Origin of the sequence: Actinacidiphila sp. DG2A-62, assembly GCF_035825295.1 — a bacterium.
GTDB lineage: Bacteria > Actinomycetota > Actinomycetes > Streptomycetales > Streptomycetaceae > Actinacidiphila.
Genome location: NZ_JAYMGI010000002.1, coordinates 455,050 through 570,392 on the forward strand (window position 1 = coordinate 455,050; position 115,343 = coordinate 570,392).

Consider the following 115,343-nt stretch of genomic DNA (forward strand, 5'->3'; position numbering starts at 1 on the left):
GGGCGCCATGAGCGTGGACAGGTCGGGCTCGGCGCCCCGGGCGGCGGCGTGGACGAGGGCGGGCGCGGCGAAGAACGGGTCCTCGTGGCCGCCCGGTCCCCAGGTGCCGGAGATGCGGTAGTCGACGATGTCGAGACCGGTCACGTCGGCGAGGTGGCTGCCGAGCAGCTCGCCGATCTTCTTGAAGGCCGGGATGGCGGCCGGCACCGACAGCGACAGCGGTGTGTCCTCGGGCAGCGGCAGGCCGCTGCCCGCGTCCGCGTCCGTCCGGGCGCCGAAGTACACGCCGATCGTGCTGGCGACGCCAAGCCTGCGCACGCCCCACTCCTGCGCGGCCTGCATCACGTTCAGCAGTCCGCCGAGGGTGGCGCGGGCCGCCTCGACCGCGGCCTCGGGCGCGATGCGGGCGGGGCCGGGACCGGCCAGGTGCACGATGCCGGTGACCGCGTGCCGGCGGCCGACGTCGAGCAGCGCGTCGCGGTCGCCGATGTCGACCCGCTCGACCGCGACGCGCGCGCCGGCCAGCACGGGCGGCAGCTCCGTGCTGCGGCGCTGCACCAGGACGCACTCCTCGCCCTGGTCGAGCAGCGCGCGGACGGTGTGGGAACCGATGAAGCCGAGGCCTCCGGTGACGAGGATCATGTCCGGTCCTTCCGGCATACGACAAGGCATACGACACAGGGGTGGCCGTACCCGGCACACGTTGTGCCGTTGCACTGATCATCAGGAGCACTGACGATCAGGCTGCTTTTAGAATAGCTCATGGCTTACGACGACGAGTTCCCCGCACCCGCCGCCCTTCTGGGGTATCTGCTGAAGCACGCGCAGGCCCGCATGGCGGACCTGGGCGACGCGGCACTGGAGCCGGTGGGCGTCACCTCGCGGGAGCTGGGCGTCCTGCTGACCGTCGCCGAGGGCGAGCCCCCCTCCCAGCAGCAGGCCGCGCTGCGGCTCGGCGTGGACCGCACGACGATGGTCGCGATCCTCGACGCTCTAGAGGGCAAGGGCCTGGTGGCCCGCCGCCCGCACGCCCAGGACCGGCGGCGCAACGTGGTGACACTGACCGAGGCCGGCGTCCGGGCCGTGCGGGAGGCGGTGCGCGCGAACGAGGCGGCGGAGGCGGAGCTGCTGGCCGCGCTCGACGCGGACACGGCGCGCAGTCTCAGGGAGGCGCTGCGGCTGATCGTGCAGGCGCCGCCGCACTGAGCGGCCGTACGGGACGCCCGCCGAGGGGTGCTTCACTCGCGACCGCATGTCCGATTTGCAGGCATTTGTCGCGAATGTAATGCTGAAAGCACTTCCGAGACGAAGGAGATGGTCCCATGGCTACGGAGCTGACAGCCCCGGTCGAGACGGCAGCCCTTGCCGCTGAGGTCGAAGGACTGCTGGATTCCGCAGAACCGGAAGGCATCTACCGCGACACCCGCGAATGCGGCGGCGGTCTGCTTCTCGCGGCCCTGCTGCTCATTTCGCCCCCCACCCCCCGCGCGCCGAAGACGGACGCCCGCTGACGGCCGGGAGGACACGTTGGCCGCACAGGCGCGGGACAACTCCGCACTGAGCACTGTGGTGGCCGATGTCGCGAACGGAGTCGCCCTCGCCCTCGACGGCGGGGGCGACTCCTATGCGCTGTCGGCCCTCCTGGCCCAGGACGACGCGGTGGCCCTGGCCGCCGTGCGGGTGCTGGGCGCCGACGTCCTGGCGCCGTACGCGCTGGGCGCCGGCGCGGCGCGCGACACGCCCGGCGGGACGGGCATCGCGAGCGGCTCGGGCGGCTCGGGCGGTGCGGACGGTCAGGTCGTGCTGCGGGCGCTGGCCGCCTATCCGCCGGGGGCCGACGCCTCGGACGTCTCGCTGTGGACGTACCGGGGCCTGGTCGAGGCGTCCCGGGCGTTCCTGCCGCCGGCCGGCGCCCCGTGGCCGGACGAGCCCGCGGCCGGGGACGCCTGGCTGCACACCGACCCGTGGCCCAAGCTCTCCCACCGCGCGTCGCAGCTGGCCGCGCTCGCGCTGCCCGGGCTCGCCCCGGCGCTCGCCGCCGGGCTCGCGGCCCGCACCGACGACCTGGCCAGGGGCTTCGTCCGGGCGGTCCGCCGGCGCGACTGGCTGCAGGCCGCGGGGGTCGGCCGCTGGCTGTCCCGGGTGCGGGACGTGCCGGCCACTCTCGGGTTGGACACCGGCCTGCTCTACGTCCGCAGGATGAGCGGCGCCGACCCGCGGGTGGCGCTGCACACGGCTGCCGCGCGGCGCCTGCGCGGCGACGCCCGGTGAGCGGCGAGCGGCCGGGGACCCGCACCCGACTCCCCCGCCGCACCGCGCCACCACGACCGCCGGGGGCCGGCCCCGCACCCCGACGCCGAGCTGCTGGACGACATCGCCGTCGGGGCGCTGCGCTGGCTGACCGCGGAACAGTCCGCCTTCCGGCTGCCGGCCGATGTCGCCACCGACGCCGACCCCAACATGACGCTCAAACCCCTGGGTGAGCTGGCGGAGTTGGCGCAGGTCGTCCAGGCGCTGCATCCGCTGCCGGAGGTGCGCGACGCCGCGGCCGGGCTCCTCGCCTTCGCGTGGAAGGAGACCCGCGGCGGCGAGCTGTTCGCCGAACTCGTCCTCGGGGAGCCGCTGGCGACGTACCCGGTGGAGCTGTACGGGGTGTTCGCCCAGGCCGGTCTGCGCAACCCGGGGGCCGAGGAGCTGATCGGGGCGACCACCTCGCTGCGCCGCTGGCGGGTGGCCCGCGAGGACCACACCCGGACCCTCGGCGTGCTCAACGCCGAGCGCCGGATCGGGCTGCCGCCGCACGACGACTTCGACGCGGTGCTGGCGCGGACCGGCCTCGGGATGACGCCGGAACCGTGGGCCCTGGACCTGAAGTCCGCGTACGGCATCACCCACGACGTCTTCCACACCGCCGACTGGGGCCGCCGTCCTGACCGGTTGCCGGCGCCGCTCGCGGAGTACCTGCGGCTGTGGCTGCCCGCCTGGACCGGGACGTGGGCCGAGGAACGCCTGTGGGATCTGGTCGGCGAGTTCCAGGCGGTCTCGGCGTGTCTGCCGGGCGCGCCGTACGACCCGGCGGCGTGGCGGCTGCTGGCGGCGGCGCGCACCGGGAGCGGCGCGCTGCCCGAGTCCGGCGATCCGGGGCAGGGCGGGCCGAGGAACGGCGCCGACAGCGGCGACTCCGCCTCCGGTGCCGGCGCCGCCTCCGACCCCAGCTCCGACCCCAGCTCCAGCTCCAGCTCCAGCTCCAGCTCCAGCTCCAGCTCCAGCTCCAGCGGGACCTTCCACGCCTGCTATCACTCCACGCTCGTGGCCGCGTTCGCCGCCACGCTGGCGCGCGCCCGTCCGCCGGGCCGCGTCCACCCCGATCCCGAAGGCGAGGCGACACCGTGACCGCCGCATCACCCGCGCTCCTGCACCGTGTCGGCGACCGGGCGCTGGCCTGGCTGGACGCCAACCGCGAACGGTTCCGGCTCACCGACGAGGACCTCGCGTCCGGTCGCGGCATCGTCGAACGGCTCAAGCCGGTCGGTGAGTTGGCGATCAACATGCGGGTGCTGGCGCGGGAGGGGGTGGCCGGATCGCGGCAGCACGACAGCTCGGTGCGCCTGCTCGACCACGCCTGGCGCGACCTGCTGGACGGCGGCAACCTGCTGGCCGAGCTGCAGCGCCAGGAGCCGCTGTCCCCCGTGCCGCTGGAGATCTACGCCAGCCTGCACGAACTGGGTCACCGCCACCCGGAGTTGGAGCGCGCGATCGACCTGGCGCGCAGCACCGCGAGCTGGCGGGCGCTGGAGATGATGCCGACCCGGCGGCTCGGACTGCTCAACGCCGAGCGCAAGATCGGCCTGGCGCCCAGCGGCGACGTCGAACAGGCGCTCGCGGCGACCTGGCTGGGCCGGATGCCCGAGCCGTGGACCGTGCAGCTGCACATCGCGTACGACATCACGCACACCGTCTTCCACCTCACCGACTGGGGCGCGGCGCCCGAGCGCGTACCGCAGGAGATCGCCGACTACCTGGCCCTCTACCTGCCCGCGTGGACCGCGGACTGGGCCGAGTTGGAGCACTGGGACCTGCTCGGCGAGCTGCTGGTGGTGGACGCGTGCCTGCCCGGGCCGGTGCTGGACGCCGGAATGTGGGAGCGGTACGCCGCCGCTCAGGCGCCGGACGGCGCGATGCCGGTGCGCGGCGCGATGCCCGCGGGCGATCCGGACGAGGTCTTCGACCAGGTGCACCATCCCACGCTGGTGGCCGCGTTCGCCTCCGCGATGGCCACCTCGCGCGCGCTGTCCTCGGACGTCGCGGCGTGACCCGCGCGTCGTCGCCGGCGCCGCCCACGTCCCTCGCGTCCGCGCGAGACGACGTGGACGCGGCGGAGCTGCCCGCGCTGCTGGACCGCGCCGTGGCCCGGGTGCGGGCGCCCGACGTCGTGGTGGCCGTCTCCGTCGACGGCCGCCGGACGTACGCCACCGGCGGAACCGGCGCCGCCACCGCCGCCACCACCGCCGCCACGGCCACCGCCACCGCAGTCGCCGCTCCCGCGCCCGCGCCCGACCGCGCGGCAGCGGATCCGAACCCGGCCCCGACTCCGGCCCCGGCCCGTGACCGTCTCGGCTTCGCGCTGGGCTCGCTGACGAAGACCTTCACCGTGCTGCTGCTGGCCGACCAGGCGCGGGCCGGACGGCTCGCACTGGACGATCCGATGGCGGCGTACCTGCCCGGTTCGGCGCTGCCGCGCGGCGACGCCCGCCGGATCACGCTGCGCCATCTGGCCACCCACACCGCCGGTCTGCCGAGGGTGCCGCGGGACATGGTCGCGGGCGCGCTGCTGCACCCCTACGCCAACGGCTACGCCGGCTACGACCGCGAGCGGCTGCTCGCGGCCCTCGCCCGGACCCGTCTGCGGCACTCCCCCGGCGCCCGCTGGCACTACTCCAACCTCGGCCTGGCGCTGCTGGGGCCGGTGCTGGAGCGCGCGGCGGGCGCGGCGTTCCCCGATCTGCTCGCCGCACGGGTGCTGCGGCCGCTGGGCCTTGAGGCGACCGCGCTCACCGTCGGTCCGGGCGGGCGTCGCGGCGACGACCGCGAGCGGCAGGCGCCGGCGGCGTTCCCGGCCGCGACCGGCTACCGGGCGGACGGCCGCACCCCGCTGCCGGCCACGGAGATGGCCGCGTTCGCACCGGCCGGCGGGCTGGTCGGCACCCCGGGCGACCTGCTCGGCTATGCCGAGGCGCATCTGCGGGCGGCCGGCGGACCGCACGCCCGAGCCCGTACCGCGGCCCGTACCGCGGCCGGCGCGCGGGCCCTTCCGCCCACCTTGGCCCAGGCGCTCGGCGACGTCCAAGTCCCCCAGCTGCGGCGCGGTTCGGGCCACCGCGAGGAGACGCACACCCTGACCTGGTACCGCCACCCGGCGGCCGGCGGGCCGCTGCTCTTCCACGCCGGCGCCACCTTCGGCCAGCAGTGCTTCCTGGGCTTCCACCCGCCGACGCGCACCGCGGTGGCCGCGTTCGCCACCCGGCACGACCGCACCAGCGCGGTCGTCGGCTCGGGCTACGCGCTGCTGCGTCTCCTGGCCGGCCGCGGCGGGCCAGGAGACGGCACGTAGCGCCTTCCACCGGCCCTCCCGGGCGGGTGCGCACCCGCCCCAGGAGCCCCAGCCGTCCGTCGAGAAGTATGGACATGCCAAGCGCGTCTGTGCTCTCATGCCTCTCGGCGCTCTCTTGCATCGTTGCAATACGCCCCGGCCGGGTCCGCCGCGCCCCGGGCCCGGGTGCCGCCCACGCACGCGCCACGTCCGTTCTCCGCCGCGCAACCACCGCAGGAGGCACGTCGTATGCGTACTGGGACACCGTCGACCCCGCCCGCTCCGCCACGTCCGCCGCACTGGCGGAAGCCGCCCGCGCCGCCGCGCGAACGGCTCGCGCTCGTCCTGTGCGGCCTGCTCGCGGCGGTCCTGGGCGTCGCCGCCGCGGCGACCGCGGGACCCGCCTCCGCCGCATCGGCCGCCTCCACGGCCCGCGCCGCGAAGGCGGGGACCGGGTCCGCGGCGCCCGCCGCGGTCCGCCCGGACGCCACCGGGACCGCGCTGCGCAGCGGCACCGGCCTGTACCCGCGGGTGATCAGGCTCGCGCACTCCGGCTCCGCCAACGGCCAGGTCATCGCCTCCGTGGTGGACTTCGACGCGGCCGGCGGCGTCGGCCGCGTCTACCACAGCACCGACGACGGCGCCACGTTCCGCGAGATCGGCGACGTCCACGACCCGGCGACCGTGAACGGCCTGTGCTGCTCCACGCTCTTCGAACTCCCGCGCCCGATCGGGGCGATGCCCGCCGGCACGCTGTTGTGGGGCGCCTCGGTCGGGCAGACCCCGGCGGACCGCAGGATGTCCATCGACGTGTGGCAGAGCCAGGACCACGGCGTGACCTGGTCCCCACTGCCGCCCTGCCAGACGGCGCAGAACACCGGCGGCCTGTGGGAGCCGGAGTTCGCCGTCGACTCCGAAGGCGACCTGGTGTGCCACTACTCCGACGAGACGGACCCCGGCGCGCACAGTCAGTCGCTGGAGGAGCGGTTCTCCTCCGACGGCCGCACCTGGGGGCCGGTGCATCCCACCGTCGCGCCGTCGAACGCGGCGCTGCGCCCCGGCATGGCCACCGTGGTCCAACGTCCCGACGGCAGCTTCTACATGACCTACGAGGTGTGCGGCACCGGCGACGTCCACGACTGCGCCGCGCACTACCGCACCTCCGCCGACGGCGCGGACTGGGGATCGCCCACCGACGTCGGGCCGCTGATCACCACCGCCACCGGGCAGTTCTTCACCCACGCGCCGACCGTGGCCTGGCTGGCCAACGGCACCGCCGCCGGGCGCCTGGTCCTGGTCGGCCAGCAGTTCCGCGAGGCCAACGGCGCCCTCGCCACCACCAGCGGCCGTACCGTCCTGGTCAACACCGAGAACGGCACCGGCCGCTGGTTCGCGATCGACGCGCCGGTGGCGGTGCCGAACCCCGACGGCAGCTACTGCCCCAACTACAGCTCCCCGCTGCTGCCGTCGACCGACGGCACCCGGCTGCTGGAGATCGCCACCGACTACGTCGGATCGGTGTGCCAGCCGTTCTACGCCACCGGCTCCTCGCAGGGGACTCAGAACTCCACCGGCGCGGGCCTGGCGTCGGGCGGAACGTACCGGCTGATCAGCGTCATCAGCGGCGACTGCCTCGACGTGTCGGCGGACTCCCGCGTCTCCGGCGGCAACATCCAGCAGTGGACGTGCAACGGCCTGGGCCCGCAGAACTTCCTGTTCACCAAGGCCGCTTCCGGTGACTTCACCCTCAGGGGCCAGAACTCCGGCCTGTGCGTGACCGTCGCCGGCGCGAGCACCGCGGCCGGCGCCAACGTCGACCAGGAGCCCTGCACCGGCTCGGCCGCGCAGCGCTGGGTCGCCCTCAACCAGGGCGACGGCTACTGGACCTGGCGCAACACCGGCAGCGGCCTGTGCCTGGACGTGGCCGGCGGCTCCACCGCGGCCGGCGCCAACGTCGAGCAGTGGACGTGCAACAAGCTGTCCCCGCAGATCTGGAAGCTCGAACCGCGGTAGTCCGCACGGCCGGGCGCTCAGCCGCCCGGCGCGGCTGCCGGAATGCGGGCGAAGGTCAGCGTCTCGTACGGGGAGGACGCGCCGGTCTCGTAGAGCAGCCCGACCGTCGTCGGGGAGAGCGCGACCAGGTCGCTGTACGCGGCTGGGTCCGCGGACAGCACCAGCGCCGTGGCCCAGTCGCGTCCGCCGTCGTGGCTCACGCGGACCGCCATGGCCGCGCGGGCGTCGGGATCGCTGGGCCCGGCGAACAACAGCGGCCCGTCGGGGACTTGGAGGACGCTGCCTTGAACGACCGGGCCGACGAGCCCGGTCTGCGGGGCGTAGGGGCGCAGCAGCGTCCCGCCGCCGTCCGCGCTGCGCGCGTCGACCCGCACGCCGGGCGCCGTGCCGCCCTGGTTGCGGGCGTTGAAGTAGACCAGGCCGTCCGGGAGTTGGGCGGCGCAGGATTCATTGGCGTTCACCACGCCGTCGGGGGTGTCGTCGACGAAGCCGATCCGCCAGCTCTCGCCGCCGTCGTCGCTGATCAGACAGTGTCCGCCGTAGTAACGGGGCTCGGCGCCGGTGTCGGCGGAGCCGACCGGCGGCGGCGTGGAGTGGTTGGCGGGGGCGACCAGCCGGCCCGGTGGCGTCCGGTGGTCAGGGCGATCGCGTGGCCGGGACCGGTGGCGTACCAGCGCCAGTCCGGGTGCTTGGCCTCGGCGGTGATCTCGCGCGGCGGGGTGAAGCCGCGTGCGTCGTCGATGCCGCGCTGCACCCACACGCGGCGGCCGTCGGCGGGCGGCACCTGCCCCGCCATGATCGCGGTCTCGGTCGCATCGGCGGCGTTGGTGCAGGTCAGCAGGACGATGTCGCCGGTGCGCGGGTCCACCACGGGACAGGGGTTGCCGTGGGTGTCGCTGCCGTCGCCGGCCACCACGGCGAGCGGGCCCCAGCTGCGCCCGCCGTCCTGCGAACGCTTGGCGACCACCACGATGCTGCCGGTGTCCGAGCCGCTCGCCCGCGCCTCGGCGAACGCGACGAGGGTGCCGCGGCCGGTGCGCACCACGGCGGGGATCCGGAACGTGGCGTACCCGTCCGCGCCCGCTGTGAACGGCACGGACGTCTCCACCGCGGGGCGCTCGCCGCCGCCCCCGTACGCCCCCGCGCCCGCGCGCGGCGCCTGCCCGCCCCCGCCCGGCCGGCTTCCGCCGCCGTCCGCCGGGGACGTCCCGGCCGCCGTCGCCGCCGACGCGGGCCGACCCGCCCACGCCACCGCCCCCGCGGCGAACGGAAGGACGAGGAGCCTGCGTCGGTCGAACATCATGGAACGCCTCCTGAAGGTCGGTGTCCTGTTCACGAATTCGACGCCCCCGGCGACAGGGCGTCCGCCCGCCGGACCGGGCCCAGGCCCGCCGAGTCCAGCACCGCGGCGACCGCCCGGGACTCCTGCGCGGTCAGCGGCAGCAGCGGTGACTGCGTGGCCGGATGGGCGATCACCCCGCGGTGGGCCAGGGCGGCCTTGAAGGCGCCCAGCGCGGCGGAGATCCGGCTCACCCTGCGGCGGTCGGCGACCTCCACCAGCGCGAAGAACAGCGCGGTCAGCCGGCGCTGCTCGGCACGCGCCGCTGCCTGGTCGCCGCGGCGCGCCGCCTCGTAGAGCCGGACGTAGCCGTGCGGGTCGACGTTGCCGAGGCCCGGCACGATGCCGTGCGCGCCGCGCGCCATGGCGAGATCGGCGAGCGTCTCTGAGCCGGTCAGGCATGCCGCGCCGCTGTCCTCGGCGGCGTCCAGCAGCCGCTGGAAGGACTCCAGGTCGCCCGAGGAGTCCTTGACCGCGGCGATCGTCCCGGCCCGCGCGAGGTCGCCGAGCAGGTCGGGCGACAGCTTGCGGCCGACGTTGGACGGAATGTCGTAGGCCACGACGGGCACGTCCACGGCCGCGTGCAGCGCCTCGTAGTGGGCCCGCGTCTCGCCCTCGGCCACCCCGACGTAGAAGGGCGCGGTGGCCACCACCGCGTCGGCGCCCGACCGTGCGGCGCGGCGGGCGTGCTCGATCACCCGCCGGGTGCCGGTGTCGATCACTCCGGCCAGCACGGGGACCTGTCCCGCGGCCGTGGCGACGACCGTGCGCAGCGCGGTGTCCCGCTGCGCGTCGGTCAGTTGGGCGACCTCGCCGGTGGAGCCGCCGACGAACAGGCCGTGCACGCCCGCGTCGAGCTGGAAGCCGGTGAGGCGTTCGAGCGACGCGGTGTCCACCTCCAGGTCCTCGGTCAGCGGGGTGCACAGGGGAGGAACCACTCCGTGGATCATCAGACCTTCTCACTCGTGGAATCGGGGTTCGGGCGCCGCTCTGCGGCCCCGTCACCGGGGTCGCCGGGACCGCGGGCGTCGTGCCGCGCGTCGGCGAAGTCCTGCACCCGCCGCGGCACGTCGAAGACGATCAGCAGCACGACCAGCACGGTCACGCCGAGGGCGAGCACACCGATGGCGGTGCCCAGGCTGAGCGGCTCGGCGAGCCGGGCGCCGAGCACCGGGGCCGCCGCGCCGCCCAGCGCGCCGACGTTGTAGCTGAATCCGAGCGCGGCGGCGCGGATCTCGATCGGGTAGTGGTCGCTGACGTACTTGGGCAGCACGCCGGACGCGCCGGAGCTGGTGCCGACCAGCAGGAACAGCAGCACCCACAGCGCCGCGGTGTGGCCCTGGCCGAGCGCGAACACCGGGTAGACGAAGGCCAGCGACGCGACCAGCATCGTCACGTAGCCGGCGCGGGTGCCGAAGCGGTCGCCGAGGTAGCCGACCAGCACCGAGCCGGCCGCGTAGCCGAACCCCGCGTACAGCAGCGCGTCGGAGACCTGCGCGGGGTCGTAGTGCAGGTCGGTCTTGAGGTAGGTGGGCAGCAGCGACTGCATCGGCCACGAGTACAGGAACGCGCAGAACACGGTGACCATCAGCGCCACCACCACCGGCCACAGTCGCTGGGCGAACCGTACCGACATCGCGACGAAGCAGGCGGTGACGACCGCGACCAGCGCCAGCGTCACCGGGACGGACTGGCCGCGCAGCACCACGACCAGGCAGACCGCGGCCACCAGGCAGACCGGGACCGTCCACAGCTTGGCCCGGCCGCCGAACAGCCGGGCGGTGGCGCTGACCCGTGTCCGGCCGGCCTGGTTCGCCTGCTCCCAGTCGGCGGCCTCGGGCAGCCGGCGGCGCAGGTAGATCGCGAGGACGACCGGTACGACGCCGATCCAGAACAGCACCCGCCAGCTGGTGTGCGGCACCACCCAGGCGTAGGTCTTGGCGGCGAGCACGCTGCCCATCGGGTAGCCGCACAGCAGCATGCCGCTGGCGGTGTTGCGTATCCGCCGCGGCCAGCTCTCGATGATGTACGTGGTGCTGGCGCTGTACTCGCCGGCCATGCCGAGTCCGACGACCATGCGGAACGCGAACAGCGACCAGTAGTCCCAGGCGAATCCGCACAGCACCGAGCCGACCGCGTACAGCCCGATGCTCAGCAGCATGGCCGGGCGCCGGCCGAAGCGGTCGCCGAGGGCGCCGATCGCGAGGCCGCCGAACCACCGTGACACGAAGGCGGCCGAGACCAGGGTCGCGGCGCGCACGGTGGACAGGTGGAAGTCCTTGCCGATCTCGGTCAGGACCAAGGTAATCAGGACGAAGTCGAAGCCGTCCATGGCGTAGCCGAGCCATGCGGCGGTGAAGGACTTCCAGTCCTGGGCGGCCAGCGTGGCCCGCCAGCGCAGTGGCGGCGGGGCCGTGGAGTCGGTCATGGGGCTCGCATCCTCGGGAGCGGGGGCGGTACGGGCACGGTAGGCGGGCGGGTGCGGGACGGGCCGCGGGACGCGGTGGCTCCGCGGGCCGGACCAATGTAGGACGTAGGATGTCCGACGTCCTACTGGAGCGGTAACGTATGCCTCATGTCAGCGCAGCGCAAGCCCCCCGCCCCGGTGTCGCCGCCGGAACGGCTGCGGCGGCCCACCGTGCAGGACCAGATCGTCGAGCTGGTCCTGGGCATGGACCTCGACCCGGGCGACCCGCTGCCCGCCGAGCCGGAGCTGATGCGCACGCTCGGCGTCAGCCGCAACTCGGTGCGCGAGGCGCTCAAGGGGCTGCAGGCGCTGGGCATCGTGGACGTCCGGCACGGCTACGGCACCTACGTCGGCACCGCCGCGCTGCGCTCGCTGGCGCCGGGGCTGCTCTTCCACTCCCGGCTCGCGGCGCGCCGCGACGACCCGCGGGCGCTGCTGGACATCGTGGAGGTGCGGGCACTGCTGGAGAGCGGACTGATCCGGCGCTCGGCGCTGGAGCTGTCCGACACCGATCTGGCCCAGTTGCAGGCCGAGTTGGGAGCGCTGGAGGCGGACGGCGACGCGGGGCGGGCCGGTCACGACCGGCGGTTCCACGAACTGCTCTACGAACCCCTCGGCAACGCCCTGGTGCTCCAGCTCATCGGACTGTTCTGGGACGTCTACCGGCAGTTGGAGGCCGACATGGCCAAGCCGCGCACGGACCACGCGCATGTGGTGCGCCAGCACCGGCAGGTGCTGGAGGCGCTGCGGGCGCGCGATCCGCAGGCCGCGGCGGCCTCCATCGCCGAGCACTTCGCCGACATCACGGCCCGCATCGAACAGTGGTCGGCCGGACGCCGGCCGGCCTGACCCGCCGCCGCGGGGAGCCGGGGACCCGCGGCCACGCCGTCGCCGCCGCGGGACTTCCGCTGCCGCGGGACTTCCGCTGCCGCGGGACCGCCGCCGCGGGATCGCCGCCGGGACGCGACGCACCACCGCCGCCGCGGGATCGCCGCCGGGACGCGACGCACCACCGCCGCCGCGGGATCGCCGCCGGGACGCGACGCACCGCCGCCGCGGCGGGATCGCCGCCGCGGGGTCAGTACAGGCCGGTGTCCGTGCCGAGCAGGCGGCCGTCCGCGGCGTACACCCGGACCGCGGCGATGTGCCGGCCGGAGGGGACGGCCACCGCCCAGCCGCCGTACGCGGTGCCCGGGACGGTGGCCGCGGTCGCGTGCAGGCTGCCGCCGCCGGTGAGGGCGACCACGGCGGTGGCGACGCCCGGGGCGGCCGGCGCGATCACGATGCGCGGTCCCGACAGCCCCTTGTCCTGGAAGCCGTAGAGGGCGGCGCCGCCGGCCCGCCAGACCGGGTCGGCTGTCCCACGGACCGCCTGGCAGTCGGCCCACGGGCCGCCGGCGGCGTCGACCAGGCTGCCGCCGATCCACATCCGCACGCACAGCACGGCGGGTCCCGGCGCCCCGGCCGGCGCCCGCGGGTAGAACCGCAGCGCCGCCGACCACGGCACGCCGCCCGCCTCCCCCTGGCCCAGCGGGGTGCGCACCACCCCGGCCGGGCTCGGCGAGGCGGACGTGGCGGCCGGCGCCGGTCCGGTACGGGCGGGCGGGGCGGCCGGCGCGGTCCGCGCCGGGGCGGGCGCCGGTCCCGACCCGGCCGGCCGGTACAGCGGCACGGTCAGCCCCGCGGCGGCCACCGACGCGGCGACCGCGGTCACGACCGCCAGCCGCCGGCGCGACCGCCGGGCCCGGCCGGCCGCGAGGATGCGCCCCACCGGGGCGGAGGAGGGCTGGACGCCGTCCACCGCGCGGGCGAAGGCGGCGCGCAGCAGTTCGCTGTCGCCGCGGTCCCCCCGCTGTCCTGCTGGGTCATCGGGGCTCCCCGAGTCTGCCGGCCGACGGGTGGCCGGCGAGGGCGGGATGGTCCCGCAGCTTCACCAGCGCGCGGGACGCCTGACTCTTGACCGTGCCGACCGAGCAGCCCAGCGCCCGGGCGACGTCCTCCGCGCCGAGGTCCTCCCAGTACCTGAGCACCACGACGGTGCGCATGCGCACCGGGAGGTCGGCGAGCGCCCGTAACAGCACGTCGCGCTCCTCCCCCGCGGCGGACGGGTCGGCGTCCGCCGCCGGAGAGGCGGAGTCCGGCAGCAACGGCACCAGGAACTGCGCGATCCTGCGCTTGCGGTGGGTGTTGACCAGGCAGCGGCGGACATAGCTCTCCGCCGTCTCCTGACGGATCCGCCCCCAGTGCGGGTAGACCCGCACCAGTGTCGCCTGCACCAGGTCCTCGGCCTCGTGGAAGTCGCCGGTGAGCAGGTACGCGGTGTGCGTCAGGGCACGCCAGCGGGCGGCGACGAACATGCTGAACCCGCCGTCGTCGTCCCACCGCCCCGGCACCGCGGCGCCCTCCCCGCCGTCCACGTCCGCGCGCGGCCCGCCGTCCTCCCGCCGGACCCCCTGCGTCACCGCCAGTCGGTGTCGTGGCTGATCAGGACGCCGGCCGCGTCGTACGTGTCGAGGGACTCGATGACCCGACCGTCCGGGATCGCCACCGCCCAGCCGCCGAAGACGGTGTGCGCCAGCGTGGTGACGCGGTCGCGCAGCACGGTGCCGTCGTCGAGCGTCACCTCGACGCGGGCCGCGCCGGGGTTCGGGATGCCGACGGACAGCCTGCTGCCGGACAGCCCCTTGTCCTGGCAGCCCCACAGGCCGGTGCTGCCGTTCCCGTAGGTGTCGCCGGGACCGGTCACACCCCAGCAGTCCGACCAGGGACCGCCCTGGTGGTCGACGCGTACGCCGCCGATGTACATCCGCTGGCAGACCACGCCGGTGATCGTACGGTCGGGGTCCGCGTCGTAGCCGGCCGGGACGTAGGCGTAGTACTCCAGCGACACCGACCACGCCGTGCCGTCGACCACGCCGTGGGACACGGGCAGCGTGCGGACGCGCCGGGAGGCGGGTGCGGCGGCGGGGCGGGCGGCCTCGGCGGGGCGGGCCGCGCGGGTCGCGGGTGCGGGGTGCACGGCGGGTGCGGCGGGTGCGGTGAACGCCGCGCGGACGGTGTGCGCCGGGTGCGTCGTGTGCGTCGCGGCCGAGGCGGGCGTGCTCGCGACGACTCCCCCGGCCACGGCAACGGCGAGCGCCCCGCCCATGGCGAACGTGCTGATCCTGCGGTGGGCCACGATGTCTCCCCTGTGTGCGGCGTGTGCGTGAACGTCCGACCGTAGGTACTCCCGCGAGGGCCGCGGTGGTTGCACGGTCCGCCGGGTCGATCCGCACGACCCGCGCGACCCGCGCGACCCGCGCCCGGCGGCCCCGGCCTCCGGGCCGGGCGTCTGTACCGGGACATACCACTCCTGTACCGGCGCAGGCCGGGCGCGACCGGCGTCGGGCCGCCCGCGGGCCTGGTGCGGCGCGTGCCGGGGAGGTTCCGGCCCCGCCGCGAGGAGTGGGGGTTACCCCGATGCTGGGGCCCGTCGCCGCTGCGAGATTGAGGGAGCGCCGCAGCCGGCGCGAAGCCCCGACGAACAGGACGGCCCGATGGCGGAGTTCTCCCTGTCCGGCGTGGTGCGCGCCGTCCTCGACCGCGCGGCCGCCGACGCGACGACGAACGGCCCGGCGGCGGGCGGCCCGGCGCCGGGCGGCACGGTCCGTACGGGCGGCCCGGCGGCGGACACGGTCCGCACGGGCGGCGTCGCGGACGCCGTCGTGCGCACCGGGGAGCACAGGACCTGGTCGATGCGCACCGGCGAGACGTGGTGCCACGTCGAGCCCTCGGACGCGCCACGCCGCCGGCAGGGCTGGAAACTGCACGTGTCCGCCACCCGGCTGTCGTTCCCGGAGGTGCTCCACCGCACCGCGGAGGTCCTGGTGGACGCCGGATGCGCCTTCAAGTTCGCCCGCAGCCTCGACCTCGTCCAGGAGATGACCTCGCACCGCTACGACCGCGCGCAGTGCGGCAAGGTGATCACCGTCTATCCCGCCGACGACGCTCGACTGGCCGCGCTGGCCCAGGCGTTGGACGAGGCCACGGCGGGGCTGCCCGGTCCCGCGGTGCTGTCCGACCGGCCCTGGCGTCCCGGCAGCCTGGTGCACCTGCGCTACGGCGCCTTCGACGGCACGCCGGTGCTCACCAACGAGGGCTCCTTCGAAGTGATGCTGCGCGATCCGGCGGGACGCGCGGTACGGGACGCGCGCAAGCCGTGGTTCACGCCGCCGGCCTGGCCGGCCTGCCGCTGCCGGCCCCCGGGCGCCCGCAGGCGGCAGCGGCGGACCCGAGCGACGCCGCGGGGACCGCCGGCGGCGGAGCAGCGGCCCGGGACGTTCCGCGCGGCGCCGCCGGACGGCCCGCCGTGCGGATCGCCGACCGGTACACCGTCCGCGAGGCGATCCGGCACTCCGCGCGCGGCGGCGTCTTCCGCGCGGTCGACGACCGCACCGGAGCGCGCGTGATCGTCAAGCAGGCGCGCGCCCACGTCGGCGCCGGGCTGCCCGGACAGGACGCGCGCGACGCGCTGCGGCACGAGTACGAGGCGCTCGGCGCGCTGCGGGGCGTCGCGGCCGAGCCGCTGTACTGGCACGAGAGCGGCGCCCACGCGTTCCTGGTGCAGTCCGAGGTGCCCGGTGTGCCGTTGGCGCGCTGGGTGCAGGAACAGCGGGGCGCGACCGCCGGCGGGCTGCCCACGGCGCGGCTGGTCGAGCTCGGCCGACGCCTGGCCGACCTGCTCGGGCGCGTGCACGCCCGCGGCCTGGTCTTCCAGGACTTCACGCCGAACAACATCATGATCGCGGCCGACGGCACGCTGACGCTGATCGACGCCGAGCACGCCGCGGCGCCGGGCGCGCTGACCCTCCGCGCGTTCACGCCCGGCTACGGCCCGCCCGAGCAGACGCGCGGCCGAAGGATCGGGCCCGCGTTCGGCCCCGCGGTCGACCTCTTCGCGCTGGGCTGCGTGCTGTGCTACGCGGCCACGGGCCACTCTCCCGCCTTCCTGCCCGACACCTCGCCGGCCCGCCCGGTCGACGGGCGGATGGCCCTGCTCCTCGCCACCGCGGCCGTCGACGACCCGGCGGTTCGCGCCCTGGCCCCGGCCATCGTCGGACTCACCCGCGAGACCCCCGGGGCGCGCTGGCCGCTGTCCCGGCTCCGCGCCTTCCTCGACGGGCTCGCCGAAGGGAGCACGGACGCCGAGGCCCCCGCCGACGCCCCCGCCAAGGCCCCGGACGGCGGCCGGGTCGCGGTCCGGCCCGTCGCGGACGTCCCCGCCGCGCCCGCCGCGCGGGAGGCCGAGACCTCCGGTACGGGCTCCGGGCACGGAGCCGCGCGGGGGGCCGCGGCGACCGCGAACGCCGTTGCGACAGCGGACGGCGTTGGGAACGGGCACAGCACCCCGGGCCCGGACGTCGGAGCCGGTGGCACCGACACGACCGGCGGGACCGGCCGGACCGGCGATCCCGGCAGGACCGGCGTCACGCGCGGAACAGCCGGCGCGGACGACGCCGTGCCGGAGTTCGAGGCGTACGGGCCGGCGGTCCGGGACGCGCTGGTGGCGGACGGCCTGGCGCACCTCGTCGCGACGATGGCCGACCCGGCCGGCGACCCCGAACGCCTGTGGTCCAGCGGCGCGTTCGGGCGGACCACCGATCCGTGCAATGTGCAGCACGGGGCGGCCGGGGTGCTCGCCACGCTGGTCCGCGCGGACCGCGTGCTGGACCTGCCGCGGGTGCGTGCCGCGGCCGCCGCGGCCGGGCGGTGGATCGGCGGGCGCCTCGACGACGTGCCGCGGCTGCTGCCCGGCCTCTACTTCGGGCGGGCCGGAACGGCATGGGCGCTGTACGACGCGGCGCGGCATCTGGGCGACGAGGAGCTGGCCGCGGGAGCCCTGCGGACCGCGCTCACCCTGCCGGTGCGCTGGCCCAACCCGGACGTGTGCCACGGCGCCGCCGGGGCCGGCTTCGCCCAGCTGCACCTGTGGCGGGCCACCGGCGACGAGCGCTTCCTGGCCCGGGCGCAGTCCTGCGCCGACGGTCTGGCCGAGGCGGTCGAACGGGACGGGGACCGGGTGTTCTGGCCGGTGCCCGACGACTTCGACTCGGCCATGGCGGGCATGCGGCACTTCGGGTTCGCCCACGGCGTCGCGGGCGTCGGGGCCTTCCTGCTGGCCGCCGGCACGGCGACCGGCCGCGCGGACCTCCTGGACCTCGCCGTGGCCGCCGGCGACACCCTGGCCGCGGAGGCCGAGCGCGGCCCGTGGGGCGCGCGCTGGCGCGACGGGCGGGACAGCGCCTTCGGCCAGGGCATGCTCTACCACTGGTGCAGCGGCGCCTCGGGCGTCGGCACCTTCCTGATCCGCCTGTGGCGGGCCCATGGCGACCCCCGGTTCCGGCAGCTCGCGGAGGAGGCCGGCGCGGCGGTCCGGCACGCCCGCTGGGTCTCGCCCTCCGCGACCTGTCACGGCCTGGCGGGCAACGGCCACTTCCTGCTCGACCTCGCCGACGCGGTCGGCGGGCCGTATCGGGCCTGGGCCGACGACCTCGCGGCCTGCCTGTACACCCGGCACGGCCTGGCGGACGGCCGCCGTGTGCTGCCCGACGAGTCCGGCGCCGAGGTCCGCGCCGACCATCAGACCGGGTTGAGCGGCTGTGTCGACTTCCTGCTGCGCCTCGCGCACGGCGGGCCCCGGCCCTGGCTGGCCGACGAGGACGGCCACGGGACGACCCGGTCGCGGGACGCCGCGGAGCGGCCGGCGCGCGACGGCCGCGCGGGCGGCTCGACGAGCGCGGACGGCGTGCCCGGTCCCGCGGTCGCGCCGTCCGCCGCGGGCGGCGCCGTGCCGTCAGGGGCGGCGCGGAGAGGACGGGCCACGTCGGCAGGCGCCCCGGCGTCCGCCGGAGCCGACCCGGTGCCGACCGGAGCCGGCGCGTGACGACCGCCGCCACGGACACCGAAGCCGCGGCCGGCACGACCGCCGCCGGGCCGGCCGACCTGGCCGACGCACCGGCCGACCTGGCCGGCGCACCCGACGCACCGGGCGCGCGCACGCCGGTCCTCGTCCGGATGGGCTTCCGCTTCTCCGCCGACGGCACGCGCCTCGCGTGCCTGGCAGCCGACTCCCGGCACCGCTGGCACGTGGAGTCGTGGGTCCTGACGGCGGACGGCCCGCGCCGCCTGTCCCGATGGCCGCACCCGGGCGAGGCCACGTACTCGACCGTGCTTCCGTTGGAGGGCGGCCGGGTGCTGCTGTCCCGGCACCGGCAGGGCGCCCAGGTGCTGGACCTGCTCGACGCCCGCGGCGGGGTGGCGGCGTCGGCGTCCTGGACCGAGCGGCCGCTACGGCTGCTGGTGGGGGCGGGCGGCGGCTACGCGGTGGGGTCCGACCCCGACGGCCGTACCACGGTTCACCGATTCCCCGCAGGCGGCGCCGCGCCGCGGGCCCTGGTGACCGTGCCGGGCAGGCTCAGCGGCGGAGTCCCGTACGGGCGGTGGCTGCTGTTCACCCGCGTGGACGGGGGCCACGCCGAGCCGGTCGCGGTGGACCCGGACGCCGGCACGGTCACGGCCCTGCGACTCCCCGGACTCACCGGGTCGGCGCGCCTGCTGGCCGCGGGCGGAGGATCGCTGCTGCTGGCCGCCGGGGACGGTCCGCGCCCGCGGCTCGCGCTGGCCGCCGCGGCGGGCGAGGTCCCGGTGCGGGTGCTGCCCGAAACCTCCCCGCTCGCAGCGCTGCCCGGCACCGCCCACCCCGTGGCGCTCGACCCGACCGGGCGCTTCGCCGCGCACGTGGGCGTGCGCGGCGCCCGCTCGGCGCTGGTGCTGCACGACTGGACCCGTGACCGGGTGCACGAAGCGGACCTGCCGGCCGGCGTGCTCTCGCCCGTCGCCGCCTGGGGCGCACGCGGCCTCTGGCTTCCCCTGGCCACCCCGCTGCACCCCGCCCTCCCCTGCTGGCTTTCCCCCGCCGACCTGGCACCGGAGACACCGGAGTCGCCCGAGGCGCCCGAGCCGGTCGGCCGGGGAGCGGCAACTCCGCGGGTCGGCCGGCGAGCGGCACGCGCGGGACGCGGAGGCCCCGGCGTGCCCGGCGCGCCATGGGCGCCGCGCGTGCGGGTGCCGGCCGTCAGCGGCGACGCGCGGGCGGCGCACCCCGGGCGGCTGGAGTCGCTGCCCGGCGCGCGGGGGCCGGTGGAGGCCGTGGTCCACGGACCGGCCTGGGCGCACGCCGAGCGCGTCGTGATCGCGCTGCACGGCGGGCCCAACAGCCGCTGGTCGCTGGGCTACGAGCCGCTGTTCCAGGCGCTCGCCGCGGAAGGCGTCGCCGTGGTCGCCCCCAACCAGCGCGGCAGCACCGGCTACGGCGCCGCGTACACGCTCGCCACGGTGGGCGACTGGGGCGGCCCCGACCTCGACGACGTGCTGGCCGTCGCGGCGCACCTGCGGGCCGGGCGTCCGGCCGGGGCGCCGGCGCCGGCGCTGTTCGGCATCAGTTACGGCGCCTGGCTCGCGGTGCTGGCGGCGACCGCCGAGCCCGGCGGCTGGTCCGGATGCGCCGCGGTGGCCCCCTTCCTCTCCGGCGCGCGCCTGCACGCGGACGGAGGGCCGGGCGTCCGGGACATGGTCGAGCGCCTGGGCGGCGACTCGCCGCGCTCGGCCGCCCGCGACCTGGAACGGCTCGCCCCGCGTCTGGCGACCCCGCTGCTGCTGGTCCACGGACGCCACGACGAGACCGTGCCGGTGGCGCACTCCCGACTGCTCGCGGCGGCTGCCGGCGCGCCCGGGACCGTCGGCAGCCGGTGCGCCGCCGACCCGCACGCGGCCCCCGGCAGCCGGTGCGCCGCCGACCCGCACGCGGCCCCCGGGGCCGCCGGGTCCGCGGTTCGCGCTCCGGTCCGCTTGATCGAACTGCCGGACCGCGGCCACGCCGCGCTCGGCCTGTCCCCCGACGACCCCGTGCTCGCCGAGGTCGTCGCCTTCCTGCGCGCGGCCGCCGTGCCGCCGCCCCGCGACTCCGTGCCGCCCGCCGCGTCCGCTTCATCAAAACGCGCCGGAGGGCACGGGACGGGCGGGTCGAACCCGCCCGGACCGACGTACCGCTGACGGAGGAGAAACCATGACCGAGATCGACTACGACGCGCTGGAGATGCTCCCCGCCGAGGAGGAGCACGCAGGAGCCGCCGTGGAGCTGGCCTGTGCCTCCACCTGCCTGTGGACCTGCAGCTGGACCAGCGTCTCCGGCCTCTGATCCGCGCCGGGCACGGCGCCGGACGCGTCGTGCCCGACGCATCGAGACGTACGTGCGGGATTCCCGCCGCGGCACGACCGCCGGCGGGGCCGGCCCGGGCCACCGGGCGGTCCCCGGACGTATGCGGCCGGCGCGCCCCGCGCCCGTCCGCGTTCCGCTTCCACCCCACCGAGAAAGGTGATCACCATGGCTGAGATCGACTACGACGCGCTGGAGATGCTCCCCGCCGAGGAGGAGCAGACCACTGCCGTCTACGAGCTGCCCTGCACCATGACCTGCAGCTGGACCTGCAGCTGGACCGGCTCGGCGAACTGACCCGACGCCCCCGCGGCGGCTGTCCGGCGCTCCCCGCGAGGGAGCGCGGGCGGCCGCCGCGACACACCGGGGCCGCCGACCGGTCCACGGCCCGCCGCCCGCGGACCGGGACGTGACGCCACGCGCCGTCGCGCGGCCGGGCCGGCCGCGGCGGCGCGGGGGCCACGCCGCGGCCCGCACGTCGGCTTCCGCCCCGACGCCCGTACTCAGGAGGCGATCGCGCATGCAGAGCTCCCCCGGCAGCCGGCTGCTGCGCTCGGCGGCACGCCGGGTGCGCGGTCGGCTCGTCCTGCTGGTGGTCCTCATGGCGGTCCAGGCGGTGGCCGGGCTCACCGTGCCGTCGCTGCTCGCGGCCGCCGTGGACGCGGCTCTGCGCGGCTCCGGCGCAGGACGGGACGCCGTGGTGCTGGCCGCGGCGCTGCTCCTGGCGGGGGTGTGCGAGGTCGCGGCGGCACTGCTGGCGGCGACGTGCACCGCCAGGACCGCGGCCTGGCTGCGGACCCGGCTGGTGGACCGGCTGCTGGCGGCCGGCCCGCGCTCGCGGGTCCCGCACGGCGAGGCGGTCACCCAACTCGCGCAGGCCGCCACGCAGGCCGCCGAACTTCCCACCGCCGCCTCGCAGTGGGGCGTCTCCACCCTCGCCTCGGCGGCGGCCGCCGCCATGCTGTGGGTGATCGACTGGCGGGTCGGCCTGGCGTTCACCGCGGGCGTACCGGTGGCGGTGGCGCTGGCCCGGCGGTTCGTCGCCGGGTCGTCCCAGGCGCAGCAGGACTACTTGGCGGCGCAGGCGCGGGTCGCCACCCGGCTGCTGGCCGCGATGGGGGGCGCCCGCACCATCCGCGCCTCCGGAACGCTCGCCGCCGAGACCCGGCGCGTCCTGGAGCCACTGGCCGAGGTGTCGGCGGCCGGGCACAAGCTGTGGCGACTGCAGCGGCGCGTGGTGTGGCGCTTCGGGCTGCTGCTGCCCGCGGTCGAGGTGGCGGTGCTGGGCGTGGCGGGCGCGGGCGTCGCGGCGCACCGGATCCCGCCCGGCGGCCTGTTGTCGACGGCGGGCTACCTGGCGGTGGCCGCCCAGGCGGTGCAGCAGATCGACACGCTGTTCTCGTTCGCGCAGGCGCGGGCCGGCGCCGCCCGGCTGGCCCGGACGCTGGACGTGCCGGTACCGGTCGGCGGGCAGGCGCCGGCCGCCGCGCCGGGCCGGGGCGAGGTGCGGCTGCGCGGGGTCGTGGTGCGGCAGGAGGGCCGGGCGGTCCTCGACGGCGTCGACCTGGTCCTGCCGGCCGGCACGTCGGTGGCGCTGGTCGGCCGCAGCGGCAGCGGCAAGAGCCTGCTGGCCTCGCTGGTCGGCCGGTTGGCCGACCCGGACGAGGGCGAGGTGCTGCTGGACGGCGTCCCGGTCGCCGCGCTGCCCCTGGCGGAGCTGCGGGCCCGGGTGGCGTACGCGTTCGAGCGGCCGGTCCTGCTCGGGGCGACGGTCGGCCAGGCGGTCGGCTACGGGCTGCCCGACACCCCCGGCACCCACGCGGCGGTGCGCCGGGCCGCCCGCGCCGCGCACGCCGACGACTTCGTGCTGCGCCTGCCGCACGGCTACGACACCCCGCTGGAGCAGGCGCCGATGTCCGGTGGGGAACGGCAGCGGCTGGGGCTCGCGAGAGCGCTGGCGCGGCCGGCGCTCGTGCACGTCCTGGACGACGCGACGTCGGGGCTCGACACGCTCACCGAGGCCGACGTGGTGCGTTCCCTCACCCGCGTGCTCGACGGGCGGACCCGGTTGGTCGTCGCCCACCGGGCGGGCACCGCCGCCCGCTGCGACGCGGTGGCGTGGCTCGACGCGGGGCGGGTCCGGGCGTTCGGCCCGCACGCCGCACTGTGGCGCGCGGACCCGGAGTACCGGGCCGTGTTCTCCCCCGGCCCGGCCGACCCCGATGAGGATTCCGCTCCGTCCGGGGGTCCACGGCCGACCGCGGTGAGCGCCGCCGCGCCCGCGCAGGGCCCCTCGCTCCTGACGTCGGCCGCGGCGGCCCCGTCGGCCGTCCCGTCCACGGCTCCGTCCGGGCCGGACACCGGGCCGGGCGCCGCGACGGCGGGCGCGGACGCGGCGGGGCCGCCGCGGCCGAACTCCCCCGCGGCCGGGAGCGGGACCGGACGCCTGCCCGCCGCGGTCCGGGCCGCGGCGCCGGCGACCGTACGGCACGAGGACGGGAGACGGCACGAGGACGGGAGACGGCGGGAGGCCGCGGTGCGGCGGGACGAGCCGGGCGGTCCGCGACCGCGCCTCGCGGACTCCCCGCTTCCGGCCGCGGCGCCGGACCGCGACGGCGACAGCCGCGCGGCACGCGGACGTACGCAGGCGGGAGGCCACGGTGCGCGGTGAGGAGCGTGGGGGGTTGCGGCTGCTCGCCGCCGGGGTGCGGGGACACCGGCGCGCCGCGTGGCGGATCGCGGGCTGGTCCGTGCTGGAGGCGGGACCCGCGGCGGCCTGCGGGTGGGTGACGGCCGCCGCCCTCGACCGCGGCTTCCTGCGCGGCAGCACCGGTACGGGGCTGGTCTGGCTCGCGCTGCTGGGCGCGTTGTACGTGGTGCGGGCGGTGGCCTCACGCGGGGTGTTCGCCGACCTGGCCGAGGTGGTGGAGGACCTGCGGGACCTGCTGGTGCGGCGGGTGGTGGCCGGCGCGCTGGGCCGGGCCGTGGCCGGCGGTCCGGCTGTCGGGGCGGCCGAGGTGTCCCGGCTCGGCGCGCAGGCCGACGCCGCGCGCGGGACGGTGGCGGCGCTGCTGCGCACCGCCCGCCCCCTCGCGGTGACTCTCGTGGCGACCGTGCTGGGCCTCGCCGCGCTGAGCCCGGAGCTGTCCGCCCTGGTGCTGGCCCCGCTCGCGGTCTCGACGGTGGCGTTCGCCGTCTCGATGAGGGCCCTGACCGCGCGGCGTCGGACGCAGGTGCTGGCGGAGGAGGAGGTGGCCGCCCGCGGGGGACGGCTGCTGGGCGGGCTGCGGGACGTGGCGGCGCTCGGCGCCGAGCCCGTCGCCGCGGCGGAGGCGACGCGGGCGATCGAGGCGTCGGCCGCCGCGGGGCTCGCGGTGGCGCGGGCCGCGGCCTGGCGGGTGCCGCTGGTGCTGGTCGGCGGCTACGTCCCGCTGCTCCTGCTGCTGGCGGTCGGTCCTGGCCTGGTCCGCGGCGGCACGGTCACCGCGGGCGCGCTCGTCGGCGCGGCGACGTACGTGACGGCGAACCTGGTGCCCGCGCTGCGCATGATGACGGGCACGGTGGCCGGGCTGTGGACGCAACTGCGGATCGTACTCGACCGGTTGGCGCTGGCCGGGGCGCCGCCGGACGTGCGGGAGTCCGACACCGTGCGGGAACCCAGCGCCGTGCGGGAGTCCGGGGCCGTGCGGGAGTCCGGGGGTTCGCGTGAGCCCGCGGCCGTTCCGGGGCGCGCGCGGACGGACGAGGCGGTACGGGGGTCCGGGTCCGTAGGGCGGACGGCAGCCGGGCGGGACGCGGCGGCGGACCCGACGGCGGGTCCGCGGGTGCGCCGCCCGGAACGGCTTGATCTGGAGGTCCGCGGACTGACCTTCGCCTACGGGCCACGGGCGGCGCCGGTCCTGGACCGGCTCGACCTCACCGTGCCGTACGGGGACCACGTGGCCGTGGTCGGCGCCAGCGGTATCGGCAAGTCGACCCTCGCGGGCCTGCTCGCGGGCATCGAGACGCCCGGCGCGGGCACGGTGCTGCTCGGCGGCACGCCCGTGGGCGAGGTGGCAGAAGCCGAACGGTGCCGACTGCTCGTCCTCGTGCCGCAGGACCCCTACGTCTTTCCGGGCACGCTGCGCGACAACGTGCGCTACCTCGCGCCCTCGGCCTCGGACGCGGCGCTGGACCGCGCGTCGGAGGCGGTCGGGCTCGGTCCGGTGCTCGGTCGGCTCGGCGGGTGGGACGCCGTGCTGGTCCGCCCGGAGGCGGAGTTGTCCGCCGGTGAGCGTCAACTCGTCGTATTGGCGAGGGCGTTCGTCTCCACTGCGCGGGTCGTGGTGCTGGACGAGGCGACCTGTCACCTCGATCTGGCCGCGGAGGCGCGGGTGGAGCGGGCGTTCGCCGAGCGTCCGGGATCGCTAATCGTGGTGGCGCACCGGCTGTCGTCCGCGGTGCGCGCGCGCCGGGTGCTGCTGCTCGACGGCGACCGCGTCGCGCTCGCGCCGCACGCGCGGCTGCTCGCCACGAGTCCTTCCTACGCGCGGCTGTTCGGCGTCTGGGCGGCCGACGCGCCCCGAGCCGGCGCGGGGCGCTGAGCGGCCCGGCCGGACCGGGCCGCGCGGGCGGGGGCAGAAGAGGGGCGGTCAGGAGAGGACGGCGGGGGCGGCGCCGGAGGCCATCGCGCCGGCCAGCGCCGTGCGCGAACGCACGCCGGCCTTGCGGAAGATGTGGGTGAGGTGCGCCTCGACGGTCCTGGCGGAGATGAACAGCAGTCCGGCGATGTCCGCGTTGGTCAGGCCCCGGCACACCAGCCCGGCGATCTCCTGCTCGCGCGGGGACAGCGTGCGGTCGTCCGCGCCCGTACGCGGCGCCCGCGAACCCAGGACGCGTTGCAGGTCGGCAGCGGAGCGCTGGAGGTACCCGCCCGTGGCGCACCGGTCGGCGTCCGCTTTGAGGACGCCGACGGCGGTCTGCGCCTCGCGCAGCCGTCCGCAGGCGAGCAGCAGGCGCGCCAGCAGCAGCCGCAGCCAGCAGGCGGTCGCCGTCAGGCCCGCGGCGCGGAACGCCTCGGCCGCGCGCCGCAGCAGGTCGACGGCGGTCTCCGGGTCGGACGCGCCCAGGGCGGCGCCGAGCAGCACTTCGTCCCTGGCCGGGGGCGGTGACGGCATCCCGACGGCGAGGGCCGTCGCCGCCCGCACGGCCGCCAGGACCGAGCCGTGCGCCTCGGCCGGCCCGTCCGCGCACCGGGCTGCGGCTGTCCCGGCGGTCCCGTCGGCGCCCTCGGTCAGGGCGACCGCGGCGGCCAGCGAGGCCGCCACCGCGCCGAGGGGGGTACCGGGCCCGGCGTCCCGCAGCAGGCGCTCGACCGGCGCGGCCGCGGCGGCGCCGCCGTCCCTCAGCAGCAGCGCCCAGGCGTGCACAGCGCGGGCCGCCCCGGTCAGCGGGCCGCCCGCGGCCTCGCAGACCAATGCCCGCCGCACCGCGTCGTCCAGCCGGCCCGAGCGCACGGCGGCGCACGCCGCTCCCAGCGCCGCGGCCGGCAGCTCCGCGTCCTGCGCGGTGGCGGTGGCCAGCCCGGCCGCGCGCCCGAACAATCTGCCGGCCGCGGCATCGTCGCCGGCGGCCAGGCAGGCCCAGCCGGCACGGGTCACCGCGTCGACGTGGTCGGCCAGCTCGGCGTCGGTGACGGCGTCGGCCGCCGCGGCGGCTGCCCTGGCCGCCCGGTCCCGGCCGACCGCGTCACCGGCCGCGGCCCGCGCGAGCGCGAGCGTGCCGTGCGCCGCGAGGAGCACGGCGCCGCCCGGCCGGCCCGCCAGCACCCCGCCGGCCACCCGTTCCGCCACGTCCCACGCTCCCGCGGCCAGTTCGAGCGCCGCCTCCTCCACCCGGAGCAGGGCCGTCCGGGCCGCGCGGGTGCGCGGCCCGGACGCGTCCCCGGTCTCCGCCCCCGTCTCCGCCGGCGTGAAGTCCCCGGCCACCGCGGCGACCGCCGCCCCGGACGCCCACGCGCCGTACGTCGCCCCGCCGCTCGCGGAGACGGGCACGGGCACGGGCACCCTCGCGGACACGGGCACGGACACCAGGTCGTCACCGTCCCCCGCCACACCGCCCGACCGCACAGCCCCCACCCACGCCCCCGGCCCCCCGGTGTCCCCACCCACCGCACCGACAGCACCGACCCCCGCCACCGACGCGCGACCAGCCACATCCCACCCGGACATCGCACCGTCCCCCACCCACGGCCCCCCGGCCTCTCCCACCACCGCACGGGCCACACCGACCCCCGCCACGGACGCGGGACCCGTCGCACCGTTCGCAGGCGGCGCGCCGTTCGCGGGAGGGGTCTTCGACCGCGGGGAGGTGTCCCCGGGGACAGCGGTGGCCCGGTGGTCGGCGGCCGGCGCGGCGGGGGTGGGGCCCGTCGCGCGGGCCGCTGCCGTGAGGAGGGCCGCGGCGGCGTGCGGGGCGCCGCTGCGGCGGAGGTGGGCGGCGAGCAGGACGACGGTCGCGGCGGGCAGTTCGGGGCCGGCCTCCGCGACCAGATCGTGCACGGCGGAGGTGTCGGCCGCGCGGGCGCGGGCCCGCAGCAGGGCGGCCGTCGCGCGGCGGCGCAGAGCCGCGGCTGCGCCGGAGGGCGGCAGCAGACGGCGGGCGGCGTCGCACCAGGCGGCCGCGAGCACGGGGGCGGCGGCGAGCACGGCGTCGGCCGCCGCGAGCAGCGTTCCGGCCGCCGCGGTGTCGCCGGGCCGGGCCGTCCTGGCCAGGTGCGGGGCGCGCTCGACCGGATCGGCGGCGGCGAGCGCGGGCGCGACGGCGGCCCGGCGGTGCAGGAGCATCAGGGTGCCGGGCGGGGTCGCGGTCCGCGCCATCAGCCGCAGGGCTGGATGGCGGAACCGCAGGTGGCCGGCGCGGACGGGGTCGGCACGCAGCACGTCCGCGGCGGTCAGGGCGGCCAACGGCCGCAGCACCGCGTCGGGTTCGAGGCCGGCGACCTGGGCGAGCAGGTCCGGCGAGAACGGCGGCGTCAGCACGGCCGCCGCATACGCCAGCGCGGCCGGTTCGGGGTCCAGCCCGGCCAGGTCGCGGGAGAGCGCGCAGCGGACGTCGGCGGGCAGTGCGGTGAGGTCGGGCGCGATGTGGTCGAGCGCGCGCAGGTCGGCGTCGGGCAGCCCGGCGAGGGCCCGCAGGTACAGCGGGTTGCCCTCGGCCGCGCGGTGCAGCAGGGCGCGGCTGCCCGTCGCGCCCCGGCCCGGCGCCGCGCCCGCCGCGCCAACCACGCCCGCCATGCCCACATCACCCGCCGCGCCCACAACGCCCGCCATGCCCCCCGCGCCCACAACGCCCCCCGCGCCCACCGCGCCCACCGCGTCCAGCGGCAGTGGCGCGGGCGCCACCTGGGTGGTGCGCCAGCCGGCTCCGACCGTCGCGGGCCGGGCGAGCAGCCGGGCGTCGGCCTGTCGCGGGCGCACGGTGTAGGCCACCAGCAGGGGTCCGGGGGCCGCGGCGGCCAGCAGAGCGTCCAGCGCCCGGGCGCCGTCGCCGCCCGGCAGGCCCCGGGCGGTGTCCCCGCTCCCCTCCGCGGGAAGCGCCGCGCGGGCGGCGCCGACGGCGGGCAGCCGCCCGTGCGCCGGGTCGGCCGGTCCACCGGCTCGGCCCCGCGCCGGCCGCGCGCCCGCTCCGGCCGCCCCGACCGTGGGGGCCGTGAGCCCCCGGAGCGTGTCCGGCAGACCGAACGGGGAGTCCGCCGCGCGCGCATGAGGGTCCGTCGCCCGCGCGTCGTCCCGCTCCCGCACGGCCACGCGTGCGAGGACGTCGTCCTGCGCCTCCAGCCAGTGCGCGTCGTCCAGGCACAGGGCCGCCGGGCGGCCCTCGGCAGCGGCGGCCGCGGCCAGGCGGACCGCCGCCGCGAGGTCCACGCCGGGTCCGGGCGGCGAGGACGGCTCGCCGGCCGGCGGCGGGGCGGGCGGCGACCATAGGGCCAGGAGCGGCCCGGGTGGGCCGAGCGGTCCGGTCGGCCCCCGACGCGCCGGGACGGCCCGGCCGGTGAGGACGAGGGCGCCCGCCGAGGCGCACCGGGCCGCCAGCGCCTCCAGCAACGCGCTCTTGCCGATACCGGGGTCACCGGAGATCTCGACGAGCTGGGCGCGACCGGCGGACCAGCCGCGTACCGCCGCGTCCAGCAGGGCGTGTTCGGGGCCGCGGCCGGGCAGCGGGGAGGCGGGATCGACGGGACAGTCGGAGGTCACGAGCGGGGATCTCTCCTTCGAGGGGCGCCCCGCGGCGGGGCCGAGACGACGAGGGCGGGGCGGCGACGGGCGGGACGGCGTCGAGGGCCGTGCCGCGCGGTCGACGGACGGGCCGGCGCCGGGCCGGCGACCGCCGCCAGCCGCCGGCCGTGCGCGGCAGCCGGATCACCGAGGCCCGGACTGGCGCAGCAGCCGCTCCAGGCTGCCGACCAGTTCGAGCGCCGCGGTGCGCCCGTCCGTGCTGAGCGCGGCGAACGCGGCCAGCGGGTCGTGCGCCGGCGGGGTCGGGGCGGCGATGCGGCGCTCGACGACCACCCGCAGGGCGGCGGCGGCCTGGCGGGCGAAGAGGGCCAGCAGGTCGAGTTCGCCGAGGCTGGAGCGGGACTGCGGCGCGGGGTCGAGCACCTCGACGACGCCCAGGACCCGGTCGGCGCTGAGCAGCGGGGCCGCCATGATCGCGTCGGGCACGTAGTCGGTGGACTCGGCGAGGTCGCGGGCGAAGGTGCTGCTGCTGGCGAGGTCGTCGACGACCATCGGCTCGCCCGAGGTGACGACCCAGCCGGCGATGCCGCTGCCGGCCGGGAAACGGCGGCCGACGAGATGGCCCTCGCCGCGGCCGGAGACGGCCTGGAAGACGAGTTCGTGGGCGGCCTCGTCGTAGAGGAACACCGAACTGGCCTGCGCGCCGAAGATGGCCCGGGCGACGTCCACCACGGACTGGAGCAGCTCGTCGGACAGGGGGTCGGCGTCGGCGGCAGGCGTGCGGCCACCGGTTCCCGTGCTGATCTCGGTCATGACACACCCCTGGTAGCGGTGGTTACGTTGGCGGCCGACAGGTAGAGGCTGTTCTTGAGCTGGAAGGGCGTCATCCGCGGGTGGCGGGACAGGATGCGCGCGCACATGCCGGCGATGTACGGGGTGGCGAAGCTGTTCCCGGTGGTGCGGATGGTGCGGCCGCCGAGCCAGGCGACCGTGACGTTCTGTCCCGGCGCGAAGAACTCGACGGGCGGATCGGGGTTGTAGAGGTAGAGGTCGGCGTCCTCCTCCTGGTGGGTGCCGACCGAGATGACCGAGGCGAACCGCCAGGGGAAGCTCTCCACGGGGGTGTTGTGGGCCGAGGCGACGATCGTCGAGCGGCGGAAGTACGCCTCGTCGGCGAGCGCGTGCAGTTCCTCGGCGAACTTCACGCGGGTGGTCGACAGGCTGAGGTTGATCACGTCGAAGCCCTGCTCGACCGCCCAGCGCAGCCCGGCCAGCAGGATGTCGCCGGTGCCGGAGAAGCGCTCGCCGAGCACCCGCACGCTGTACACCTCGCAGCCGGGGGCGGTGCGGCGGATGATGCCGGCGCAGGCGGTGCCGTGCCCGCAGGAGTCGCCGGTGGTGGTGGGCTCCACGGTGATGGCGCCGACGTCGTCCTTCATCACGACGTACGAGCCCTGCACCTCGCCGACCAGCGGGTGGTCGCGTTCCACCCCCGAGTCGACGATGCAGACGCGTACCCCCGCGCCGTCCGCGCCGTCCCACGACCACACCGGGGCGAGCCGCTCGCCCTCGGCGGGCACCGGCACGTCCTCGGGGTGCCGGTCGCGCAGGCTCCAGGTCAGCGGCCGCCGGGCGGCGGCCGCCGGGCGCGGCGCGGGCAGCGGCCGGGCGGGCGTCGGGGCCGCGGGAGCGGCCGGCGGCGGTTTCGACGCGGGAGCAGTGGTCACCGTGCTTCCTCCTCGGTTCGGGCGGCGCGGACCGCCCAGCCCTTGACGGCGCGCGCGGCGGCCGCCTCGGCCTCGTCGGCCCGTGCGGCGTCGGCCCGGCCGAACAGCGCGTGCACCGCGGCCCGGTCGGCCCAGGCGGCCGCGCGCAGCAGCGGCGAGTCGGTGCGCATCGCGGCGTCCAGCGCCCGGCCGGCCAAGGCCAGGGCCGTGTCCTGCTCGCCGCGGTGGGCGGCCAGCCGGGCCTGGAGGCCGTACAGGTCGGCGGCGTCGGCGGCGGGCAGCGCGGCGCCCGCGGCGTCGTCGCCGAGCCGGCTCCACGCCTCCCCGGGCCGGCCGGCGTCGAGCAGCGCGCGGGCCCTGAACCGCCGGGTGGTTCGCCGCAGGGCGGTCGCGCCCACCGCTTCGGCGGCCTCGGCCGCCCGGTCCAGCAGGTCGGCGACGGTCTCCGGCCGGCCGGCCAGCGTCTCGACCTCCGCGGCGAACAGCGGCAGCGCCACCTCCGCCTCGGCGTAGCCGAGTTCGTCGGCGAGCCGCCGGGCGGTGGCCAGGCAGCGGCGGGCCTCGTCGAACGCCCCGTCGAGGGCGAGCAGCACCGCCAGCGGGCAGTTGAGCGTGACCCGGACGGTGGGGCGCGGGCCGCCGTGCTCGGCGAGCAGCGACCGGCAGCGGGCGACGGCGGCGGGCACCGGCACCGGTCCCCGCCACAGCGACACCGCCGTGGCGCCCAGCGCCTGGGCGCGTTCCGGCTCGGCGTCGGCGCGCACCGCGTCGGCGAGGGCGAGGGTGAGCAGCGCGTCGGCCTCGCCGTGGCGGCCCTGGAGCTGGCAGTCCTGGGCCATCCTGATCCTGCACCGGGCCTGGCCGAGGTCCGACCCGGCGGCGGCGAACACCGGCAGCAGGTCGCGGGCGGTGGTCGCCAGGTCCGCGAGGTCCGCGCCCTGGGCGGCGGCGAGCGCCAGCACGGCGAAGGCGTGTTCGACGTCGTCGACGCCGGCGGTGGACTCCGCCGCCTCCCCCAGCAGCGCGGCGCCGCGGTCGGCGTGCCCGCGGGCCAGCTCCACCTCGCCGAGCCGGCGCACCGCCCGGGTCCTGGTCGCCTCGCCGGGCCGGCCCAGCTCCACGGCCTTGGTGAGCAGTTCGGCGGCCCACGCGAGGTCGGAGCGGGCCAGCGCGCTGGACCCGGCCGACAGCAGCAGGTCGAGGGCGCGGCCGCGTATCTGCTCGGTGTGCGCGTCCAGCAGACCGAGTTCGGTGCGGTAGCGGTGGGCCAGTTCCAGGTGCCCGGCCGCCTTGGCGTCGCCGGCCGCGCGCACGGCGGGCAGGGCGGCGGCACGCTCGTGGCGCTCGGCGCGGACGCGTTTGGCCATCGACTGGTAGCACACCTCCTGGACGAGTCCGCTGCTGAAGCGGAAGGAAGCCGCGCCGGCGGCCGAGCGCCGCAGCGGACTGACCAGACGGCGGCGGCTGAGCTGTACGAGGGCGGCGCGGGCGCCCCGGCCGGCCCGGCCGGCTCCGGGAGGTACGTGCCACCGCCGGCCGTGGGGGCCGGCGCGTCGCCGGGCGGGGGCTCGGCGGCTGCCGCCGGGGGCTCGGCGGCTGCCGCCGGGGGCTCGGCGAGCGGGTCGTCGGCGATCAGCGCGTCGAGTTCGGCGACGGTGAACTCCCTGCCGAGCACCGCCGCCACGTCCAGCGCCGTGCGCTGCCCGCGGTCGAGCGCGCCGATGCGGGCGCCCAGCAGGGCCTGGAGGGTGGCGGGCAGTTCTCCCGCGCCGACCGGCTCGTCGAGGGCGGTGAGCAGTTGCTCCAGGTGCAGCGGGTTGCCCTCGGCGCGGCTGAGCAGGTCGTCGAGGACCGGGTCGCGGTGGGCGCTGACCTCGGTGAGGGCGGCGGCCATCACCTCCGCCTCGGCCGTGGACAGCCCGGACAGCGTCAGCGACCTGGCGCGCAGTCGGCCCGCGCCCCAGCCGGGGTGCCGGTCGAGCAGGTCCAGCCGGGCGGTGCACAGGAACAGCACGGCGGACCCGTCGAGTTCCTCCACCAGCCGGTCGAGCACGGAGAGCAGCAGTTCGCCGGCCCAGTGGCAGTCGTCGATCAGCAGCGCCACCGGGCGGGCCGCGGCGAGGACGGTGAACAGCGTGACCAGGGCCGAGCAGGTCTCGTCCACCGAGGGGTGGGGGGTGCCGTCCTGCAGCAGACCGACGGACAGAACGGCCATGGCCGCGTCCAGTTCCTCGCGTTCGGCCGGGTCGGTGACGCCGTACCGGTCGGCGACGCGGCCGGCGGCGCCGGTGCCCGCCGCGCCGGCCGCGGTCACCGCGTCGGCGACGTCGCCGAGGATCTGGCGCACCGCGTCGGCCAGCGGCGCGAGGCTGCCGTGCTCGCCGTAGGGGCGGCAGCGGCCGGTGCCGTGCGCCAGGCCCGCACCGGCCCGGTCCAGCCATTCGCGCACCAGCCGTGTCTTGCCGATGCCCGCCTCGCCGTAGACGGTGACGAGTTGGGAGCCGTCGCCGAGCGACACCGAGTGGTGGGCCAGGTCGATCTCGGCCAGCTCGCGGTCGCGGCCGATGAAGGGCACGTCGAAGCGGCGCATCAGCTCCGGGTCGTCCTCGCCCAGGTCGAGCAGCCGGTAGGCGGTCACGGCGTCGGTCTTGCCCTTGAGGCTGAGCGGGCCGACCGGCTCGGTCAGCGCGGCGGGCCCGGCCGCGGCGCGGGTGTCGGGGCCGATCAGGATCTCGCCGGCCGCGGCGTTCTGCTCCAGGCGTGCGGCGACGTTGACGGTCTCGCCGGAGACCAGGGCCTGCCGGGCGGAGGCGTCGGCGGCCGCAACCACCTCGCCGGTGTTGACGCCGATGCGGATGCTGAGCCGTACGCCCAGGGCGGCCTCCAGGCCGCGGTTGAGGTCGTCCAGCGCGCGGACCATGGCCAGCGCGGCGGCGCAGGCGCGCCGTGCGTCGTCCTCGTGGGTCACCGGGACGCCGAACACGGCCATCACCGCGTCTCCGATGAACTTCTCCACGGTGCCGCCGTGTGCCTCGATCTCGCGCCGCATCACGTCGAAGTACCGCAGGGTGACCGCGCGCAGGGTCTCAGGATCGAGCCGGCCGGACAGGGCGGTGGACCCGACCATGTCGCAGAAGACGAGGGTCACCCACTTGCGCTCCTCGGCCGCCGCGGCCGGGCCACCGGTGGCCGCGCCCGCGCCGGGCGTGCCGCAGGAGGGGCAGAACCGGGCGTCCGGCGGGACGGTGCCGCGGCAGTTCGCGCATTCCATGACGGTGTCCTTGCCTCGGGAGGTGCGGCGTCGGGGACGGGGCGGGGTGCGGGGGCCGCGCGGGGGGGTGCGGGGCGGGCGCGGGGCGGGCGCCAGGACCGCGGCGGGCCGGCCGCGCTCAGAACAGCGCGCCTCCGGCGATCTCGCTGTGCGCCTGCACCTCGGGGCCGACCGCGTCCAGTCGCTCCTTGATGTCGAGCAGCAGGGCCAGTTCCTCGGGCGCGAGGTCGACCAGCACCTGGCGCTGCTCCTCGGTCAGCAGCGCGACGGCGAATCCCCGCGCCTCAAGGTCGGCGAGGACGTCCTCGGGTTCGGTCATGGGGTGCCTCCTCGTGAGAGCGGTGCGGTGCGGCGGTCGGGGGCCGGGCCGACGGGGTCGGCGAGGTGTGCGAAAAGGCGCACCAGGGATCTGAGGGTGTGCAGGGCGCCGACGGTGACCGCGGTGGCCTGGGCGGGTGTCAGCGGCAGGGTGTCCAGCACCGCCTCCAGGTCCGCGGTGTGGCCGGCGTCCAGGGCGGCGTGCGCGTGGACCGTGCGCAGCGCCGCCGGCGGCAGCCCGGCCGTCGCGGCGAGCCGCGGGGCGAGCCAGCCGGCCGGGGCGTTGTGCTCCAGCGCCCACACGTAGCCGAGCAGGGCGACGGGGTGGTGGTGCTCGATCCAGTAGTACTGGGCCCCCGCCAGCTCGGCGACGGCCGGCAGCGGCTGGGCCGCCGCGGCTCGTGCGGGGTCCTCCCCCAGCGCCGCCAGGTCCTCCAGCAGCCAGGCGTCGTGGCCGAGTTCCTCCCGGGCGTGCGCCAGCAGGTAGCAGGCGAGCGGGGCCAGCACCGGGTCGTCCGGGGCGCCCTCGGCGCAGCGGCGGGCGCCGTGCCGCAGCAGCGGCACCGAGGCCCGTACCAGTTGGTGCATCACGGTCAGGTAGACCGGGTAGCGCTCGCGCAGCCCCCGCGGCGCCCACAGCGCCCGGCTGGCGGCGTCCAGCGCCGGCCGCACGAGCACCATGCGGGCGTGCAGGGCGCGCGAGAGCGGCGGTCCGGCGACGGTGGGGCGTCCCGCGCCGGGCGGCGTCATGCGGCGCCCGCGGGCGAGGGGGACGGCAGCGCGACCAGGTCGGCGTAGGGGGCGCAGCCGTGCCGCCGGACCAGCGCGACCGCGCCGGCCTCGTGCTGCGTGCGGCCGGCCTGCGCGTCGAGGAGCGCGCCGACCGCTCCGGAGGCGTCGCGTTCCGCCGCGGCCAGCAGGTCGGGGCGGTCGGCGAGCGCGCGGCAGGAGGCGCAGTAGCCGCCGGCGGCAGGCCCGGCCGTGGACTCGGCCGCGGGCTCGGCGCCGTGCCGGGCGGCGAGGTGCAGCGGGCCGACGGTACGCACCATGCGCAGCACCGGGGAGGCCAGGGCGCGGGCGCGGACCTCCGGCCAGCGGTCGGTGGCGATGTGGCCGAGCCGCAGGTGGGCCGGCGCGGGGCGGCGGTCCACCACGTCCTGGTTGCAGCAGGCCAGCACCGTGCCGTCGGGCGCGATCACCGGCCAGGCGGCCATCGCGCAGGGCAGCGCACGTCGGGGGTCGGGCTCCTGACCGGGGCCGGGGCCAGGGGCGAGTCCGACGCCGGGGCGGCGAGAGGCGGGACCGACGGCGGAGGCGGCGGAGGCGGCAGAGGCGGCAGAGGCGGCGATGGCGGAGACCGGCGCGGAGTCGCGTGCGGAGGCGCGTGCGGAGGCGGCGGGCGCGGCGGTGACCGTGGCGGGGCCGGCCCAGGCCGCGGCCCGGCCCACCGCGCGGGTGCGGTTGACGAGCATGGGCACCTGGTCGCCGAAGGCGCGGCGGACGGCCGCCGTCACGTCAGCGAGGTAGGGGTCGTCGGCGCCGGTGCCGGTGATGTGGAAGCTGACCGGGGTGCCGCCGTCGAGCACGGTGCGCACCGCGCGCAGCACGGCCTCGCGGGGCACCTCGCGTTCGTGGTGCGCGTCCAGGCTGGCCGAGAAGTGGTCCACCGCGGCGATCGCGGCGGCGATCCGGCGCGGGATGCGGCCGGGGTCGGCGCCGCGGACGAAGAACATGCCGCTGAGCAGTGCGGTGCGGAGCCGGCGGCGCGGGCGAGTCCGGCCAGCCGGGCGGTCAGGTTCGGCAGCAGCAGCGGTTCGCCGCCGGTGAGCATCACCACCTCCGGCGGCTGATCGCCGAGCCCGGCGAAGAAGCGCAGCAGCTCCGCGGCCTCCGGCTCCTCGGCGTCGGCGGTGGAGGAGCTGGAGCAGTGGGCGCAGCTGAGCGGGCAGCGGCGGGTGACGCTGACCAGCAGCCCGGCGCAGGGGACAGGGCGCAGGCCCACGAGTTCGTCGAGTCGCATGGTCCGCTCCTGCCTCCCCCGGTGTCCCGGTGCGACACCGCCGTCCGCTTCCCGGAGTGTCGGCGGCGCCGGTTGTCCGATGGGACAGCAACGGTTGACTTTCGGTATGTCCGCAGGTCACAGCGCGGCCCAGGCACGCCTCGCGGACCGCGGCGGTGCGGGCGGCGGGCCGCGCGGGACCGGCCGGGGCCGCGCGAGCTGCGGCTATACCGTCCTCATACCGACTGCGGGCGGCTTTCGGACCGGCGGTGCCTAACGTCACGGCAACGGCGCGAACCGGCGTCCCTCTCCCCAGGAGGCAGTCATGGCCGAGAACACCGAGAACGTTGAGCCGGACAACGAGACCGAGGCCCCCGAGGTCGAGGCGCACGGCGAGTCCGTCCTCGACCTGCAGGGCAAGGACGCCGACGGCGTCAGCCCGGTCGCGGGCGACTGCATCAGCCTGCTGAGCAAGACCTCCGCCTCGGCCTGACCTTCCGGTCGAGGCGCCCCTTCACCCTCTCGTCGCTCCACCATTTCCTTGGAGGCAGTCATGGCCGAGAACACCGACAACGTTGAGCCGGAGAACGAGACCGAGGCCCCCGAGGTCGAGGCGCACGGCGAGTCCGTCCTCGACCTGCAGGGCAAGGACGCCGACGGCGTCGCCCCGGTCTCGGGCGACTGCATCAGCCTGCTGAGCAAGGCGTCCGCCTCGGCGTGACGGCCGTTGTTCCCCGCCCGGGGCGGCACCCGCCAGGGGTGCCGCCCCGCAGCGTTTCCGGCCGCGGGCCGCGCTGTGAACCGTGCTGTGCACCACGCGAGTTGGCAAGGGATCGGTGATCACGTGAAGACGACGGCACAGGAGCCGCGGCCGGCCGGCGAGCCGAAACGGAGGTCGTCGCGGGAGTTCCGGCTGCTGTGGATCAGCGGGCTGCTGGCCTCCCTGAGCGCCCAGACCTCGTCGATCGCGCTGCCGCTGCTCATCCTGCGGCAGACCGGCTCGGCCACGCAGGCCGGGACGATCGGCACGGTCGCGGTCGGCGCCTCGCTGCTGACCATGCTGCCGGCCGGCGCGCTCGCCGACACGGTGGAGCGGCGGCGGCTGATGCTGTGGTGCGGCCTGGGCGGGGTGCTGACCGCCGGCGCGCTCGCCGCGGCCGTCGCGCGCGGGTCCGCGCCGATGCCGCTGGTGCTGCTGGTCGTGACGGCCGGCGCGGTGATCACCGGTCTGTACGGCTCGGCGGCGCTGGGCATGCTCCGCACGGTTGTCCCGGCCGACCAGCTCGGCACCGCCTCGTCCCGGCTGCAGGCGCGCGGCGCGGCCGCCCGGCTGGTCGGTCCGCTGCTGGGCGGTCTGCTGTTCAGCTGGCACACCTTCCTGCCGTTCGCCGCCGAGAGCGTCGGACTGGTGGCGTCGATGGCGTGCCTCGCGGCGATGCGGACCCGGTCCGCGCCTGCCGGGCGGCGCGGCGGCGGCTTCGACCGCAAGGAGTTGACCGCGGGGCTGACCTTCCTGTGGCGTGAGCCGTATCTGCGCACAGTGCTGCTGGTCTTCGGCATCGGCATGAACGCGGCGTTCGGCGCGATGACGTTCGCGGCGCTCGCGGTGTCCTCGGACGGGGGCAGGTCGGGCACCGGCAGCGGGTTCGTGGTGTCGCTGACCGCGGCCGGCTCGCTGGTGGGCGCGTTCCTGGCGCCGCGGGTACGGCCCGAGGAGCACGCCCGCTTCCTGGTCACCGCGACGTGCTGGGCATGCGCCGGCGCGGTGGCCGTGCTGATCGTCTTTCAGCAGCCGGTGGTGATCGGGTTGCTGACGGCGGTGTGCATCGCCTTCGCGTCGCTCGCCAACATCGGCTTCCTGACCACGCTGCTGCTGGTCACGCCCTCGGCGATGGTCGGCCGGGTGGAGAGCGCGGCCGGCTTCCTGTCCTCGCTGGTGCAGCCGCTCGGACCGGTGGCCGCGGGCGCCCTGATCACCGTGTGGGGCCCGTCGACCGCGTTCGGCGTGCTCGCGGTGGTCTTCGCGGTGTGCGCCGCCACGGTGACCTTCGCGCCGAGCATGCGGCACGCGCCGGCGGCGGTCGCGGACCCCGGCTCCTCCGACGTCCCCGACGTCTCCGGCTCCTCCGACGCCTCCGACGCCTCCGTCACGCCGGCCGCGGCGGCCTCCCCCGCAGCCGCGCCGGCCGGTCTCGTGGAAGGTGACGCGGCATGATGCGCGACCCGCAGACGACCCAGTTCTACTGCGTCGCCGACGACCTGTGGTTCGACACCCCGGCCCGGATGGCCGACGAGGACAGCCGCTTCGGGCCGGCGGCCGGCCCGGTCGCCGAGGGCTGGCGGCGCAGCGGCCAGGGCCTGTGGTCGGTGCACCTGCCCGAGGACCGCACCCTGCCGGAGCAGGGCTGGAAGATCCACGTCTCGGCGCTGCCGGGCGACGCCGAGGACACGCTGTCCGTGGTCGCGCGGGTGTGCCTGCGCGACCACGTCCCGTTCAAGTTCCTGCGCAGCCGGGCCGCGCTGGCGTTCGCCAACGACAAGTACATGCCGCGTTCGGGCAGCGGCAAGTTCATCACCGTGTACCCCGCGCACGAGGCGGAGTTCGAGGCGGTGGCCACCGAGCTGGCGGACCGGCTGGCCGGGCGGGACGCCCCGTACGTGCTCAGCGACCTGCGGATCGGCGCGGGACCGGTGTTCGCGCGGTACGGCGCCTTCGTCGACCTGTGGTGCAGGGACGACTCGGGCGCCGAGGTTCCGGCGCTGCGCGATCCGTCGGGGCGGCTGGTGCCGGACGAGCGCGACGCGGTGTTCCGCACGCCGCGGTGGCTGCCGCTGCCCGGCTGGCTGGGCCCGCACCTGGCGGCCCGCGCGGCGGCCCACGACCCCTCGTTCCCCTACACGGTGCGCCGCGCGCTGCACTTCTCCAACGCGGGCGGCATCTACCTGGCCGAGCACAAATCCACCGGCGAGACGGTGGTGCTCCGCGAGGCCAGGCCGCACAGCGGGCTGGACGCGGCGGGCGCCGACGCGGTGCGCCGGCTGCGCCGGGAGCACGCGGCGCTGGAGCGACTGGCCGGGGTGCCGGGCGTGCCCCGGGTGTACGGCATCCACCAGGTGTGGGAGCACGTGTTCCTGGTGGAGGAGCACATCGAGGGCGAACGGCTGCTGGAGGCGGTCATCGCCCGCAACCCGGTGGTGTGGACGAACGCCTCCGCCGAGGACATGGCCGGGTACGCGCGCTGGGCCGGCACGGTCGTCGACGGCCTGGAACGGCTGCTCGCGCGGATCCACGCGCGCGGCATGCGCTTCGGCGACCTGCACCCCGGCAATGTGATCGTGCGGCCCGACGGCTCGGTCGCCCTGGTCGACTTCGAGTACGCCGCCGACCTGGCCGACCGCAGCACGCCGTGGGCGGGCGCACCGGGTTTCAGCGCGCCGCCCGGCGCCGATCCGGTCGACGTGGACCGGTACGGGCTGTGGTCGACCTGGCTGATGATGCTGCTGCCGCTGACCGAGATGCTGGACCACGACCCGTCCCGGGCCGAGCTGCTGACCTCGGTCGCCGAGCACCTGTTCGGGCTCCCCCGGGGTCGGCGCCGCGGCGCCCCGGGCACGCCGCGCCCGTCCGTCCCGCCGCGACGGCGCGCTCCGCCACCGGCGGCGGGGTGCGGGTCGGCGGGGCGACGGCCGAGCCGGTGGCAGGCGGCCGGGCCGGCGGGGCGGTGGCAGGCGGCCGGACCGCCCGGCGCCGCCCGCTCCGCCCCGAGGGGGTGCCGGGCACATGGCCGCTCCTGCGGGACGGCCTGGTCGCGGGGGTGCACGCGAGCGCCGGGACGAGCCGCGACGACCGGCTGTTCCCCGGCGACCCCGAGGTGTTCCGCACCGGCGGGCACACGCTGGCGCACGGCGCGGCGGGGGTGCTGCTGGCGCTGGACGCCGTGGGCGAGCCGGTCCCGCAGAGGTACGGCGACTGGCTGGTGGACGCCGCGCGGCGGGCCAGGCCGGATCAGGCGGGCGGGCTGTTCGACGGGTTGTTCGGCCCCGCGGTGGTGCTGGCCCGGCTGGGCCGCCTGGACGACGGTCTCGCCCTGCTGCGGCGGGCGCTGGACGGACCGCCGCCGCGGGCCGGCGGGCTGCACTCGGGCGCCGCGGGGATCGGCCTGGCGCTGTGCCACTTCGCCGAGCTGACCGGCTCGGACGAGTGGCTGGAGCGGGCCGTGCGGCTGGCCGACGGGCCGGCCGCGGCCGGGGCGGGCGAGCCGGAGGCCGGGCTGGTCCGGGGCAGGACGGGCGACGCGGTACTGCGCCTGCGGCTGTACGGGACCGACGGGGAGCGGCGGCACCTGACCGCGGCCAGGGCGGCGCTGGCGGCCGACCTGGCGGCGTGCGTGGCGATGCGCGACGGCACCCGGCAGGTCAAACGCGGCCACCGCCACCTGCTGTACCTGGACGGCGGCAGCGCGGGCATCGCGCTGGCGGCGCGGCGTCTGCTGGAGGTGTCGGGCGAGGACGACCCGGAGCTGGAGGCGTTCGCGGCAGCGGTGCTGCCCGGCTGCGATCCGCGGTTCGTGCGCGAGCCGGGCCTGTTGCAGGGCCGCGCGGGACTGCTCGCGACCCTGGCCGCGCTGTGCCCCCCGCAGGAGCGTGCCCGGCGCGTGGAGCGCCAGGTCGAACGCCTCACCTGGCACCTGGTCGCCCGCGACGGCGGCCTTCTCGTCCCCGGCGACCGCCTGCGCCGCTTCTCGGCGGACCTGGCCACCGGCTCCGCGGGCGTCCTGCTCGCGCTCGCCGCCGCCCACACCCCGTCCGCCTCCCCCGCCGAGGCCCTGATCGACCTGCTCACCGCGCGCCCTGCTCCGGCGGCCCGCTCGGTGGAGCCCGCGGTTCGGTGACCGGCGTCCGCCGGCCCGTGCGCAGGTGTGCCCACGAGCCGGCGGACGCCGTCGTTCCGACGGCCGGGCGGCCGGAGGTCAGACGGCCGCGGCGCCGCGTTCCGCGAGGGCGGTCTCGCGCAGGAAGGCGTAGGCGAGCAGGGGGATCTCGTAGAGCGCGGCGTGGGAGGTGACCTCGCGGTCGGGCGACTGGAGGGCGCCGGCGTCGATGAGGGACTCCAGGAGGCGGCAGGCCGCGTCGTCGCCGCAGCCGAGGACGCCGGCGGCGTCGCGGAGGGTGAAGACCGGCGCGGGCAGGGAGCCCAGCCGCCGCAGCACCGTGCGGTGCTCGTCGGCCAGGTCGCGCCAGGCGGCCTCGACGGCGCTGCGGACGGCGACGTCGCCCGCGGTGAGTTCGCCGAGGCGGGTGGCCGGATCGGCCAGCCGGGCGGCGAACTCGCGCAGCGGCAGGTACCGCAGCGCGGACAGCTTCAGGCCGCTGACCCGCACCGCGAGCGGCACGCAGCCGGTGGCGGCCACGATCCGCTCGACCGAGGCGGGGTCCGCGTCGGCGCGTTCCTCGCCGATGATCCGGGCCAGCAGGGTACGGGCCTGGTCGGGTGCGAGCGCGGGCACGTCGAGCTGACGGGCGGCTTCGAGGCCGGCCAGCCGGGAGCGGGACGTGACCAGGACCGCGCACTTGCCGCCGCCCGGCACCAGCGGGCGGACGCTCGCCTCGTCGACGGCGTCGTCGAGGACCAGGAGGGCGCGCCGGTCGGCGAACCACGCCTGCCAGCGGGCCGCCCCGACGTGGGGGTCGGTGACGGCCCCGTCGGTACAGCCGGTGAGCCGGTCGAGTTCGGCGAGCACGTCGGGCCAGGTGCGCGGCCTGCCGTCCTCGCCGCGCATCCGCACGAAGAGCACGCCGCCCGGCCACCGGTCCGCCAGCTTGCGGGCGCTGTGGACGGCGAAGGTGGTCTTGCCGACGCCGACCGGGCCGGTGATCACCACCACGGGTGCGCCCTCGCGTTCCAGCATCCGGGTCAGCTGGGCGCTCTGCTGCTCGCGGCCGACGAAGTCGTGCGGCAGGTGCGGCAGGACGCTGCGGACGGCTGTCCCGCCCGCGGCGGTCGCGGGCGCGGCGGAGGGCGGCGGCGCGGCCTCTTCGCCTGCGAGCATGGAGCGGAAGAGGTTCTGCAGCAACGGGCTCGGCTGCAGGCCCAGGTCGGAGGCGAGGGACTGGCGCAGGCTCTCGTACGCGGCGAACCCCTCGCTCTGCCGGCCCAACCGGTACAGGGCCCGCATCTGGACGGCGCGCAGCCGTTCGCGGTGCGGGAAGCGCTCGGTGAGGACGCCGATGTTCTCGGCCACGCCGGCGGCGTTGCCCAGGGCCAGTTCGGCCTCCGCCCAGTCCTCGTAGGCGTGCAGGTACCGGGCGTCGTAGTGCTCCGCCTCCGCGGCGAGGATCTCCGAGGCGCGCAGGTCGGCGAGGGCCGGGCCCTGCCACAGCTCCAGCGCTCGGCGCAGGTGCCGGGCCGCCGCGGCGGTGGAGCCGGCGGCGACGGCGGTGCGGCCGGCCCGCACCGACTGCTGGAAGCGCAGCAGGTCCAGTTCACCGGGGGCCAGCCGCAGCGAGTAGCCGCCGAGCGCGTGCTCGAAGCGGTCGCCGGCGCTCACCGCGTTCAGGATCTTGCGCAGCGCGGCCACGTACACCTGGAGGTTCTTGCGCGCGGACCGCGGTGGGTGGTCGCCCCACACGGTCTCGGTCAACCGCTCGGTCGACACGATGCTGTTGGCCCGGCACAGCAGGAGCGCCAGGACCAGCCGCTGCTTGAGCGGTCCCAGGGGGACCGGCGTTCCGCCCGCCTCAAGGGAGAGGGGGCCGAGAACGGAGAACCGGAAGGCGACCGGTTCCGGGGTTGAGTCGAGACCCTGCACTGTTCCCCTCCGTGCGACGACGCGCGTAGACAGCGGTGCCCGCACGGCCCGGCCCCCGTGTTCCGGACCCGGCGTCTCCCCGTGCCGCCGACGCGTACCGACTGAATACCTACGGAATGAAGCGATCCGGCTACGGATCGGTACACCTTCACCGACACACGGACACCGCGTCAACCACGCCCCCACCTGCCCGATTCATGCCGTCGGCACTCGGCGCGGCACTGTCGTCACACGGACACCTCCCGCCCCTGGGATGGCGGCGCCAGAGGCCGCCCGCGACGACGAAAGCGGACATAACCGCCGCGTCGACTTTCTTGCCGCGCCGGGCGGACACGACGGGCGTACCCCCTTTCGGGGGTGTCGCCCCGGCTGTCCGCGCATACCGCTGCGGCAGCCGGAACCCGCCGCCGGGGGCGGGCGGACACCGCCGCCCGCCCCCGGGCGGTCACCTGTCGCCCTCCCGCGCGGGCACGGACCGCGCCGGGCCGACCGGCGCGAGCGGCGTCTTCTCCCCGGCCTCGACGGCGATCGGCAGCCGGTTCTCGGCCGGCGGCAGCGGGCAGGTGGCCAGGTCGGTGTAGGCGCACGGCAGGTTGACGGCCCGGTTGAAGTCGACGAGCACCCGGCCGTCCGGGTCGGGCGGGGCGACGAAGACCGTGCGGTTGGCGGCGTACGTGGTCACGCCGGAGGTGGCGTCGGTGAGCAGCAGCATCAGGCTGCCGGGCGTCTTGCCGTTGAACGCGGTGAGCCGGTGGGTCGCGCCGTCCACCTCGAACTCGACGTAGCCGGGCGCGTCGTAGACGTGCTGGAGGCCCTCGACGGCCGCGCCGACCGTGGTGGGCCTCGGCGTGTCGAACGGCACGTAGCGGCCGGGCCTGGCCCAGCGCGGGTCGGGCGCGTAGGCGGGGGTGCCGGTGTAGGCGGCGAGCAGCGGGTTCCGCGGGTGGCGCGGGCGCAGGATGAAGTGGCCGCCGCGCCGGGCGACCTCGATCACCGCGTCGCCGGCCGCGGGGAACAGGCTGCCGCGCTCCTCGATCGGGCCGAACACGTGGCGGCCGGTCAGCACCCGCCCGTCGAAGACGAGTTCCTCGCCGTCGGCCAGGGCCACCGCGACGCCGTCCCCCGGCGCGGTCGACCACGCGCCGGGCGCGTCGTCGAAGCGGGCGGGCTCGGCGTCCAGCCAGTGCAGGGAGGTGATGGCGAGGAAGCCGTGCCGGCCGGCCCGCACCGCCTCGTGCCGCGCGTGCCAGGTCTCCCACTCGGCGGCGAAGGCGGCGAGGTCGCCCGGCACGTCGGGGGTCCCGGCGGGGTCAGCGGCTGCGGGCGTGTGGGCGGGCGCGGATGCGGACGTGGAGGCCGACGTGGATGCGGGCGCGGTCATGGCGTCTCCTCGGTTCCGGTACGGCGCGCGGGGCGCGCGAGGGGCGGTGCGGGAAGGTCCTGCGGCGGTATCGCCTCGGCCTCCTCCAGCCGGCGGAAGCGGCTGCCGTGGAAGACCAGCGGGGCCACCGCGCGGTCGGCGCCGAGCGCGTGCACGCGCAGCACCACGATGTCGTGGTCGCCGGCCCGCACCTGCTGCTCGACGCTGGTGTCGAACCAGGCGGCGGCGCCGTCCAGGAGCACCGCGCCGTCGTCCGTGGCGTACCAGTCGAGACCGGCGAAGCGGTCGCCGGAGCGGGAGGCGAGCTGCGCGCAGGCGCGTTCCTGGCCGGCGCCGAGCACGGTGACGCCGAGCCGGGCGCGGTCGGCGAGCAGCGGCCAGGTGGTCGAGGTGTGGGCGATGCAGACCGACAGCAGCGGCGGCTGGAGCGAGACGGAGGTGAAGGAGTTCGCGGCGAGTCCCGCCGGCTCGCCGTCCACCAGGGCGGCGATCGCGGTCACTCCGGTCGGGAACGCGCCGAAGACGCGGCGCAGTTCGGCCGGCGACAGCGGGTGCCGGCCGCCGGTGGCGACCGGGACGGCCGCGGGGCGCAGCGCCCGGGCGCGGGACAGGGAGTACGTCGGCGGCGGCAGCGAGGGAGGTTCGGAAGCGGCGGCGGAGGTGGATCGGGACACAGGCGTGACGCCTCCTGCTCGAAGGGGCGTTCGGCGCGGCGTCGCGGCGCGGGCAGGCCGAACGGGGCCCGTCCCGGGCACAGGGTCCCGGTGGGCGGCGGACGAGGGGCGGGAGGGAGGAGAGCGGGCGCGCGGCCGGTCCGGGGTCAGCCGCCGGGGTCCGGCGGGGGTCGGGGGTACGGGCCCGGTGCGGCGGAGTGCCGCGCGTGCGGGGGCGGTGCGGCGTGGCTCTCAGCGGCCCGGACACAGGGCGCCGGCGACGCGGCGGAAGTCGATGTGCCGCCGCCGGGAGAACAACGCGGGGGCGGGAAGCGGGAGTTCGACGGTGTCGTGCACGGCGTCCCCTCCCCCTCGTGTCGTCCGGTCCGCCCGGCTCGCGCCGCCAGGACCGTGCTCGGGCACACTCATGACCTGCGCTTCACCGTAACTCCGCCGCCCGCTCGCGCACAATGCCGTCCCGAAGTGACCTTTGTCGCCGCCGCTTTCACCGCCGCCGCCGCTTTCGCCGCCGTCACGACCGCCGTGGCCGCCGTCACGACCGCCGTGGCCGCCGTCGCCGTCGCCGGTCATCGGCGCAGCGCCAGCCGGGCCAGCCAGTTGCCGAGGAACTGCCCGGCCTGCACGATGACGACGATCGTGGCGACGGTGATGTAGACGACCGGCCAGTTGTAGCGCTGCGAGCCGTAGGTGATCGCGAAGTCGCCGAGGCCCCCGCCGCCGAACAGGCCGGCCTGCGCGGACATGTCGACCACCGCGACGAAGATGAAGGTGTAGCCGAGGACCAGCGGGCCGAGCGCCTCCGCAATCAGCACCGTGACCAGGATGCCGACCGGCCGCGCCCCGGTCGCGCGGGCGGCCTCCACCACCCCGGGGTCGACGGTGAGCAGGTTCTGCTCGACGATCCGGCTGATCGCGAACGCCGCCGACAGCGACAGCGCGAAGGTGACCGCGTCGGTGCCGATCGTGGTGCCGATGGTGTGCAGCATCAGCGGCTGGATGGCGGTGATGAAGATGACGAACGGGACCGGCCGGACCACGTTGACCAGGATGTTGACGGCGACGAACACCGCGCGGTTGCCGAGCAGGTTGCCCGGCCGGGTGGCGTAGAGCACCAGCCCGAGAGCCAGTCCCAGCACGCCGCCGGCCGCGAGCGAGACGCCGACGATGAAGAAGGTCTGCCGGATCGCCTCGCGGTAGACCGGCAGGTTGGTGACGAACTCGTGCATCTCAGGACTCCTCCTCGACCAGGTCGACGCCGTCGCCGCGCAGCGCCGCGAGCGCGGCGTCCACCGCGCCCTCCGGGCCGGTGAGGGCGAAGGTCAGGCTGCCCACCGGCCGTTCCTGCAGCTCGCTGATGCCGCCGAACACGATGTCCGCGGCCACCCGGTGGTCCAGGAAGGTGCGGGCCAGCCGGGTCTGGAAGCCGCCCTCGTCGCGCACCCGGACGGTGATCAGCCGCCCGGGATGGCGGGCGCGCAGCCGGGCGAGCGTCTCCGGCGACGGCCGGTCGCGCAGCGTGGTGCGGACGAAGCGGGCCGCGGCCTCGGTGCGCGACCGGGCGAAGACGTCGTAGGCGCTGCCGGTCTCGGCCACCCGGCCGGAGTCCAGCACCGCGACCCGGTCGGCGGCCGAGCGGATCACGTCCAGCTCGTGGGTGATGATCACGACGGTCACCCCGAGGTCGCGGTTGACCTGGCGCAGCAGCGCCAGCACCTCGGCCGTGGTCTCCGGGTCGAGCGCGCTGGTCGCCTCGTCGGCGAGCAGCAGCGACGGCTCGGTGGCCAGCGCGCGGGCGATCCCGACCCGCTGCTTCTGGCCGCCGGACAGCCGCTCGGGATGGTCGTGGGCGCGGTCGAGCAGCCCGACGAAGTCCAGCAGCCGGGCCACCCGGCGGTCCCGTTCGGGCTGCCGCACCCCGGCGACCTTCAGCGGGTAGGCGACGTTGCCGGCGACCGTGCGCGACCGGAACAGGTTGAACTGCTGGAAGACCATGCCGATGTCGCGCCGCACCTCGCGTCGGCCGCGCTCGCCGAGCGCGGTCAGCTCGTGCGGTCCGACGTGCACCCGGCCGGTGGTGGGCGTCTCCAGACCGTTGATCAGCCGCACCAGGGTGCTCTTGCCGGCGCCCGAGTGGCCGATCACGCCGAACACCTCGCCGCGGCGTATCTCCAGATTGACGTCGTCGAGCGCCACGTGCGGTGCGGCCCGGCGGCCCCGGCCGGGGAAGGTCTTGCCGACGTGCTCGAAGCGCACGTGCGCCTGCGGCGGCGCTGCCGGGGGCGGGCTCGGCGCGGGCTTGCTCTGGGCGGACATCGGCTCCTCGTGGGGGTCGCTGGGGCGCGGGGCGGGACTCCGGGACTCCGGGGCACCGGGTCGCGGGGTCACCGGGTCGCGGGGTCACCGGGTCGCGGATCTGCGGCACGCGGGATCTCGGCGCACGGGATCCGCGGCTCACGGGCGGGGGCGGGGGCGGGCGGCGCGGCGGGGGCTTCCGCGGGCGCGCCGCCCGGACCGACCCGGGCCGGCGCGGCGGCTACTTCTTCGCCGCCCGCGCCTGCTGCTCGACGGTGGCCAGCTCGGCCTGAAGCTGCTGCGCGCCGGTGCTGCGGAAGACGGCCGTGCCGCCGTTGGCCTGCTGGACGCCCTTCTCCACGGCGGGGTCGTGGTAGAGGGCGGCGAGCTTGAGGTAGGTCGGGTCGTGCACGTCGGCCTTGCGGGCGGTGAAGATGTTCACGTAGGGCGCGGCGCTGGCGCCCGCCGGGTCGTCCTGGAAGATCGCCTTCGAGGTGGGGAGCTTGGCGCTGGTGGCGTAGTTGTTGTTGACGATCGCGGCGGCCACCGAGCCGTTCTGCAGCGCCGCCGCGGTCTGCGAGGCGTCGAGCGTGGTGACGTCGACCGTGTGCGTCACGATGTCGGCGGTGGTGGAGAACGCGGAGCCGCCGTCCTTCAGGGTGAGCCGGCCTGCCGCCTGGAGCACCAGCAGGCCGCGGGCCTCGTTGATGGCGTCGTTGGGGATGGCGACCTTCGCGCCGTCGGGCAGCGCGTCCGGGGAGGCGTACTTCAGCGAGTACAGCGGCAGCGGGTAGACCGCGGTGGCGCCGATCGGCTGGAGGTCGTCGTGCGCGGTGACGTTGTAGTTCGCCAGGTACTGGATGTGCTGGAACTCGTTGAGATCCAGCTGCTTCTCCTTCAGCGCCGGGTTGGGCTGGCTGTAGTCGTTGAAGTTCACGAACCTCACGGTGACGTCCAGTCGGTCCTTCGCCAGCTTCGCGTAGGTCTTCCAGTACGGCTGGGAGGCGTCGACGACGCCTATCCGCACCGTCGTCGACCCGTCGGAGCCGCCGCCGAGCGACAGGACGAGCGCGACCACGACCGCGGCGACGACCACCACCGCGCCCGACACGATCCACGGCAGCCTGCGCCGGCCGGAGCCGCGCCGCGGCAGCTGCGGCTCCCGCGGGTCCCGCGGCTCCCCTGGGGACGGCTCGCGGCTCTCGGGCGACGGGGACGACTCGGACATGACACATACCTCCGGGTGTGGGGCGGGGGGGTGCCCGTGCGGCGCGGTGGCGCGTACGGGCGCAAGGGCGAGGGGTGCGTGCGCGACCGTGCGGCATGCGAGCGGTCGTCGCGTGGGGAAAGGCGCGGCCACGAGCACGGCGGAGACCGCGACAGCCGCGCCGCAGGCAGGTGGACGCGCGCAGCCGCAACGCCGACACGCCTTAGCGGCGCGACGGGGCACGGCCACGGGAGCGCGTCCGCGCGGGCGCGGCGGAGCAGCGGTCCGCTACGGGCTCGGGGGCCGGGAAGAGGCGGGGGCACAGCCGTTCCGGAGGACTCCGGAGGTCTCAGCCCGCGCGGTGTCGCGACGAGGTCAGCAACACAGGGAGCTGGCGACCTGCACGTAGTCGACGGCACGTCGGCTCGTCAGCAGGGCAGCACGCATGGCGGACACGCTAGCAGGCCCGGCGGGCGGACCTCGACACGCGGGTGCGCCCGGCCGGGCGCCCGCCGGGCCGGGCGGCGGCGCTCCGGGGGCCCATTGCCCAATCCACGCCGAGCCGTTAGCGTCGTCTCCCGTTGCGAGCGACAGCGCGCCAGGGCCGGAGGGGGCAGGGTGATCCACATGCGGTCCCGACGCCCCGAGAGCCTGTCCCGCGCCGAGAGCGTGTCCCGCGCGGAGAGCGTGTCCCGCGCCGACGGCGCCTTCGTGCTGGGCGCCGCGCGCCGCCACGTCGACCTGCTGCGGGTGAGCAGCGCGCTGTGTCCCGGCGGCCGGTGTTCCGGCGTCCTGTCCGCCGCGCACGCCCCGGCGACCGCGGCGACCCGCTGACGCAGTCCCTGACGTACCCGCCCTCCCGGGCGCGGCGGCTCCACGCGCCCGCCCGGCCGCGGTCACCCACGCCTCTGCCGTACGCGACCCCGGCCGCAGCAGCCGGAGAAGGGACGCGCCGTGCTCCAGGACGCCGCCGCGCAGGGGGTGTTCGCCGCGTTGCGGGTACGCGGCTACCGGGTCTACTGGACCACCGGCCTGGTCTCCAACACCGGCACGGCGATGCAGGGCGTGGCCCTGGACTGGCTGGTGCTGACCGTCAGCCGCAGCGGAACGGCGGTCGGCTGGACGGCCGGGCTGCAGTTCGCGCCGGTCCTGCTGTTCGGCCTGTGGGGCGGCGTGCTCGCCGACCGCCGCGACCGCCGCACGGTGCTGCTGGTCGCGCAGTCGCTGTACGCGCTCCAGGCGCTGGTGCTCGCGGTCGCCGTGCTGAGCGGGCACGCGCCGCTGTGGCTGCTGTACGCGCTGGCGTTCTGCCTGGGCTGCGTGTTCACCGTGGAGAACCCGGCGCGGCTGTCGTTCGTGACCGAACTGGTCGGCGGCAGGCTGATCCCCAACGCGGCGGGGCTGAACATCCTGTCCCTGAACGTGGCCCGGCTGGTCGGACCGGCGCTCGCCGGTGTGCTGATCGGCGCGGTCGGCACCGGCTGGGTGTTCGCGCTGAACGCCGCGTCCTTCGCGGTGGTGCTGCTCGGCCTGCTGTCGATCCGGCCGGCGCCCCGGCCGCGGCCCGCGGCGCGCACGCCCTGGGCGGGGGCGGGCCGGGACGGTCTGCGCTACGTCGCCGAGCGCCCCCACCTGCTGGGCGTCTTCGCGGTGTTCGGGATCACCGCGACCTTCGCGGTGAACTTCCCGACCACGATGACGCTGTTCGCCGGGCGGGTCTTCGACGTCGGCGCGGGCGGGCTCGGGCTGATGTCGACGGCGCTGTCCGTGGGCACCATCGCGGGCACGCTGGTGGCCACCCGGCGGGTCGCGCCGCGGGTGCGGACCGTGGTCGTCGGGGCGGTGCTGTTCGCGGCGAGCGAGCTGCTGACCGCGCTCGCGCCCGCGTACCCGGTGTATCTGGCGCTGCTGGTGCCGGTCGGCTTCACCCTGATGATCCTCAACACGGCGGTCAGCGCCTTCGTGCAGACGCAGGTCGGGGACGCGGTCCGGGGCCGGGTGATGGCGGTGTACACGGTGATCTCGATGGGCGGCACGCCCATCGGCAGCCCGGTGATCGGCTGGATCAGCCAGCACGCGGGGGTGCGCTGGGGCATCGTGGCCGGCGCGGCGGCGGCGACGGCGGCCGCGGTGGCGGTCGGCGCGTGGCTGCTGCGGGACGGCGGGGTACGGCCTGCGGCCCGGTCGACGGTGCGGGCGCGGCGGCTCGGTGCGCGGGCGGTCGCCGGGGCGGGCCCGGAGGCGGACGCGGGACCGCGTGCCGGCCAGGCCAGGCGGGCGGACCGCGGGGTCCGTCGCCGAGGCGACGGGCAGGCGCGCGGGAGCGGGACCGGAAGCGAGACCGGAAGTACCGGAAGCACCGGAAGCACCGGAAGCACCGGAAGCACCGGAAGCACCGGAAGCACCGGAAGCACCGGCCGGAGTCTCCGCGGCCGACGCGCCGGTGCGCGGGAGCGTCGGCGGCGGCCATGAGTGAGCCGACCGGATACGCGCAGTGCGCGGGAAGGACCGCGCTCGCGGGCAGCGTGAGCCGTTCGCCGCGCGCGGACGACGCGCGGCGGTGCGCGGCCCCGGGCCGGGCGGCCCGCCCCGGCCTGGTCCGCCGGCGCCATGTCGACCTGCTGCTGGTGTGCAGCTGCCTGTGTACCGCCTGACCGCCGGTCGGCCGCGCCGTCGCCGCCGACCGGCCGAGCGATCCTCCTGCACGACGCGCCGCGGCCCGCCGGGCCGGCGCGCCCACCCTTACGCGGAAACGGGATTCCTCATGCCACGTCAGTCCGGAACGTCACGCCGGTCCAGAACGTCCCACCGCCCCGGGACGTCGCACCGCTTCGGAGCACCACGCCCCCTGCTGCTCGGCGCCGCCGCCCTGGCCGCCGCCACCGCCCTGACCGCCTGCACCAGCACGAAGAACGACGACGGCGGGTCCGGCGGCTCGGGCGCGAAAGCCCTGACCATCGGCACCACCGACCAGGTGACCAGCCTGGACCCGGCCGGCTCCTGGGACGCCGGCTCGGGGACCGTCGAGGACGAGGTCTACGCCACGCTCCTGAGCACCAGGAACGGCTCCTCCGAGGTGGTGCCGAACCTCGCCGCGGCGATCAGGCTGTCCGCCCCCAAGGAGTACACCGTCACGCTGAAACCGGGGCTGACCTTCGCCAACGGCCACGCGCTGACCTCCTCCGACGTCAAGTTCAGCTTCGACCGGCAGCTGCGCATCGCCGACAAGAACGGACCCTCGTCGCTGCTGTACGACCTGGCGTCGGTCGCCGCCCCGAACCCGACGACGGCGGTGTTCACCCTCAAGTCGGCGAACGACACGCTCTTCCCGCAGGTGCTGTCCACCGCCGCCGGCTACATCGCCGACGAGCAGGTCTTCCCCGCCGACAAGATCCTCGACGACACGGCCGTGGTCGCGGCCCGGCCGTGGGAGGGTCCGTACACGGTCGGCAGCTACCAGAAGAACTCGCTGGCCACCTTCACCGCCAACCCCGCGTACAAGGGCCTGCTCGGCACCCCGCGGACCGCGCACGTGCGGCTGAGGTACTACACCGACGCCAGCAACCTCAAGCTGGACGTGCAGCAGGGCGCCATCGACGCCGTCTACCGCACGCTGACCGTCACCGACCTGCAGGACCTGGCCACGAAGAAGGGCCTGACCGTGCACACCGGTTCGGGCAACGGCATCCGCTTCATCGTCTTCGACCTCAAGACGCAGCCGTACGGCACGAGCACCGCGCAGGCCGACCCGGTCAAGGCGCTCGCGGTGCGCAAGGCCGTCGCCGACTCGGTGGACCGGGCCCAACTCGCCGCCCAGGTCTACAAGAACACCTTCCAGCCGCTGTACGGCTCGGTGCCCGACGGCATCACCGGCGCGGCCCCGGTGCTCAAGCCGCTCTACGGCGACGGCAGGGGCGGCCCGGACCGCGCGGCCGCGGCGAAGGCGCTGTCCGACGCGGGCGTCCGGGTCCCGGTCACCCTGGACCTGCAGTACAACGCCGACCACTACGGATCGTCGTCGGCCGACGAGTACGCCCTGATCAAGGCGCAGTTGGAGGGCACCGGGCTGTTCCGGGTGAAGCTCCAGTCCACCGAGTGGGCGCAGTACGGCAAGGACCGGGTCGCGGACCTCTACCCGCTGTACCAATTGGGCTGGTACGCCGACTACCTGGACGCCGACGACTACCTCGCGTCGTTCTACTCCGCCAACAGCTGGGTGAACAACGGCTATGCGGACCCGGCGGTGAGGTCGCTGATCCACCAGGAGGAGACCGCCACCGACCCGGCCCGGCGCACCGCGCTGATCGGCCAGGTGCAGCAGAAGGTGGCCGCGGCGCTGCCGTTGCTGCCGCTGCTCCAGGGCTCCACCGCGATCGTCACCCGCGCCGACGTGGCCGGCGTGCCGGCCAAGCTGGACAGCTCGTACCAGTTCCGCTGGGCCGAGCTGAGCAGGACCGGCTCGCAGTGAGCGCGCCGGCCCTCCAGGCCCCGGGCGCCGTCGGCACGGCCGGCGGCGCCGCCGGGCACGGGCTGCTGCGCTACCTCGCGGTCCGTCTGCTGCTCATCGTCCCCACGGTGCTGGTCCTGGTCAGCGTCGTGTTCTTCCTCATGCACGCCACCGGCGACCCGATCAGCACGGCGTTCGGCGACCGGCTGACCCCGCGGCAGCTGCACGCCAAGCTCCACCAGGCCGGCTACGACCGGCCGTTGCTCACCCAGTACCTGGACTACTTGCGGGCGCTGGCGCACGGCGACCTCGGCCGGACCGCCACCGACGACCAGCCGGTCCGGGACATGCTGCGGACCAACGGCGCGGCGACCGCGGAGCTGGCGGCGTACGCGATGGCGGTGGCGCTGGTCGTGGGGGTGCCGCTGGGCATGGTCGCGGCGGCCTACCGGGACCGGGCGGCCGACGCGGGCCTGCGGCTGCTGGCGATCCTCAGCTACGCGACGCCGGTGTTCTTCCTCGGCCTGCTGCTGAAGCTGGTCTTCGCGGTGTGGCTGGGCTGGCTGCCCACCTCGGGGCGGGCCGGCATCGACGTGCAGCTCGAACTGCAGAACCAGACCAGCACCACCGGGATCTACCTGGTCGACGCCGTGCGCAGCGGCGACCGCTCCGCGGTGGCCGACGTGCTGCGGCACGCGGTGCTGCCGGGCCTGGCGCTCGGGCTGCTGGTCGCCGGGGTGCTGCTGCGGCTGGTGCGCACCAACCTGATCGGCACGCTGTCCGCGGAGTACGTGGAGGCCGCCAGGTCCCGCGGCGTGGGCTCCTTCCGGCTGATCACCCGGCACGCGACCCGCCCGGCGCTGATCCCGGTCGTCACCGTGCTCGGGCTGCAGGTCGCCGGGCTGCTCGGCGGCGCGGTGCTGACCGAGACCACCTTCGAGTGGAAGGGCCTCGGCTTCCAGCTCGCGCACTACCTGACGGTGCGGGACTACGCGGCGGTGCAGGGCATCGTGACCGTGTTCGCGGTGGTGGTCGCGCTGACCAACTTCCTCGTCGACGCCGTGGCGGCGCTGATCGACCCCCGGGTGAGGTACTGAGTGGCCGACGACGTCCTCGATCCGCTGCCGCAGCCGCGGCCGGACGCGCTGCCCGTTCCGCTCCCGGAACCGCCGTTCAGGCGGCTGGCCGCGCTCCTCACGGCCGGCGCGGGCCTGCAGCGGGCCATGCTGCTCGCCGGCGCCGCGCTGAGCGCCGCCTTCGTGCTCGCCGCCCTCCTCGCACCGCTGCTCGCGCCGTACGGCTACTCCCAGCTGAGCAGCCACGGCAAGCTCTTCGGCCCGCAGCGGCACCCCGGCCACGGGCACCTGCTGGGCACCACCGTGGCCGGTTACGACGTGCTCTCGCGCACCTTGTGGGGCAGCAGGACCGCCCTGGAGATCATCGTCGCGGCGCTGCTGCTGTCGGCGGTCGCCGGCGTGGTGCTCGGCCTGGTCTCCGGCTACGTCGGCGGGGTGCTCGACCGACTGCTGGTGGGGGCCGCCGACGCGATGTACGCGTTCCCCTCGCTGCTGCTGGCGATCGTCATGGCGATCGTGATCAGCGGCGGGCAGTCCAGCCTCGTCGGGGGTCTGGCCGCCGCGGCGTGCTCGGTCGCCGTCGCCTTCGTGCCGCAGTACTTCCGGGTGGTGCGCGCGGAGGTGACACGGGTGAAGTCCGAGGCGTTCGTCGAGGCGGCCCGGGTGATCGGCGCGGGGCCGTGGCGGATCATGTTCCGCCACGTGCTGCGCAACTGCGTGCGGACGCTGCCGCTGATCGCCACCGTCAACGCGTCCGAGGCGATCCTCACGCTGGCCGGGCTCGGCTTCCTCGGCTTCGGCATCGAGCCGACCTCGGCCGCGGAGTGGGGCTACGACCTCAACCGGTCGGTCGCCGACGTCACGTCGGGCATCTGGTGGACCGCGCTGCCGCCGGGGCTGGCGATCGTGCTCACCGTCCTCGGCACGACACTGCTCGGCGAGGGGCTCACGGACCTCGCGGACCCCCGGCTCCGCGGCCGGGGCGGCGCGCGGAGGCGGCGCGGGAGCGCTCCCGAAACCTCCGGAACGACCGGCGGGGCCGGCGCACCGGGCGGGTCCGGCGCACCGAGCGGCTCCGGCGAGTCCGGGGACTCCGGGGTCTCCGGGGCGCTCGGGACGTCGGCGGCGCCCGGCTCTCCCGGCGCATCGGCGAGCCTCCCCGGTCACGTGTCCACCGAAGGAGGGGCGGCGCATGGCTGATCTGCTGCGGATCGAGGACCTGCGGGTCCGTTTCGACGCCGGCGGCGGCGCTCCTGCCGTCGACGGGGTCGGCCTGTCGGTCGCGCCCGGCGAGGTGCTCGCCCTGGTCGGGGAGAGCGGCAGCGGCAAGACGGTGACCGCGAGGTCGGTGCTCGGGCTGCTGCCGGCGACCGCCTCGGTCAGCGGCCGGGTGCTGCTCGGCGACGGCGCCGCCGAGCCCGCGGAGGACGTGCTGACCGCGTCCCCGGCGCGACTGCGGGCGCTGCGCGGCGCGCGGGCCGCGATGGTCTTCCAGGAGCCGTCGACCGCGCTGAGCCCGGTGTTCACGATCGGCTGGCAGCTCGCCGAGGGGCTGCGCGCACACGGCGTCGGCGGCGGACGCGCCGGGCGGCGCGCGCTGGCCGTCGAGATGCTGGACCGGGTCGGCATCCCGGAGCCGGACCGCCGGGTGGACCACTACCCGCACCAGCTGTCCGGCGGCCAGAAGCAGCGCGCGGTGATCGCCATGGCGCTCGCGCTGGGCGCGGGCCTGCTCGTGGCCGACGAGCCGACCACCGCGCTGGACGTCACGGTGCAGGCCGAGATCCTGGCGCTGCTGCACCGCTGCCGGGTGGACCTCGGCACCGCGGTGCTGCTGATCACGCACAACATGGGCGTGGTGGCCGACCTCGCCGACCGCGTGGCGGTGATGCGCCGCGGCCGGATCGTGGAACAGGCCCCGGCGCACCGCCTGTTCGCCGAGCCCGCGCACCCCTACACCCGGGAACTGCTCGCGGCGGTGCCGCACTTCGGGCGCCGGGCGGCCGGACACGGCGGGCCCCCGTCAGGTGCCCGCCCCGGCGGCAGAGACCGCGGCGAGGACCCGGGCAAGAGCCCGGGCGGCCGGACGTACGCCCGGGCCGGCGCACCGGACGGCGGTACGGGTCCGGACGCCGCGGCTGCTCCGGCGACCGGTCCGGCCGCGGCGGTCAGGGCGGAGGGGCTGGTCGTGGACTACCCCGAGCGGCTCGGGGTCCGCGCCTTCCGCGCGGTGGACCGGGTCGCGTTCGCGATCGCTCCCGGCGAGGTGCTGGGCCTGGTCGGGGAGAGCGGCTCGGGCAAGACGACCATCGGCCGGGCGGTCGCGGGGCTGACCCGGGTCACCGCCGGGGTGCTGGAGGTGCTCGGCGAGCCGCTGGGCGCGGGCGGGCGCACCCGCCGCGGACCGCGGGCCACGGCGGCGGTCAGGTCCGGGCAGGTCGGCTTCGTCTTCCAGGACCCGGCCACCAGCTTCAACCCCCAGTTGACGGTGGCCGATTCGGTCGGCGAGCCGCTGGCGGTGCACCGCCGGGACCTCGACGCCCGCGCGGTGCGCGCCGCGGTCGACGCGCTGCTGGAGTCGGTGCGGCTGCCGCGCGGGCACGGCGACCGCTACCCGCACGAGCTCAGCGGCGGCGAGCGGCAGCGCGCCGGGCTGGCCCGCGCGCTGGCGCTGCGGCCGCGCCTGGTGATCGCCGACGAACCCACCTCGGCGCTGGACGTGTCGGTGCAGGCTCGGGTGCTCGACCTGTTCACCGAACTCCAGCGGGAGCAGGGCTTCGCCGCGCTGTTCATCAGCCACGACCTCGCGGTGGTCGAGCAGGTCGCGGACCGGGTGGCGGTGCTGCACCGCGGCCGGATCGTGGAGTCGGGGACCGCGGCGGACGTGCTGGGGGCGCCGCGCGACGCGTACACCCGGCGGCTGATCGCCTCGCTGCCGGTGCCCGATCCGCGCCGCCAGGCCCGGCGCGGCGCGGCGCCCCCCGGCTGACGGGGCCCCGGGGGCCGCCGCGGTCGCGGGAGGCGCTCAGCCGATGGCGCGCAGGCCCGCGCCGGACCCCCGGCTCAGGCGCTCGGCGGCCTGCTCGGTCGCCTCGTCTGCGGGCAGGAGCACCACCAGCTCCTGCCCCTCGCCGCCCGGCAGCTCCAACCGCTCGCGGTCCCAGCGCAGTTCGGGTGCGCCGGGGAGGTCGGGGACGTTCACCCGCAGCGGGAGCCGGGGCGGCGGCAGCCGGCGCTCCAGCCGCCGGGTGAACTCCTCGCCGGCCAGCGGCTCCAGCTGGGCCCTCAGCCACTGCGAGCTCTCGACGGTCGGCGCGAACCACAGGTCGAAGGCCAGCTCGTCGGCCACCTGTTCCCAGTCCGCGAAGAACGTCCGCGCCCGGGCGTCGGTGAACGCGTAGCGGGTGAGGTTGGGGGCCGGTCCGTCCAGGAGTCCGCTGCCGCGCGCCAGCCGTGCGAGCCCGTCGGTGTGCGCGAGGACGTCGCCGAGCCGGTTGGTGACGTACGCCGCGGCGGGTTCGAGCAGGCGCAGGGTCGCCAGCACGGTGGGCCGCACCTCACGGCCCGGCGGCTCCGGCAGCCGGCCCGTCACACAGGAGCCGTTGCTGATCTTGGCGAGGTAGCGCAGGTGGTCGCGCTCGCCGGCGTCCAGGCTCAGTCCGTCGGCGAGGGCGTTGACCACGGCCGGCGAGGGGTTGCGGTCCCGGCCCTGCTCGATGCGGGTCAGGTACTCGACGCTGATGCCGGCCCGCGCGGCCAGGTCGGTGCGGCGCAGCCCCGGCGAGCGCCGCCGGCCCCGCTCGGGGATGCCGAACGACTCGGGTCGGATGCTGTCGCGCTTGGCGCGGACGAAGTCGCCCAGTGGCGTGCCCATACGGCGAGTCTAGGCCGGTGAGCGGCGCGCAGCCTGGCCCCGCGGGGGCCAGCCTGGACCCGGTCTGGTCCGCGGCGGGGACGGCGGCGGACGGTGGTGGCATGACTGACAAGCACACATTGGCCGTCGTGGTCGGCAGCGTCCGCGAGGGCAGGTTCGGGGACGTCGTCGCCGCCTGGGTGGCAGAACAGGCCCGCGCGCACGGCGGGTTCGCCGTGGAGGTCGTCGACCTCACCGACGTCGAGATCCCGCTGTCGCTGCCCGCCGAGTCCCCGAAGTACGCGGGCGACGCCTATCCGCGCCCGGCCGCGATGGCGCCCCTGACCCGGCAGTTGACGCGCGCCGAGGCGTTCGTCCTGGTGGCGCCCGAGTACAACCACAGCTATCCGGCGTCCCTGAAGGCCGCGGTGGACTGGCACTTCACCCAGTGGACGGCCAAGCCGGTCGCGCTGGTCACCTACGGCGGCGCGTCGGGCGGCCTGCACGCGGCCCTGCACCTGGAGAACGTGCTCACCGAACTGCACGCGGTGACCATGCGCGACAGCCTGGCGTTCCCGAACTACTTCACCGCCTGGCAGGACGGCCGGCCGCTGGACCCGGAGGCGCCCGGGCGGGCCAAGGTCATGCTGGACCACCTCGTCTGGTGGACCGCCGCGCTGTCCGCCGCCCGCGCGGCGGTTCCGTACCCGAGCTGACCGGTGAGGTCCCGCGCCCGGCCGGGGCGCCGGTGCGCCCGGCCGGGCGACGCGGGGGGGGCGGGGACCGCGGGCCGGCCGTCAGCGACGGTCGGCGCGCAGCGAGGCCAGGGAGAGCCGGCCCTCGACCGTGAGGCTGCCGCCGCCGGTGACGCGGGGCGCCCCCTCGGCGTCGACGGCGACGCGCAGGGTGCTGGGCCTGCCCATCGCCTCGCCCTGGACGACCGTCAGCTCCTCCCCCGGCGCGAGCAGGCCGGCGGCGCTCAGATACGCGGCGAGCGGGCCGGCCGCGCTGCCGGTCGCGGGGTCCTCGTCCAGGCCGACGCCGGGGTTGAAGAAGCGGGCGCGCACGGTCCTGCCGGGCCGGGCGGCCGGCGTGTCGTCCGGCCAGGCGAGGTAGACCCCCTGCGCGCCGACGGCGTCGGCCGCGGCGGTCAGCCGGCGCTTGTCCGGCACGGCCCGCCCCAGCGCGGCCCGCTCGCGCAACAGCACCATCAGATGGGCGGCACCGGTGTCGACGGTGCGGGGCGCGGGCGCGGCGGCGATGTCGCCGGGCGCCAGGCCGACCGCGGCGGCCAGTTCGGCGAGCCGCTCCGGCGCGTCGACCGACGCGCCGGGCCGGGCCGGTGCCTGACGCATCGTCAACTCCCCGCCGTGCGGGCCGTGTCCGTCCTCCACGAAGACATCGAGGTTGCGACCGCCGATGCGCTGGACCAGGGGCGCGGCTCGGCCGTCCGGGGCCGGCGCGGGCCTGACGCGCCCGGTGTGCAGCAGCCACCACCAGGCGCCGAGCGCGTTGTGCCCCGCGCCGGTGACCTCCACGCCGCCCGCGGTGAACGAGCGCAGGTCGCGTACCGCGCCGTGGGTGCCGGGCAGGACGAACGTGGTCTCCGACTGGTTCATCTCGCGGGCGACGCGGCGCAGCCACCGCTCGTCCACGTCCGCGCCGCCGCACCGCGCGTACTCCGTCAGGTCGACCACGGCCAGCGGATTGCCGGTGAGGGGCTCGGCGCCGAAGACGTCCACGAGGGCGAAGGGGGCGTGGCCGGGGCCCGGTTCGTGCTCCGCGTCCCGCCGTGCGTCAGGCAGCGCGCCGTGCGGCACGCCGTGCTCGGCGGGATACGGGTGCTGCTCGTGGGCGGGCTGCCGGGCCGGGGCGCGGTCGTCGCTCATCGGGTCTCCACGGTCGGGGGCGGGTCCAGGTTCTCACCGGAGGTCGGGCGGGCCGCGCGCGGCGCGCGGCCCGGGCGGCGCATGCGCGCCGCGGGCGGCCGGCGCGGCTGTCGTCCGCGGCGGTTCAGGGCGGCTGCGGTGTTCGGGGCGTCCCGGGAGCGGGGCGGCCGGGGAGCAGCGCGGCCAGGGAGACGGCCAGCAGCGCGCCGGTGGCCGGGAAGAGCGCGGCCGGGCCGCCGGCGGCGAGCAGCGGGCCGCCGCCGAGGGCGCCGAGGCCGGTGCCGGCGTCGAAGGCGAGGTTCCAGGAGACGCCGGCCAGGCGCAGGCCGGCCGCGGTCTCCCCGGCGCGGCGCATCACCAGGAGCAGCGACGCGTTCTGCACCGCGCCGAATCCCGCGCCGAACAGCGCGGCGCCCGCCGTGACCGGGACCGCGCGGTGCGGCGCCGCGCCCGCGCAGGCGCCGAGCGCGGCCACCGCGGCGGCCGGGGTCAGCAGCGCCGCGGGGCCGATCCGGTCGGCGAGCCGCCCCGACCCCAGCCGCGCGCCCACCGATGCCGCTTGGGCCGCCAGCAGCGCCGCCGGCGCGGCGTCCGCGGTGAGCGGCAGAAAGGTGAACAGCACCCCGTACGCGGTCGTCGACGCCGCCTCCACCCACAACGGCCCGGCCAGCGGCCCGAGTCGCGCCCGCAACCGCGGGGCACGCGCACGCGCGGGGGTTCGCGCGGACGCGGGAGCGTGCCCGGGCCCGGACCGCCGCTGCGGCCCGGGGACGCCGGCGGTCGCCGCGGCAGGCCGCGCGGGGCGGCCCGGGAGGGCGAGGACCGCGAGGGGGACGAGGGCTGCCGCCGCCGCGGCCAGGAGGAAGTCGGCCCGGTAGGCGCCGTGGTGCGCCAGGGTGAGGCCGAGCGGGGTGCCGAGGATGCCGGCGGCGCCGCTCACCGCGCCGTACACGCCGATCGCGCGGCCCCGGCGGTCCGGCGGGAACAGGCGCGCGGTGAGCGCCACGCCGGCGACGACGAAGACGCCGAAGCCGAGCCCGCGCAGCGCGGCCAGCGCGGCGACCGCGGCCGGGGCCGAGGCGGCGGCCGGCAGCGCGGCCAGGCACGGCAGCCCGAGCAGCAGTCCGGCGGCCTGCAGCGACACCCGCTCGCCGGCCCGCGCGAGCAGCCGGGGCGTCAGCGGCTGCACGGCCACCGTCGCGGCGGTGAGGGCGCCGGTGACCGCGCCGGCCGCGACCGGTCCGCCGCCTCCGCGCGCCGCGTACATCGGCGCCGCGGACAGCAGCAGGTTGAAGCTCGCGAAGCCGCCGAACGCCGCGAGGAGCGCGCCGCCCACCGCACGCCGCGGCGCTGCCTGCCGCGGCGTGCGGTGGGGTGCGGCCGCCGGCGGGGCCGCGGGCCCGGTCAGTGGCGGCCCCAGCCGGGAACCGTGCCGTCCAGCGCCAGCTCGTACTGGTCGTAGCGCTGCATCAGGTCCAGCAGCTCGTCCTCGGTCGGCCGGTTGCCGTCCGCGTACAGCTCGGCCAGGCCCCTGAAATACTCCTCGCGGTCCTTGGCCGGGGTGAAGACGATGAGCATCGTCGCCTGGTCCTGGTACGGGTTGCGGAAGCCGTGCGACATGCTCTCCGGGACGTTGACGAAGGTGCCGCGCGGGGCGGGGAAGCTGCGGCCGTCCAGGTGGAGTTCGACCACGCCGTCGAGCACGTAGAAGGCCTCGAGTTGCTCCTTGTGTATGTGCGGCGAGGCTCCTGGCGCGCCAGGGTCCATGCGGTGCTCGAACAGCCCGAGGCGGTTGTCGGTCTCGCCGCCGACGGCCTTGAACGTGGTGTGCGTGGTGGTGCCGATCTGCACGGACTCGCCGTCACCGGGCAGGACGATGCGGGGTAGCTGGGTCATCGGACGTACTCCTCGCTGGTCGATGTGGGTGCGTGCGGTGGTGCGTGCGCCAGTTCGGTCGGGCGGATCGGGGCTGTCGGACCCGCCGGGCCGGCGGACCTGCCGGGCCGGTCGGATGTGTCGGGGGTCAGTGCGGTGCCGCGGCGTCCTCCTCGCTGTCGGCGGCGGCCTGGAGCCAGGACAGATAGCGCTCGCCGGTGTCGGGGAAGACGGTGACGAGCGTGGCGCCGCGGTGTTCGGGCCGGGCGGCGAGCACCCGGCAGGCGTGGGCGGCGGCCCCCGAGGAGACCCCGACCAGCAGTCCGGCGGTCCGGGCGAGCAGCCGCGCGGCGGCGAAGGCGTCCTCGTCGGAGACGGCGAGCACGTCGTCGATGAGCGAGGTGTCCGTGGTGTCGGCGACGAAGCCGCCGTTCAGGCCGGGTATCCGGTGCAGCCCGCCCCAGCCCTGGCTGAGCACCGGCGAGCGCTCGGGCTCGACCGCGACGACCTTCAGGTCCGGGTTGCGCTCCTTCAGGAAGCGGGCGGTGCCGCTGAGGGTGCCGCCGGTGCCGACGCCCGCCACCAGCACGTCGACCCTGCCCCCGGTGTCCGCCCAGATCTCCGGTCCGGTGGTGGCGTAGTGGGCGGCCACGTTGTCGTCGTTCTCGTGCTGCCGGGCGAACCAGGAGCCGGGCCTGGCCCGGTGGATCTCCTCGGCCTTCTCGATGGCCGCGGTGTAGCCCTCCTCGGCGGGGGTGAGCACGACCTCGGCGCCGAACGCGCGCAGCAGCTGCACCCGTTCGTTGGTGGCGCTGTCCGGGAGGACGATCACGCAGGAGTAGCCGCGGGCGGCGCTGAGCGCGGCCAGCGAGATCCCGGTGTTGCCCGAGGACGCCTCGACCACGGTGCCGTGGCCGCGGGTGAGCAGTCCGCGCCGCTCGGCGGCCTCGATCATGTACAGCCCGGTGCGGTCCTTGACGCTGGACAGCGGGTTGGCGCTCTCCAGCTTGTCGTAGACGGTGACGCCGTCCGTACCGGCGTCGATCCGTACCAGCGGGGTGCCGCCGATCAGTTCTTCGAGCGATGCGGCGGGCCGCCGGCCGCTGGGTGCGGGCGGCGCGGCGGGGTCGGACGCGGCGACGGTCTGCGGCGCGGGTCCCGGCGCCGGTGCGGGAGTCGGTGCGGGAGTCGGTGCGGGAGTCGTGGTGGTCACGGTGCGGTCCTCCGATTCGGCGGCCGGCGGCCGCGGGTCACCAGATGGGGAAGGCGCGGGCGGTCGAGGCCCGGGCGCGGCCGTCGGCGCTGTCGGCGCTGTCGGCGGAACCGTCCGCGCGGGCGGCCGGGCCGTCGGCGGGGGCGGCGCCGTCCACGGCCCGCAGGCGGCGTACCGGGCGGCGTCCCGCGGACGTCCGGCCGGCGGCGGCGCCGGCGACGGGCGCCAGCACCCGGGCGCGTTCGGGCACGTCGTGGATGACCAGTGCCTGCGCGCCGATCACGGCGTCCGCGCCGACGGTGATCGGGCCGAGCAGCGTGGCGCCCGCGCCGATCACCACCCGGTCGCCGACCGCGGGGTGGCGGCGGGCGCCGGCCGGCCTGGCCCGGTCGTTCCACCAGCCGGTGGAGCCGAGCGTGACCTGGTGGAAGAGCGTGACGTCGTCGCCGATCACCGCGGTCTCGCCGATCACGACGCCGCTGCCGTGGTCGACGAAGAAGCGGCGGCCGATCGTCGCTCCGGGGTGGATCTCGACGCCGCCGGAGAGCACCCGGGCGGCGTTGGACAGCAGCCGGGCGGTGCGGCGCAGTCCGGCGGTGTGCAGCCGGTGGGCCGCCCGGTAGCCCCAGAGCGCGGGCAGCGCCGGGTGCAGCAGCGCCTCGCCTCGGCTGTGCACGGAGGGGTCCCGGCCGCGGATGGCGTCCAGGTCCGCCGCGGCGGCGCGCAGCCACCGGGTGGGGGTCACCGGGTCACCGGCTCTTGTCGGCGGCCGGTGCGGGGGCCGGGACCGGGACGGGCGCGGGCGCCGGCTGCGGCGCGGGGGCGCGCCGCAGCTGCCCGAGCCGGTTCTCCGCGTACCCCATGCCGAGCAGCACGATGACGCCGCCGACCAGCAGGTTCCAGGAGACCGACTCGCCGAGCGCCGCGGCGCCGATGATCACCGCGGCGACCGGCACGACGTAGTTGACCGCGGAGGCGTTCGTCGCGCCGACGTCGCCGATCAGCCGGAAGTACAGCACGTAGGCCAGGCCGGTGCTGAACAGGCCGAGGAAGAGGATGCTGCCGGTGACGCGGCCGGTGAGGTGGACGGTGTGCCAGGACATGAAGGGCAGCGCGACGGCCTGGAGCACCGCGGCGGCCAGCAGCTGGGAGGCGGCGGCGGCCAGCGGGGCCAGCGCGCGCGGGGTCAGGAACTTGCGGACGTAGACGTAGCCGGTGGCGTAGCTGAGGGCGGCGCCGAAGCAGGCCACCCGGGCGCCGACCGAGCCCGCGGCGCTGGACCACGGGCCGATCACCACGACGGTGCCGGCGAAGCCGACCAGCAGGCCCAGCGTCTTGCGCAGGGTGGGGCGCTCGGCGGGCAGCACGGCGGTGGCGATGCCCAGGGTGAGCAGCGGCGTGCCGCCGACGAGCACCCCGGCCAGGCCCGCGCCGGTGCTGCGCTCGCCGTAGGAGAGCAGCAGGAACGGCACCACGTTGCCGAAGACCGCGGCCAGCGCGACATGGCCCCAGACCGCGGCGCCGCGGGGCAGCGGGACCCGGCGCAGGGCCGCGATCGCCAGCAGGACGGCGGTGCCCAGCAGCAGCCGGGCGAGCACCAGCTGGCCGGGTGTCAGGCCCTTCAGCGACTCCTTGATGAAGGTGAAGCTGCTGCCCCACAAGGTGGCCTGGAGCAGGAAACGTGCGACGGTCGCGTTCTTCACGGGGGCGCCCTCCGGTGAGCGGTCGGTGCGGGTGGTGCGGGCGGTCAGTGGGCGGGGTGCGGACGGTCAGTGGGCGGGAGTGCGGGTCAGTAGGCGGGAGTGCGGGTCAGTAGGCGGGGGTCTTGATGAGCAGGTCGGCGCGGTCGAGGATCTGGGGACGGTAGACGCGCTGCTGCCAGTCGGAGGCGTCGACGGGTTCCAGGGCGACGGACACCGCGCCCTCGTCGACCCCGAAGGCCCGTACGAGCGCCTGGGTCAGGTCGGCGGCCAGGGCGTCCCTGCCCTCCTGGTCCAGTTCCTTGGGGAAGTGGCTGATGTGGACGTGCGGCACGGGCGCGGCCCCTTTCGTGAGTGTGCGTCGGTCGCCGGCGAGGCCCCGGGGTGCGGTCAGTGGTCGCGCAACCGCCGTATCGCGGCGGCCAGTTCGCGGACGCCGGGGTCGCGCAGCAGGCCGTAGTGGTCGGCGTCGAGGGTGACGGTCACCGGCGGGCGCTCGGACCAGCCGGTGGCGCCGTCGATGAAGGAGTAGTCGTCGCCGCGGGCCTTGAAGACGGTCACCGGCGCGGCGATCCTGCGTTCCAGCAGCTCGCCGAAGGTGTAGGTGAAGCTGTAGGTCAGGCGGACGATGCCGATCACCCGCCGGACCAGGTCGTGGCCGAGGTGGGGGTAGCGGTCGGTGATGAAGTCGGCGAAGCCGTCCGGGCTCTCGGCCGCCGCTTTCAGGCACTCGTCGAGTTCGGGACCGCTGATCGCGCCGGCGAACACCGAGTAGAGGATGGTCAGGAACGCCTCGTCGTCGCGGCCGTCGCCGTCCCCCGCGCTGCCGCCCGGTTCCGCGGTCCGGCCCGCTGCGCGCGGTGCGGGGCGGGGGCGCAGCCGGGGCGAGCCGGGGGCGATCAGGTGCAGGTGGTCCACCCGCTCCCCGGCGGACTCCAGTTGGTAGGCGGTCTCGAAGGCGACGCGGGCGCCGAAGGAGTAGCCCCACAGGGTGTACGGGCCCTCGGGCTGGATGCCGCGGATCAGCTCGGCGTCGGCGGCGGCCATGGCGCGGATCGTCGGATAGGGCGTCTCGCCGTCGTTGACCCCGTGGGCCTGCACGCCGTAGAAGGGCCGGTCGTCGTCGAGTTCGCCGGCCAGCGGGCGCAGGTTCATGGTGTAGCCGCCGAGCCCGGGCCAGCAGAAGACCGGCCGCCCGGCGCCGGGCCGGGCCGGGGCGCGCAGCGGCACCAGCCGGGAGCGTCCGTGGCCGCCGGCCGCGGCGCGCTCCGCGTCCAGGGCCAGCGCCAGCTTCTCGATGGTCGGCGCATCGAAGACGATCTGCAGCGGCAGCGAGACGCCGAACTCCTTGTTGAGCCGGTTGACGATGCCCACCGCGACCAGCGAGTTGCCGCCCGACTCGAAGAAGTCGTCGAGCACCGACGGCTGTTCGCGGTGCAGCAGCCGGGTCCACACGGCCGCCACCTGCTCCTCCGCGGGGCTGCGCGGCGCGGTGAACGGCCGGTCGGCGGGCCGCGCCGCACCGGTGTCGACGCGGGCCAGCGCCTGTGTGTCGATCTTGCCGTTGGCGGTGAGCGGCAGCGCGTCGAGGATGGTGACGCGGTTGGGGACCATGTAGTCGGGCAGGAACGCCGCCAGGTCGTCCTTGATCATCTCGGCCGGTCCGCGCATGTGGACCAGGTCCTCCTTCATGCCCTCGCTGCGCCGCTGCTCCTGGCTGACCGGGCCGCCGACGAAGAAGTACGAGGGTCCTGTGGGCCGTCCGAGCGGGGACAGGATCGCGTCGATGCGCCGGGCGGAGGGCAGCGGGTTGCCGCTCTTCGAGCTGTAGCCGGAGGACATGAAGCCGATGCCGAGGTCGTTCAGCTGCAGGCGCTGCAGCTCCCGGCCGAGCGCGACGTACCGCAGCCAGCGCGGGCCGCTCGGGGCGACGACCGTGACGCCGATGCGGGCCCGGTCGTAGACCTCCTGGTTGATCGCGATGACGTCGCGTCTGAGCACGAGTTCGGCGGACAGCGGGCGCAACTCGCCGTCCTGGTAGGCGTACTGGCCGGCGGGCAGGTCGGGGACCCGCCCGGGGTGGGCCTGCACGTAGAGGTCCAGCGGCACGTCGAGCGAGGCGTCCAAGGGCGCGGCGTCGAGCGGGAGCACCCGGAACGAGCCGAGGTAGAAGTCCTTCTCGGCGACGGCGAGCCGCTCGCGGGCCGCCGGGTCGAGGCGGTCGGGGACCGCGCGCAGCCCGTGGCCGGGCAGCACCTCGTCGAACAGGCCGAGCATGTGCCCGGTCTCGATCTCCAGCACCTCCTGGATGTTGTTGCGGTAGATCGGCTCGATGGCTTCGCGGCGGCCGACGAAGTGCAGCCGCACGCCGGCCTCGTCGTCCGGTCGGGGCGGTGAGATCCGCACCAGCCGGTGGTCCACCGGGTGGTAGTACGACCAGCCGGGCTGCAGGGCGGGCACTCCCGCGGTCTCCAGGTGCAGTTGGGTGGCGTAGAGCGAGCCGGGCGAGGCGTAGCCGTACTTGGGCAGCAGCCGCTCGGGGCTCAGGTACTGGCCGAAGTAGCGCAGGATGCGGCCCCATTCGGCCGCGCCGAGGTCCTGCGGGCGGCGCGGCGGCGCGCCCGGCGCCCTGCGTGCGAGCACCCGCAGGATGTCGTCGGCGGTCAGTTCGCCGCCCTCGAAGAAGCGGTAGGTCTTGCGGCCGAAGACCAGCGCGCGCTGGCGGGCGGTCGGTTCGCGGCCGGGCAGCGGCTGCGCCGGTCTGCCGCGCAGCTCCTCGGGGCGGCGCAGTCCGCGGCCCGACAGCTGCGCCTTGACCTGGAGCTTGCCCGCCTTGCTCTGGTGGTGCGCGCCGTGGTTGCCCTGGTCCATCAACGCCGCGCGCTGCGGGTCGAGTTCGACGTAGGACAGCAGGTTCTCGAAGCCGGTGGCCGGGTCGGCGCCGAGCACGACCGCGGCCTTGCGGACCCAGTCGTGCGACTCGATGCGCAGCCGGATCTCGTCCAGCTCCACGCGGTAGCCGCGCAGTTTGACCTGGTTGTCGGCGCGTCCCACGCACTGCACGGTGCCGTCGGTGTTCCAGTACGCGAGGTCGCCGGTGCGGTAGAGCCAGCCGCCGCGGCCCTGGGCGGCGTACGGGCTGTGCAGGAAGCGCTCGGCGGTCAGGTCGGGCCGGTGCAGATAGCCGCGGGTGAGCTGGACGCCGCCGATGTACAGCTCGCCGATCTCGCCGACGGCGACCGGCGTCCGGCGGTCGTCGAGGATCAGGTACTCGGTGTCGGCGGCCGGCGTGCCGATGGACACCGCCTGCGGCCCCTCGTGCAGCGCGGCCGGATCGACGGTGTACGACGAGGAGTTGATGGTGCACTCGGTCGGCCCGTAGAGGTTGACCAGCTCGGCATGCGGCAGCGCCCGCACGCAGGCGAGCGCCAGTTCGCGGGAGAGTGCCTCGCCGCCGCTGAACACCTGGGTCAGCGAGGCGAACTGCTCGCGCTCCTCCACGTCCAGCAGCGCGCGCAGCAGGGTCGGCACGCACTGCAGGGTGGTGATCCGGTGCCGTCGCACGTGCTCGGCGATCCGGTCCGGGTCGCGGTACAGGCCGGCCTCGCCCATCACCGCGGTGGCGCCGCAGGCGGGGGCGAGCAGCTCCCACTGGGCGGCGTCGAAGCTGATCGGGGTCTTCTGCAGCACCCGGCGGCGGTGGTCGAGGCCGTGCGTCGCGCGCAGCCAGCGCATCTGGGCGGCGATGCTGCGGTGCTCGATCATCACGCCCTTGGGCCGCCCGGTGCTGCCGGAGGTGTAGATGACGTAGGCCAGGTGGCGCGGGCGCGGCCGGGCGAGGTCCGGCCGGTCCGGACGGCGGGCCGCGTGCGCCTGCGCGTCGGCGGCCGTCACGACGGTGGTGCCGGCCGGGGCCAGCCGCTCCAGCCGGTCCCGCAGGTGCGGCTGGGCCACCACGACCGCGGTCCGCGAGTCCTCCAGCATGTAGCGCAGCCGCTCGTCGGGATAGTCGGGCGACAGCGGGAGGTAGGCGGCGCCGGAGCGCAGCACGCCCCACACGCCGGTCATGAGGTCGAGCGACGGTTCGGCGTATACACCGACGCAGGTGTCGGGTCCGGCGCCGGCCGCGACCAGCCCGGCCAGCGCGGCGCTGCGCGCGTCCAGTTCACGGTAGGTCAAGACGGTGTCCCGGTGCACCGCGGCGGTGTCGTCCGGGCGGTTCGCGACCTGCTCCGCCAGCATGCCGGTAATTGACTGCACCGCCGCTGCTGATTCGGTGTCGATGTCCTCGAGTTCTTTGGCGACCACGGTCTTACCTTTCGACTCGACGAGGTGAAAGGCGGGGCGGCGAAGAGCCGCCCCGAGGAGTCAGCCCCAGCCGCTGTCGTCGTCCCCCGGGCCGGCCGGGGCGGCGACTCCAGCGTCTCCCGCGCAGGTCAGACACCCGTGGAGACACGCGAGGAGCAGCGTTCGCGGAGTGTTTCCCGCAGCGGCGGAAGAAGGCGAACGGCCCTGCCCGAGAACGCGTCGTCGCACCGACGGCATGCTTTTCATCCCCCATTAACAGATTCGAGTCGGATTTCGGCCGCATCGGCGCGGCGCGCCGAATTCAGCCTCGCCGCAAATCTTGCCCTCGGGGCCGACTTGTTTTCAACCACGACCAGGCGTCATCATGCTGCAGACAGCAAGCTGCGAGGGGGATTAAAGTGGACGAACTACGCGCCGTCGGCGATCCGGAGACCCCGTGGAAGCTCACCGCGACACACCTGAGCATCTACAAGTGGGCGGTCTCCCGTCCGTTTGTTTCAGTGGCAGAAACGGCGGATGTCCTGGGCATGTCCCAGGCCGCGGCGCAGCGCGCGCTCGACGAGCTGACGGTGGCGCAGCTCATGGAGAGCCAGCAGGTCAGCACGGGTGGCGAAGGGGCTCCTCGGCAGACGGCGTGGCGGGTGCTCAATCCGCAGATCGCGGCCTCGCGGCTGGCCGCGGCCGAATCACGGCTGCGCCAGACGGTGGCGGATCTCGATGATTCGCGGAAGCGATTAGACGAGCTTTTCGGGGTCTATTCCGTGCTGGCCGACGCCGGCTGCACCCAGAATTCGGTGGAAGTCTTCGGAACGCTCTCCGCGGTGCTCTCCCTCGTCGACGAGGCGAGCCTGGCGTGCAAGGAGGAGATGGTCACCTGCCAGCCGGGCGGCGGACGGCCGCCGGAGCAGCTGGAGCAGGCGCTGGCCCGCGATCTGGCGCTGCTCGGCCGCGGGGTGCGGATGCGCACGCTCTACCAGCACTCGGCGCGCTACCACGCGCCCACCCGGGACTACGTCGAGAAGGTCACCGCGGCCGGCGCGGAGGTGCGCACCTGCCCGGAGCTGTTCGGCCGACTCATCGCGTTCGACCGGTCGGCGGCGTTCATCCCGCACCACTCGATGCCCGGGGGCGCGGCGGTGGTCCGCGACGCCTCGACGCTGGCCTTCCTGTGCGGCGCGTTCGACCGGGCGTGGGACCTGGCCACGCCGTTCGGCAACCGGCTGGACACGCTCGCGCTGGGCGAGCTGCACCAGAACATCCTGCGGCTGCTCGGCGAGGGGGCCCGCGACGAGACCATCGCGCGGCGGCTCGGCATGTCGCTGCGCACCTGCCGCAAGCACGTCGCCGAGATCTTCGAGCAGCTCGGCGCGAAGAGCCGCTTCCAGGCGGGTTACCTCACCGGGGATCGGGGGGTGTTGAAGTAGGCGCGGCGCGGCGCCGGCGCACCACGGCGCGCGCGATCAGGGCGGCCACCACCGCGCCGAGCGCCGCCAGGACGTACAGCGAGTACCGGTTCACCTCGCGGTAGATCGTGGTGATGTGGTCGCCCGCCGCGTAGCCGAGGCCGGCCCAGACGCCGACCCACAGGGCCGCGCCGAGGGCGTTGAAGACCAGGAAGCGGCGCCAGGGCATCTTGGTGGTGCCGGCGATGATGCCGTTGGCCTGGCGCAGTCCCTCCACGAAGCGGGCGATCGTGACGACCTTGCCGCCGTGCCGGGTGAAGAACCGCTCCGCCTTCTCGAAGCGCTCCGGTGTGAGCAGGACGTACTTGCCGTAGCGCAGCACCAGGGAGTGGCCGCCGGTGCGGCCGATCAGATAGCCGACGTTGTCGCCCAGTATCGCGGCGGCGATGCCGATGACGATGACGGCGGCGATGTTGAGCTGTCCCGCGCCGGCGTAGAGCGCCGCGGCGATCAGGATCGTCTCGCCGGGGGCGGGCACCCCGAAGTCCTCGACGAACAGCAGCCCGCCGACCGCCCAGTACCCCCAGTGGTTCAGCACTGGCGCGAGATCGCCCAGCACCCCCGGCAGCGGCGGCGCGCTCATCGGTCCCACACTCCTTCCGCAAAGGCTCAGGGCGTGTCCGCAGCACGCCGGGCCGCGGTACGGATCACCGCCTCAACTACTACACGACCCGTCGCCCCCGCGGGCACACCGCGGTCCCCCGGCGCGGGTGGGGCGTACGGCCACGGGTCTTCTTGTGGTGGCCATGCGGTGGTCACCGCGGCGTGCCGGAGGGCGAGCAACCTTGCTCTGCCTTCTTCCCCCGTGCGCCCGGTCCGGGCGCGCGCCCGCGAAAGGAACACGGATGTCCGAGGCCACTCAGGACGACAGCCGGCCCGACGGCCCCACCCGGCGGCGGCTGTTGGGCGCCGCCGCGGCGGTCGGCGGCGTGGCGGCCGCCGCGTCGGTGCTGCCGCCCAACCTCAGCCGCGCGGCGGCGGCCGAGCCGCGATCGGGCGGGCGGCTGTCCGACATCGAGCACGTGGTGATCCTGATGCAGGAGAACCGCAGCTTCGACCACTACTTCGGCACCCTGTCGGGCGTGCGCGGCTTCGAGGACCCCCGGGCGGCCCGGTTGCCGAACGGGCGCCCGGTCTACTACCAGCCCGACAGCCTCAACCCGGACGGCTACCTGCTGCCCTACCACATGGACTCGCGCACCACCGCGGCGATGGCCGTGCCCTCGCTCAGCCACGCCTGGCGGGCCCAGCACAACGCGTGGAACGGCGGCGCGATGGACAACTGGCTGCCGGCGCACCGCGGCGCGGACGGCGACGCCAAGGGCCCGTACACGATGGGCTATCTGACCCGCGACGACATACCGTTCCACTACGCGCTGGCCGACGCGTTCACGGTGTGCGACGCCTACCACTGCTCGGTGATGGGCCCCACCCACCCCAACCGCTACATGCACATGACCGGCACCATCGACCCTGACGGCCTGGCCGGCGGTCCCGCGCTGGACAACAACGCCGCCAAGGGGACGTACTCCTGGACCACCTACCCCGAGCGTCTGGAGGCCGCCGGGGTGAGCTGGCGGATCTACCACGAGCCGTCCTCGGGCCCCGGCGGCGGCCCAACCGGCCTGGCCCCGATCGCCAACATGAAGCAGTACCAGGCGGCGAAGCCCGGCGACCCGCTGTACGACAAGGCCATCGCCGAGAGCGCGTTCGGGCAGTTCGAGTACGACGCGATGAACGGCACGCTGCCGAAGGTCAGTTGGCTGCTGCCGCCGTCGCTGTACGACGAGCACCCGGCGCGCATGCCAGCCGCCGGCGCCGACTGGCTGGCCGGGAAGATCGACGCGGTCGCGGCCAACCCCGAGACCTGGGCGAAGACCGTCTTCATCCTCAACTACGACGAGAACGACGGGCTGTTCGACCACGTGGTGCCGCCGACCCCGCCGGCCGGGACGGCGGGCGAGTTCGTCGCCGGGACGTCGCCGACCGGGGTGGCGGGCGGCAACCTGCCGGTGGGGCTCGGCTTCCGGGTGCCGTGCGTCATCGTCTCGCCCTGGACGGTGGGCGGCTGGGTCGCGTCCGAGACGTTCGACCACACGTCGGTGCTGCGGTTCCTGGAGCGGGTCACCGGCGTCGCCGAGCCCAACATCAGCCAGTGGCGCCGTCGCGTCACCGGCGACCTGACCTCGGCGCTGCGGATGTCCGCGCCGCGCCGCCCCGCGCCGCAGCTGCCGCAGACCGGCGCCCGCTACAGCCTCGCGCAGTACGAGGCGGCGCGCCTGCCGCTGCCCAAGGTGCCGGACAAGCAGACCGCGCCGCGTCAGGAGCGCGGCCACCGGCCCCGTATCTGACGGCCCGCCGGTCCCGCCGGGCCCCGCCGGTCGGAGGGGCCCGGCGGGACCGGCGCGGCGGTGATTCGTGGGGGATGTGTGGGACGCGTGAGGCTCCTGTCCGATTCCTTGACGCTCTTCCGGAGGGGTCGGTAGACAGCTTCCGAAGCGAAGAGAGCGCTCTCAGTGAGCGCGAGCCGCGCACGGCCCCAGGCGAGGCCGCGTGTTCGAGGAACGGCACCCCCCCACACACCTCTCTTCGGGACAGGAGATCGCATTGTCCAGCGGACACACACCACTGCGGGAGGCAGCGCCCCACGACCCGCCGCTGTCGGCCCGCGCCGCGCGCCGCGCGCGGCGCGCCCGCACCCGGACCGTGCTCGCCGCGCTGGCCGTCGGGGCGCTGGGCCTGGCCGGCCTGGCCGTCGCGGGCACCGCCGGCGCGGCCACCACCGGGCAGGCCAGGCAGACGCCGCGGGCCGCGCACGCGCCGGCCACGCGCGCCGTGACCGCGGCGCACGCGGCGAGCGCCGCCGCGCCGAACGACGTGCCGGGACCGCCTGCGGCTTCACCACCACCTGGAGCGACGACTTCGACGGCGCGGCCGGCACCGGCCTCCCGACCTCGACGTGGAAGTACGACACCGGTCCCGGCAGCAGCTTCGGCACCGGTGAGATCGAGACCATGACCGACAGCACGTCCAACGTCTACGAGGACGGCCAGGGCCACCTGGTGCTCAAGGCGCTGCACGACGGCTCCGACCCGCGCTCGGGCTGGACCTCGGGCCGCGTCGAGACGCAGTCGGCGGACTTCGGCGCGCCCCCCGGCGGCGTGGTGATGATGCAGTCCTCGATCCAGCAGCCGGACCTGACCACCGCCGACGGCGCGGGCTACTGGCCGGCGTTCTGGATGCTCGGCTCGACGCTGCGCACCGGCACCACCTGGCCGACCTCCGGCGAGGTGGACATCCTGGAGGACGTCAACGCGCGCAGCTCGGTCTTCGGGACGCTGCACTGCGGCACCAACCCGGGCGGCCCGTGCAACGAGTCGACCGGCATCGGCTCGGGCGAGCACGCCTGCTCCGGCTGCCAGACCGGCTACCACACCTACGCCGTGCAGATCGACCGCTCGGTCTCGCCCGAGCAGATCCGCTGGTACCTCGACGGGCAGAACTACTTCACCGTCAACGCCACCCAGGTGGACGCCGGCACCTGGGCCGACGCGGTCGACCACCCGTTCTTCATCATCTACGACCTGGCGATGGGCGGCGGCTTCCCCGACGCCTTCGGCGGCGGCCCCAACGACGCGACGGTGTCCGGCGGGCAGATGACCATCGACTACGTCGCCGTGTACAACAAGGCGCCGTAGGCCGCGACGGCGGTACGGGTTCCGCGCGTCCGGGGCCCGTGGGCCCGGGGCCGTCCGGAGGCAGCGTCCTGCGGGCGGCCCCGCGGCCGTTCCCCGGCACCGGTCCGGATCGTCTTCGCGCGTGCCCCGCGCGAGCCGTGCGGTCCGGCCGCCCGGTCCGGCGAGGACCGGCGAGGACCGGCGAGGACGGGCGCGGTCCGGCGAGGACGGGCGCGAACCGGCGAGGACCGGCGCGGACCGGCGCGGATGGCGGTCGCGGCGGTGGCTATGATCGCGGCCGGGGTCGGCGCGCCGAGGGGCGCCCGTGGACGCGTGGGGGGAGTCGGGCGGATGGCGACGATACGGGCCGTCGTGGTGTCGGGGGCGGTCGTGCTGGCCGCGGTGTGGGTGAGCGGCTGCTCGTCCTCGTCGCACACGCCGGCGCCGAAGGCCGACCCGTCGGCGTCCGCCACGGCCTCGCCGGGTGCGTCCGGCTCGTCCGGCGCCGCGCCGACGGCCGACGACCGGGCGCAAGGCGGGGCGAAGGGCGGGGCGAAGGGCGGGGCCGACGACCGGACTTCGGGCCCCGGGGCGGCCTCCGACAGGCCCGGCGACCACTGCGCGATCGTCTGCTCGGCCGCCGGCGACCGCACGCCCGGCGCCGCGACCGGCCTGCCCGAGTACCCCGGCCCGTCGGCGAGCGGGGAGCCGGCCGGCCGCTGAGCGCCGCGCGGCCGCCCGGCGCGGCCGCCGCGCGCCGGCGGTCCCGACATCGAGACGCCTCGTCCCGAGCCCCTGCGGCCCCGGCAGCCCCCGCCCGCGCGGGTCCGCGCGGGCAGCGCCGTACGGTGGACGCACCGGGCCCCCGGATGCGGGGCGTCCGCCGGCGGCGGCGCAGGTCGCCGGATTTCGATCAAGCTCCGCGCGCCGCGGCTTCGCGGCCGGGCGGGGCGGGTAGCGATGGGTGACATGAGCGACGTGAACGAGGCGAAGGACGGCGCCGCGGCCGGCGGGCCGGCGACCCCGGGGCGGCCGGAGGCGGAGAGCGGGGCCGCGGGGCCGGAGAGGTCCGGCGGCTCCCGCGGCTCCGGTGACGCGGACGGCTCCGGCGCAACCCCCCGTGAGGCGCAGGTCCTGGTGGTGGGCGCGGGCCCCGCGGGGTCGAGCGCGGCCTATCACCTCGCGCGCGCCGGGGTGGACGTCCTGGTGCTGGAGAAGGACGAGTTCCCGCGCGAGAAGGTGTGCGGGGATGGCCTGACGCCGCGCGCGGTGCACCAGTTGCAGCGGATGGGCGTCGACGTCACCGGCGAGGGCTGGCACCGCTCGCGCGGCATGCGCTGGATCTGCGACGGCCACGAGGTGCTCATCGACTGGCCGGGGCTGACCCGTTTCCCCGACTTCGGGCTGACCCGCACCCGCCACGACTTCGACGAGATCCTGGTCCGACACGCCGAGGCGGCCGGCGCCCGTCTGGAGACCGGCGTGAAGGTCACCGCCCCGCTGACCGACCGCGCCGGGCGGGTGGTCGGCGTCCGGGCGGTGCCGCGCCGCGGCGGCGAGCCGGTCGAGTACCGCGCGCCGCTGGTGATCGCCGCCGACGGCGCCTCCGCGCGGCTGGCCGTCGCCCTCGGCGCGCACCGCGACAAGGCCCGGCCGATGGCTACCGCCGTGCGCCGCTACTACCGCAGTCCCGAGCGCTCCCAGGAGGACTACCTGGAGCTGTGGGCGGACCTGCGCCACCCGTCCACCGGGCGCCATCTGCCCGGCTACGGCTGGATCTTCCCGCTCGGCGACGGCCGGGTGAACGTCGGCCTCGGGATGCTCACCCGGCACCGCGACCGCTCCCCCGACCTGCGGGCGACGCTCGACGCGTGGCTCGCGCGCACCCCGCGGGCCTGGGGTCTGGACGCCGAGGGCGCGGACGGGCCGGTGCGCAGCGCGGCGCTGCCGATGGGCCTCAACCGCCGTCCCCAGTACGGCCGCGGGCTGCTGCTGGTGGGCGACAGCGCGGGTGCGATCAGCCCGTGGAACGGCGAGGGCATCTGCCAGGCGATGGAGTCCGGCGAGGCGGCGGCCGAGGCCGCCGCGGTGGCGCTGACCCGCCCGGCCGGCCCGGCCCGCGAGCGCGCCCTGCAGAACTACCCGGCCGAGCTGAACCGGCGCTGGGGCCGCTACTACCGGCTGGGGAACGCCGCGGCCACGTATGTGCTGAGCAGGGCCGGGTTCCAGCCGCTGCTCAGCCGGATCATCGACCGCCCGGCGCTGGTCGGCGGCATGGCCAGGCTGCTGACGAACCTCACCGACGACCCGTCGCGCGACGCGGTCGACCACGTCCTCAACACGCTGGTGCGCCTCACCCCTGCGCCGACCGGCACCAGGTGAGGGCGGCGGCCCACACGGCGGTTCGCGCGGGGGACACGGAGGACTGACGTGACGTCAGTCCTGTTCCCGTGCGCGGCGGAGCGCCCCGCTCACCCGTCCCACCGCACCGCCAGCGTCGGCGGTTTGCGGAAGACGAGGCCGCGCGGGGCGCTCGGGCGGTCCGGGTCGAGACGCAGCCCCGGCAGCCGCTCGAAGCAGGCGCGCAGCGCGGTGCGGGCCTCCAGCCGGGCCAGGTGCGCGCCGACGCAGTAGTGCGGCCCGTGCGCGAACGCCAACTGCAGCCGTACGTTGGGGCGTTCGACGTCGAAGCGGTCCGGGTCCGGGAAGACGTCCGGGTCGCGGTTGGCGCCGGCCAGCGAGACCGTGACGAGGTCGCCCGCGCGGACGCGCGCTCCGGCCAGCTCGACGTCCCGGGTGGCGTAGCGGTCGACCACCGCGGCCCCGGGCTCCAGGCGCAGCGACTCCTCGATCGCGGCGTCCAGGAGGTCCGGGTCGGCGGACAGCCGCGGCACGAGGCCGGGTTCGCCGAGGACGTGCAGCGCCGCGTTGGCGATCATCGCCTCGGTGGTCTCGATGCCGCCGAAGAGCAGCACGGCGGCGTTGGAGGCCAGTTCGGCCCGGTCGAGGCGCCCGTCGGCGGCGGCGCGGGCGAGCAGCGAGCCGTTCGCGCCGGCGTCGAGCGTGCCGGCGACGGCGTCGCGCAGCGCCCGGTACGCCGCGGGTCCCTCGGTCCCCGCCGCCTCGCCGTGGGTCAGCAGGTCCACGGCCCGCACGATCGCGTCGTACCAGGCCAGGACGGTGGTCACGGGGATGTCGGCCAGCCCGAGCACCTCGGCCATGACGGCAGCGGCGAGCGGGCCCGCGAAGTTCCGGCGCAGTTCGGCCGCGCCCCGCGGCGCGAGGGCGTCGATCAGCCGGTCCGCCTCGCGCCGGACGGCGTCGCCGAGCGCCGCGTGCACCACCCGCGGCCGGAAGGGCTCGACGAACGGGTCGCGGTGTCGGGCGTGTTCGGGGCCGTCCAGCGAGAGCATGCTCGGGCCGACCACCTGGGCGGTGGTGAACCGGGGGTCGTCCACGGTGAAGGTGGCGGCGTCGCGCATCACCTCGACGGCGAGCGCCCGCCCGGTGACCAGCCACCCGCCGAGCGCGTCCACCCACACCACGGGCGCCTGGGCGCGCAGCCGGGCCAGGTGCGGATGGGGATCGTCGGCGAGCTGGGCGAGCGTGACCATGGGCCGAGCCTAAGCCGCGGGCCGACCCGGTCGGCCGGCGGGTGCCGGGTCGCCGCGGAGAGCCGGAGACGGGCGCCGCCGTACTTGACTGACTGGCCACTCTCTTACATGCTGGAGCCATGCCACGACCGAAGAGCAGCGACAGGCGGGCCGCGATCATGTCCGCCGCCACGCGCGTCATCGCCGCACAGGGGCTCGGCGCGGCGACGGCGACCATCGCCAGGGAGGCCGGCGTCTCCAACGGCTCGCTGTTCACCTACTTCGACACCAAGGCCGACCTGCTCAACCACCTCTACCTGGAGCTGAAGACGGAGATGGGCGCGGCGGCCGTCGGCGGGATGCCGGCAGGCGCAGCCGCGCGCGAGCAGCTGCGTCACATGTGGTCGGGCTGGCTGGCATGGGCCGCCGGTCACCCCGAGAAACGCCGCGCGCTGGCGCAGTTGCAGGTCTCGGACGAGATCTCGGAGGCCACCCACCAGGCAGCGGCCCGCGCGATGAAGGGCGTCGCCGAGATCATGGAGGGCATCCGCGCGCAAGGGGCGATGCGCGACGCCCCGCTGATGCTCGTCAGCAGCCTGATGAACGCCCTCGCCGACGCCACGATCGACTTCGTCGCCGCGGACCCCGATCACGCGGAGGCGCACGGCCGGGCCGGCTTCGAGGCGCTCTGGCGCATGGTCGGCTGACCCGCGACCACGGCGGCATCCCCACCCCCGTCCCGTTTTCCGCTTTCCGCGCCGCCCGCCCGGCACGCGGGGACGCGCACCCATAAATGACTGATCAGTCAGACACTCAAGGAGACCCCATGTCCCCCACCGACGCCGACCGGCACCGCGGCGAGGACCGCCAGGGCCGCGAGGACCGCCAGGATCGCCAGGACCGCGAGGACGCCTACGTCGTCACCGGGCCGACCTCCGGCTTCGGCCGCAGCACCGCGCTCGAACTGGCCCGGCACGGCACGCTCGTGCTGGTCGGCCGCGACGCCGCCCGGCTGGACGGGACGCGCGCGGCCGTCGAAGGCCGCGGCGGTCGCGCGGTGACCGTGGTGTGCGACCTGGCCGAACCCGCGAGCGTGCGGCGCGCCGCCGCCGAGATCCTCGCACTGGGACTGCCGCTGGCCGGCCTGCTCAACAACGCGGGCGTCTTCCCGACCCGGCCCACCGCCAACTCCCTCGGCTGGGACACCGCGTTCGCGACCAACCACCTCGGCCCGTTCGCGCTGACCGAGGCGCTCGTACCGCACCTGCCCGACGGCGCGCGGGTCGTCTTCGTCTGCTCCGGCGTCGAGGACCCCGAGCGCAGGCCCGCGGTGGTGGCCGGCTTCCGCGGCGGCCGGTACGTGTCGGCCGAGGCGAGCGCGCGCGGCGAGTGGGCGCCGGGCGGCTCCAGGCTGGCCGGCGGGGACGCCTACGCCACCTCCAAGCAGTGCAACCTCGCGACCGTCCTGGCGTTCGCCCGCGAGACGCCGCGGCTGCGGTTCACCGCCGTCGAGCCGGGCTTCAGCCCGGCCACCGGCCTCGGCCGCGACAGCGGCCTGTTCCTGCGCCTGCTCGGGAAGTACGCGCTGGCCCCGCTGGCGCCGTACGTGAAGTACTGGAGCACGCCCAAGCGGGCCGGGCGGGTGATCGCCGGCCTGCTCACCGACGGCTCGGCCCGCAGCGGCGTCTACTACGACGAGAAGGGGCGGCCGATGCGGGGCTCCGCGCTGGTGCACGAGCCGGAGTTCCAGGACCGGGTGGTCGCCGAGACCCGTGCCCTGTTGGCCGGGGTCCCCGCCTGACCCCCGCTCACTGCTCGCGCGCGATCCACGCGGTGCCGCCCAGTGGGTAGTCGTAGCCGGGACGGCCGACGTCGGCGCTGGTGCGGAACGGCCTGCCGGCGTCGTCGATGTGGACGGTGCCGTGCCGGCCGTCGCTCGACCAGTCCAGCGACAGGTCCCAGCGGACGTCGTGCGCCTTGGTGTGGGCGGTGACGTAGAAGACCTCGGGGTCGGGCTCGCTGACCTTGTACGGGAAGGCGCGCTGCCCGCCCCGCAGGGCGACCATGGGACTGCCGGCGTCCAGGTCGACGTCGAACGACGCGGACTCGACGCCGCCGCCGCAGCCCACCCCCATCGCGTAGTCGTTCCACGCCAGCGGCGCGCCGCGGGACACGACACGCACGTGCAGCGCCTCCAGGACGACCGTCTTCGCGCCGGTGCCCTGGACGGTGAGCGCGACGCGCTGCTCGTCCGAGGAGACCGCGCGGTACGCGGCGGCCCAGCGCGGCGCGTCCTGCTCGCTCGCCGGCGGCCCCACCCGCGTCGGCCCGCGGTCGACCAGGAAGTGCTGGCTGCACGGGTCGTCGTAGACGTACGGGCGGGCGCGGGCGGTGAACGGCGCGGCCGGGTCGCTGTCGGACGACGACGAGGGGCGCGCGACCAGCGCCACCGCGGCCAGGGCGGCGATCGCCGCGGCCGAGGCGATGAGGGCGGTGCGGCGCCGGCGGGGCCGACGGGGCCGCGCGGGGGCGGAAAACCCGGGTGCCGGGTGGTGCGGGGAGACCGAGGAAGCCGAAGAGGCCGGGGAAGCCGGGGAAGCCGGGGTCTCGGCGGCGGGCGGGTGGTCGCCGGCGGCGTCCCGGGAGCCGTGGGAGCCCCCCGCGTCCCGCACCGCCCCCGTGTCCGTCGCGTCCGTCGCGTCCGTCGCATCCAGTGCGTCGGCCGCGCCCGCCACGGGCGGCGCCGATCGCACGCCGGACGCACCCGGTGCCCCGGCCCCGGGCGCCTGGGGAGCGGCCCTGTCCGCCTCCTTGGTGCCGCGCGCGGCGTCCGCCAGCACCCAGCGCCGGTGGAGTTCGACGAGTTCCTCCGGGGTCGCCCGGCACGCGCGGGCGAAGCGCTCCACCGGCGCGTAGTCGGCCGGCACCGCGACGCCGCTGCAGTAACGGTGCAGCGTCGAGGTGCTGGTGTGCAGCCGCTTGGACAGCGCGCCGTAGCTCAGCCCCGAGCGGTCCTTGAGCTCCCGCAGCAACGCCGCGAAATCCCCCGCCCGCCCGGTCCCCGCTGCCCCCTCCACCCGTTCCTCCTTCCCACCGCGATGACGCGGCGTCCCGTTCCGGCGTTCCAGGCGCTCAGCGTTCCCCCTGGTCGCAGGGGGTTTCGCCGTTCCGGCGTCCCGACCTTGCAGTCCGGCCTGGCGGCCGGGACGCAGCACCCCACAAGCTCAGGTCATCCAAGCACCTCACGCACCACGACCGTGAAAGAGGCCCGGCCCCATGTCCCGTATGTCCCGCCCGCACCGCGTCCCCGACACCCGCGGACTGCCCCGCGACCGCGGCGCGCGGGTCCGCGTCGCCGTCGGCGGCGCGGCGACCGCCATCCTCGCCGCGCTGTGCCTGACCGCCTGCGGGGACGGCGGCGACTCCGCGAAGGCGTCGCCGGGCAGCTCCCCCGCCGCGTCGCCCTCCGCGAGCGCCACCGGCACGCCGTCCGCCCCCGCGGACTCCCCGTCCTCCTCCGCGTCCTCCTCCGGGTCCGGGACGGCCGGCGGGACCGCCGGGACCACCACCGCGCGCCCGGCCGCGTCCACCGGCTCCGTCTCCGGCAAGGGCAGCGGCACCACGGCCGGCCGCACCGGCACGTCCCCCGCGACCGGCGCCAGGTCGTCCTCCGGCAAGCCGGTCACCTGCGAGGGCTCCGTGACCCGCACGGTCGCCGCGCCGGTGGCCCGCCCGCTGAACCACCTGCTGCTCACCGTCACCAACACCGGCAGCAGGACCTGCTACCTCTACGGCTACCCGGCCCTGCAGTTCCCGGGCAGCCAGTCCGTGCCGCCGCCGGTCGAGGACTCCCAGCCGCAGGCCGTGGTCACGCTCGACCCGGGCGAGTCGGGCTACGCGTCGGTGCGGCTGTCCGCGGGGGACGGCAGCGGCACGCACGGACGTACCGAGCACTCCCTGACCGTGTACTTCAGCGGCAGGTCCGGCTCCGGCAGCGTCGGCGCGGGCGCTCGTCCCACGCTGCCCGCCAAGGGCGTCTACGTGGACGACTCCCTCACCACCACCTACTGGCAGCAGTACGCGGACGACGCGCTGAACTGGTGAGCCGGCGCGGCCGGTCACGCGGCCGGCCGCCTCCCCGCGCGCACGCGAACGGGTACGCCGCCGCGCGGGAGACGTAGCCGCACATCCCCCGGGCGGACCGCCGGCCCTCGGTTCCGGTCAGTGACCCTGGCCGTCGTTGCCCGCGAGGGCCTCCGGGGTCAGCGGGCTCATCGCCGTGACGTCGCGCGGCACCAGCTGGAAGCCCTGCCAGTGCATCGGCATCGGCGTCTGGTCCTCGTCGCGCGGGATGTGGTGGAAGCCGACGTTGACCCACATCACCGGGTGGGTGAGGGTCTCGCCGTTCGCCCACTTGTCGACGGACGTGCCGCGCCCGGCGCACGCGGGGTCGCTGTTGCCGCTGGCGAGCTGCTCGCAGGCCCGGTACTGGGTGACGTACAGGTCCTTGGAGGTGTACGGGTGCGCGTCGTAGTGGTCGGAGTGCTGCTGGACCAGCTCCCACGAGCGCGGGTGCCCGTCGGCGTTCTTGCCGGCCGTGGAGACCACCCGCCACCAGCGGCGCAGCGCGGAGGTCGCGGCCAGCTCCCTGGTCACCGGGGTCTCGGTGGTCCGCAGGATCGCCGAACCGCCGCCCTGGCCGGTCTTCTGGGTGTCGTACTGCTCGACCCCGGCCCGGGACGACCCGTCGAGGTCGAAGTCCAGCCGCCAGAAGACGGAGTGGTAGTGGCTGGTGGCCCGGTCGTGGTCGCCCTTGCCGATCGGCCAGCCGGTGCCCTGGCCGCTGTAGTCGCTCGGCGAGAGGTCGCCGGTGGCGCCCTCCTTGGCGGTGATCGTGCCGTCGTCGGAGAAGTTCCACTGGGTGACGTACTCGTACCAGCCGAGCTGGGAGACGGAGAAGACGACCAGGTCGCTGCCCTGCGCGGTGTACTTCTTCGGGTTGCCGTCCGCGTCGTAGTCGTCGGCGCGGTAGGCGTAGCCGTGCGGCGCGGTGGTCACGCACAGTGCCTTGACATTGCGCTCCTGCTGGGGGACGTAGGCCGAGCTGATGGTGCCGCCGGGGCACTCGGAGGGGCCGATGTCGACGGCGGTGTTGCCGAAGCCGATGTCGGACAGGTCGTTGTACTCCACGGCGCCGGAGTCGTAGGGCACGTCGACCTGGGCGAGCGCCGCGGAGGCCAGCACGGGGATGGCCTTGCGCTCCTTCTTGGGCTGGTAGGCGACCTTCTCCAGGACCAGGCCCTTGGTCCCGCTGATCCGCCAGCACATGGTCCACTTGGTGCCGCTGGGCAGCGTCTTGGTGATCGGCCGGGCGGTGCCGCAGGTGCTCGCCGCGCCCGGCCGGGTCACGGTGGGCGCCGACGCGGTCGGCGCGGGCGCGGCGCCGGGGAACGCGGTCGGGCCGCTCGGTGCGGTCGTGGCGGGGCTGCTCGGGGTGGCCGGTGCGGTCGTGCTGCTCGCGGTGCTCGGGGTGCTCGGGGTGGCCGGAGCGGCGGACGCGGTGCCGCTCAGCGCTCCGGTGGCCAGCGCCGGCAGCAGCAGGAGCGCCGAGGCGGCGCCGAGCGCGTGGCGCCGGGCGCGCCGCGCGTCGGTCCGGGCGCCGGTGGCGGCGCCGGTGAGGGATGTGCGCATGGTCGTGGGGTTCTCCGCTTCGAAGTGGGTCGGGTGCTCGGGCGGCTCGCGCGACGCGGCGGGCCCGGCGGGTGCAGCCGGTGGGCGACCTGGCTCAGTCGACGCGGCCCACGGTGTGGTCGCTGAGATCGATGACGTAGTCCGTCGTGTCGATCCAGGGGCCGTTCCTGACCTGGGTGAACAGCCGCACGCAGCGGTTGCGCCCGCACTTGTCGAGGCCGGGCGGCGCGGACTGCTCGTCGGTGTCGAACGACATGCCGCGCAGCCGGAGCTGGTCCGGCGAGGTGAGCGTCTGCCCCTTGGTCGCCGCGGTGAAGTCGGTGCGCAGGCCCTTGCCCAGCGGGTCCTTGATCAGCAGGGCGGCGGCCTGCCGGGTCTCGTCGGCGGACGGCGGCGGCTGCACCCCGGTCGCGGTGTCGGTGCGCTCCACCGCCCCGGTGGACAGGTCGACCGTCTGCTTCACCAGCCGGTCGTGCCCGTAGTCGTACGAGAGGATCTCGATGCGGCGCGGCGCGGTCGCCGAGGGGTCGGCCGGCTCGACGAGATCCGCGTCCAGGTACTCCGCGCCCGGTGTGCGCCGCACGGTGAGCGCGTGCAGCGCGGTGTCGTGCGACAGCGCGATCGCCCTGGCCCGGTCGACCTCCTGCTCGGTCAGCGGTCCGATGCCGGTCTGCGGTCCCTGCGGCGCGCCGTCCTGCGTGACGGCGCCGTGGCCGCCGCCCGGCCCGCCCGACTGCCCGCCGGACGCCGCGGCGGACGCGGACGCCGTGTCGCGGCGCGTGCTGTCGCCGTGTGCGGAGGCGCCCCTGGGCACTGTGACGGCGATCATCGCGGCGGTGGCCGCGACGGCTATCCCGGCGCCCCACAGCGCCCTCCTGACGGTGCGGCCCCCGGCTCCGGCGGGTCGCGCGGAGCGGTGGTCCTCCCCCTGCTCTGTCACCTGTGTCTCCCCTGTGAGTGGTGCGGTCACAGGTGCAGATGCCGGCGGCGCCCGCGCGGTGCCCGCGCGGTTGTCCCGATTTCGTCACAGCCGGGCGGCAACGGCCCGGCCGGCGAAAGGAGTTGGCCGTGAACGCGGCGCCGGCGGAGTCGTCGCCGTCCTCGACCCACGGCTCGCGGCAGCGGCGGCAGGCGACCTCCGGCCAGCGGCTGCGGTCCCAGTCGTGCACCAGCTCCGCCGACGCGGACATCACGTCGCAGACCTCGCAGAACTCGGCCATGTGGCACGGCGAGGGGCCCTGCGTCTGCCACGCGTGGATCCAGGGCCGCCGCTCCTCGGGGAGTTCGGCCAGCGGGACACGCACGGTGAAGCGGTGGTGGTACAGCGTCCGTACGTCACCGCAGCGGGCGCACGCGTCGACCGTCGCGCACGGGTGGCCGGGCGGCTCGGGGTGCGTCCGGTACTCGTGCGCGCTGTGCGCCCAGAGCATCGTGGCGCAGGACGGGCACCACCGCGCCGTCACGCACGGGCCGCGGTCCAGCATCGCGGGCTCGGAGCGGTGCAGCCCGATCCGGCACAGCGCCCGGCGCACCGGGCCGGGACGCTCGCGCGCACTGGTCATGCCCGCCCCTCCCCCGCCGCCCGGTGCGGCGCCGGCCCGTCGCGGTCGGCCCTCCCGCGCAGGGTAGTCGCGCGCCGCCAACGCCGGACGACCCCGCGGTGAACGCCCCGCGACGCACGGGCCGGGTCTTCCGGGGCCTGTTCTTGTCATGTGCAACGTTGTAATCTCGGTGCTCGCGCCCACGCGACCAGACGTCAGCCCCCCACCGTCCGCCTGGAGGTAGCCGTGCGCCCGTCCGGCCCGATCCCGTGGTCCGTCAGACCGTCCGCCGGTCATCTGTCCGCGAGCCCACCGTCCGCCGCGTCCCGGTCCGCGTGGGCCGCGGCCGTCAGATCCCCCGCGGCCGCGCTGCTCGCGCTGTTGCTCGCCGCCCTGTGCTGCGTGGCCCTCACGCCGTCGCCCGCGCACGCGGCCACCGGCACGTTCCGCAATCCGCTGGGCACCAGCCCGGACCCGTACATGACGTACTACCAGGGGAACTACTACCTGGCCGCCACCGAGGGCGACGCGGTGCGGATCGCCAAGGCGCCGACCCTCGGCGAACTGCTGACCGCGCCGCGCACCACCGTGTGGAAGGACACCGACGCCTCGCGCAACCAGCAGGTGTGGGCGCCGTCGTTCTACCTGATCGACGGTCACTGGTACGTCTACTACACCGCCGACGACGGCGTGGACGACCACCACCGGCTGTACGTGATCGAGTCCTCCGGCACCGATCCGCTGGGCCCGTTCCACTTCAAGGGCGAGCTGCAGCCGCCGAACGCCGCCGACGTGTGGGCGATCGACCCGGTGCTGCTGCGGCAGAGCGACGGCCGGCTGTACGTGCTCTGGTCGGGCGCCGGCACCGAGGGCCACAACCTGATCTACATCGCGCCGATGTCCAACCCCTGGACGGTCTCTGGCAACCGCGTCTACCTGCCGACGGCCGGCGGCTGCTCCACAGTCCGCGAGGCGCCCTCGATCATCCAGCACAACGGGACGACGTTCCTGGTGTACTCCACGTGCGACACCGGTCTTCCCGACTACCAGTTGTGGATGGAGTCGATCCCCAGCTCCGCGAACCCGCTGACGCCCGGCAACTGGAAGCAGCACCAGGGCGCGGTGTTCTCCCGCAACGACTCCACCGGCGTGTGGGGCCCGGGCTCCAACGGCTTCTTCAAGAGTCCCGACGGCACCCAGGACTGGATCGTCTACCACGGCAAGAACACCTCGGACTACACCTACAACGGCCGCACCACGCGCGCCCAGCGGATCACCTGGAACTCCGACGGCACGCCGAATCTCGGCACGCCCCTCGCCGCCGGCGCCACCCAGGACCTGCCCTCGGGCGACCCGGGCGGCGGCCCGTACTGGATCAACGACACCAACACCTCCAGCGGCGCGGGCTCGGTGGCCTACACCGGGAACTGGAACTCCGGCTCGGGCTGCGGCGTGCAGTGCTTCTGGAGCGACGACCACTGGAGCGCCGAGGCCGGCGCGACCGCGACCTGGACGTTCACCGGCACCCGGATCGCTCTGCTGTCGGTGCGCGACACCGGCAACGGCATCGCCGCGATCTCCGTGGACGGCGGCCCGGAGACCACGCAGGACTACTACGGCGCGATCCGGATGGGCGAGCAGGTGACGTACATCAGTCCCGAACTCCCCAACGGGCGCCATACCGTGCGGGTCCGCGTCACCGGCACGAAGAACGCCTCCTCGGGCGCCGCGTACATCTCGGTGGACCGCGCCGAGGTCTACTCCAACTGATCACCGGCACACGCCGGACGGCCCGGGCGGACCCCTAGCGAACGGGGGCCCGCCCGGGCCGTTTCTCGGGCCGGGAGAGCGTCAGACGACGGCCTCGCCGTTGCCGTACGCCTTCATGTAGTACGTCCCGAAGCCGTTCTGCACCGGGTCGCCCGCGTTGTTGACGCAGTGCAGGATGCCGCCGCCGCCCGCGCCGTTGAGGCACACGGTCATCAGGTCGGTGAAGACCACGCCCGGGGTGTCGGGCACCTCGTAGGCGCGGTCGGTGTAGATGTCCGCCTCCAGGTTGAAAAAGCAGTAGCTGCCCAGGCCCCACGCGTAGTGCTCGCGGACGCCGTCGGCGACCTTGTAGGCGGCGTAGCCCTTGGTGGAGCCGTGCACCCACGCGCTCTGGGTGGGCACGTCGTACGGGTGCTCGTTCTGGAAGAAGTACGTGCGGCCGTGGTCGCCGTTCCAGAGCACCTCGTACTTCTGGTAGTGCTCCACGAACAGTCCGTACGTGGTGACGTGGTCGCCGTTGACCAGGATGCCGGTGTCGGCGGGGTTGACCGCCCAGCCCACCGTGCCGTCCAGGCCGTGGTCGGCGCGCCACAGCCACAGGTGGTCGCAGAAGACGTCGTTGCTGTCGATCTGCAGGCTGACGCCCGCGCCGCCGGCGATCGCGCCGCCGATCCGCGCGAACACGTCGAACAGCGCGGTGGGGTCGCCGTCGTGCCGGCGCCGGCTGCGGCCCTCGCCGACCCGCAGCAGCACCGGGGTGTGCGGCGAGCCGGCCTTGACCAGCACGCCGGCGACGGTGACGCCGGGCACGTCGGCGACCTCGATCAGCGTGTTGCCGGCCCGCGAGCGCAGCGTGGTGTAGCCGATGCCGAGGACCACCGTGCCGGGGCGGGTGACCCGGATCGGCGCGGTCAGGTCGTAGATGCCGGGGGTGAACAGCAGGTGCCGGCCGCGGTCGAGGGCGCGGTTGATCTCGGCGGCGGAGTCGCCGGGCCGGGCCACGAAGAACCGGGACAGCGCGATGTTCCGGCCGGCGGCGTGGCCGCCCGCCCAGGTGGTGCCGGTGGAGTCGCGGCGCAGCGCGGGCACGAACACCTGGTAGGCGCCGTGCCGGTCGAGGGTCAGGAAGGGCTTCTCGCGGACCACCGGGGTGCGGTCGACGGTGGTGAAGGGCGGCGTCGGGAAGGACTGGGCGGGGGCGCCCTGGACGCCGACGAAGACCATGTTCCAGTTGGAGCCGTTCCAGCTGCCGAAGGTGTCGTTGCGGGACAGCCACTGCTGCTGCGAGCCGGACTCGACGTAGCCGTCCACGACGCTGTCGGCGAGGAAGCCGCCGCTGGACCACTGGTTGCCGGGCGGGCTCGGCCACAGGGTGATGTTGCCCTTGATGTGCACCCGGCGCATCGGGCCGGCCTGCGCGACCGCCCAGCGGTTGAGGCCGTCCGGCGGGACGATGGTCAGGTTCTCCGCGGCGCGCCAGAAGTCCTGGGTGCCGTTGCCGTCGAGCCACTGCGCGTCGACGGTGACGTGGCCGTTGATCACCACGTCGCCGGGGTGGGCGCCCAGGCCCAGGACGTGGGTGTAGAAGCCGACGTTGATGTCGACGTGGTACGTGCCCGGCCGGAAGGCCAGGGCGAAGCGCTCGTCGCCGAACTGGTTGGACTCCTGGACGGCGAACACCTCGTCGACCTTCGCCTGGATCGCGGCGTCGCCCATGGACGGGTCGAAGACCAGGACGTTCGGGCCGAGGTCTGCGGCGCCGTGGCCGTAAGCGTTTCCGTGGCCCCGCTGCTGCGCGGAGGCGGCGGGGGTCGACGCGGTGGCCGACCCGGCGGCGAGGCCGCCGGCCAGCGGCGCGGCGACGGCGGCCACGGCGGCGCCGCGGAGCACGGTACGGCGGTTGGGATTGACGGACACAGCTCTCCCTGGACGTGGTGGACGGGACGGCGGCTGGGTCCCTCAGCCGCAAGAGAGCGCTCTCAGGCAGGCAGTGAATCATCGCCGCTATGCAGCGTCAATAAGCGTGCGGACACCGGAGCGCGCCGCCTCACGGGCGGCGCGCTCCGGCCCGGCCGGCCCGCGTGACGGGCGGGCCGGAGGTGTGTGCCGGGGCGTGGGATGCGGGTCCGGTACGGGTGGCCGGGCCGGCCGCGGGCGTCAGGCGCGGGACGGGGTCAGCCGCAGGGTCAGGATCTGGAACGGGCGCAGGGTCAGCGGGACGGCGCCGCCGGCGACCGTGCAGCCGCCGTCGTCCACCGCCTCCCCGGTGCCCGCGAGGGGGCGTTCCAGCAGGTCGGTGGCGGTCACCGCGGCCAGATCGAAGGACGGGGTCAGCGTGGCGCGGGCGCGCCTGCCGTGCGCCTCGTGCAGGCGGACCACCACGTCGCCCGAGCGGTCGTCGGCGAGCTTGACCGCGGTGACGACCACGCCCTCGTGGTCCACCGCCACCAGCGGCGCGACCTCCGCGCCGCCCGGCACCGCGCGCTCCGGCAGGTTGAGCCGGTAGCCCTCGCGCAGGGCGTCGGACACCTGCGCGCCGATCACCAGCGCGTACCGCAGCTCGTGCCGGCCCTGGTCCTGCTGGGGGTCCGGGAAGCGGGCGGAGCGCAGCAGCGACAGCCGGACCATGGTGGTGGTGCCGCCGTCGGGGCGCACGTCACGGGTGATGTCGTGGCCGTAGGTGGAGTCGTTGACCAGGGCGGCGCCCCAGTCCGGCTCGCCGACGTGCAGGAAGCGGTGCGCGCACACCTCGAACTTGGCCGCGTCCCAACTGGTGTTGGCGTGCGTGGGCCGCTCGACGTGGCCGAACGGGATCTGCGCGGTGGAGTGCGCGGCCCGTACGTCCAGCGGGAAGGCGGCCTTGAGGAGCTTCTCCCGCTCGTGCCAGTCGACGACGGTGTGCACGTCGAGCCGCCGGCTGCCCTCGCGCAGGGTGAGCGTCTGCTCCACCCGGGAGGCGCCGAAGCTGCGGACGACCCTCACGCCGGCGTCGGCGCCCCCGGTCCCGCCCGCGCTCGCGTCCGGCGCGTCCACCGCCTCCGCGGCCTCCGCGGCCTCGACGGCCTCGACGGCCTCGACGGCGTCGGCCTCGGTCAGGTCGCGCACCTTGTTGCGGTAGAACGCGTCGATGTCCCAGGCGTCCCACCGGTTGGGGAAGTCCTGGTGGAGCTGGAGCAGGTTGGCGGCGGCCCCCGGCGGCAGCGCGTCGCGCCCGGCGGCGATGTCGTACGCCGAGGTGATCAGGCCGCGGCCGTCGACGGTGACGCGGACCAGACCGTTGTCGAGCAGGAAGCCGTCGCCGTGCGGGACCGGGCGGACCGCCGCCACCGGCCGGGTACGGGGGGCCGCGCCCATCGCGGGCACGCCGTCGCGGGCGTGCGGGGCGGAGTTGAAGACGACCTGTCCCCCGGAGCCGGCCGCGTCCGGGGCGGCGGCCAGCGCGCGCTGCGCCGTGTCCACCAGCTCCGCCAGCTCGCGCCGCACCCGGGCGTAGGTCTGCTCGGCCTCCCGGTGCACCCAGGCGATCGAGGTGCCGGGCAGGATGTCGTGGAACTGGTGCAGCAGCACGGTCTTCCACAGCCGGTCCAGCGCCTCGTACGGGTAGTCCAGGCCGGTCCGCAGCGCGGCCGTCGCGGACCACAGCTCGGCCTCGACCAGGAGGTGTTCGCTGCGCCGGTTGCCCTGCTTGGTGGCGAGCTGGCTGGTCAGGGTGCCGCGGTGGAACTCCAGGTACAGCTCGCCCACCCACACCGGCGCCTGCGGGTAGTCCGCCAGCGCCTTGGGGAAGAACTCGGCCGGCCCCTCGATGCCCACCCGCGGCGAGCCCTCCAGGTCCGCCAGCCGCTCGGCGCGGGCCAGCATCTCCCGGGTGGGACCGCCGCCGCCGTCCCCGTAGCCGAACGGCACCAGCGAGCGGTGGGTGTGCGCCTTGTCCCGGAAGTTGCGTTCGCTGTGCGCGACCTCGGCGCCGGTCAGCCCGCTGTTGTACGTGTCGACGGGCGGGAAGTGGCTGAAGATCCGGGTGCCGTCGATGCCCTCCCAGAAGAAGGTGTGGTGCGGGAAGGAGTTGGTGGTGTTCCAGGAGATCTTCTGGGTGAGGAACCAGCGCACCCCGGCCAGCTTCATCAGCTGCGGCAGCGCCGCGTTGTAGCCGAAGGTGTCCGGCAGCCACATGTCCTCGGTCTCGACGCCGAACTCCTCCAGGTAGAACCGCTTGCCGTGGACGAACTGCCGGACCAGCGACTCGCCCCCGGTGATGTTGGTGTCCGGCTCCACCCACAGGCTGCCGGTGGGCAGGAACTGCCCGGTCTTCGCCTTCTCCTGGGCCCGCGCGAACACCTCGGGCCGGTGCTCCTTCAGCCAGGCCAGCTGCTGCGCCTGGCTCATCACGAAGCGGAACTCCGGGTGGCCGTCCATGAGTTCGGTGACGTTGGAGACGGTCCTGGCGACTTTCCGCACGGTCTCGCGCAGCGGCCACAGCCAGGCGGAGTCGATGTGCGCGTGGCCCACCGCCGAGATCCGGTGGGCGCCGGCCGCGGCGGGCGCGGCCAGCGCCGGGGCGAGCAGCGCGCGGGCGTCGGCCGCGGTGCCGCCGATGTCCTGGAGGTCGATCGCGTCCAGCGCGTCCTCGACGGCGCGCAGGATCTGCCAGCGCCGGGTGGACTGCTCGGGCAGCTGCTGCATCAGCTCGCCGAGCACCTCCAGGTCGTGGACCAGCTCGAAGACGCCGGCGTCGAAGACCGCGAGGTCCAGCCGGCGCAGCTGGTAGAGCGGCTCGCCGGCCGCGCGGCCCGCGCCCCCGCCGCGCTCGCCCGCGCCGTCGCCCTCCAGCCAGTCGGCGCGGTCGCCCGCGGAGGTGACGCCGAAGGTGAGCTGCTCAGGACCGCTGTGCATCACCACCGGGTTGGCCGCGGCCTCGACGTAGAAGACGACCTCCTCGCCGCCCTGCGCGGGGTCCGCGACCGGCAGGTGGGTGTTGCGCGGGTTGAGCGCCTTCACCGCGCTGCCGTCGGGCCGGTAGGCCAGGCCCTCCGCGGAGAAGCCGGGGTCGGTGGTGCCGAAGCCGAGGTCGACGACCGCTTCCACCGGCAGTCCCGCCCACTCCCGCGGCACCCGGCCGGTGAGCCTGAACCAACTGGTGGACCAGGCCGGCCCCACCGGTCGCCGACCCGCGCCGGGGCGTAGTCGGCGGCCAGTCCCGCGCTGACCGGCACCGGTTCGCCGGCCACGTGCCAGGCCTCGACGGCCAGCGGCACCGCGCGGGCGTGGACGGCGGGGCGCAGGCGCTGGTTCAGCACGCGGCTGAGCCGCTCCTCGGTGCTGGCGCGATCGCTGTGCATGGAAGGAGGTCCTCCCTCTCGTTCGGTGGCCCGGGTCGCCGGGCAGGTCAGGGGGTCACGGGTCCGGCGGGTACGGTCAGCCCTTCAGCGCGCCGCCGAGCGCGAAGCCGCCGCCCAGCCGGCGCGCGAGCACCAGGTAGAGCATCACGACGGGGACCGAGTAGAGGATCGAGAACGCGGACAACTGCCCGTACTGCGTGTAGTCGTGGGCGCTGAGGAAATTGAACACGCTCACCGACGCGGGCAGTTTCTCCGGCGACAGCAGGAGGATGAAGGGGACGAAGAAGTTCCCCCACATGCTGATGAAGGTGAAGATGGTCACGACGATCACGCCGGGCCACATCAGCGGCAGCACGATCCGCCAGAGCACCTGCAGGGAGTTGGCGCCGTCGATCCGCGCCGCCTCCTCCAGCACCACCGGCACCCCGTCCATGAAGTTCTTCATCAGCCAGATCCCGAACGGCAGCGCGGACGCGGCCAGGAAGAGCGTCGCCGCCGGCATCGAGTCGATCAGGTCGACCTGCACGAACATGCTGTACACCGGGATCATCACGGCGGTGATCGGCAGTCCGGTGGTGAACAGGATGGTGTAGAGGAAGGGCCGCCGCAGCCGGGAGCGGTACCGCGACAGCGGGTAGGCGGCGAGGATCGAGCACACCACGCAGACCAGGGTGCCGCCGCCGCACAGCAGCAGTCCGTTGAGCATCGGCCGGAAGGTGGTGTTCCAGGTGAGCACGTGGTCGAAGTTGGCGGTGCTCGGCGACGGCACGGACAGCCGGAAGGAGGCGTGCTCGTTGAACGAGGCGAGCAGCATCCACAGCAGCGGCACCAGGTAGAGCACCGAGAACAGCAGCAGGACGGCGTCCACGGCCAGCCGGGCGGTCCTGACCCGGCCCCGCCGGGAGCGCCCGGAGCCGGTGCGGACCGCGGCCGGGCGCCGCGGCGCGGGCCGGGCGCTGGGTCGGGGGCTGTCGGTGACGGCCATCAGTCCTCCTCCACCTTCAGCAGCCTGATGTAGACCACCGAGAACAGCGCGCCGACCACCAGCAACACCAGCGCGATGGCCGTGCCGTAGCCGATCAGGCTGTTCTGGAAGGCCTGCTGGTACATGAAGATCGGCAGCGTCTCGGTCTTGTTGCCGGGGCCGCCGCGGGTCATGGTGTAGATCAGGCCGAAGACCGACAGGGTCTGCAGCGTGATCAGCATCAGGTTGGTCAGGATGGAGCGGCGGATCACCGGCAGCGTGACCCGCCACAGCCGCTGCCAGGGGCCGGCGCCGTCCACCTCGGCGGCCTCGACCAGCTCGCGCGGCACGTCGCCGAGGGCCGCGGAGTACACCAGCATCGAGAAGGCCGTGCCGCGCCACATGTTGGCGAGGCACACCGCCAGGATCGGCAGCGTGTAGAGCCAGTTCTGCCGCGGCAGGTGCAGGAAGTGCAGGATCGAGTTGAGCGAGCCCTGCTGGAAGAAGAAGGCGTACATCAGGTAGCCGGCGACGACTTCCGGCAGCACCCACGCGGCGATCACCACGGCGCTGGTGAGCGAGCGGATCGGCTTGGACGCCTTCTCCATCAGCACGGCCAGCGCCAGGCCGAGGGTGTTCTGACCGATCACCGCGGAGCCGACCACGAACAGCAGGGTCAGCTCGACGGCGTTGGTGAAGTCCGAGTCGCCGAAGGCCCGGCTGAAGTTGTGCAGCCCGGTGAAGTGGGTGCCGGAGGCGCCGGTGAGCTGCATGTCGGTGAAGGCGTAGTAGACGCATGTGCCGATGGGTCCGGCGAGGAAGACCGCGAGCAGTACCAGCGACGGCAGCAGCGGCAGCCCGCGCAGCGCGCCGGCGGCCGCGGACGGCAGCGGCGCCCGCCCGCCCTTCCCGCCGCCTGCCCTGCCGCCCTTCCCGGCGCCTGCCTTGCCGCCCTTCCCGGCGCCTCCCGCGCCCACGGGCCCGCCGCCGGCCCCCGCGGCCGGCGGCGGTGGCTGCGGGCGTGGTCACTGCGCGCCCTGGACGGTCTGGTCGGCGCCGACCGCGGACTTCACGTCGCCGTCGTAGGTGCTCGCCGCCTTGTCCACGGACGCCTGGCCGGTGGTGACGGACTCCATGGCCTTCTGGATGGCGGTGGAGACCTGGGTGTACGTGGGCACGCCGGGCCGGTAGTAGGTGTCGGCGACCAGCCCGCTGAAGAACTGGTTGGTGGGCAGTGCCTTGAGGTACGCGGGGTCGGCGGCGACGTCCTGGCGGACCGGGATGGTCGCGTTGACGTTGTTCCACTGCGCGGAGGCCCGCTCGGTCTCCAGCGACTGGAGGAACTTCCAGGCCAGGTCGGTGTTCTTGGCCTTCGCCGGGATCGACCAGGCCCAGCCGCCGGACATGCTGATCCTGCCCTTGCCCTGCCCGTGCTGGGTGGGCATCGCGGCCTGGCCCATCGTGGTCTGCCACTGCGGCCAGGGCTTGGGGCCGGTGCGGATCCAGTTGTTGGGCATCCAGGAGCCGTCGATGTCGATGGCGAGCTTGCCCTGCGGGATCATCTCGGTGCCGACGGACGCGCCGATGTTGACGTCGAGCGCCTGCTGCACCTTGGGGCCGAGGTTCTCGCTGTAGACGGTGTGCACGAAGTTCAGCGCGTCCTTGAAGCCGGTGCTGCCGACCACCCACTTCTGCTTGCTCGCGTCGTAGAGCGCGCTGCCGCCGGCCGGCGTGCCGTACAGCAGCATCTCGAAGCCCTGCATGGAGGACTGCTCGCCGCCGGCGGTGCCGGTGTAGACGTTGAGCGGGGTGACGCCGGGGACCTTGGCCTTGATGGTGCGGGCGGCGCCGAGCACGTCGTCCCACGTCTTGGGCTGCCAGGGCACGGCTATGCCGGCCCGCTGGAAGAGGGTCTTGTTGTACCAGATGCCGCGGGTGTCGGTGTTGTCCGGGACGCCGTAAGTCTTGCCGTCCTTGGCGTACTTCATCGCGGCCTTGGACGCCGCGGCGTACTGGCCCCAGTCCTTCCAGGTGGCGAGGTAGCTGTCCAGCGGCTTGAGATAGCCGCTGGCGACGTCGGAGTTGATGGTGGCGGTGTCCTCGTAGACCAGGTCGGGCGCGGTGACCGGGGAGCGCATCATCAGCTGGATCTTGGTGTAGTAGTCGTTCTCGCTCGCGGTGACGGGCACGAGTTTGACCGTGGTGCCGGGGTTCGCCTTCTCGAACGCCTTGACCTGGCCGGCCAGGTAGTCCGGTTGCACCGTGTTGCTGCTGTTCAGCTGCTTCTGGAAGACGACCTTGATCGTCTTGCCCCCGCTGCCGGAACCGGAGCCGCAGCCGGACGCGGCCGCGGCCAGCACACTGGTGATGACGGCGATGCCGACGGTGACGGTGAGTCTCGTGCGCACGCTCAACCTCCGGACGGTACGGGTACGGGAACGCTGCGGAACCGCTACGGGACGCGGGTGTGCGCGGGATCGCCCGGACGGGAAACCCCACGGCTGCCAGGGCGGACGTGCTCCGGCATGTCGGCGAAGCTAAATCCAATGGATTGAGTAAGTCAACGCTTCTGACATGTAAACTCTCGGCTTCGGGGATGCGGGGCCACGCGCCGCGCCGGCGCGCGCGGCCGGTGCTGGGCGCACGAGGGCGGGCACACCGGGGAACGCGGCGGCGCGCGCAGAGAGGAACGTGGCACGGTGACGCAGGGTGGAACCAACCTGCCCCGGGTGGGGGGCTACAACCAGGCGGTGGTGCTGGACGCGATCCGCACGGCGGGCCCGGTCAGCCGGGTCGAGCTGGCGCCGCTGACCGGCCTGACCAGCCAGACCGTCTCCAACGTGGTGCGCCGGCTGCTGGCGGCCGGCCTGATCAGCGAGTCCGGGCACGCGCCGTCCAGCGGCGGCAAGCGTCGTACGCTGCTGTCGCCGCGGGCGGACGGCGCCTTCGCGGTGGGGGTGCAGCTCGATCCGGACGCGGCGGTGATCGTGGTGGTGGACCTGGCCGGCGAGGTGCTGGCCTCGCGGCGGGTCAAGCTCGCCGATCCGGCCGACCCCGCGGAGGTGGTGAAGCGGGTCGCGGCGGCGGCGCAGCGGCTGACCGCGCGCACGGCGGTGGACCCGGCCCGGCTGCTGGGCACCGGCATCGCCACGCCGGGGCCGATCGACGCGACGGCCGGCGACGTGGTGTCCCCGCCGAACTTCTCCGGGTGGGGGCGGGTGCCGCTGCGGGAGATGTTCGCGGCGGCCACCGGGATGCCGGTGGCGATGGACAACGACGCGACGGCGGCGGCGATCGGCGAGCGCTGGATCGGCGGGCGGGCCCGGGCCGGGAGCTTCCTCTTCCTGTACTTCGGCACCGGGATCGGCGCCGGCATCGTGCTCAACAACACGGTGCTGCACGGTGATTCGGGCAACGCGGGCGAGTTCGGGCACATGGCGGTGCAGCCGGGCGGCCGGACCTGCCAGTGCGGCAGCACCGACTGCGTCGGCCCGTACGTGAGCCCGTCGGGGGTGATGGCCGACCTGCTGGAGCGGCACGGCGCCGCGACCGCGCGCCGCCTGGGCCTGGCCGGGACGCAGGAGTCGGCGCACGCCGACTGGAAGGCGCTGTGCCGGGCGGCCCGGCGCGGCGACCCGGCGGCGGAGGACGTCATCCGCTCGGCCGCCGCCCGCATCGGCCGGGCCGCCCGCGGCGCGGCCGCCCTCCTCGACGTCGACCGGGTCGTGCTCGGCGGCGAGGCGCTGCACGGCATCGAGTCGATCATGTGCGAGGAGGTCGACGCGGCGGTCAACACCACCTCGGTGGCCCGCTCCATCCGCCGGGTGGCCGTCGAGCGCAGCGTGATCGGCGAGGCGGTGGGAGCGGTGGGAGCGGCGTCCCTGATCCTGCACGGCACCTACGCGCCGGGCTGGCGGATGCTCACCCAGGCGTAGGCGCCGGCGGGGCGGTCAGGTGGCGTGGTGCTTCTCGTGGGAGGCCAGGGCCAGCCCGAGCCCGAAGAAGGTGGGCGCCCACTCCCCCACGAAGATCCCCCACCGGTCGGCGCGGTCCACGCCCTGCGGCTCGGCCTTCACGGACGCGCACCAGGAGGCGAACGACAGCCCGATGGACACCAGCCCGGCGTCGTAGCAGTGCCGTGGCCGCAGCCCCTTGTCGTACAGCGTCTCCAGAATCATGATCGCTCCTCTCCTGTCTCGGGCGTACGACCTCCGGGTGTCCGTTATGCGAGGTTCAATGCGGATCGAGGGGAAAATCCCCGCCGGGGTCGACGTGCCGGGCCGGCCGGGGGAGCTGCGCGGCGGTGTGGAACCCCGCTCCGCCCTCGTGGCCGTTGAACCGGTACTCGCGGATCTCCTCGGGACCGGCCCACGCGTTGTACGCGGCGTACACCGCGACCCGGTCCGGGTCGACCAGCGGGCATGGCAGTCGGTTCAGCCTTTCAGACCGGTCTGGGCGAGACCTTCGACGAAGTGCCGCTGGGCGGCGATGAACACCAGCAGCACCGGGACGACGGTCGTCACCGAGGCCGCGAGCTGGATGTTCCACAGGTGGGAACCGTACGCGTCGGTGTACTGGGTGAGTGCCACCGGCAGCGTGTAGTTGCTCTTGTCCGTCTCGTAGACGAGCGGTTCGAGGTACATGTTCCAGCTGTTCAGGAAGGTGAAGATGGCGACCGAGGCGAGCGCGGGGCGGGCCAGCGGCAGCGCCACCCGGGCGTACAGGCCGAGCCGGCCGAGCCCGTCGATGCGGCCGGCGTCCTCCAGCTCGTCGGGGACCGCGAGGAAGAACTGCCGCATCACGAAGGTGCCCAGCACGCTGGGCGCGCCGAGGATCGGGATGACGATCAGCGGCCAGTGGGTGTTGGTCAGCCCGAGCCGGTCGACCATCTTGAACAGCGGGATGATCGTGACCTCGGTCGGGATCAGCAGTCCGCTGAGGATCAGCGGGAACAGCACCTTGTCGCCGGGGAACGGTATGCGCGCGAAGGCGTACCCGGACAGCGACGAGAAGAGCATCGTGCCGGCGGTGACCAGCAGCGCGATGTAGAGGCTGTTGAGGTACTGGCGGCCCAGCGGGTAGTCGGCGAACGCGGTCGAGTAGTTGGACCACTGCGGGTGCAGCGGCAGCAGCTTGGGCGGATAGCCGAGCACCTCGTTCTCGGGCAGCAGCGAGGAGGTGATCATCCACCAGGTCGGGAAGACGAACGGCACCGCGAGCACGGCCATCGTCGCGTACAGCAGCGGTTTCCGCCAACGGCCGGGACGCGGCCCCGGCGCCCCCGTCACGGCGGTCCGGCGCGGCGCCGGGACCGGCCGCGGGGCGGCCTGCTCACGACTCATAGAAGACCCACCTCTTGCGCAGGTGCCACTGGATGAGGGTGAGCACCAGGATGATCACGAACAGCACCACGGCCACGGCGCTGCCGTAGCCGAAGTCGTGGTTGTCGAAGGCCTGCTGGTAGAAGAAGTAGACGAGGACGTTGGTGTGGTTGCCCGGGCCGCCCTCGGTGAGGATCTGGATCTGGGCGAACACCTGGAGCGAGCCGCTGACGGTGACGATCGCGGTGAGCAGCGTGGTGGGGCTGATCATCGGCAGCACGACCGAGCGGAAGCGCCGCCACGGCCCGGCGCCGTCGATCTCGGCGGCCTCCAGCAGCGAGCGCGGCACGCCCTGGAGCGCCGCGAGGAACAGCACCATGTTGAGGCCGACGTTCTTGAACACCTGGACGATCACGACCGACACCAGCGCGGAGTCGTCGCCGCGCAGCCAGTTGGGGCCGTCGACGCCGACCGTGTGCAGCAGCGCGTTGATGCCGCCGTTGTTCTGCAGCAGGAAGTTCCAGGTGATCGTCCAGGCCACCAGGGACACCACGACGGGCGAGAAGAACAGCGTGCGGAACACGGTGGTGCCGCGCAGCTTCTGGTTGAGCAGCACCGCCAGCAGCATCGCCAGCGCGATGTTGATCACGACCAGGCCGACGCAGAACAGCACGGTGGCGCGGGCGACGTGCGGGGTGGCCGGGTCGTGCAGCAGCTGCGCGTAGTTCTTGGTGCCGGAGAACCTGGTGACCCCGGACAGCACGTTGGAGGTGTGGAAGCTGTAGTAGACGACGGCGGCCAGCGGGTAGAGGACGAAGGCGAGGAAGCCGAGGGTCTGCGGCAGGACGAACAGCCAGCCGCTGAGGTGGTCCCGCCGGCGCAGGGTCCAGAACCGTCCCGGCGCGGCGGCCGGCGGCCGGGCGGCGCGGGCGCGTCCGCGCGCCGTGCGCCGGGTCGGCCGCGTCGAGAGGTCCGTGCGCATGGCGGTCACCCGGACAGCGAGGGGTTGATCGCCTTGCACACGCCGGCCAGCACCGAGTCGACGTCCGCGCCGGACTTCCACAGCGGGTCGAGGGCGTTCTGCACCAGGTTGGCGAGTTTGGCGCTGTCCTTGTGGGCGGGCAGCACCTTGCCGGTCTTGATGCCGTCGACGACCACGTTCTGCAACTGCGAGGCGGTGAACAGCGGGTTGGCCTTGGCGAGGGTGGCGGTGGTCAGCTGGCTCTCGCGGGCCGGCGGGAAGTAGCGGGAGAGCCGCGCGGAGTTGGCGGCGTCGGTGAAGTACGCCAGGAAGTCCGCGGCCTGCTGCTTGTGCGAGCCCTTGGTCATCACGCCGATGCCGGCCTGGCCGATGACCTGCGAGGCGCCGGCGGCTGGCGGGCAGCGGCACGATGCCCCAGGAGAAGGGGTGGTTCGCCAGCAGGGTGGCGCGGCTGATCTGGGTGACGGTCATCCCGGACTCGCCGGCGAAGAAGTCGGCGGTCTCGCCGGGTCCCGGGAGCGCCTTGTCCTCGAAGATCGCGTCGTGCAGGAACGTCATGGCCTGCCGCATCTGCGGCGAGTCGAACCCGCAGGTCCTGCCGTCGGCCGACCAGGCGTCGGCGCCCCACGCGCGCCACACGCCGGCCAGCTCGATCCAGGTCTTGTAGTCCCAGTCGCGGATGACCAGGCCCTGTTTGTCGGTGTGCGCGGCGACCCGGGCGGCGATCTTCTCGGCGTTCTGCCAGGTCCACTGGTGGTCGGCGACCAACTGGTCCGGTGTCTTCGTCACGCCGGCTTTGGCGAGCAGGTCCTTGTTGTAGAACATGCCGAACGGCGAGGTGGAGAAGGGGTACGCGTACAGCCTGCCGTCCTGCTTCCACAACCGGGTGGCCGCGGGGGTGAGGTCGCCGTACTGGTAGCCGGCGGTCTTCCGCAGCGTCGGGGTGAGGTCGGTGAGCGCGCCGGAGGAGACGAAGTCGGGCGCGTCGCGTTCCAGCACCCAGGCCAGGTCCGGCGGGTTGCTGCCGGCGATCTGGGTGGTCAGCGCGGTGGTGTAGTTGTCGATCGGGATGTAGTCGAACCGGATCGACCTGATGTCCGGGTGGCTCTTGCGGTAGCTCGCCGCGATGCTGTCGAACAGCGCCGTCTGCGACGAGTCGTTGCTCCACACGGTCATCCGGAGCGAGACGTTGTCGTCGCTGCCCCCGTCCGATCCGCTGGAGCAGCCGGTCAGGGCGGCCGTGGCCAGGCAGAGGGCGGACAGGGCGACGGAGGTGAGGCGGACGCGTCTCGTGCGCATCGTTACTCCAAACTCCAAGGGATTCGGATCTGTCGGTGGTGACAGCCGCGGACCGGACGGGCGCGGGCCGGACGGCCACAGGTGCGGGTGCGGGTGCGGGCAGGTCCGGTCCGGGCCGGGTCCGGCTAGTAGCCGCGGATCTCGGGCCAGGCGAGCGGGACGCCGCGCCGGGACAGCAGGGACCGGTAGTCGTCGAGGTGGCCCTCGGTGGCGTGCACGCCGTGCGGGGTGCGGCCGGTGGCGACGCAGTGGGCGGCCAGCGCGCCGGCGGCCTCGCCGATGTTCCACTCCACCGGGTGCAGCCGGTACGCGCCGTTGGTGATGTGGGTGGTGCCGATGTTCTTGGCGGCCGGGAGCAGGTTGGTCAGCCGCTGCGGCAGCAGCGCGCCCAGCGGGATCTGGAACGGCGCGGAGGCCACGTCCAGGTAGGTGTCGCCGCCGGTCGAGGGGTGCAGGTCGATGCGGTACATGCCGATGCCGACCGAGTCGGCGTAGCGGGTCGCGCCGTGCTCGCCGCGGATCGCCAGCGAGACGTCGTCCTCGCGGACCGTGGTGACGGCGCGGATGCGGCGCGACTCGCGGACGTAGACGTCCTGCGCCAGTCCGTCGTCGGTGCCGAGCAGGTCGCCGCGCAGCCGCAGCGACGGGAAGCCGGTGCCGCCGTCGGGCCGCGGCGCCTCGGTCTGCATCCAGTACAGCGCCGAGAGCGCCAGTTCGCGGGCGCCTGGCCCGGTGCTTGGCCGCCTCGTCGGCGGAGACCTCGAAGAGCGGGCCGTCCATGTAGTCGATCATCGGCCAGTTCACCAGCGTGATGTCGCTGGCGTACGCGCCGGGTTCGAACAGGCCCCGCGCGGCGATGCGTCGGAAGCGCCACAGGTCGTCGGTGCCGGCGTCCTTGCTCTGGTCGGCCTCGACGGACAGCGGGTCGTCGTCCGGGTTGGGCGCGAGCCAGCCGCGCGAGGGTTTCAGGGTGCGCGGGTCGGGCCAGGAGAACGCCAGCAGCGGTCCCGGCCACACCGCGGGCCGGACCGAGCGCCAGTGGTCGTAGCCGGCCGGCCGGTCGATGGTGTGGTCGCCGTCCACGTGGTCGACGGCGAAGCACCAGGACACCGCCTGCATGGTCAGCGGCTCGGCGACGTCCTTGGCGCTGGGCTCGCCGGTCTGCTCGCGGGACTCGGCGCCGGTGACGTACTCGGCGCCGGTCAGCGGCAGCAGGTCCCCGGTCTCGGTCGCGTCGATGACGTACCGGGCGTGCACGGTGATCTCGCCCTCGTCCGTGTCGCCGTCGGGGACCAGGGTGACCGCGGTGACCCGGTCGCCGTCGACGGCCGCGGACCCGGCGCGGTAGGGCTGCAGCAGGGTGAGCCGGCCCGAGCTGCGCGCCGGGGCGAGCATCGCCTCGATCACCGACACCGCGACACGCGGCTCGTGGCAGAGCCGGCTGACCAGGCCGGCGCCCGGGTTCAGGTGGCGGGCGCGGCGTGCCGCGGAGGTCAGCGGGTAGTGCCGCCGGTAGTAGCCGCGGATGCCGTCGCGCAGCGACCGGTAGGACGCGGTGACCCCGAGCATCTCCACCCATGGGTGCTCGTCGGGCGGCACGGCCTGGGCGGTGAGCTGCCCGCCGAGCCAGCGCGGCCCCTCGGTGAGCACCACGTGTGCGCCCTGCTCGGTCGCGGCGAGCGCGGCGGCGACCCCGCCGAGTCCGGCGCCGACGACGAGCACGTCGGTACGTACGTCCTTCACGTGCGTCCTTCCTTGGTAATTCGTATTAGCGCACGCTAGGGAAGGATCTGGGAGAAGTCAACGACGAGGACAGGACGAGGTCCGCGGGACCGCGGCGGCGGCGCGCGAGGAGCCGAGGCGGCGGCGCGCGGCGACCGCGGGTGGTCCCGGCGCGGGCCGGGGTCCAGCCCGCGCGCGAGGGTGGCGGGACGCGGCGAACGTCGCCGGGCCCGACACGACATGGTTCAGCGCCGCGCGGGAGGGTGGCGGGAGCTCGACGTCACCCGAATCGGCGGTGTTTCAGCCCCGAGGCGCGGGCGGGCGGCGGGGTTCGGCGCCTGCGCCGAGGCGCCTCGCGGCTCAGCGTCGGGCGCGGGCGCGGGCGGGCGGCGGGGTTCGGCGGCCGCGCCGGGGCGCCTCGCGGCTCAGCGTCGGCCGCGGACCCGGGCACGGGCGGGGGGCGGGGTCGTCGTCGCGCCGTCGACCAGGTCGCACGGGAGCAGGACCTGCGTGCCGCGGCCCGGTTCCATCTCGCCGCGCAGCATGCCGACCAGCATGCGTACCGCGCGGGCGCCCATCTCGCGCCGCGGGATGCGGAAGGTGGTCCAGTCGTCCGCCTCCGCGGCGGCGTGCCGCGGCCAGGCCGAGGTCTGCGTGGGATCGGTGTCGCCCAGCACGCCGATCGACAGGTCGGCGGGCACGGCGAGCCCGGCCCGCACGTACAGCGCGCGCAGCGCGGAGGCCATCTCGGTGGTCTCCACCAGGGCCGCGGTGACGCCGTCGGCGCGCAGCCGGTCGAAGACCGAGGACGGGTCGTCGTCGGTGAGGGCCAGCGGCGTCTTGCGGTGCCGCCGCGCCGCGGCCAGGTAGCCGGCGCGCCGGTCGGCCGTCGACTCGCTCTCCTCGCGGTAGCCGACCAGCGCCACCGTGCGGTGGCCGAGCGCCCACATCCGGTCGTAGAGCGCGGCGGTGGCCGCGGCGTAGTCCGCGCCGACGTAGCTCACCGGTCCCGCCGAGGACTCGCGGCGGCCGATGAAGACGAACGGGAACCGCTCGTCGACCAGCCGGTCCAGTTCGGCGCGGTCGGTGTGGCGGCCGAGCAGGATGCAGCCGTCGGCGATGCCGAGCCGGTTGGAGCCCTGCTCGTAGACCTTGCGCCGGCCCTGCCGGCGGCCGGGGCTGGTGAACAGCAGCAGGTCGAAGCCCTGCGCCTCGGACTCCTCCTCGATGCCGCCGAGGAAGGGCCCGTAGAAGTCCGCCGAGCCGGAGGGGAACACCGACTCGTAGGTGAACACCCCGAGGATCTGGTTGGACTTGCCGCGCAGCCGCCGTCCCATGATGTCCACGGTGTAGCCGGTCTGCCGCAGCGCCTCCTCGACGCGCTTGCGGGTCTGCGGGGCGACGCGCACCCCGTCGGAGCCGTTGAGCACCAGCGAGACCATCGCCTGCGAGACTCCGGCGAGCCGAGCCACCTCGGCCTGGGTAACCCGTCTGCGGCGTTCCGTCACGTGCTGCATCGTAGCGCCACCGCCCTTTCCCGCGACCGGCTCCGCGTCGCCCGGCGGTCGACCGGGCGTGACCGGACCCCACGATAATACGTATTAGCTATTGACGCGAGGCGGCACGGAGAGCAACGATCCCTGACGCCGCCGGGCGGCCCGCGAGCGCCGCCGCCCGGCCGGGCGGCCGCGCGCCGCCCGGCGGCTCCCGTCGTCCTCCCCGACCCTGAGGGGCTTCCATGTCCGACGCACACCCGTCCCGTGGCGTCTCCCGCCGCTCCGCCCTGCTGGCCGGCGCCGCGCTGGCCCCCGCGTGGCTCCTCGGCTCGGCCCTGGGCGCACCGGCCCGCGCCGAGGCGGCCTCCGCCGCGCACTTCGCACAGATCCGCGGCCAGTGGCTCGCCACCCTGATCGGCGACTACGACGCCTCGGACCCGGTGATCTCCGGCTACGTGCGGGCGATGGCCGACACCGCCCAGGGCCTGTGGTCGACGATGAACACCTCCGCCTCGCGCACCTACCTGTGGGCGGACCTGGACAGCGACACCGTCTCGGCGGTGCAGCGCGACGTGATCGGGCGGCTGCGCCAACTCGCCCTGGCCTACGCCTCGCCCGGCTCGCCGCTGGCCGGGAACCCGACGCTGCTGGCCGATCTGAGGTCCGCGCTGGACTGGTTCCTGTCGCACAAGTACGGCGTCGGCGCGAGCTACGACAACTGGTGGGACTTCCAGATCGGCATACCGCTGGCGCTCAACGACACCTGCCTGGCGCTGCACCCGCACCTGACGTCGGCCGAGATCTCCACCGCGACGGCCGCCATCGCCCGGTACGCGCCCGACCCCACCCGGGTCGGCGGCGGCCCCGCCACCGGCGCCAACCTCAACTGGGCCTGCTCGATCGCGACCGTGCGCGGCGCGCTGAGCGAGGACGCGAGCGTGATCGACGCCGCCATGGCCGCGATCGCGAAGCTCTTCCCGTACAGCACCTCCGGCGACGGCTTCTACCCCGACGGCGGCTTCGTCCAGCACGCGGTCTACGCCTACAACGGCTCCTACGGGGTCTCGCTGCTGCAGTACCTCACCTATCTGCTGGTCGCCCTCAAGGACACCCCGTGGGCGGCGACCGCGGACCAGGTGCAGCGCGTGTACACCTGGGTCGAGGCCAACTACCGGCCGTGGATCTACCGCGGCGCGTTCATGGACATGGTGCGCGGACGGGCGCTGTCCCGCTTCTACGAGACCGACCACCGCATCGGCCGGCTCACCACCGCCACCCTGCTGCAACTGGCCGGCGTCTTCCCTGCGGACCAGGCGCACACCGTCCGCGCCCAGGCCAAGGGATGGATCACCGCCGACACCAACCTGGACTTCTTCGCCTACGACCCGGTGCCGCTGGAGCAGGTGCGGCTGTCCTCGGTGGCGCTCGGCCGCGCGGTGGTCCAGGACCCGGGCGTCCCGGCGGCGGCGGAGTCCGCCACGTCGGTGGTCGCCGCCTCGATGGCCCGAGTGGTGCACCGGCGGCCGGGGTTCGCCTTCGGCATCGCCATGGACTCCACCCGCATCAAGCCGTACGAGTCCGCCAACAAGGAGAACCTGCAGGGCTGGTACACCGGCGAGGGCGCCACCTACCTCTACCTGCCCACCCAGCCGGGCCACTGGACGAACGCCTACTGGCCGACCGCGGACAAGTACCGGGTGCCCGGCGTCACCCTCGACACCAAGACCCTCGCGCTGGGCGCCAACCGCGGCTCCACCAACACCTGGGCCGGCGGCGCGCTGCTGGACGGGAACGTGGCCGCCGGCATGGGGCTGTCGTTCGCCGTGCAGACGCTCACCGGCCGCAAGTCGTGGTTCTGCGTCGAGGACGCGATCATCTGCCTGGGCGCGGGCATCAGCAGCACCGACGGCCACACCGTCGAGTCGGTCATCGAGAACCGCAACATCGGTCCGAACGGACGGACCAACGTACGCGTCGACGGCTCGGTGGTGCTCGCCACGCCCAGCGGCACCCCGACGGTCTTCCAGCCGCGGTGGATCACCATCGACACCATCGGCGGCTACGTCTTCCCGGCCGGCGGCCACGTGACGATGGTGCGCGAGGACCGCACCGGCAGGTGGACGGACATGGACCACCGCGGTGTGTACGACGACACGGCCTCCTACACCCGACGCTTCGTCACCCTGTGGGTCGACCACGGCGTGAGCCCCTCGGGAGGCGGCTACCGCTGGATCCAGCTTCCGACGGCGACCGAGGAGCAGACCGCCGCCTTCGCGGCGTCCAACGACGTCACGGTCGCCGCCAACACCCCGCAGGTGCAGGCCGTGCGGCGGTCCGGCTCCGGGGTGGCGATGGCCAACGTGTGGCAGGCCGGCGCGCCCAAGGCGGCGGGCATCCAGGTCGACAGGACCGCGTCGGTGGTGACCCGGCGGGCCGGCGGCCAGGTCGGCGTGGCGGTGAGCGATCCGACCCAGAGCCTCACCGGCTCGGTGACGGTCACCGTGGACGGCCCGGTGACCGGAGTGGTCTCCCTCGACCCGGGCGTGACCGTCCTGGCCACCTCGCCGAACCTGCGGCTGCGGGTCGAGGTGGGCGGCGCGGCGGGCAGGTCCTTCGTGGCACGATTCACCGCGTGAGCGGAACCGAGGAGGTCGCACGATGAAGGACGAGCACGAGTTCTTCCCGGCGGACGCCCTGCCGTGGCGGCCGGGCCCGCAGCCCGGCACCGCGGAGAAGGTCCTGAGCCGGGACCCGGCCGACCCCGACGTGCTGACCCGCCTGGTCCGCTGGGACCCCGGCTTCGCCACCGACGCCGGCGTGATCCGCCACGAGTGGGCCGAGGAGGTCTACCTGCTCGAAGGCGACCACCACGACCTCACCCTCGACACGACCTTCCGGGCCGGCTCCTTCGCGGCCCGCCCGCCGGCCATGCCCCACGGCCCCTACCGCACGGACAACGGCTGCGTGATGCTGGAGATCCGCTACCGGGCGTGACACCGCCCGTCACGAGGTCAGTTCACATCAGTGCGCACGTCCACCAGGACGGACGGCAGCGGACTCAATACCCGGGCCCTCATGTCGATCGCCACGACGAGCAACGCCCCGGACGCCGGTTCGCGAACGGCGCTCTGGTCGCGAACGGCGTTCGGGGGGACGTTAGGATGGGGCGGTGAATCCGAGAGAGCGGCGTGCCGCGCGGCACCGGAACCAGGAGGGCGAGGCCGGCTCGGGGACGCGTCGTCGTCGCGCGCCGATCACCGTCGAGCAGGTGGTCGACACCGCCCTCGGCATCGTCGCCGCCGAGGGCTTCGACGCGCTGACGATGCGCCGGGTCGCCGCCGCGCTCGACACCGGGCCCGCCTCGCTCTACGCCCATGTGGTCAACAAGGCCGACCTCGACGAGCTGCTCATCGGGCGGCTGTGCGCCGGCCTCGTCCTGCCCGAGCCCGACCCCGCGACCTGGCGCGACCAGATCCGCGACGTCTGCGCGGCGATGCGCGACGAGTACCTGCGCTACCCGGGCATCTCCCGGGCCGCGCTCGCCATGGCCCCCACCGACCTGGAGACGCTGCGGGTCAGCGAGGGGATGCTGGCGATCCTGCTGGCCGGCGGCGTCGCCCCGCAGACCGCCGCGTGGGCCATCGACGCCCTCGTGCTCTACGTCGCCGCGTACTGCCTGGAAACCTCGATCGTCCGGCAGCGGGCGCAGGACGACGACGCGGTCTGGGTGCTCGACCGCGACGAGATGACCCGCCGGCTGGCCGCCCTGCCCGCCGGGGCCTTCCCGCACACCACCCGTCACGCCGCCGAACTCACCGCGGGCGACGGCCACGACCGCTTCGACTTCGCCCTCGCCCTGATGGTCGACGGCCTGGCCGGCCGCCCGGCGCGGCCCGCGGGCCGGGCCGCGCCCGGGGGGCACGGCCGCGCGTCCTCCCCCGCCGGCGGGACCGGGGAAGGGCGCACGGCCGGCTGAGCCGGCGGGCGGGGGTCAGCCCGCGACGATGCCCTCGCCGCCGACCGCGTCCGGGACGGTCACGGTGCCGACCGGGGTCAGCGAGCCGTCCTCGCCGAGGCGGAAGGCGTCCACCGAGCCGGTGGCGCCGGTCTGCGCGTAGAGGAACCGGCCGTCGGAGGAGACGGCCGTGTCGACCGTGCCGCCGCCCGTCCCGGTCTCGCCCAGCGCGGTGAGCCCGCCCGCCGCGTCCGCCCGGTAGCCGGACAGGGTGCCGCTGCCGGCGTTCGAGGCGTAGAGGTGGTCGCCGGCCCGGACGATCCAGCAGGTGGCGGCCTGCCCGGTGGCCGCCTGCCCGACCGGGGTCAGCCGGCCGTCCGGCCGTACGGCGAAGGTCGCCACCGCGTTCGGGCCCGCCTCGGTGACCTGGAGACGGCCCGCCGCGTCGAAGACGAAGCCGAACGGCACGGCGCCGGGTGTCGCGGTGACGACCGGGCGGGCCGAGGGACCGCCGAACGCGTCCAGCGGGAAGACGTCGATGGTGTCGGCCGCGGCCTTCGTGGTGACGACGAGCTTGGACCCGTCCGGGGTGAAGGAGATCTGGCCCGGCGTGTGGGTGAACTGCGGCGCGGCGTCGGGGTCGAGGCCGAGCCCGCGGCGCCAGGACGGGACGCGCACGAGGCGGTCGCCGGCCCGTGCGAAGCCCTGGATCGAGCCGCCGTCCAGCGCGTTGGCGACGTAGACCAGGCCGCCACGCACGGCGATGCTCACCGGGAAGCTGCCGCCGGAGCCGATGACCTGCAGTTGGGTGAGCCGCTCGCCGCGCACGGCGAAGACGGTGACGGTGTCGCTGCCCGCGTTGACCGCGTAGAGCAGGTGGTCGTGCCGGTCGTAGGCGAGCGAGCCCTGGGAGGCGAGGTGGTCGACGACCGAGCCGTCGAGGACGCCGCCCCGGCCGCCGGTCGGATAGACGCCGCGCTGGACGAGACTGCCGTCGGGGGCGCGGTGGTACGCCACCACCGTGTTGCCGCCGGGGGCGTCGCTCTGGACGAACACGGCGGTACTCGCGGCGCGCACGGACGCGGAGGCGGCTGCCGCGGGGGACGCGGGGGCCGCCGATGCCACGGGCGCGCCGGCCAGCAGGGCGGCGCCGCCCGCGGTGGCGAGCGCCGCGCCGGTGGCGAGGGCGGCACGGGCGCGGCGCCCGGGGCGGTGCGTGGGCCGGTGCGTGGACCGGTGCGCGGCGGCGGAGGTCGAAGTCATGACGAAGGCTCCTTGTGCGGAAGGCGAAACGTCGCGGGGCTGTCCCGGCGCATGCCTCATCCGCCGCCAACTCCCTCTACTTCTTGGTGAGTTGGCGACCGCGGGCGGCTTCCGGAACGCTCTCGACGCTAGCCCGCGGGGCATCCCGGCGCCGGGACGAACCAGGGCGATCCGCCCTGGCGTCCCGGGACCGTAAGAAGTGCCGTGCGGGCCGCCTCCGCGGCCGGGCGGGCGCGCGGGTCAGCCGCGGCGGGCCGCCGGCACGGGCAGCAGGGGGCCGCCGCGCAGCAGCACCCGGGCCGCGAGATCGGGGCGCAGCAGGCTGCGCGGCGCCGCGACCAATCCGGTGACGTGCACGAACGCCTCGGACAGCGCCGGATCGGACACGGCCGCGGCGTGCAGCCGGGCGAGGTAGGCGTTGGTGAAGCGGACGCGCGGGGAGCGGTGGCCCTGCACGCCGGGGAACACCAGGTCGGAGAAGGTGGTGATCTCCCACGGGTCGTCGACCGCCGCGGCCGCGGCCTTGAAGTAGCCGCGCCAGTCCGGCTTCCGGTCGCCGGCCAGCGTCTGCGCGAGCGCGCGGGCCTGGAGCGCGGCCGAGGTCATGCCCTGCCCGTAGAGCGGGTTGAACGCGCAGAACGCGTCGCCGAGCACCAGCAGGCCCTGGGGGAAGTCGCCGAGCAGCTCGTAGCGGTGCCGGAGGTTGGAGGGGTAACGGAAGGCGACCGGTTCGCCGAGCGGCTCGCCCGCCCGTACCGCGTCGCCGATGTCGGGGAAGTCGAGGGTGCCGGCGAACTCCTCGAACTCCTTGGGGTCGGTGGGCGGCCGGTCGCCGAGCAGGCCGGCCAGGGTCACCAGGTGCCGCCCGCCCTCGACGGACACCACCGCGCCGGCCCGCGGGCTGTCGGGGGTCCAGCCGTTCAGCACCAGCCGGTCCCCGCCGAGGAAGCCCTCCGGTAAGCGGTAGGGGCGGGTGGCGTAGGCGACGTCGACGGTCATCCGCTCCACCGGGGGCGGCGCGTAACCGAGTTCGCGCAGCCACCGGGGCGTACGGGAGCCGCGTCCGGTCGTGTCCACCACGAGGTCGGCGGTGAGGACGCCCGAGTCGTCCGCGGCGCCGCCTGCCGGCTCCCCGGCCCTTTCCGCCGCGCCGCGCGCCGGAGCGGTCCGCACGCCCTTCACCCTGCGGCCGTCGGCGGAGGCCACCAGCCCCTCCACGTCCGTGCCGTCGGCGAACGTCACCCCGCGCAGCTGCCGCACCCGCTCCCTGACCAGGCCCTCCAGCAGCTCGCGGCCGCAGAACAGCAGCGGCTGGCCGATGTGCCTGCGGCTGAGCCGGTGGCCGTTGACCATCCAGCGCACATTGCCCAGCAGGTCGCCGTCGTGCGCGCCCGCGTCGAGGAGCTGTGCCCGCAGCCCCGGCAGCAGCTCGTCCAGGACCTCGATGCCGCGGGCCAGCAGGGCGTGGGTGTGATGGCTCTGCGGAACGCCCCTGCGGTGCGCGGGCTCCCGCGGCAGCTCGTCCCGCTCCACCACGGTCACCGAGCCGTACGACCTGCTCAGCACCGCGGCGGTGAGCAGTCCCGCCATGCTCGCGCCCAGCACCACGGCACGCTGCTGCTGTCCCCCACCGGCCATCGCCGACCTCCACCCGGGCAGGCCCCTCCCACCGTCCGCTCAGAATCGGGCACGCTGCGTCACGGCGACCACTTCCAGCTTGCCCTGTGGTCGGGGCGCCCGGGGCGCCCGGGTGGCCGAGTGGTCCGGATCGTCGCGGCGTGCCCGGGGCCGACGCGGCGCCCGGACACGGGCCCGCCGCGCGGAACGAACCGCCGAACCGCGTCGCCGGGCCGGGCCGCCGGCGGCTCAACTCCGCGGAGCCGAGCGGGACATCCGGATCGACGAGGCGAGGAAGAAGATCCCGCCGAGCACGGCGTACCCGGCGAGGGCGGTGAGCTTCGGGTCGTCCTGCGCGGCGGTGCGGAAGAAGGACGCGCCGGCCAGGACGGAGATGCCGCCGCTGAGGATCATCGGCCACTGGCCGCCCATCGACCGGCGGGCGACGCCCACCAGCAGCTGGACCAGTCCGGAGACGACCGCCCACGCACCCCAGACGCGCAGGACGTCGGCGACCCCCGAGGCACTGGCGATCGCGACGCCGACGGCCGCCAGCGCGCTGATCGCCATGTTGACATAGAGCCCCTTGACCGGCCCGGTCGTGGACGCCGACCGCGCGTCCACCACGGCCGCGCCGACGTCGAAGGCCGGGTAGACGAACAGCAGCAGCTTGGCGCCGGCCGTCAGGTCCGAGCCGGACACCAGCAGGAGCACCGCCCAGGCGGCGGCGAAGACGAAGCGGATCAGGTACAGCCGGCGCAGCGCGGGAGCGGGGGCGGCGTGCTCGGTGGTGCCGACGGCGGATGCCATGGGTTCTCCAGGGGTACGGGACAGAGGAGCGAGGTAGAACGCTCTTTCTTCTTCCGTAGCCTGGCACACTTCCACCGCGAGAACAAGAGCGATCGTTCTCCCTCCAGGAAAGAGAGATCGTTCTGCCTGCTACGGTGGACGGCATGACACAGACGGCACCCGGCACCGGCAGGAGGGTCTCCGAGGCCCGCGAGCGGCTGCTGAGGACCGCCGCGCGGCTCTTCTACGCCGAGGGCATCCACACCGTGGGCGTGGACCGCCTGGTCGCCGAGGCCAAGGTCACCAACGCCACCTTCTACCGGCACTTCCGCAGCAAGGACGACCTGGCGGTGGCGTACATCGGCGGCGTCGACCAGGCGGTCCGCGGCCAGATCGGCTCGCTGATGGCGACCGACCTGCCGGCCGACGGCATCCTGCGCGGCATCGGCGCGTCCCTGGCCGAGCAGATCGCCTCGCCCGGCTACCGCGGCTGCGCCTTCCTCAACGCCGCGGCGGAGTACCCCTCCCCCGAGGCGCCGGTCCACCGGGCGGTCGTGCACCACCGCGAGTGGTTCCTGCAGACGATCACCGGGCTGTTCGCCGAGGTGTCGGACGCCCCCGCCGAACCCGCCTGGCACTTCGTGATGCTCCGCGACGGTGCGATGAGCGCCGGCCACCTCGGCGACCCGGCGCCGGCCGGCGAGACGCTGACGCGCGGCATCGACGGACTGCTGCGCGTGCACTGCGGCCGCGGCGCGCACGCGCCCGCCGCCGGGTCCGCGCGGGCCCCGGCGGCGGATGCCGATGCTCCCGCAAAGCACCCGGCGGCGGACGCCGATGCCCCCGAGCCCCCGGCGGCGGGCATCGACTGCGCGCCGTCCGGGGCGTGACGCGCCCACGGCTCCCCTTGGTACCGTCGACGCTCCGGGCGGTCCCCCGGCCGCCCGTGGCCGGCAGCCGACGAACCAGAAGGTGACCAGGTGCGCTCATTCCGCGAGGCCGTAGAAGCAGGCGACATCGACGCCGCGACGGACCTGCTGGCCGACGACGTGGTCTTCACCAGCCCGGTCGCCTTCCGCCCCTACGAGGGCAAACCCCTCACCGCGGCGATTCTGCGCGCGGTGCTCCGGGTCCTCGCGGGCTTCCGCTACGAGCGCCAGATCGGCGACCCCGACGGCCGCGACCAGGCGCTGGTGTTCACCGCGACCGTCGACGGCAAGCAGATCCAGGGCTGCGACTTCCTCCACCTCGACGAGGACGGCAGGATCGACCAGTTCACGGTGATGGTGCGCCCGCTGTCCGCCGCGCAGGCGCTCTCCGCCGCCATGGCCGCCCAGTTCGACCGCATCCAGCAGGAGGCCGCCGCCGAGCAGCGGTGACGGCGCCGCCGCCCGGGCCTGTGGCGGGTGGCCGCCGCGTCAGCGCGCCGCGCCGTACGTCCTCTCGAACGCGGCGAACGCCGCCTCCTGCCGCCACTCCACCGCGGCCTTCGCGCTGCGGTCCAGCAGCCGGCGGCACGCGGGGGTCAACGGGCCAGCGCTGCCGGGGAGTTGTCCACGGCAGGCGACCTGCGGGCGGTAGCCCTGGACGGTGGGGTTGCCCTGCCACAGGGAGGCGCCGGGAAGGAAGGCGTACTGGAGCGAGGCGCGGGCCAGGTCCTTCATGTCCTCGTACGACAAGTGGTAGGTCCGGGCGGCGTACGCGTACTCGTGGGTGATGTCGATCCGCGAGATGCCCTGGTCGTCGGTGGCCAGCACGACGGGCACGTGGTACGCCCGGTAGGTGGCGAAGGGGTGCTCGTCGCCCTTGACCCCGAGGATCTGCGCGTTGCTGGTGAACGGCACCTCGACCGCCACCTGGCGGGCGGCCATCGTGCGGGCGGTGTCCTGCCAGTGGTCCTCGTGCAGCAGGTCCACGCCGTGGCCGACACGCTCGGCGCCGGCGACGTCGACCGCCTCCCGGATGTGGAAGGCGAGGTCGGCCGGCTTCACCAGGCCCGGCCGCAACTCGCCCGCGTGCAGGGTGACATGGGCCCGCGGGTAGACCCCGCGCAGATAGCGCAGCATGCGCATCTGGAGGCTGTAGTCGCGCAGCGCGACCTCGCCGTCCTCGGGCTGCACGAGATTGACCGCCACGAACCGGTGGTCGACCTCGGCCAGCCGCACGCCGACCTCCATCTGCGCGAAGACCCGCTCGGGCGCGGTGCCGCGGGAGACCTGGGAGATCCAGCGGACCGCCAGGCCGCAGCCGGGGCGTGCCCGGTCGGTGCCGCAGCGGCCGGCCGTGCGGAACTCCGCGTCGGCGTCGTCGGCCTCCTTGCGGGCCTGCTCGACCACCGCGTCCAGCTTGCCGCCGGCCGTCAGCCGCGCGTGGGTGGCGGCGGGGTCGCCGTCCCAACCGACCTGCGCGGCCAGCTTCTTGGCCCCGTCCGAGGCGGGGGTGACCATCGTCTCCAGGTAGAACTGGTGCTGCGCGGCGGCCTCGTCGGCCACCTCGGCGAGCATCGCGCCGCGGTGCTTCCAGGTGACCTCGCCGAACTTGCCGAAGGCGTCGAAGAAGTGGTCGTGGCCGTTGCCGTCCGGCGGGAAGTCCTGCATGGACCAGGCGCGCAGGATCGCGTCGTGGAAGGCGCGGTCGGTCGTGGCGTCGGCGGCCGGGCGGGTGCCGGGCCCGCAGGGCGGCTCGACCGCGGTCATCGTCGCGGTCTGGATGCACAGCCCGTCGGCGGCGGCCTGCCGGATCAGGTACTCGGTGGAGACCGCGCCGGACAGGTGGTTGTGCAGGTCCCCGCCCTTGGGCATGCGCAGGAAGAAGTCGCGCAGCAGGCGCGGGTCGTCCCGTACGGAGTCCAGGTACGCGTCGGTGCCCGCTTCGGCGGCGGTCGGCCGGAGGGCGGCCGTCGAACCGGGTGCGGCGGCCGGGGCGGCGGCGCGGGCCGAGGCGGTCGCGGTCGCCGGCCGCGCCTGGGCCGGCGCCGGGACGGCCAGCGAGCAGAGCGCGGCGAGCGCTCCGAGGCCGACGCCGGCCCGCAGCGCGCGGCGCCCGTGGGAGAAACCATGGATGATCATGCGGCCATGGTGTCCGGCCGGCCGGCCCCGCGCCCGCGACCCGCGTGACACCCGCCCCCACTGTCACCCGACCGGCCCCCTCGCGACACCGCGCGGCCGGCTCCAACCGCCGCCCGTCGACCGGGCGTTGCGGGGGCGCCGTGTCATCTCCTCCCGCCGCGCCCGGTGTTCGCCTGCGGGGTTCAGTCAGCCGCGCGGCCGGCGGCGGTGTCGCCGAGGTCCCCGGCCGCGGCCGGTCCGTCAGGAGCGCCCACGGCCTCCCCCGCCCGCGCGGTCCACAGCGCGCGGGTGCCCAGGCCCGCGATGTCCAGGGCGAGTTCCGCGTACATCGCGTCCGCCCAGGAGAACCACGGCCGGGTGAACCGCCGCGGGTCGTCCTTGTGGAAGGACTCGTGCATCGCGCCGGTGCCCGCGTCGGTGTCCACCAGTGTGGTCAGCGCGCGGAGCTTCTCCTCGTGCGTATCGGCGGTCAGGCCCTGCACGGCGAGGGCGATCGGCCAGATGTGGTCCTCGGGGGTGTGCGGGCTGCCCACCCCCTCGGCGGCGGCGCCGCGGTACCACGTCGGGTTGGCCGGGGAGAGCACGAACCGCCGCGTCGCCGCGTACAGCGGGTCGTCCGGGGAGACGCCGGCGACCAGCGGCAGCGACAGCAGGCTCGGCATGTTCGCGTCGTCCATCAGCAGCGCGTGGCCGAGCCCGTCCACCTCGTAGGCGTAGACGTCGCCGAGGCCGGGGCGGCTGACGATGCCGTGCCGGCGCACCCCTTCGCGCAGTTCGGCCGCGAGGGCGCCCGCGTCGTCGGCGAGCGCGGTGTCGGTCAGGAAGCGGGCGAGGTCGGCGACGCCGTCCAGGGCGGCCGCGGCGCACAGGTTCGCC

Annotated in this window: 95 protein-coding genes and 5 pseudogenes (2 of these 100 only partly in view); 44 read left to right on the forward strand and 56 right to left on the reverse strand. The window is 75.5% G+C overall.

From position 1 onward, the window contains the following. Positions 1-642, reverse strand: the 5' portion of a protein-coding gene (locus tag VSR01_RS02450) for an NAD-dependent epimerase/dehydratase family protein (protein WP_326447640.1). The gene continues 321 nt to the left of window position 1, outside the view; 642 of the gene's 963 nt are visible here — the first part of the coding sequence; its start codon is at positions 640-642; its stop codon lies off the left edge, out of view. 120 nt (positions 643-762) lie between these two features. Here VSR01_RS02450 and VSR01_RS02455 point away from each other — a divergent pair, with 120 nt between their 5' ends. From VSR01_RS02455 to VSR01_RS02485, 7 genes are all read left to right on the forward strand, one after another. Then, the gene (locus VSR01_RS02455; protein ID WP_326447641.1) at positions 763-1,206 is read left to right on the forward strand and encodes a MarR family winged helix-turn-helix transcriptional regulator; all 444 of its coding nucleotides are present in this window, start codon (positions 763-765) and stop codon (positions 1,204-1,206) included. 116 nt (positions 1,207-1,322) lie between these two features. Then, positions 1,323-1,511: a hypothetical protein gene (locus VSR01_RS02460; protein WP_073500942.1), complete on the forward strand. Its 189-nt coding sequence runs from the start codon at positions 1,323-1,325 to the stop codon at positions 1,509-1,511. Positions 1,512-1,527: 16 nt separating this feature from the next. Continuing rightward, positions 1,528-2,271 (forward strand): hypothetical protein, encoded by a 744-nt coding sequence (locus VSR01_RS02465; RefSeq protein ID WP_326447642.1) that lies wholly within the window; start codon positions 1,528-1,530, stop codon positions 2,269-2,271. Positions 2,272-2,388: 117 nt separating this feature from the next. After that, entirely contained in the window at positions 2,389-3,393 is a 1,005-nt protein-coding gene (locus VSR01_RS02470; RefSeq protein WP_442785632.1) for a DUF6895 family protein, read from the forward strand. Continuing rightward, positions 3,390-4,313, forward strand: coding sequence for a DUF6895 family protein (locus VSR01_RS02475; RefSeq protein WP_326447644.1), 924 nt, complete (start codon positions 3,390-3,392; stop codon positions 4,311-4,313). The genes VSR01_RS02470 and VSR01_RS02475 overlap by 4 nt, the downstream gene beginning before the upstream one ends. Beyond that, positions 4,310-5,611, forward strand: a complete 1,302-nt coding sequence (locus VSR01_RS02480) for a serine hydrolase domain-containing protein (RefSeq protein ID WP_326447645.1) — start codon at positions 4,310-4,312, stop codon at positions 5,609-5,611. The genes VSR01_RS02475 and VSR01_RS02480 overlap by 4 nt, the downstream gene beginning before the upstream one ends. Positions 5,612-5,839: 228 nt before the next feature. After that, positions 5,840-7,603 carry an RICIN domain-containing protein gene (locus VSR01_RS02485; RefSeq protein ID WP_326447646.1) on the forward strand — a complete coding sequence of 588 codons (1,764 nt, stop codon included), beginning with the start codon at positions 5,840-5,842 and terminating at the stop codon, positions 7,601-7,603. Positions 7,604-7,620: 17 nt separating this feature from the next. On the opposite strand, the gene VSR01_RS02490 is transcribed toward VSR01_RS02485, so the two are convergent. From VSR01_RS02490 to VSR01_RS02505, 4 genes are read right to left on the reverse strand one after another with little or no spacing between them, the layout of a single operon-like run. After that, complete coding sequence (locus tag VSR01_RS02490) at positions 7,621-8,217, reverse strand: sialidase family protein (RefSeq protein ID WP_326453459.1); 597 nt, start codon at positions 8,215-8,217, stop codon at positions 7,621-7,623. After that, the gene (locus VSR01_RS02495; RefSeq protein ID WP_326447647.1) at positions 8,127-8,906 is read right to left on the reverse strand and encodes a sialidase family protein; all 780 of its coding nucleotides are present in this window, start codon (positions 8,904-8,906) and stop codon (positions 8,127-8,129) included. Before VSR01_RS02495 ends, VSR01_RS02490 begins: the two co-directional genes overlap by 91 nt. Before the next feature lie 29 nt (positions 8,907-8,935). Beyond that, positions 8,936-9,892: a dihydrodipicolinate synthase family protein gene (locus VSR01_RS02500; RefSeq protein WP_326447648.1), complete on the reverse strand. Its 957-nt coding sequence runs from the start codon at positions 9,890-9,892 to the stop codon at positions 8,936-8,938. Then, positions 9,892-11,370 carry a sialate:H+ symport family MFS transporter gene (locus VSR01_RS02505; protein ID WP_326447649.1) on the reverse strand — a complete coding sequence of 493 codons (1,479 nt, stop codon included), beginning with the start codon at positions 11,368-11,370 and terminating at the stop codon, positions 9,892-9,894. Before VSR01_RS02505 ends, VSR01_RS02500 begins: the two co-directional genes overlap by 1 nt. 147 nt (positions 11,371-11,517) lie before the next feature. Here VSR01_RS02505 and VSR01_RS02510 point away from each other — a divergent pair, with 147 nt between their 5' ends. Further along, on the forward strand, positions 11,518-12,258 hold the full coding sequence (locus tag VSR01_RS02510) for a FadR/GntR family transcriptional regulator (protein ID WP_326447650.1): 741 nt from the start codon (positions 11,518-11,520) through the stop codon (positions 12,256-12,258). A 229-nt stretch (positions 12,259-12,487) separates the two neighbouring features. Here the strand turns inward: VSR01_RS02510 and VSR01_RS02515 are convergent, their stop codons facing one another. The 3 genes from VSR01_RS02515 to VSR01_RS02525 form a co-directional block, all read right to left on the reverse strand. Further along, positions 12,488-13,210, reverse strand: coding sequence for a hypothetical protein (locus VSR01_RS02515; RefSeq protein ID WP_326447651.1), 723 nt, complete (start codon positions 13,208-13,210; stop codon positions 12,488-12,490). A gap of 64 nt (positions 13,211-13,274) precedes the next feature. Then, complete coding sequence (locus VSR01_RS02520; protein ID WP_326447652.1) at positions 13,275-13,871, reverse strand: SigE family RNA polymerase sigma factor; 597 nt, start codon at positions 13,869-13,871, stop codon at positions 13,275-13,277. After that, positions 13,868-14,587, reverse strand: a complete 720-nt coding sequence (locus tag VSR01_RS02525; RefSeq protein ID WP_326447653.1) for a hypothetical protein — start codon at positions 14,585-14,587, stop codon at positions 13,868-13,870. Before VSR01_RS02525 ends, VSR01_RS02520 begins: the two co-directional genes overlap by 4 nt. Before the next feature lie 358 nt (positions 14,588-14,945). Between VSR01_RS02525 and VSR01_RS02530 the strand changes: the two genes are divergently transcribed. The 7 genes from VSR01_RS02530 (at position 14,946) to VSR01_RS02560 (ending at position 25,245) form a co-directional block, all read left to right on the forward strand. After that, positions 14,946-15,857: a class III lanthionine synthetase LanKC N-terminal domain-containing protein gene (locus tag VSR01_RS02530; protein ID WP_326447654.1), complete on the forward strand. Its 912-nt coding sequence runs from the start codon at positions 14,946-14,948 to the stop codon at positions 15,855-15,857. Continuing rightward, positions 15,758-18,331 carry a lanthionine synthetase LanC family protein gene (locus VSR01_RS02535; protein WP_326447655.1) on the forward strand — a complete coding sequence of 858 codons (2,574 nt, stop codon included), beginning with the start codon at positions 15,758-15,760 and terminating at the stop codon, positions 18,329-18,331. Before VSR01_RS02530 ends, VSR01_RS02535 begins: the two co-directional genes overlap by 100 nt. Continuing rightward, the gene (locus VSR01_RS02540) at positions 18,328-20,499 is read left to right on the forward strand and encodes a S9 family peptidase (RefSeq protein WP_326447656.1); all 2,172 of its coding nucleotides are present in this window, start codon (positions 18,328-18,330) and stop codon (positions 20,497-20,499) included. Before VSR01_RS02535 ends, VSR01_RS02540 begins: the two co-directional genes overlap by 4 nt. 13 nt (positions 20,500-20,512) lie before the next feature. Continuing rightward, positions 20,513-20,644, forward strand: a complete 132-nt coding sequence (locus VSR01_RS02545) for an ALQxL family class IV lanthipeptide (RefSeq protein ID WP_326447657.1) — start codon at positions 20,513-20,515, stop codon at positions 20,642-20,644. Between the two features lie 186 nt (positions 20,645-20,830). Beyond that, on the forward strand, positions 20,831-20,959 hold the full coding sequence (locus VSR01_RS02550) for an ALQxL family class IV lanthipeptide (protein ID WP_326447658.1): 129 nt from the start codon (positions 20,831-20,833) through the stop codon (positions 20,957-20,959). 223 nt (positions 20,960-21,182) lie between these two features. After that, entirely contained in the window at positions 21,183-23,333 is a 2,151-nt protein-coding gene (locus VSR01_RS02555; protein WP_326447659.1) for an ATP-binding cassette domain-containing protein, read from the forward strand. A 13-nt stretch (positions 23,334-23,346) separates the two neighbouring features. Continuing rightward, entirely contained in the window at positions 23,347-25,245 is a 1,899-nt protein-coding gene (locus VSR01_RS02560) for an ABC transporter ATP-binding protein (protein ID WP_326447660.1), read from the forward strand. Positions 25,246-25,293: 48 nt separating this feature from the next. On the opposite strand, the gene VSR01_RS02565 is transcribed toward VSR01_RS02560, so the two are convergent. The 9 genes and pseudogenes from VSR01_RS02565 to VSR01_RS02605 form a co-directional block, all read right to left on the reverse strand. Continuing rightward, positions 25,294-28,896 (reverse strand): helix-turn-helix transcriptional regulator, encoded by a 3,603-nt coding sequence (locus VSR01_RS02565; RefSeq protein WP_326447661.1) that lies wholly within the window; start codon positions 28,894-28,896, stop codon positions 25,294-25,296. A 165-nt stretch (positions 28,897-29,061) separates the two neighbouring features. Next, positions 29,062-29,691, reverse strand: a complete 630-nt coding sequence (locus VSR01_RS02570; protein WP_326453460.1) for a GAF domain-containing protein — start codon at positions 29,689-29,691, stop codon at positions 29,062-29,064. Beyond that, a complete protein-coding gene (locus VSR01_RS02575; protein ID WP_326453461.1) occupies positions 29,688-30,539 on the reverse strand; it encodes a S8 family peptidase in 852 nt (283 codons plus the stop codon). The genes VSR01_RS02570 and VSR01_RS02575 overlap by 4 nt, the downstream gene beginning before the upstream one ends. 62 nt (positions 30,540-30,601) lie before the next feature. Continuing rightward, positions 30,602-31,972 carry a hypothetical protein gene (locus VSR01_RS02580; RefSeq protein ID WP_326447662.1) on the reverse strand — a complete coding sequence of 457 codons (1,371 nt, stop codon included), beginning with the start codon at positions 31,970-31,972 and terminating at the stop codon, positions 30,602-30,604. A gap of 701 nt (positions 31,973-32,673) precedes the next feature. Next, positions 32,674-33,876: pseudogene (locus tag VSR01_RS02585) on the reverse strand (adenylate/guanylate cyclase domain-containing protein); the annotation flags it as partial. Positions 33,877-33,994: 118 nt separating this feature from the next. Continuing rightward, on the reverse strand, positions 33,995-34,195 hold the full coding sequence (locus VSR01_RS02590; RefSeq protein WP_326447663.1) for an aroma-sacti cluster domain-containing protein: 201 nt from the start codon (positions 34,193-34,195) through the stop codon (positions 33,995-33,997). Further along, on the reverse strand, positions 34,192-34,944 hold the full coding sequence (locus tag VSR01_RS02595) for an iron-containing redox enzyme family protein (RefSeq protein ID WP_326447664.1): 753 nt from the start codon (positions 34,942-34,944) through the stop codon (positions 34,192-34,194). The genes VSR01_RS02590 and VSR01_RS02595 overlap by 4 nt, the downstream gene beginning before the upstream one ends. Further along, complete coding sequence (locus VSR01_RS02600) at positions 34,941-35,927, reverse strand: radical SAM protein (protein ID WP_326447665.1); 987 nt, start codon at positions 35,925-35,927, stop codon at positions 34,941-34,943. Before VSR01_RS02600 ends, VSR01_RS02595 begins: the two co-directional genes overlap by 4 nt. An 86-nt stretch (positions 35,928-36,013) precedes the next feature. Further along, positions 36,014-36,214, reverse strand: a pseudogene (locus VSR01_RS02605) (radical SAM protein); the annotation flags it as partial. Positions 36,215-36,518: 304 nt separating this feature from the next. On the opposite strand from VSR01_RS02605, the gene VSR01_RS02610 reads away from it, so the two are divergent. From VSR01_RS02610 to lanKC, 4 genes are all read left to right on the forward strand, one after another. Beyond that, the gene (locus VSR01_RS02610; protein WP_326447666.1) at positions 36,519-36,686 is read left to right on the forward strand and encodes a hypothetical protein; all 168 of its coding nucleotides are present in this window, start codon (positions 36,519-36,521) and stop codon (positions 36,684-36,686) included. A gap of 60 nt (positions 36,687-36,746) precedes the next feature. Further along, positions 36,747-36,914, forward strand: a complete 168-nt coding sequence (locus VSR01_RS02615; protein ID WP_326447667.1) for a hypothetical protein — start codon at positions 36,747-36,749, stop codon at positions 36,912-36,914. Positions 36,915-37,037: 123 nt separating this feature from the next. Further along, the gene (locus VSR01_RS02620; RefSeq protein WP_326447668.1) at positions 37,038-38,408 is read left to right on the forward strand and encodes an MFS transporter; all 1,371 of its coding nucleotides are present in this window, start codon (positions 37,038-37,040) and stop codon (positions 38,406-38,408) included. Beyond that, on the forward strand, positions 38,405-40,381 hold the full coding sequence (gene lanKC, locus VSR01_RS02625) for a class III lanthionine synthetase LanKC (protein ID WP_326447669.1): 1,977 nt from the start codon (positions 38,405-38,407) through the stop codon (positions 40,379-40,381). The genes VSR01_RS02620 and lanKC overlap by 4 nt, the downstream gene beginning before the upstream one ends. Positions 40,382-41,163: 782 nt before the next feature. Here lanKC and VSR01_RS02630 read toward each other — a convergent pair. From VSR01_RS02630 to VSR01_RS02660, 7 genes are all read right to left on the reverse strand, one after another. Then, the gene (locus VSR01_RS02630; RefSeq protein WP_326447670.1) at positions 41,164-43,002 is read right to left on the reverse strand and encodes an AfsR/SARP family transcriptional regulator; all 1,839 of its coding nucleotides are present in this window, start codon (positions 43,000-43,002) and stop codon (positions 41,164-41,166) included. A 445-nt stretch (positions 43,003-43,447) separates the two neighbouring features. Next, on the reverse strand, positions 43,448-44,383 hold the full coding sequence (locus VSR01_RS02635; protein WP_326447671.1) for a DUF1684 domain-containing protein: 936 nt from the start codon (positions 44,381-44,383) through the stop codon (positions 43,448-43,450). Continuing rightward, complete coding sequence (locus VSR01_RS02640; protein WP_326447672.1) at positions 44,380-45,057, reverse strand: flavin reductase family protein; 678 nt, start codon at positions 45,055-45,057, stop codon at positions 44,380-44,382. The genes VSR01_RS02635 and VSR01_RS02640 overlap by 4 nt, the downstream gene beginning before the upstream one ends. Positions 45,058-45,288: 231 nt before the next feature. Next, positions 45,289-45,627: a hypothetical protein gene (locus tag VSR01_RS02645; protein WP_326447673.1), complete on the reverse strand. Its 339-nt coding sequence runs from the start codon at positions 45,625-45,627 to the stop codon at positions 45,289-45,291. Then, complete coding sequence (locus tag VSR01_RS02650) at positions 45,624-46,283, reverse strand: methionine ABC transporter permease (protein WP_326447674.1); 660 nt, start codon at positions 46,281-46,283, stop codon at positions 45,624-45,626. Before VSR01_RS02650 ends, VSR01_RS02645 begins: the two co-directional genes overlap by 4 nt. A 1-nt stretch (position 46,284) precedes the next feature. After that, positions 46,285-47,370: a methionine ABC transporter ATP-binding protein gene (locus VSR01_RS02655; protein ID WP_326447675.1), complete on the reverse strand. Its 1,086-nt coding sequence runs from the start codon at positions 47,368-47,370 to the stop codon at positions 46,285-46,287. Between the two features lie 220 nt (positions 47,371-47,590). Beyond that, a complete protein-coding gene (locus VSR01_RS02660; protein WP_326447676.1) occupies positions 47,591-48,577 on the reverse strand; it encodes a MetQ/NlpA family ABC transporter substrate-binding protein in 987 nt (328 codons plus the stop codon). Positions 48,578-49,183: 606 nt separating this feature from the next. On the opposite strand from VSR01_RS02660, the gene VSR01_RS02665 reads away from it, so the two are divergent. The 7 genes from VSR01_RS02665 to VSR01_RS02695 all read left to right on the forward strand — a co-directional run bounded on the left by VSR01_RS02665 (position 49,184) and on the right by VSR01_RS02695 (position 57,068). After that, the gene (locus VSR01_RS02665; protein ID WP_326447677.1) at positions 49,184-49,390 is read left to right on the forward strand and encodes a putative leader peptide; all 207 of its coding nucleotides are present in this window, start codon (positions 49,184-49,186) and stop codon (positions 49,388-49,390) included. Positions 49,391-49,510: 120 nt separating this feature from the next. Beyond that, entirely contained in the window at positions 49,511-51,028 is a 1,518-nt protein-coding gene (locus tag VSR01_RS02670) for an MFS transporter (RefSeq protein ID WP_326447678.1), read from the forward strand. After that, positions 51,025-51,210 (forward strand): hypothetical protein, encoded by a 186-nt coding sequence (locus VSR01_RS02675; protein WP_326447679.1) that lies wholly within the window; start codon positions 51,025-51,027, stop codon positions 51,208-51,210. Before VSR01_RS02670 ends, VSR01_RS02675 begins: the two co-directional genes overlap by 4 nt. 110 nt (positions 51,211-51,320) lie before the next feature. After that, on the forward strand, positions 51,321-53,024 hold the full coding sequence (locus VSR01_RS02680) for an ABC transporter substrate-binding protein (RefSeq protein ID WP_326447680.1): 1,704 nt from the start codon (positions 51,321-51,323) through the stop codon (positions 53,022-53,024). Next, the gene (locus tag VSR01_RS02685; RefSeq protein ID WP_326447681.1) at positions 53,021-54,100 is read left to right on the forward strand and encodes an ABC transporter permease; all 1,080 of its coding nucleotides are present in this window, start codon (positions 53,021-53,023) and stop codon (positions 54,098-54,100) included. Before VSR01_RS02680 ends, VSR01_RS02685 begins: the two co-directional genes overlap by 4 nt. Then, entirely contained in the window at positions 54,101-55,279 is a 1,179-nt protein-coding gene (locus VSR01_RS02690) for an ABC transporter permease (protein WP_326447682.1), read from the forward strand. Beyond that, positions 55,272-57,068 (forward strand): ABC transporter ATP-binding protein, encoded by a 1,797-nt coding sequence (locus tag VSR01_RS02695; RefSeq protein WP_326447683.1) that lies wholly within the window; start codon positions 55,272-55,274, stop codon positions 57,066-57,068. The genes VSR01_RS02690 and VSR01_RS02695 overlap by 8 nt, the downstream gene beginning before the upstream one ends. Positions 57,069-57,104: 36 nt before the next feature. Here VSR01_RS02695 and VSR01_RS02700 read toward each other — a convergent pair whose 3' ends face one another. Beyond that, entirely contained in the window at positions 57,105-57,953 is an 849-nt protein-coding gene (locus tag VSR01_RS02700; protein ID WP_326447684.1) for a helix-turn-helix domain-containing protein, read from the reverse strand. A 101-nt stretch (positions 57,954-58,054) separates the two neighbouring features. On the opposite strand from VSR01_RS02700, the gene VSR01_RS02705 reads away from it, so the two are divergent. Continuing rightward, a complete protein-coding gene (locus tag VSR01_RS02705; protein WP_326447685.1) occupies positions 58,055-58,648 on the forward strand; it encodes an NADPH-dependent FMN reductase in 594 nt (197 codons plus the stop codon). An 81-nt stretch (positions 58,649-58,729) separates the two neighbouring features. Here VSR01_RS02705 and VSR01_RS02710 read toward each other — a convergent pair whose 3' ends face one another. The 8 genes from VSR01_RS02710 to VSR01_RS02745 form a co-directional block, all read right to left on the reverse strand. Next, entirely contained in the window at positions 58,730-59,821 is a 1,092-nt protein-coding gene (locus VSR01_RS02710; protein WP_326447686.1) for a PhzF family phenazine biosynthesis protein, read from the reverse strand. Between the two features lie 124 nt (positions 59,822-59,945). After that, a complete protein-coding gene (locus tag VSR01_RS02715; protein ID WP_326447687.1) occupies positions 59,946-61,157 on the reverse strand; it encodes an MFS transporter in 1,212 nt (403 codons plus the stop codon). A 68-nt stretch (positions 61,158-61,225) separates the two neighbouring features. Continuing rightward, entirely contained in the window at positions 61,226-61,717 is a 492-nt protein-coding gene (locus VSR01_RS02720) for a cupin domain-containing protein (protein WP_326447688.1), read from the reverse strand. Between the two features lie 127 nt (positions 61,718-61,844). After that, positions 61,845-62,750, reverse strand: a complete 906-nt coding sequence (locus VSR01_RS02725; protein ID WP_442785633.1) for a PLP-dependent cysteine synthase family protein — start codon at positions 62,748-62,750, stop codon at positions 61,845-61,847. Between the two features lie 196 nt (positions 62,751-62,946). Then, positions 62,947-63,654, reverse strand: coding sequence for a serine O-acetyltransferase EpsC (gene epsC, locus VSR01_RS02730; RefSeq protein ID WP_326447689.1), 708 nt, complete (start codon positions 63,652-63,654; stop codon positions 62,947-62,949). Between the two features lie 4 nt (positions 63,655-63,658). Further along, complete coding sequence (locus VSR01_RS02735) at positions 63,659-64,612, reverse strand: DMT family transporter (protein WP_326447690.1); 954 nt, start codon at positions 64,610-64,612, stop codon at positions 63,659-63,661. A 106-nt stretch (positions 64,613-64,718) separates the two neighbouring features. Beyond that, positions 64,719-64,943 carry a tautomerase PptA gene (pptA, locus tag VSR01_RS02740; RefSeq protein WP_326447691.1) on the reverse strand — a complete coding sequence of 75 codons (225 nt, stop codon included), beginning with the start codon at positions 64,941-64,943 and terminating at the stop codon, positions 64,719-64,721. Positions 64,944-64,999: 56 nt separating this feature from the next. Next, the gene (locus VSR01_RS02745; protein WP_326447692.1) at positions 65,000-68,917 is read right to left on the reverse strand and encodes an amino acid adenylation domain-containing protein; all 3,918 of its coding nucleotides are present in this window, start codon (positions 68,915-68,917) and stop codon (positions 65,000-65,002) included. Between the two features lie 398 nt (positions 68,918-69,315). On the opposite strand from VSR01_RS02745, the gene VSR01_RS02750 reads away from it, so the two are divergent. Continuing rightward, on the forward strand, positions 69,316-70,341 hold the full coding sequence (locus VSR01_RS02750; protein ID WP_326447693.1) for a helix-turn-helix transcriptional regulator: 1,026 nt from the start codon (positions 69,316-69,318) through the stop codon (positions 70,339-70,341). Here VSR01_RS02750 and VSR01_RS02755 read toward each other — a convergent pair. Further along, positions 70,313-70,963: a DedA family protein gene (locus tag VSR01_RS02755; protein WP_326447694.1), complete on the reverse strand. Its 651-nt coding sequence runs from the start codon at positions 70,961-70,963 to the stop codon at positions 70,313-70,315. The two genes, VSR01_RS02750 and VSR01_RS02755, sit on opposite strands and share 29 nt — an antisense overlap. A 262-nt stretch (positions 70,964-71,225) precedes the next feature. Here VSR01_RS02755 and VSR01_RS02760 point away from each other — a divergent pair, with 262 nt between their 5' ends. The 5 genes from VSR01_RS02760 (at position 71,226) to VSR01_RS02780 (ending at position 76,439) form a co-directional block, all read left to right on the forward strand. Beyond that, positions 71,226-72,731 (forward strand): alkaline phosphatase family protein, encoded by a 1,506-nt coding sequence (locus tag VSR01_RS02760; protein WP_326447695.1) that lies wholly within the window; start codon positions 71,226-71,228, stop codon positions 72,729-72,731. Positions 72,732-72,987: 256 nt separating this feature from the next. Next, complete coding sequence (locus VSR01_RS02765) at positions 72,988-73,398, forward strand: hypothetical protein (protein ID WP_326447696.1); 411 nt, start codon at positions 72,988-72,990, stop codon at positions 73,396-73,398. Then, positions 73,395-74,078 carry a family 16 glycosylhydrolase gene (locus tag VSR01_RS02770; RefSeq protein WP_326447697.1) on the forward strand — a complete coding sequence of 228 codons (684 nt, stop codon included), beginning with the start codon at positions 73,395-73,397 and terminating at the stop codon, positions 74,076-74,078. Before VSR01_RS02765 ends, VSR01_RS02770 begins: the two co-directional genes overlap by 4 nt. Positions 74,079-74,408: 330 nt before the next feature. Next, entirely contained in the window at positions 74,409-74,780 is a 372-nt protein-coding gene (locus VSR01_RS02775) for a hypothetical protein (protein WP_326447698.1), read from the forward strand. A gap of 246 nt (positions 74,781-75,026) precedes the next feature. Further along, positions 75,027-76,439 carry a geranylgeranyl reductase family protein gene (locus VSR01_RS02780; RefSeq protein WP_326447699.1) on the forward strand — a complete coding sequence of 471 codons (1,413 nt, stop codon included), beginning with the start codon at positions 75,027-75,029 and terminating at the stop codon, positions 76,437-76,439. Positions 76,440-76,528: 89 nt separating this feature from the next. On the opposite strand, the gene VSR01_RS02785 is transcribed toward VSR01_RS02780, so the two are convergent. Next, positions 76,529-77,671 carry a cytochrome P450 gene (locus VSR01_RS02785; protein ID WP_326447700.1) on the reverse strand — a complete coding sequence of 381 codons (1,143 nt, stop codon included), beginning with the start codon at positions 77,669-77,671 and terminating at the stop codon, positions 76,529-76,531. Positions 77,672-77,790: 119 nt separating this feature from the next. Here VSR01_RS02785 and VSR01_RS02790 point away from each other — a divergent pair, with 119 nt between their 5' ends. Continuing rightward, positions 77,791-78,357: a TetR/AcrR family transcriptional regulator gene (locus VSR01_RS02790; RefSeq protein WP_326447701.1), complete on the forward strand. Its 567-nt coding sequence runs from the start codon at positions 77,791-77,793 to the stop codon at positions 78,355-78,357. Between the two features lie 119 nt (positions 78,358-78,476). Beyond that, positions 78,477-79,451, forward strand: coding sequence for an SDR family NAD(P)-dependent oxidoreductase (locus tag VSR01_RS02795; RefSeq protein ID WP_326447702.1), 975 nt, complete (start codon positions 78,477-78,479; stop codon positions 79,449-79,451). Positions 79,452-79,458: 7 nt separating this feature from the next. Here the strand turns inward: VSR01_RS02795 and VSR01_RS02800 are convergent, their stop codons facing one another. Further along, entirely contained in the window at positions 79,459-80,727 is a 1,269-nt protein-coding gene (locus VSR01_RS02800) for a helix-turn-helix domain-containing protein (protein ID WP_326447703.1), read from the reverse strand. 199 nt (positions 80,728-80,926) lie between these two features. On the opposite strand from VSR01_RS02800, the gene VSR01_RS02805 reads away from it, so the two are divergent. Continuing rightward, complete coding sequence (locus tag VSR01_RS02805) at positions 80,927-81,754, forward strand: DUF4232 domain-containing protein (protein WP_442785389.1); 828 nt, start codon at positions 80,927-80,929, stop codon at positions 81,752-81,754. Between the two features lie 117 nt (positions 81,755-81,871). Here the strand turns inward: VSR01_RS02805 and VSR01_RS02810 are convergent, their stop codons facing one another. Next, positions 81,872-83,341: a copper amine oxidase gene (locus VSR01_RS02810; protein WP_326447704.1), complete on the reverse strand. Its 1,470-nt coding sequence runs from the start codon at positions 83,339-83,341 to the stop codon at positions 81,872-81,874. Positions 83,342-83,435: 94 nt separating this feature from the next. After that, entirely contained in the window at positions 83,436-84,281 is an 846-nt protein-coding gene (locus VSR01_RS02815; RefSeq protein ID WP_326447705.1) for a Tat pathway signal sequence domain protein, read from the reverse strand. Between the two features lie 128 nt (positions 84,282-84,409). Here VSR01_RS02815 and VSR01_RS02820 point away from each other — a divergent pair, with 128 nt between their 5' ends. Together VSR01_RS02820 and VSR01_RS02825 are read left to right on the forward strand one after the other, a co-directional pair. Next, positions 84,410-84,970, forward strand: a complete 561-nt coding sequence (locus tag VSR01_RS02820) for a hypothetical protein (RefSeq protein ID WP_326447706.1) — start codon at positions 84,410-84,412, stop codon at positions 84,968-84,970. 290 nt (positions 84,971-85,260) lie between these two features. After that, positions 85,261-86,652 carry a glycoside hydrolase family 43 protein gene (locus tag VSR01_RS02825; protein WP_442785634.1) on the forward strand — a complete coding sequence of 464 codons (1,392 nt, stop codon included), beginning with the start codon at positions 85,261-85,263 and terminating at the stop codon, positions 86,650-86,652. 81 nt (positions 86,653-86,733) lie between these two features. Here the strand turns inward: VSR01_RS02825 and VSR01_RS02830 are convergent, their stop codons facing one another. The 5 genes and pseudogenes from VSR01_RS02830 to VSR01_RS02850 all read right to left on the reverse strand — a co-directional run bounded on the left by VSR01_RS02830 (position 86,734) and on the right by VSR01_RS02850 (position 95,363). Next, on the reverse strand, positions 86,734-88,569 hold the full coding sequence (locus tag VSR01_RS02830) for an adenylyl cyclase (RefSeq protein WP_326447708.1): 1,836 nt from the start codon (positions 88,567-88,569) through the stop codon (positions 86,734-86,736). A 240-nt stretch (positions 88,570-88,809) separates the two neighbouring features. Then, positions 88,810-91,991, reverse strand: a pseudogene (locus tag VSR01_RS02835) (alpha-mannosidase). A 76-nt stretch (positions 91,992-92,067) separates the two neighbouring features. Continuing rightward, positions 92,068-92,976 carry a carbohydrate ABC transporter permease gene (locus VSR01_RS02840; RefSeq protein ID WP_326447709.1) on the reverse strand — a complete coding sequence of 303 codons (909 nt, stop codon included), beginning with the start codon at positions 92,974-92,976 and terminating at the stop codon, positions 92,068-92,070. Further along, positions 92,976-93,845, reverse strand: a complete 870-nt coding sequence (locus tag VSR01_RS02845; protein ID WP_326453464.1) for a carbohydrate ABC transporter permease — start codon at positions 93,843-93,845, stop codon at positions 92,976-92,978. Before VSR01_RS02845 ends, VSR01_RS02840 begins: the two co-directional genes overlap by 1 nt. 135 nt (positions 93,846-93,980) lie before the next feature. Further along, positions 93,981-95,363 (reverse strand): extracellular solute-binding protein, encoded by a 1,383-nt coding sequence (locus VSR01_RS02850; protein ID WP_326447710.1) that lies wholly within the window; start codon positions 95,361-95,363, stop codon positions 93,981-93,983. 291 nt (positions 95,364-95,654) lie between these two features. On the opposite strand from VSR01_RS02850, the gene VSR01_RS02855 reads away from it, so the two are divergent. Then, complete coding sequence (locus tag VSR01_RS02855) at positions 95,655-96,890, forward strand: ROK family transcriptional regulator (RefSeq protein WP_326447711.1); 1,236 nt, start codon at positions 95,655-95,657, stop codon at positions 96,888-96,890. Positions 96,891-96,905: 15 nt separating this feature from the next. On the opposite strand, the gene VSR01_RS02860 is transcribed toward VSR01_RS02855, so the two are convergent. From VSR01_RS02860 to VSR01_RS02895, 8 genes and pseudogenes are all read right to left on the reverse strand, one after another. Further along, positions 96,906-97,133: a hypothetical protein gene (locus VSR01_RS02860; RefSeq protein WP_326447712.1), complete on the reverse strand. Its 228-nt coding sequence runs from the start codon at positions 97,131-97,133 to the stop codon at positions 96,906-96,908. A 55-nt stretch (positions 97,134-97,188) separates the two neighbouring features. Further along, positions 97,189-97,347, reverse strand: a complete 159-nt coding sequence (locus tag VSR01_RS02865) for a hypothetical protein (RefSeq protein WP_326447713.1) — start codon at positions 97,345-97,347, stop codon at positions 97,189-97,191. Positions 97,348-97,388: 41 nt separating this feature from the next. Next, on the reverse strand, positions 97,389-98,183 hold the full coding sequence (locus tag VSR01_RS02870; protein WP_326453465.1) for a carbohydrate ABC transporter permease: 795 nt from the start codon (positions 98,181-98,183) through the stop codon (positions 97,389-97,391). Positions 98,184-98,286: 103 nt separating this feature from the next. Next, positions 98,287-99,258, reverse strand: a complete 972-nt coding sequence (locus VSR01_RS02875; RefSeq protein ID WP_326453466.1) for a carbohydrate ABC transporter permease — start codon at positions 99,256-99,258, stop codon at positions 98,287-98,289. A gap of 5 nt (positions 99,259-99,263) precedes the next feature. After that, the gene (locus VSR01_RS02880; RefSeq protein WP_326454007.1) at positions 99,264-99,605 is read right to left on the reverse strand and encodes a hypothetical protein; all 342 of its coding nucleotides are present in this window, start codon (positions 99,603-99,605) and stop codon (positions 99,264-99,266) included. Positions 99,606-99,714: 109 nt separating this feature from the next. Continuing rightward, positions 99,715-100,557, reverse strand: a pseudogene (locus VSR01_RS02885) (ABC transporter substrate-binding protein); the annotation flags it as partial. 125 nt (positions 100,558-100,682) lie between these two features. Beyond that, positions 100,683-102,300: pseudogene (locus tag VSR01_RS02890) on the reverse strand (FAD-dependent oxidoreductase). A gap of 404 nt (positions 102,301-102,704) precedes the next feature. Beyond that, positions 102,705-103,787: a LacI family DNA-binding transcriptional regulator gene (locus VSR01_RS02895; RefSeq protein WP_326447714.1), complete on the reverse strand. Its 1,083-nt coding sequence runs from the start codon at positions 103,785-103,787 to the stop codon at positions 102,705-102,707. Positions 103,788-104,017: 230 nt separating this feature from the next. On the opposite strand from VSR01_RS02895, the gene VSR01_RS02900 reads away from it, so the two are divergent. From VSR01_RS02900 to VSR01_RS02910, 3 genes are all read left to right on the forward strand, one after another. Next, positions 104,018-106,411 (forward strand): polysaccharide lyase 8 family protein, encoded by a 2,394-nt coding sequence (locus tag VSR01_RS02900; RefSeq protein ID WP_326447715.1) that lies wholly within the window; start codon positions 104,018-104,020, stop codon positions 106,409-106,411. Positions 106,412-106,433: 22 nt separating this feature from the next. Continuing rightward, a complete protein-coding gene (locus VSR01_RS02905) occupies positions 106,434-106,769 on the forward strand; it encodes a cupin domain-containing protein (protein WP_326447716.1) in 336 nt (111 codons plus the stop codon). 175 nt (positions 106,770-106,944) lie between these two features. Beyond that, on the forward strand, positions 106,945-107,751 hold the full coding sequence (locus VSR01_RS02910) for a TetR/AcrR family transcriptional regulator (protein ID WP_326447717.1): 807 nt from the start codon (positions 106,945-106,947) through the stop codon (positions 107,749-107,751). A gap of 15 nt (positions 107,752-107,766) precedes the next feature. On the opposite strand, the gene VSR01_RS02915 is transcribed toward VSR01_RS02910, so the two are convergent. From VSR01_RS02915 to VSR01_RS02925, 3 genes are all read right to left on the reverse strand, one after another. Then, on the reverse strand, positions 107,767-108,993 hold the full coding sequence (locus tag VSR01_RS02915) for a lactonase family protein (RefSeq protein ID WP_326447718.1): 1,227 nt from the start codon (positions 108,991-108,993) through the stop codon (positions 107,767-107,769). 240 nt (positions 108,994-109,233) lie between these two features. Continuing rightward, positions 109,234-110,631: an FAD-dependent oxidoreductase gene (locus tag VSR01_RS02920; protein ID WP_326447719.1), complete on the reverse strand. Its 1,398-nt coding sequence runs from the start codon at positions 110,629-110,631 to the stop codon at positions 109,234-109,236. Between the two features lie 228 nt (positions 110,632-110,859). After that, positions 110,860-111,420 (reverse strand): hypothetical protein, encoded by a 561-nt coding sequence (locus tag VSR01_RS02925; protein WP_326447720.1) that lies wholly within the window; start codon positions 111,418-111,420, stop codon positions 110,860-110,862. A 143-nt stretch (positions 111,421-111,563) separates the two neighbouring features. Here VSR01_RS02925 and VSR01_RS02930 point away from each other — a divergent pair, with 143 nt between their 5' ends. Together VSR01_RS02930 and VSR01_RS02935 are read left to right on the forward strand one after the other, a co-directional pair. Then, positions 111,564-112,289, forward strand: a complete 726-nt coding sequence (locus tag VSR01_RS02930; RefSeq protein ID WP_326447721.1) for a TetR/AcrR family transcriptional regulator — start codon at positions 111,564-111,566, stop codon at positions 112,287-112,289. A 90-nt stretch (positions 112,290-112,379) separates the two neighbouring features. Next, positions 112,380-112,778, forward strand: a complete 399-nt coding sequence (locus tag VSR01_RS02935; RefSeq protein ID WP_326447722.1) for a nuclear transport factor 2 family protein — start codon at positions 112,380-112,382, stop codon at positions 112,776-112,778. 39 nt (positions 112,779-112,817) lie between these two features. Here VSR01_RS02935 and VSR01_RS02940 read toward each other — a convergent pair whose 3' ends face one another. Together VSR01_RS02940 and VSR01_RS02945 are read right to left on the reverse strand one after the other, a co-directional pair. After that, on the reverse strand, positions 112,818-114,467 hold the full coding sequence (locus tag VSR01_RS02940) for an adenosine deaminase family protein (protein WP_326447723.1): 1,650 nt from the start codon (positions 114,465-114,467) through the stop codon (positions 112,818-112,820). A 182-nt stretch (positions 114,468-114,649) separates the two neighbouring features. After that, positions 114,650-115,343, reverse strand: the 3' portion of a protein-coding gene (locus tag VSR01_RS02945) for a glycoside hydrolase family 125 protein (protein ID WP_326447724.1). The gene runs 689 nt beyond the window's last position; 694 of the gene's 1,383 nt are visible here — the last part of the coding sequence; its start codon lies beyond the right edge, outside the window; it ends in the stop codon at positions 114,650-114,652.

Coding starts and splice junctions, on each gene's coding strand:
- VSR01_RS02880 (WP_326454007.1), bottom strand. CDS start 99,605: ATGACCAAGGGCTCGCACAAGCAGCAGGCCGCGGACTTCCTGGCGTAC.
- VSR01_RS02650 (WP_326447674.1), bottom strand. CDS start 46,283: ATGCACGAGTTCGTCACCAACCTGCCGGTCTACCGCGAGGCGATCCGG.
- VSR01_RS02460 (WP_073500942.1), top strand. CDS start 1,323: ATGGCTACGGAGCTGACAGCCCCGGTCGAGACGGCAGCCCTTGCCGCT.
- VSR01_RS02500 (WP_326447648.1), bottom strand. CDS start 9,892: ATGATCCACGGAGTGGTTCCTCCCCTGTGCACCCCGCTGACCGAGGAC.
- VSR01_RS02755 (WP_326447694.1), bottom strand. CDS start 70,963: ATGAGCGCGCCGCCGCTGCCGGGGGTGCTGGGCGATCTCGCGCCAGTG.
- VSR01_RS02485 (WP_326447646.1), top strand. CDS start 5,840: ATGCGTACTGGGACACCGTCGACCCCGCCCGCTCCGCCACGTCCGCCG.
- VSR01_RS02655 (WP_326447675.1), bottom strand. CDS start 47,370: ATGTCCGCCCAGAGCAAGCCCGCGCCGAGCCCGCCCCCGGCAGCGCCG.
- VSR01_RS02710 (WP_326447686.1), bottom strand. CDS start 59,821: ATGAGCGACGACCGCGCCCCGGCCCGGCAGCCCGCCCACGAGCAGCAC.
- VSR01_RS02840 (WP_326447709.1), bottom strand. CDS start 92,976: ATGGCCGTCACCGACAGCCCCCGACCCAGCGCCCGGCCCGCGCCGCGG.
- VSR01_RS02615 (WP_326447667.1), top strand. CDS start 36,747: ATGGCCGAGAACACCGACAACGTTGAGCCGGAGAACGAGACCGAGGCC.
- VSR01_RS02770 (WP_326447697.1), top strand. CDS start 73,395: ATGACCGACAGCACGTCCAACGTCTACGAGGACGGCCAGGGCCACCTG.
- VSR01_RS02660 (WP_326447676.1), bottom strand. CDS start 48,577: ATGTCCGAGTCGTCCCCGTCGCCCGAGAGCCGCGAGCCGTCCCCAGGG.
- VSR01_RS02775 (WP_326447698.1), top strand. CDS start 74,409: ATGGCGACGATACGGGCCGTCGTGGTGTCGGGGGCGGTCGTGCTGGCC.
- VSR01_RS02680 (WP_326447680.1), top strand. CDS start 51,321: ATGCCACGTCAGTCCGGAACGTCACGCCGGTCCAGAACGTCCCACCGC.
- VSR01_RS02785 (WP_326447700.1), bottom strand. CDS start 77,671: ATGGTCACGCTCGCCCAGCTCGCCGACGATCCCCATCCGCACCTGGCC.
- VSR01_RS02700 (WP_326447684.1), bottom strand. CDS start 57,953: ATGGGCACGCCACTGGGCGACTTCGTCCGCGCCAAGCGCGACAGCATC.
- VSR01_RS02590 (WP_326447663.1), bottom strand. CDS start 34,195: ATGACCGAACCCGAGGACGTCCTCGCCGACCTTGAGGCGCGGGGATTC.
- VSR01_RS02695 (WP_326447683.1), top strand. CDS start 55,272: ATGGCTGATCTGCTGCGGATCGAGGACCTGCGGGTCCGTTTCGACGCC.
- VSR01_RS02760 (WP_326447695.1), top strand. CDS start 71,226: ATGTCCGAGGCCACTCAGGACGACAGCCGGCCCGACGGCCCCACCCGG.
- VSR01_RS02940 (WP_326447723.1), bottom strand. CDS start 114,467: ATGATCATCCATGGTTTCTCCCACGGGCGCCGCGCGCTGCGGGCCGGC.
- VSR01_RS02505 (WP_326447649.1), bottom strand. CDS start 11,370: ATGACCGACTCCACGGCCCCGCCGCCACTGCGCTGGCGGGCCACGCTG.
- VSR01_RS02875 (WP_326453466.1), bottom strand. CDS start 99,258: ATGCGCACGGACCTCTCGACGCGGCCGACCCGGCGCACGGCGCGCGGA.
- VSR01_RS02920 (WP_326447719.1), bottom strand. CDS start 110,631: ATGGCCGGTGGGGGACAGCAGCAGCGTGCCGTGGTGCTGGGCGCGAGC.
- VSR01_RS02580 (WP_326447662.1), bottom strand. CDS start 31,972: ATGGCCAAACGCGTCCGCGCCGAGCGCCACGAGCGTGCCGCCGCCCTG.
- VSR01_RS02455 (WP_326447641.1), top strand. CDS start 763: ATGGCTTACGACGACGAGTTCCCCGCACCCGCCGCCCTTCTGGGGTAT.
- VSR01_RS02510 (WP_326447650.1), top strand. CDS start 11,518: ATGTCAGCGCAGCGCAAGCCCCCCGCCCCGGTGTCGCCGCCGGAACGG.
- VSR01_RS02925 (WP_326447720.1), bottom strand. CDS start 111,420: ATGGCATCCGCCGTCGGCACCACCGAGCACGCCGCCCCCGCTCCCGCG.
- VSR01_RS02720 (WP_326447688.1), bottom strand. CDS start 61,717: ATGACCCAGCTACCCCGCATCGTCCTGCCCGGTGACGGCGAGTCCGTG.
- VSR01_RS02930 (WP_326447721.1), top strand. CDS start 111,564: ATGACACAGACGGCACCCGGCACCGGCAGGAGGGTCTCCGAGGCCCGC.
- VSR01_RS02915 (WP_326447718.1), bottom strand. CDS start 108,993: ATGACTTCGACCTCCGCCGCCGCGCACCGGTCCACGCACCGGCCCACG.
- VSR01_RS02595 (WP_326447664.1), bottom strand. CDS start 34,944: ATGACGCCGCCCGGCGCGGGACGCCCCACCGTCGCCGGACCGCCGCTC.
- VSR01_RS02645 (WP_326447673.1), bottom strand. CDS start 45,627: ATGACCGGCGACGGCGACGGCGGCCACGGCGGTCGTGACGGCGGCCAC.
- VSR01_RS02550 (WP_326447658.1), top strand. CDS start 20,831: ATGGCTGAGATCGACTACGACGCGCTGGAGATGCTCCCCGCCGAGGAG.
- VSR01_RS02905 (WP_326447716.1), top strand. CDS start 106,434: ATGAAGGACGAGCACGAGTTCTTCCCGGCGGACGCCCTGCCGTGGCGG.
- VSR01_RS02860 (WP_326447712.1), bottom strand. CDS start 97,133: ATGATTCTGGAGACGCTGTACGACAAGGGGCTGCGGCCACGGCACTGC.
- VSR01_RS02555 (WP_326447659.1), top strand. CDS start 21,183: ATGCAGAGCTCCCCCGGCAGCCGGCTGCTGCGCTCGGCGGCACGCCGG.
- VSR01_RS02900 (WP_326447715.1), top strand. CDS start 104,018: ATGTCCGACGCACACCCGTCCCGTGGCGTCTCCCGCCGCTCCGCCCTG.
- VSR01_RS02705 (WP_326447685.1), top strand. CDS start 58,055: ATGACTGACAAGCACACATTGGCCGTCGTGGTCGGCAGCGTCCGCGAG.
- VSR01_RS02635 (WP_326447671.1), bottom strand. CDS start 44,383: ATGACCGCGCCCGCATCCACGTCGGCCTCCACGTCCGCATCCGCGCCC.
- VSR01_RS02570 (WP_326453460.1), bottom strand. CDS start 29,691: ATGACCGAGATCAGCACGGGAACCGGTGGCCGCACGCCTGCCGCCGAC.
- VSR01_RS02530 (WP_326447654.1), top strand. CDS start 14,946: ATGGCGGAGTTCTCCCTGTCCGGCGTGGTGCGCGCCGTCCTCGACCGC.
- VSR01_RS02675 (WP_326447679.1), top strand. CDS start 51,025: ATGAGTGAGCCGACCGGATACGCGCAGTGCGCGGGAAGGACCGCGCTC.
- VSR01_RS02795 (WP_326447702.1), top strand. CDS start 78,477: ATGTCCCCCACCGACGCCGACCGGCACCGCGGCGAGGACCGCCAGGGC.
- VSR01_RS02600 (WP_326447665.1), bottom strand. CDS start 35,927: ATGTTCTTCGTCCGCGGCGCCGACCCCGGCCGCATCCCGCGCCGGATC.
- VSR01_RS02610 (WP_326447666.1), top strand. CDS start 36,519: ATGGCCGAGAACACCGAGAACGTTGAGCCGGACAACGAGACCGAGGCC.
- VSR01_RS02870 (WP_326453465.1), bottom strand. CDS start 98,183: ATGGCCGTGCTCGCGGTGCCGTTCGTCTTCCCGACCTGGTGGATGATC.
- VSR01_RS02665 (WP_326447677.1), top strand. CDS start 49,184: ATGCGGTCCCGACGCCCCGAGAGCCTGTCCCGCGCCGAGAGCGTGTCC.
- VSR01_RS02805 (WP_442785389.1), top strand. CDS start 80,927: ATGTCCCGTATGTCCCGCCCGCACCGCGTCCCCGACACCCGCGGACTG.
- VSR01_RS02780 (WP_326447699.1), top strand. CDS start 75,027: ATGAGCGACGTGAACGAGGCGAAGGACGGCGCCGCGGCCGGCGGGCCG.
- lanKC (WP_326447669.1), top strand. CDS start 38,405: ATGATGCGCGACCCGCAGACGACCCAGTTCTACTGCGTCGCCGACGAC.
- VSR01_RS02790 (WP_326447701.1), top strand. CDS start 77,791: ATGCCACGACCGAAGAGCAGCGACAGGCGGGCCGCGATCATGTCCGCC.
- VSR01_RS02495 (WP_326447647.1), bottom strand. CDS start 8,906: ATGATGTTCGACCGACGCAGGCTCCTCGTCCTTCCGTTCGCCGCGGGG.
- VSR01_RS02545 (WP_326447657.1), top strand. CDS start 20,513: ATGACCGAGATCGACTACGACGCGCTGGAGATGCTCCCCGCCGAGGAG.
- VSR01_RS02810 (WP_326447704.1), bottom strand. CDS start 83,341: ATGCGCACATCCCTCACCGGCGCCGCCACCGGCGCCCGGACCGACGCG.